Genomic DNA, 113686 nt, shown 5'->3' on the forward strand with positions numbered 1-113686 from the left:
TGTCGACGCTACGGCATCAGCCCTAAGACGGCGTACAAATGGCTGAATCGTTATCACGATCAGGGCGACACCGGGCTGCAAGATCAATCTCGCCGCCCCTTGCTAAGCCCGGGGCGAAGTACTGCTGAACTGGAGCAGGAGGTGGTGCGGTTGCATCACCAGTTTCCTTACTGGGGCGCCCGTAAGCTTCTCTGCTTGTTGCCCGATGGGGTTAAGCGACCGCACCACAGCACCATTGATGCGATTCTCCACCGCCACGATTGCCAGGTGCGCTATCACGCCGGGGAGGCGCAAGCCCCGGCGACTCGTCGCTTCGAGCACGACCGGCCAAACGAGCTGTGGCAGATCGACTTCAAGGGCAACTTCCACCTCTCGGATCGCCACTCTCCGCGCTGTCACCCGCTGACGGTGCTGGATGACCACTCACGCTTTGCGCTCTGCCTGGAGGCATGTGAGGGCGAGAGACTAGAACTGGTACGCCCAAAGCTGATCCAGGTGTTTCGCCGTTATGGCCTACCGCGCCGAGTGACAGCGGATAACGGCCCACCCTGGGGCTCGAACATCGAGGGTGGCCTATCGGCCATGGAAGTCTGGCTGATGCGCTTGGGCATCGAGGTCAGCCATAGTCGCCCCCACCACCCTCAAACGCAGGGCAAGCTTGAGCGCTTCCATCAAACCCTTAAGCGGGAGCTGCTGCATCGTACCTTTAGCGATCTGGCGCACTGCCAGTATGTGATGGATCACTGGCGTAATCAGTACAACCAGCAGCGTCCCCATGAGGCACTGGGCCAACAACCGCCGATATCGCGCTATCAATCCAGTTTACGCAGCTACCCTGAGGAGCTGCCGGCGGTTGAATATGAGCCGGGAGATCGGGTTCTCAAAGTGACGGGAACCGGTCAGGTCAAGTTTGAAGGCAAAAGTCGCTTTGTCGGGGGTGGGCTGCTGGGTGAGCGAATTGCTATCCGCCCAACCAACGTGGATGGTGTCTACGATGTGATCTTCATTCACAAGACCCTCCGCCAGATCGACTTGAGAGAACGGAAGTGACGATCATCAAACCGTTACCCATGTCTCCCGACAGGCGTTACCCATGTATCCCGGCTGAACACCGTGCGCACCAGCTATTACGCGTTACGGGGTTCTGACTCCAGCCCCTTACCGGCCAGCGCTTGATTGACCTTGAGCCAGCCCTGCACCGCCTCGTCACCCACTTCGCCGAAGGCCCGCTGCAGCAGCTTGGCCTGTTCGCGGCGCAGGGCCCGTTCCAGCTTGGCTCCTTCGGCAGTAAAACCGAGCAGGCGTTTGCGCTTGTCGTCTTCGGCGGTAAGGCTCTGCACCAGGTCCATTTCCAGCAACTGGCGCAGCGGCGTATTGAGCGCCTGCTTGCTGACGCCCAGATAAGCGAGCAGCTCTTTCATACTCAAACCGGGGTACTTGGCGATAAAAAACAGAATGCGGTGATGCACCCGCGACAGGCCACGGCGCGCCAGCATTTCATCGGCTTTGGCGGTAAAGGCCTGGTAGCCAAAAAAGAAGGCTTCCATGGCGGTTTGCTGAGTGATTGTGTTTTTGAGATCCAGCATTAAGGTCAAGCCTATTGACGTATCTGCGGTGGTCGTCGTAGTTTCAGGCAAACATAATTTCGGTCAAACAGTTTGACCTATTTTTATTTGCCTTTGCTACCGGTGATATCCATGGCCTTCTCCGAACGTGTTGCCCGCCTGAAAAGCTCCCTGATCCGTGAAATCCTCGCCGCGGCGCAGCGTCCGGAAGTCATGTCCTTTGCCGGCGGCCTGCCCGCCGAACCCATGCTGCCGAAAGTCGAGTGGGCTGATATGCCGACCAGCATGGGCCAGTACGGCATGAGCGAAGGCGAGCCGGCGCTGCGTGAGGCCATCGCCAGTGAGGCCCGCGCCCTCGGCGTGCCCTGCGATGCCAGCCAGGTGCTGATCGTCAGCGGTTCGCAGCAGACCCTCGACCTGGCCAGCAAGCTGTTTATCGACCCAGGCACCGAAGTGCTGCTCGAAGCGCCGACCTACCTGGCCGCGTTGCAGGCCTTCCAGCTGTTCGGTGCCGATTGCATCGCCGTGCCCCAGGAAGCCGATGGCCCGCAGATCGACGCCCTGCGCCAGCGCCTGGAAAACCACAAGCCGGCCTTCGCCTACCTGATCCCGACCTTCCAGAACCCCTCGGCGGTGCGTTACAGCGAAGCCAAGCGCGACGCCGTGGCGGCGCTGCTGGATGAGTTCGGCGTGACCCTGATCGAGGACGAACCCTATCGCGAGTTGGTGTTCGACGAAGGCAGCGCCACGCCTATCGTCAGCCGCTTGCATAAGGCCAGCTGGATCTACACCGGCACCGTGTCGAAAACTTTGCTGCCGGGCCTGCGCGTCGGCTATCTGATCGCCACCCCGGATCTGTACCCCTATCTGCTGCGCCTCAAGCAGTCGGCGGACCTGCACACCAACCGCATCGGCCAGTGGCAGGCGCTGCAGTGGCTGGGCAGCGAGAAATACCGTGGCCACCTGGCCGAGCTGCGCGACTTCTACCGCATCCGCCGCGATGCCATGCAGGCAGTGCTGGAGGAGCACTTCAGTGATCTGGCCGACTGGCAGATTCCCCAGGGCGGTCTGTTCTTCTGGCTGACCCTCAAGCAGCCGCTGGACACCCGCACCTTGTTGGCCCCGGCGTTGGCGCAGAATGTGGCGTTTATGCCCGGCGAGCCGTTTTTTATCGATCCGGATCAGCATCCAGGGCATTTGCGGCTTAACTTCAGCCATGTCGCCCCGGAGCGTTTGAGCGAAGGCCTTAAGCGTCTGGCCGAGGTGATACGTCAGGCCCAGGCTGGCGCAGCAGTTTGATCGAGTAGGGCGGTCTCGCCGCGAAGCGGCAGCCCGCCACAGATAACAGATAGAGGGAGGACAGGACGATGTACAAGGTCTATGGCGACTACCGGTCGGGCAACTGCTACAAGATCAAGCTGATGCTGCATCTGCTGGGGCTGCCCTATGAGTGGATAGCGATCGATATCCTCAAAGGCGAAACCCAGAGCGAAGCCTTCCTGGCCAAGAACCCCAACGGCAAGATCCCGGTGCTGGAGCTGGAAGACGGCACCTGCCTGTGGGAGTCCAACGCCATCCTCAACTTCCTCGCCGACGGCAGCGAGTTTCTGCCCAGCGAGCCGCGCCTGCGTACCCAGGTGCTGCAGTGGCAGTTCTTCGAGCAGTACAGCCACGAGCCCTATGTCGCGGTGGCGCGATTTATCCAGCTGTATCAGGGTCTGCCCGAGGCGCGCCGCGCTGAATATGAGGAATGCCATGTACGCGGCCGCAAGGCGCTCAAGGTGATGGAGCAACAGCTGCAACGCACGCCCTACCTGGTCGGCGAGCACTTCTCGATTGCCGATATCGCCCTGTACGCCTACACCCACGTGGCCGACGAGGGCGGCTTCGACCTGAGCGGTTACCCGGCCATTCGCGGCTGGCTGCAGCGCGTGGCCAGCCATCCGCGCTATGTCGGCATGCTCGATTAGCCGGCGCGGTTTGCCATCGCTTGTCAGGGCGCGGCGAAAAACACTTATCATTCAACGATCTATCTAAATGACTGGATCACCGAATGCCCACTGCTGTGCAGCGCTATAAGCGGCTTATTTCCGCTGCCCTGGCCCGTTACTTCCCGCATACCACCGCCTACCTGCGCGCCGAGCGCGAGGCGGCGGTGGTGGATAAAAAGCCCGCCGCGCGGGCGAAAAAGGGCACGGCAAGCGCCCGCAAGACCAAGACGGGTGCTGCCGCTAAATCCGCCAAGCCCCGTAGCAAAGCCAGCAAACCTTCGACCGCAGGCATCTACGGCCCTGCGCTGATGGCGGTCGACGCCGCGCAGATCCAGGCCATGCGTGCGCAAGTGGCCCGGGCGGTGGAGGCCGGGGTGGTCAGCGCGCCCTCGGACGAACAGTGGGCGATGATCCTCGGCAACCATCCCCTGACGCGGATCTTCGCCGGGGCCGGTTCGGGCAAGTCCACCACCCTGGTGCTGCGTGTGGCCTTTATGCTTTGTCACCTGGGCATCGAGCCACAGCGGCTGACGCTGATCTCCTTTACCAACGCCTCCTGCGCCGAGCTGCGCGAGCGCCTGCTCAAGGTGCTGGGCTTTTTCGCTTACCCCTTCGATGACGCCCAGGCCCGGCAATGCGTGCGTACCTTCCATTCGGCCATGGGCAGCATGGCTAAGACGCTGCTCGCCAGTCCGCGCTGGTTCGAGCAATTGGACGACAGGCAGGCCGCCGGTCGCGAGCTGGACAACCCACTGACGGCCTCGCGCCTGCGGCCGGCCCAGCAGCGCCTGCTCAAACAGGCCTATCAGCAGTGCTACGCCGAACAGCCCGGGTTTCGCGAGCGGGTGCACAGCCTGTTACAGCTGCCCATGCCGCCGGCCGACGGCAAGCGCCTGCCCAAGGCACCGCTCGATGGCTTCAAGCTGCAGGGCGAATTTAGCCTTGTACCGCTGTATGAGGCCTTCTACGCCCAGGCCGGTTTTATCGAAAGCATTGGCATCCGTATCGAGCAGATTCAGCCACAGCAACTGGTTTGCAGCGCCCAGGAACGCTGCTTTATCGAAGCCCTGATGCTGTTCTGGCCAAGCTTTAGCAGCTGCCTGCAGGCCCAGGGGCTGACGACCTTCAACGCCGCTTTCCAGCAGCTGACCGAGCGTCTGGGCGCGGGCGGGCAGGGCGTGCCTGCCGAGGCGCTGGCCCCGTTCGGCCATCTGCTGATCGACGAATTTCAGGACATTTCGCCGCACATCGTTCAATGGCTGCAGGCCGTGCAGCGGGCTCTGGCCGGGCAGGGCGCGGCGGTCAGCCTGATGGCCATCGGTGACGACTGGCAGTCGATCTATGGTTGGCGCGGCAGCTCGCCGGAGCTGTTTATCGACTTCGACCGACACTTCCCCGGTAAGGGGCGGGCCAAGCCCAGCGCCGTGCTGACCCTGGCCACCAACTACCGCTCCATCGAGCCGATTATTCGCGACGCCGAGGCAGTGCTCGGTGGGGTGGCCTACAAGCAGGGCAAGATCAGCCAGGCGAGCAAGGCCGTGCAGCCGGGCGACCACGGCGTGCGCCTGATCCAGCGCTTCGACAGCAAGACCCGCCTGCCGGAGCTGCTCAAGCAGATCCACGAGCAATGCGCCCACGCGGCCGGGCGCAACAGCCGCGAGCGCAACGCGGTGCTGCTGCTCAGTCGGCGCAACGAGCCGTTGCAGGCCATCACCGCGCAGCTGGACAAGAAACTGCCGGTCAAGGCCTACACCATCCACCGCGCCAAGGGCCTGCAGGCCGAAGTGGCGATCATCCTCGACGACTGCATGCCGCCCGAGCCACACCCGCTGCGCAATGTGCTGTACGCCTACTCGGGCTTCTTCAACAACAGCTACGACCAGGCCATGCAGGACGAAAGCCTGCGCCTGGCCTACGTGGCGATCACCCGTGGCGTCAGCCGGGTGCTCTGGTACTGCCAGAAAACTCAAGGGGCGACGCGGGTGCTGGCGGGGCGGGGGCGGTAGGCGATTTTGGGGGGGCTTATAACCCCAAATGGTTATTTATCACCGTTCGCCGGCTATGCAGATCGTATCGCAGACTACTGTGCACAAACCTCCCGCAAACAACCGCGCAACCAACGATGCGCGGGGTCGGCATCCATTCGCGGGTGCCAGAGCATGGCTACGGTGAACGGCGCTAGTGCGACGGGAAGAGGGAAGCTGTGCATGCCGGCGCGTAGGCTGGTGGTGTGCCGTTCCGGGACGCTGACGATCAGCTCGGTGGCGCGGGCCAGGGCGAGGGCGGTGGAGAAGCCGGCGACTATGGTGACGACCTGCCGCGCAAGGCCCAGCGATTGCAGGGCTTCATCGACAGGGCCTTTGTCGAGCCCGCGCCGGGAGACGTTGATGTGCTCGCCAGCGGCATAACGGGCGGGCGTGATCTCGCTCTGGCTCAGCGAATGGCCCTCGCATACGACGCCGATAAAGCGGTCGCGGAACAACGCCTGGGTGCGCAGCTCGGGGCTGGCGTCTTGGCCCACGACACCTGTTTCTAGGTCGACAGTGCCGTCGCGCAGGGGCGTGCTGTCTTTATCCGGCTTCTGTACAAAGCACAGACGTACGCCAGGCGCTTCCTGGGCGATGCGCGCAAGCAGCGCTGGGCCGAAGTTTTCCACAAAGCCTTCGCTGCTGCGCAGGGTGAAGGTTCGCACCAACTGTTTCAGGTCGACCTGCTTGGCGGGGCGCAGCACCGCTTCGGCATCCTGCACCAGTTGTGCGACGCGCTCGCGCAGTTCGAGCGCTCGGGGCGTGGGCACCAGGCCGCGCCCGGCCCTGACCAACAGCGGGTCGCCCATGGTTTCGCGTAAACGCGCCAACGACCGGCTCATCGCCGAGGGGCTCAGCCGCAAGCGCTTGGCTGCGCGTGCGACGCTGCCTTCCGCGAGCAGTACATCGAGAGTGACCAGCAAATTGAGATCGGCTGTGGACATCTGTCGGTCCTGACATGATGTGATTTTGATAAGGCGTTACACGCACGAATAACCTGCAAATGCTGCGCCTTCCGCCAGGTTACTCGCAGGGATAGATTTCTGACAGCTCCGTTTCGCGAGTTGCCAGAAGACAGGAGGGTGCGATGAAGTCAGTTATTGCGGGACAAGGTGAGGCCCTAGCGCACAGTGCGCCACAGACGCCTTCGGTGCGCTTGGCGTTGGCCAGCCTGTCGCTATCGATGTTGCTGTCCTCGCTCGGTATCAGCATCGCCAATGTCGGCTTGCCGACCTTGGCGCAGGCATTCAATGCCTCCTTCCAGGACGTGCAGTGGGTCGTTATTGCTTATCTGCTCGCCATCACCACGCTAATCGTCAGCGTCGGCTGGCTCGGCGACCTGATTGGCCGGCGACGGCTGCTCCTGGCCGGGATATTTCTATTCACTGTGGCCTCCGCGTTATGCGGCTTCGCGCCCACGCTGTGGCTGCTGATCGGCGCGCGGGCGCTGCAGGGGCTCGGCGCGGCGATCATGATGGCGCTGACCATGGCCTTTATCGGCGAGACGGTGAGCAAGGCCAAGACCGGCAGCGCCATGGGTTTGCTCGGAACCATGTCGGCGATTGGCACCGCCTTGGGCCCATCGCTCGGCGGCCTGCTGATCGCCGGGTTCGGCTGGCAGGCGATCTTCCTGATCACTGTGCCGCTGGGCCTGCTGACGCTGCTGCTCGCGCAGCGCTACTTGCCCGCCGATCGGCAAGCGCAGAAGGCCGGGCGCGCCGGCTTCGACCCCTTGGGTACGTTGTTGCTGGCGCTAACGCTCGCGGCTTATGCGCTGGCCATGACCACGGGCCGCGGCCTGGGTATGGCGCTGTTGCTGGCTGCTTTAGTCGGCGCTGGCCTGTTCATATGGGTCGAGGCGCGAGTGGCATCGCCGTTGATTCGCCTGGCGATATTCCGCGATCCACGCTTGTGTGGCGGCCTAGCCATGAGCGCACTGGTCTCGACGGTGATGATGGCGACGCTGGTGGTAGGGCCTTTCTATCTGGCGGACGGGCATGGCCTCGACGCCGCTCGGGTGGGGTTGGCCTTGGCGGTCGGGCCCTTTGTCTCGGCGTTGACGGCTACACCCGCCGGCCGCTTCGCCGATCGTTTTGGCGCGCAACGCATGACGGTGCTGGGGCTTGGCGGTATGGCAGCCGGTTGCCTGTTGCTGGCGACCTTGCCGGAGACGCTTGGCGTTGGCGGCTATATCGCCCCCCTGGTGGTCGTTACCATCGGCTATGCGCTGTTCCAAACGGCCAACAACACCGCTGTGATGAGCGATATCAGCGCGGATCAGCGCGGTGTTATCGCCGGCATGCTCAACCTGTCGCGCAATCTCGGGCTGATCACCGGCGCATCGGCGATGGGCGCGGTGTTCGCGTTCGCCTCGGCGACGACAGATATCGCCATGGCGCATCCCGAGGCCGTTGCCACGGGTATGCGCATCACCTTTGCCGCCGCCCTGGCGCTGATCGTTGTCGCGCTGGCCATCGCGTTTGCAAACCGTGCGCTGGCCCGCAGGATGGCGTGAGTGCTGGAGTTCAAGAGTATCCGCAGGGGCAGGTCTTGCCTTTGCTTAATAGGAAAAGGGTCCGTGCATTTATCTTCAGGGCCATTCGCTCGAATGATGGAGCGAATCACACAGTAAGCGGACGCTCGTAAGCGTCCGTTTATGGCCAGCAGCGCTTAGATAAATACCTGCCGAGCTACGCCGCGCGGGATGCGGTTTTTACCTGGCAGTTGCTCCAGGCGTTGCTGCCATTCGGCGCGAGGGGACAGGGTAGGGGCCGCTTTCGCCATTTCAGCTGCTGCGAGGGCAGCCTTGGCGGCTTTTGCTTCGGCTCTAAGCTCAGCCAAGGTGGGGGTCTTGCGCACAGGCTCAATAGCGCCCTTTTCAACGGTGCGAAGGCAGAGCTTGCATGACACCTGGGTAACATCCTGGGTGCTGCTCAGGTTCGAGCCAGTGCGCCCGCATGCAATATTTTCCTGGGGCGCGCAATAGTGAATGGCCAACGTGTTGTCTCCTGCATTTTCGGGCGCGGGATTTTACACGGCGTCGCTGAGGCTGCAAGCGGCTTGGCGTAAGCGAGGTCAGGATTATGCAGAATGTCTTGGCGAGAGATTGAGCAATCGGGGAACCACGATATCGATGTCGCCGAGCGTCAGCTCGGGATCGAGTTGGTCTGCGTAAGCGACCGCCGGTGGCCGCGAGGTAGGCCAGAAGGGATAAATAAACTCGCCTCTTTTCGGTCCCTGAAGAGTAGAGGGCAGGTTGGGGCGCAGGCTAACGTGTGTTTTCGCCGCGCCCCACTTGCGTTTTCAGCTGTTGGTGTTGAGCTGCGCGAAAATATCGCGCAGCTCAACACCCTTGCCAATACTTGTCTATTAGTATTTGAGGCTGGCTATAAGTGACAGTTGATTGGACGAGTACTCGCTGTCATTCCACTTGTAGTCATATTGCCCTTTGACTGTCCAGGAACTGTTATCACAATTGCAGGACAGGAAGGTGATGCCTGCGCCGACATTGTACAGATCCCGATCCTGCTCTATGCCTTCCACGTTAAATGCCGACCCGCCCCCGGTGAGGGCTGCGGTTTGCTCAGTAGAGGTATCGCTAAAATCATGCATCCATTTGGCATGAACTTCAGGGGAGTAGGTGATGGAGCCGGATCGAATAACACGCTCGACCTTAACGCCCACACCTGATTGGGTCAGGTTGTAATCCTGATCATCCACACGATGATTCAAGCCGCCAGCGCCACTTTCTTTATAGCTGTCAACTTTGATAAGTGACGTCTGTAACGAGGCGAAAGGGGTAACAGTAACTTCCTGATCGAAGTAGAAATGTTTCCCGGCCGAAACCAGAGCAGTGTACTGCTGGCCGTCGTAGTCAGATTTGGCCATGCGATTAACGCCAGGGAAGGTGATCTGGCGTTCCCCTTCATATCGATCCATGCCGGCAGTCAAAGCACCCTGCACATACCAAGGGCCTGGGGTGTAATTGAGATAGCCCGTCAGCTGGTAGGAGTCGATTGTGGTCTCAGCAGAAGAGTTGTTGCCGTCAATGGTGCTATTTGCATAACCGGCGCTGATACCCGCTCGGGTGTTTTCGCCCACCGGCCGGTCGTACGCCAGCACTAAACCGTAGGTTTTAGTGTCGTAACCGAAGTTATTATCGACATCACCCTGGCTACCTGCATTACCAAAGGTTTTGGCCCACCAATTGCTCGGTTGCTCATCACCGTTGCACTTGCGCAGATCTTGCTGGGGCTTATCGGTCCCACAGCTGGTGTCGCAGCACAGGTTCTGGATTTCATCCACCCGCGCTTGCAGCATGTCTTCCATCAGGCGCGTCGTCTGCCCAGCTACCCAGGGAGCTGCCAGGTTGGTGTTGCTGGGAGCCAATTGAACCAGTGCATTACTGGCGGCAGCTGCGCTGGGCAGAGCAAGCACGGCACCCTGAACAACTTGCACATCGGAGCCTACTGGAGCAGGCGAACCCAGCAGTGCCCCTGCAGCCACATCGGCAACGGGTGAGCCCAATGAAACGGACTCAACTGTAATCAGTACATCGCCAGTAGTGGTCGGCACGCTGGAGAAGGTGTAGAGCGGGTTGGTATTGAGTACGGTTACAGTCGCCCCGTTGGTGCCCGCCAGGCCACCGACAATCGTGAAGGTCGTGCCGGCAGTAAGTACGCCCGTAACAGTTGGGATTACCGTGATACCGGCAGCATTGATATTTGAGGCACCGGACGGCTGGATATTGCCGTAGACGGTATTGCCGGCCAGGGAGGTCGCAATCGTGCCATTGGCGTTAGTGGTCAATGCCCCAGTAATGGCCAGGGTATTCGCGCCGAGGTTGAATCCTTGGGCTTGTACGGCACCGGTAATGGATGCATTACCGCCAGAGACATTAATTTGCTTCAGCCCGCTTGCACCGCCAATGGCCCCATCGACATGACTGCCGTTATTCAGGGTCAACGTGCCGGTATTGGCAGTATTAGTCGTGATTGCGCCCGTCAGGAGTTGACCTGCGCCGAGATTAAGAAAGCCATCGCCAACGAATACAGGTGCCGATATAACGTCGCCATTGAAATTTACAATGCCTTCCCCGCTAATTTGCGACGTAGTAGCGAATACGTCGCCATTAAAGTTAACCGTATTGCCAGTAGCGCCGGCACTGATATTTAGAAACAGCACGCCTGGCTGGCCGGTTGACCCTGTTACTGTTGAGTCACCGAGAAACAGAAGATCGCCGGTGTTATTGGCATCCGTGGTAAAGGCACCGCCGAGGTCGTTATTGGTATTGATGTTTTGACCATCGGTAATGGTCAATGTGGCACCACCCGTAGTATCGACACCATTGAGCTCGCCTTCAGCCCCGACTACACCGGGAAGCGCAACGGCCTCACGAGCCAGACTGATCGGGGCCCAAGCCACGATGGCGGCTGCCACAGCTACAGAAATTAAGCTGGCTTTCATGCCGATCCTTTGAGTTAAATGTCGTAATTGACACTCCAGCGTAGGCCTAATAAATTTGATTAGCAAATAAACTAAATAAATTAATATTAATCGTGGTTGGAAATATAAATTTGCTTTTTTGATTATAAGTAATAAATCCGACTATTTATATTTATAGACCTTAGCCAGAATGTTAGAGCGAATGGTTTCTCTTAGCTGTTAGCTATCCGTTGTGCCGATCCGCTCCTGTCCGACTTCAGCTACTTTTCCCAGCCCTTCAAATACCCCGAAACAGGTCATGGGCGTTAAGCAGGTCGTAGGCGATCTCTGGGTGTTTTTCCAGGCCGCGGCGGATGGAGGTGGGCAGCGCCTGGCGGGTTTTGCGGCAGAGGCCGGGGAGTTCGTCGATCTCGATCCTGATGCCGCGCATGCTGCGTACTTCGTTGAAGCCGGGGGCGACGGCCAGGCGGATGCCGAGTTGCTCGTACATGCGCTGTTGCAGTTTTTCCAGCTCGCTCAGGCTCTGCAGGTTTTCCAGGCGATCGAGCAGGCGTTTTTCCTCCTGGCGGGTCAGGCGCAGGATACGCAGGTCGCTGTCGGCGCTTTCCAGCAGCTGCTCGCGGCCGCAGTCGCAGGCTCCGGGCGGGCAGGGTTGGCGGATGGGCGGGTTGGTTGTCATGGGCTGCGATCATAGCCAGCCTGGCCGGTGTTTGCCCATGGGGTTGCGGGTTATATCGATGGTCGGCTGCGGGCAAATCAAGCTCAGGCGCTTGCCGGCCATGGACAAGTGACCGAATCGGTGGATAATCCGGCTCACCCACCTTTATTCGAAGACAGCCCTATCGCCATGCGCACTCTGCGAATTGCCCTGATCTGGATGCTGATGCTCGCCCTTCCGGCGCAGAGCATGGCAGCCATTGGCATGCAGTTATGTGCGTTGACTCAGGGCGGCGCGGGCGACTCAAGCAGCCAGCAGATGGCGGCCCATCACCCGGCTGTAATGGCTCCCCAGGCCATGCAGGCCTCCGCCCATAGTGAGCATCATGGTGGCGACAGTGCCGCGCCTTCCAGCACCTCCATACAGCCCGCCGATAACAGCCTATGCAGCCTCTGCGCCTTTTGCGTGGGTGCGGTGGCGCTGAGTACGGTGCTTACCAGCAATAGCCTGCCACATGCCGTCGAGCCTTCCCTGGCGCGACTGGATCGCTTTATCGGCTTTATCGCCGAGACCCCGGAAAGACCCCCCCGCCTGTTTCGCGCCTAAGCCAGGAGTGCGCCTTAACGGTGCCCCTTACTGAGCCTGTTATATCGCCTGTTAGCTAGAGCTGTGCGCTGAGTTCCGCCCTTGGGGAAAGGAACGCAATCCGCGCCTGCTGCTAGATCCGCCGGTATATGGCTTTTGTCTTAGTTGCGTGGCTGCCCGGCCTGTTGCCGGCTACTGCGCTTGACGCGAGATCATCCGATGCTGCGTTTGTTTGTTGCCCGGCGGGCGTTTGCCTGCCAGGTCCTGTTGGCGCTGCCTGTCAGCGCCTGGGCCGAGTTGCCCGACCCGCTGGATGCCCAGGCCGCCACGCCGGCTGTGCACTATCAATCACCGCTCAAGACCTACCAGAGTTTTAGCGAGCAACCGCTGCAGGATTGGCGCGAGGCCAATGAGCTGGTCGGCCGTATCGGCGGCTGGCGCACCTACGCCCAGGAGCCTTACGCCGAGGAAGTCTCGGCGCAGCAGCCCACTGAGCCGGCTGTCGAGCCGCCGGCCAAGCCAATGGAGCAGCACCATGGCCATCACTAACGCGCGGCGACTGAATGGCTTTTTACGCCTGGCCGGGCTCTGTAGCCCCTTGTTGCTGGTCGGTTGCGCCGGCTTTAGCCAGGACGGTGGTTTTGCCACGGTCGAGCAGGCCAGCCAGGTGCAGTTGGACAAGCAGGTTACCTGGGTGAAAACCCCGGAGCAGCGCAGCCAGGTGGCCGAGCGGGTCGCCGAGTTACTGGCCGAGCCGCTGACGGTGGATGCCGCGGTGCAGGTGGCGCTGCTGAACAACCCCGGTCTGCAGGCGAGTTTCGACCAGCTGGGTATCAGCGAAGCCGAGCGTGTCCAGGCCGGGCGTATCCCCAATCCGGGCTTTTCCTTCGGTCGTATGGAGAAGGGCAGCGAGGTGGAGTACGAGCGCGGCCTGCATATCAACCTGGCGCGGCTGATCGCCATGCCGCTGACCTCCGGCATGGAGGCCAAGCGCTTCGAGCAGGTGCAGCGGCAGACCAGCCTGGCGGTGTTCGAACTGGCCAGCCAGACCCGCAAGGCCTGGTACCGCGCGGTGGCGGCGCAGGAGAGCCTGGGCTTTATGGGCCAGGTGATGGAGTCGGCTGAAATCTCTGCCGAGCTGGCCAGGCGGCTGGCGGCGGTGGGCAACTACAGCACCCTGCAACGGGCCCAGGAGCAGAGCTTCTATGCCGATGCCGGGCTTAATCTGATCCGCGCCGAACAGGCCCGGGTGCAGAGCCGCGAGCAGCTGACCCGCTTGCTTGGCTTGTGGGGTGAGCAGCTCGACTTCCAGCTGCCCGCACGCCTGCCCGAATTGCCGGCCACGGCTGAGCAGCTGGCGGATGTCGAACGCCTGGCTATGGCCCAGCGTCTGGATATCCAGACCGTGCGCCTGGACGCCGAGCGTCTGGCCAAGAACCTGGGGCTGAGCAAGACCACGCGCTTTATCAACGTGCTGGAGCTGGGCGTGGTGAATAACCGCTCCAATGAGGAGCCGACCCAGCGCGGTTACGAGATCAGCGTCGAGTTGCCGCTGTTCGACTGGAGCGGAGCCAAGGTGGCCAAGGCTGAGGCGCAGTACCGGCAGATGCTCAACCGCGCGGCCGAAACGGCGATCAACGCGCGCTCGCAGGTGCGCGAGGCTTACCTGGGTTACCAGGCCAGCCATGACATTGCCCGGCATTACCGCGACGAGGTGCTGCCGCTGCGCGCGCGCATCGCCGAGGAAAATGTCCTGCAGTACAACGGCATGTTTATCAGCACCTTCGAGCTGCTGGCCGATGCGCGCAAGCAGGTGCTGGCGGTGGATGGCTACCTGCAGGCGCAGCGCGATTTCTGGATCGCCAAGGCCGATCTGGATATGGCCCTGTTGGGTGCGCCCAGCCTGTCATCGAGCACACCGGCTATGGCCGTCACCGACGAGCCCGCCGGGCACTGATCAAGGACTATTTCCCATGGTTTCACGACGTGATTTCTTTCTCGGTGCCAGTGCCATTACCGCCGCTGTCGCCACTTCGGCGGTCAGCCGGGTATCCCTGGCCGGCGTGCCGGAAGCGGTGTCCCAGGGCAGTGCCGATACCCAGCCGCCGCTGCAGCCGCAGAACGGCCGGCCCTATAACCCGGTGGTCACCCTCAATGGCTGGACCCTGCCGTGGCGGTTGAACAACGGGGTCAAGGAGTTCCACCTGGTCGCAGAACCCGTGGTGCGCGAGCTGGCACCCGGCTACAAGGCCCACCTGTGGGGCTATAACGGCCAGTCGCCAGGGCCGACCATCGAGGTGGTGGAGGGCGACCGGGTGCGCATCTTCGTCACCAACAAACTGCCCGAGCACACCAGCATCCACTGGCACGGTCAGCGCCTGCCCAATGGCATGGACGGCGTCTCCGGGCTGACCCAGCCGGCGATTCCGGTGGGCAAGACCTTCGTTTACGAGTTCGTCGCCCGTCGCCCCGGCACCTTTATGTACCACCCCCATGCCGACGAAATGACCCAGATGGCCATGGGCATGATGGGCTTCTGGGTCACCCATCCCAAGGCGCATCATCCGCTGATCAGCGAAGTGGATCGGGATTTCTGCTTCCTGCTTAACGCCTACGACATCGAGCCCGGGGCGGCCACGCCGAAGATCATGACCATGCTCGACTTCAACCTGTGGACCTTCAACAGCCGCATCTTCCCGGGCATCGACCCGCTAGTGGTGCGGCATAACGACAAGGTGCGCATCCGCGTCGGCAACCTGACCATGACCAATCACCCGATCCACCTGCATGGCCATGAGTTCGAAGTGACCGGTACCGATGGCGGGCCGACCCCGGTGGGTTCGCGCTGGCCGGAGGTGACCACCGATGTGGCGGTGGGGCAGATGCGTCAGGTCGAGTTCCTCGCCGACGAGGAGGGCGACTGGGCCTTCCACTGCCACAAGAGCCACCACACCATGAACGCCATGGGCCACGCCATTCCGACCCTGGTCGGCGTCGACCACCGCGACATGACTCGCAGGATCGCCAAGCTGATCCCCGATTACATGGTCATGGGCGAACGCGGCATGGCCGATATGGCGGAAATGCAGATGCCGCTGCCGGACAACACCGCACCGATGATGACCGGCGACGGACCCTTCGGTTCGGTGGAAATGGGTGGCATGTTTACCGTGCTCAAGGTGCGCAAAGACCAGCCCGCGGGCGACTACCGCGACCCTGGCTGGTTCAAGCACCCGGCCGGCACTGTGGCCTATGAATGGAAAGGGGACCTGGCCAAACCCGCGCGTTCGAGCGAGGCCGGCGGGCAGTCGATGCCGCTCAAGCAGCCGATCGACGAGCCGGTTGAGGTGCAGGTGCGTAAACCCGGGGGGCATGCAGATCATTGACTCAGGGAGGCACGGCTGGGCGGCACTCCGCTGGGCGGAGTGCCGCCCATCCGCTCCTACACCACACGAGCAGCGTTTATTTAATTCGAGGAGTTAGTCATGAATCTATCGTCAAACCTTAGTGCCCTGTTGCTGGGCATTGTCGGCGTCTTTGTCAGCAGCCCGCTGCTGGCCCATGGCGAGAAACCTAACGCGCCTCACAGCGCGGCGGTGATCAAGGAGCAGAAGCCCTGGGGCATAGCCGGCGATCCCGAGCAGGTCAGCCGCACCATCGAGATCGGCATGAGCGATGCCATGCGTTTTACTCCCGACTTCCTTGAGGTCAAGCAGGGCGAAACCATTCGCCTGCTCCACCGCAATAACGGCCAGGTGCTGCACGAATTCGTCATCGGCACCCAGGACGATCTGGATAAGCACGCGGCGCTGATGGTCAAGTTCCCCGGTATGGAGCATGACGAGCCCTATATGGCCCACGTTGCCCCGGGTCAGACCGGCGAGATCATCTGGACCTTCAACCGCGCTGGCGACTTCGACTTTGCCTGCCTGATCGTCGGCCATTACCAGGCTGGGATGGTTGGCAAGGTGCGGGTTGTGGCGAACTGACAGAGGCGTGCAAAGCCGGATCAGCCTGTGCTGGCCGGCGTAATAGCGGCAGCGTAATTCTTGCGCGGGCCGATAAATGATCAGGGCGGCCGCTGGGTCGTCTGACTTGAGGAGCAAGACCATGAAGCAACTACTGATTGCCTGCCTGCTGGGCAGCCTGGCGTTTAGCGTACAGGCCAGCGATGAACACAGCGGCCATAAGGGCCACGAGGCCGTGCAGGCCAACGCCAGCATGAGCCAGGGTGAGGTGCGCAAGATCGATGCGGCCCGGCAGAAGATTACCCTGCGCCATGGCCCCATTGCCAATATCGGCATGCCGCCGATGACCATGGTGTTTGACGTGAAGGACGCCGCGCTGCTCGAAGGGGTCGCGGTGGGCGACAAGGTCGGCTTTGTCGTCGAGCAGCAGGGCAGCAAGTTCGTCGTGACCGAGCTGCAGGGCGCGCAGTAACGCCGCCACCGGGCCGGCCAGTTCTATCGGCATCGGCTCGGCACTTGGGCACCTGGCAGCCTAGGGTGTTCGCACACTAGGGGTTTCTGGGCTGCCCCGGTGCGCCCGGGCAATATTTGGTGAGGATTTTTTTGACCTAGTGCTCAAATTTGCGCGCTGGGTCGGCGTTCGATCAATAAATACAGAACCGAAGGGGCAGGCGCGAGTCACTGCTTATGGTCGCGTCTCCAGGGAGCCGTAGGGGGCAGTGGCAGATGCCATAGACGACCAGCCACAACAATGTCTATCCAAGGATGATTTCCCATGACGAAGAAGAACAATGTTCGTTGGGTTGTTGGTTCGCTCGCTTTAATCGCCTCCACCGCCGGTATTGCCGCCTCGCCCAGTGACAGCGAGCGCTTCAATGATTTCTGGACCCCTGGCAAACCGCCGCTATCGGCGTGCAAATCGCCGCTGCTGGTGGGCACTCCGCTGGGCTTGCCCCACTGCATGCAGGCCAGCAAGGTGCTGACCCGTCTGCAAGCCCTGCAGGATATCGCCAGCCTCAATGGCGGCAACCGCGCCGCCGCGCAGCCGGGCTATCAGGCCTCCGTCGACTACGTGCGTACGACGCTTGAACGGGCCGGTTACCAGGTCACCCTGCAGGCTTTCCCCTTCACCTCTTACGAACCGATTGGCCCAGGCACCCTGAGCATGCTGCTGCCGACGCCGACCGACTACGTCTGGGACGAGGATTTCACCTACCTGTCGCAAACCGAAGCCGGCGATGTCAGCGCCGCCGTGGTGCCGGTGGATCTGATGCTCGGTGCCGGCAATACCTCCAGCAGCGGTTGTGAAACGGAGGATTTCGCGGCCTTCCCCAGTGGCTCCATCGCCCTGATCCAGCGCGGCACCTGCAGCTTTCAGCAGAAGGCCGAAAATGCCGCGGCGGCTGGTGCGGCGGGGGCGATCATCTTCAATCAGGGCGATAGCGAGGATCGCAAGGGCCTGATGAACGCGACCCTGGGCGATACCTATGCCGGCGGTATCCCGGTGTTGTTCACCACTTACGATATCGGTGCCGACTGGGCGCAGGCCGCAGGGGTGCAAGTGCGCATGGTGGCCGACGTCGAGCGTAGTCGTACCGAAACCCATAACGTGATCGCCCAGACCCGGCGCGGCAACCCGAACAATGTGGTGATGGTCGGTGCGCACCTGGATTCGGTGGGCGAGGGCCCTGGTATCAACGACAACGGCTCGGGCAGCGCCGCGCTGCTGGAAATGGCGGTGCTGATGAGCAAGGCCCGTCCTCTCAATCAGGTGCGGTTCGCCTGGTGGGGCGCGGAAGAGTCGGGGCTGGTCGGTTCGACCTACTACGCCAGCCAGTTGCCGGACGAGCAGAAGCAGCAGATCAAGGCCTACCTGAACTTCGACATGATCGCTTCGCCGAATTTCGGCAACTTTATCTATGACGGCGACGGTTCGGATTTCGGCCTGCAGGGCCCGCCCGGCTCGGCTGCCATCGAGCGGCTGCTGCAAGCCTACTTCGGCCTGCGTGGTGCGCCGGCGGAGGGCACCGAGATCGACTTCCGTTCCGATTATGCGCAGTTCTTCGAGGAAGGCATTGCCTTTGGCGGCCTGTTCACCGGTGCCGAAGACTTGAAGAGCGAGGAGCAGGCGCAGAAGTTCGGCGGTGCGGCCAACCAGCCATTCGACCCGTGCTATCACGATGCCTGCGACAACATCGACAATATCAATATGGATGCACTGGAGCTGCATGGCGACGCCATGGCCTTCGCGACCAGTTGGCTGTCGCTGTCGACCAAGGTCATCGATGATGAAATTGCCGCCGTCGAGCAGGCCCAACAAGGCCGTGCCCTGCAGCGTCAGCAGTCGGTGCGTAATATCGAGCGTTGGGGCAAGTACTTTATCAAGTAAGCCCTGCAAGTCTGCGCCGGGGCAAACCCCGGTGCAGTATCGGACGTCAGACGCTGGCGAAGCGCTCGTCCAGATAGGCGATGATCGCCTTGGACTCATACAGCCAGGTGCTCTGGCCGTTTTCTTCGATGCGCAGGCACGGCACCTTGATCTTGCCGCCAAATTGTTCCAACTCGCTACGCGCTTTGGCGTCGTTCTTCGCGTCGCGCAGAGCTACCGGCACGTTCAGCTTGTGCAGGGTGCGGCGGGTTTTTACGCAGAACGGGCAAGCGTGGAACTGGTACAGCGCGAGGTTGCTGGCGCTTTGCTCGACCGCAGCCTGAGCTTCAGGGGTGCGTTTGAGCTTGGCCGGACGGCTGATCCAGTCGAGGAAGATGATCAACTGGCCGAGGCCGATGCGCAGTGCCTTGATAATCATGCGGGGGCAAACCTTGGGTCGATAAACAGGGGCGCGCAGCTTACCCGAGTTTTCTCGCCTTGGCGTCGGCGCTGGTCTGGCTCTGCGCCCAACGGCATAATCCGCGTTCGATTGCCGAACCCTGCCGAGCCTGCGATGAAACCTGAAGACCTGTTATTGCTGGTAACCCGCGAGATGCCCTTCGGCAAACACAAAGGCCGTTTGCTCGCCGATCTGCCCGGTAACTACCTCAACTGGTTCGCCCGCGAAGGCTTCCCCCAGGGTGAAATCGGCCGGCTGCTGGCGCTGATGCAGGAGATCGATCACAACGGCCTGTCGGGCCTGCTCGACCCGCTACGCACCAAGCCGCGTGTGCCGTTCAAGGGGCAGTAGGCTTTTCACGGGGCAATAAAAAACCGGCTTGTGGCCGGTTTTTTATTGCGTGCCATCCATGGCCGCAGCTTGTGTCGCGTGAGGCGACGGCAAAAGGTGCTTCTGGCAATTTGCATTGCCGGCAGGCGCTTACTGCGCCTGGCTGACCTCTGGGATGAGGGCCAGCGGCGGCACTTCAACGAACTCCAGTTGCAGGCGTTCGCTACTCCAGGCGCGGGTCTGGTTGGTCAGCGCCAGGTCGTCGTTGAGCTTTTGGCCGTAGGACGGGATGATTTCTTTCAGCTTGGTTTGCCACTGCGGGCTGTGCATCTTGTCCTTGAAGGTTTTCTCCAGTACCGAGAGCATGATCGGCGCGGCTGTCGAGGCACCTGGCGATGCGCCGAGCAGGGCAGCGAGGCTGCCATCGGCGGCGCTGACCACTTCGGTGCCGAACTGCAGAATGCCGCCGTGTTCGGCGTCTTTCTTGATGATCTGCACACGCTGGCCGGCTTGGATCAGCTCCCAGTCTTCCGACTGTGCTTCTGGGAAGTAGTCGCGCAGCGAGTCCATGCGGTCTTCCTGGCTGAGCATCAGCTGGCCCATCAGGTAGGTGCTGAGCGAGAAGTTATCGATGCCGGCGTGGGTCATCGGCAGGATGTTGTCGGTGGTCAGGGCGCTGAACATGTCGAGCAGCGAGCCATGTTTCAGGAACTTGGTGGAGAAGGTGGCGAACGGCCCGAACAGCAGCACCTTCTTGCCATCAATCACGCGGGTATCCAGGTGCGGCACGGACATCGGCGGTGAGCCTACCGATGCCAGGCCATACACCTTGGCCTGGTGCTGGGCGACGATTTCCGGGTTGCTGGTGGCCAGGAACGAGCCGCCCACCGGGAAGCCCGCATAGCCTTCGCCTTCACTAATACCGGACATCTGCAGCAGTTTCAGCGCCGCGCCGCCAGCGCCGATAAACACGAACTTGGCGTTGATGGTTTTCTCTGCGCCGCCGTTGGCCAGGTCGGCCACCTGCACGTTCCAGGTGTTGTCGGCGTTGCGCTCGATGCCGCGCACTTCATGCTGCAGGTTGAGGCTGACGTTGTCCTGCTGGCTTAGCGAGCCGAACAGCTGACGGGTGATTTCGCCGAAGTTGACGTCGGTACCAATCGATACGCGGGTGGCGGCGATCTTCTGCCCAGGCTCGCGGCCTTGCATCACCAGCGGTACCCACTGCTTGATCTGCTGCGGGTCTTCGGAATATTCCATGCCGCGGAACAGCGAGCTGGCCTGCAGGGCTGCGTGGCGTTTCTTGAGGAAGTCGACGTTGTCATCGCCCCAGACAAAGCTCATATGCGGCACGTTGTTGATAAACGACGGCGGGTTGTTCAGCACCTTGCGCTCAACCTGGTAGGCCCAGAACTGCTTGGAAATCTCGAACGACTCGTTGATCGCCACCGCCTTGCTGATATCGATGCTGCCGTCAGCCAGTTGCGGGGTGTAGTTCAGCTCGCAAAAGGCCGAGTGGCCGGTGCCAGCGTTGTTCCAGGCGTTGGAGCTTTCTTCGGCGACCTGATCAAGGCGCTCGTAAATGTCGATGCTCCAGCCCGGCTCCAGCTCGTTGAGGTAGGTGCCCAGGCTGGCACTCATGATGCCGCCGCCAATCAACAGAACATCCACGGTTTTTTCCGGCTCGGGGTGCTTGGCGCAGCCAATCACGCTCAGGCACAGCAGGGTCAACAGGAGCTTTTTCATTAAACCAACCATCTTCTCGGTGAAGTCAGAATGACGACCTGCGCCGACACGGGGTCAGGCGTGTGGCAATAGCGTGCTGGCCCGTCGGCGGGCGACAGGCGCGGGGCGGGGGGTGCAAGGCGTCGTGTGCATAACGGCAGCGGCTCAAGGCGCGGCGACTGGCGTTGCCTGGGGCTACTTGAAAGAATCGCAAGAAGCATGCCCGCCACTGCAAAGCCGCGGGCTGCGGTGCTCTGCCGCAGTGCTACAGGAAGATTTTCCAGGGTGGAATGGCGTGATTCCGCCATATTTTGGCGGTTTTAGCGCAGAGTCTGGCGGGTTGTCGCCAGAGTAGGTACAAAAAAACCGGCCATGGCCGGTTTCTTCTGCAGTGGGCTTGATCAGTTATTGACCAGGCTAAGGAACTCGCTTCGCGTGGCGGCGTTATCGCGGAATTCGCCGAGCATCACCGAGGTGACCATGGAGGAGTTCTGCTTCTCCACGCCGCGCATCATCATGCACATATGCTGCGCTTCGATCACCACCGCAACACCGAGGGCACCGGTGACCTGTTGGATGGCTTCGGCGATCTGCCGGCTGAGGTTTTCCTGGATCTGCAGGCGGCGCGCGTACATATCGACGATACGCGCGACCTTCGACAGACCGAGCACCTTGCCACTGGGGATATAGGCGACATGGGCCTTGCCGATAAACGGCAGCAGATGATGCTCACACAGCGAGTACAGCTCGATGTTCTTCACCAGCACCATTTCGCTGTTATCGGAGCTGAACAGCGCGCCATTGGTGACTTCTTCCAGCGTCTGCTGGTAGCCCTTGCACAGGTACTGCATGGCTTTGGCGGCGCGCTTGGGTGTGTCGAGCAGGCCCTCGCGGGACACGTCCTCGCCGAGTTGGCCAAGGATCGCGGTGTAGTTCTGTTCCAGGGACATGGACAATCTCGTAGGTCTTTCTAAAGGGCGCAGGTTAGGCCGCGGGGGCCTGGCTGGCAAGTGTGGCGGCGGTCTGCTTACTCGTCGCGGCCATCCATCATGGTGCGCTTGAGCATTACGTAAACCGCGCCGGTGCCGCCGTGCTTGGCCAGGCAGGAGGTAAAGCCGAGCACCTGCGGGTGTTGGCGCAGCCAGGTGTTGACGTGGCTTTTGATCATCGGCTTGCGGCCGTCCATGCGCACCGCCTTGCCGTGGGTGATGCGCACGCAGCGCACCTCCAGCTTGTTGGCCTCGGCAAGAAACTCCCACAGGGTGTCGCGGGCTTTTTCCACGGTCATGCCGTGCAGGTCGAGGCTGCCTTCGAAGCTGATCTGCCCCAGCTTGAGCTTGCGCATCTGGCCTTCCTGCACGCCGTTGCCGGCCCAGTACAGCGGGTCTTCGGCACCGACATCGATCACGAACTGGTCGGACAGGCCGTCGACCTTGACCGATTCCACGCGCGCCGTGGCCGCCTGGCGCAGGGTGGCCAGTTGCGCCCGGTTGGGTTTCGGTTTACCGGTGTCTGCGCGGTCATGCTTGATCGGTTTGACGCCGTGTAGCTCGGCTTTGAACAGGGATAAATCGTCGTCTTGCATTTAGGGTCTGTTACCGTTTTGTTCGCGGCCGCGCCGGAGCCTGTTTTAGCGCGAGGCAAGGCACGAGACGCGAAGTTTGGTGGTTCCAAATGAGTGTCGAGAAACGCAGTATCGCGCTAAAACAGGCCCGGCCCTTCGGGTTGCGCGTAAAATCTCGCCATGCGGTGTTGGAGGACTTGGCAAGGGAACACCATTACCTGCGTCCTCCGCTTGGCCTGGCGAGATATTACGCGGCAACGCGGCTCGCGACGAAACGGCAACAGACCCTATATCTCCGCGAAGGCCGCTAGTGTAACCAAGGTGCGGGCTCAAGTGCGGACTGGATCGGCCCGCTATCAGTCGCGCTTTTTCATCAGGTGTGGGGCGAGGCTTAGGTCGCCGTGTTGGCGCATGCGGCGGCGACAGCGCCGCCAGAACATGATGGCGAAATACAGCAGGAGCAGGCCGATTGCCACAAAGGCCACGCCTGCGGCCGGCGACTCGTTCAGCGGGCCGAGGGCTGCGGGGCGGCCGAGCAGCGTTGCTGCGCCCGCCATGGTCAGCAGTACGCCGAGCATGCACAGCAGCGCCGCCAACCCTGCACCGAGGCGCGAGCGCCAGTTGCCGGAGCTGCGGGGCCGCAAGCGGCGAGCATCAAAACCATCGGATGGTTTCATTGCGAATTCCTTAGAGGCTAACGCCGGTATGACCTGCTGCTACTGGCGTGGTTCAACGGGGAGCGCGAGTTGCACGCGGCGAGTGAGGACATTCGGTTTTACAGCAAGGCACTGGCGCGGGGGACCACCGCGGCAAAATTGTCCGCCAGGGCGATCATTTCGGCGCGGTGCATGTCGGCGGCGCTGATCACCTGGCCGTCCAGGGTTGGCAGGTCGCGGGTGGCGCAGGCGCTATCGACCAGGGTGCAGCGATAGCCGTAATCCTTGGTGGCGCGCACGGTGGTGCTGATGCTGGAGTGGGTCATGAAACCGCAAATGATCAGGTCCAGGTGCCCTAGCTTCTGCAGGTGCTCGTGCAGGTCGGTGCCGGAAAAGGCATTGGGCATGCGTTTTTCCACGATGATTTCTCCCGGCAGCGGCGCGGCTTCGGGCAGGTGATGGCCGCGGGGGCCACGTGGGTCGAGCAGACCGTCGGGAATACCCAGGTGCTTGACGTGGACGATGGCGCAGCCCCGGGCGCGGGCCGCTGCCAGCAGAGTGGCGATTTCTTCCAGCGCAGCATCCAGCCCCGGCAGTTTCAGGACGCCGCTGCGATACTCCTCTTGAGCATCGATGATCAGCAGGGTCGCATTGTTCAGGCTGGCAGGTGCATGGCCGCGGCCGGTCAACGTGAACAGGGTTTGGGGGATGGACATGGCAGGGAACTCCAGGCTGGCATGGACGACTTCCTGCATTGTCCGCCTCTGGGCTGCTGCTGTGAACCTCTACGGGTGATTGCGCCTGAATCATTGCCTTGCTGGCGGCATTGGCCGGGCCTAAGCCGTTACTGCGCGGGGCTTGTCTGCTGCGCTGCGGCTGGCCTTGCGTATGGCTGAGGTGACGAGCAGAATCGAACCACTCCCGAGGATGGGGTGTCGTAAAGCAAAAGGAGTTGCCCAATGAGCCTGGTATCGCTGTTTTCCGAACACTTCTGGTTGTTATTCGCCCTGGCGATTTCCATCGCCGTGCTGCGCGAATTAAGTCTCAAACGTGATGATCCAGCCCTGAGCGAGCGGCGCCAGAAGCGCGGCTGAACCGCGCCTGGAGCAAGCCCCGGCGCGGCCCTATGTGGCCTGGCGTCAGTAGAGGCCTAGCAGTTCGAACTGCAGGTACCAGACGCCCAGCGAGCCGAAGAAGTTGACCAGAATGGCCGGCAGGAACTTCAGGTGCACGCCGAAGCTGTAGGTCTTATCCAGGGACATGGCCATTACCCCGGCGGCCGAACCGACCACTGTCAGCGAGCCGCCAATCCCCACCATCAGCGCATTCAGTGCCCACTGATCGAGCCCCAGCTGCGGGTTGGACATCAGCGCAGCCGCTTCCACGGGCACGTTATCCATCACCCCGGACGCCACCCCGAGCACCACGTTGACCGCGGTGGGGTGCATCACTTCAAACAGCTGCGAGATATACGACAGCCAGCCGACATGATTGAGGCAGGCCACCGAAGTGATGATGCCGATAAAGAACAGCAGGGCGTTCCACTCGACCTTCTGCAGCTGATCCTGCCAGGGCAGTTCGATGCCGCGCTGCATCAGCAACCAGGCATACAGAGCGACAAAGCCCAGGCCGATGCCGATGGCGAACTCGATGCTGACTTTCAGCAGAATGTTGCACAGCACCGCGCCAAACACGGCGAAGAAACCGACGATCGCCAGGCCCGCGCCGCCCGGCTTGAGACCGGTTTCCGCCTGGTCGGCCATATGCACCAGGCTTTCGCCGTCCAGTTTGCGCAGGTAGAACAGGTGCAGGGTGGCGGCGAACAGCAGCCAGCCGATCAGCGCCGAAGGAATCAGCAGCAACAGCCCTGCGATGCTGATTTTCCCGGCCAGCACCACCATCAGGCTGGTCGAGGTGCCGAGAAACCACACCCCGCTGTTGGACGCCACGACGATATTGCACAGCGATATATGGGTGTAGCGCTGGTTGGTGGAGATGCTCTTGACGGTTTTACCGAAGATCATCGCCGTGGTGATGTTGTTGAGAAAGGGCGAGAGCAGCGCCGACAGTGCCCCAGTGGCCCAGAACATGCCCTTGGCACCCAGGCCCTTGCGCATCAAATAGCCGTTGAGGGCGGTGAATACGTTCCGCTCGTTGAGCAGTTCGACCACCATCCACATAAACGCCATAAAGGCGATCAGGCCAAAGAGTTCTTCCTTGGTCTCATTCTGCGCATGGAGGAAATACTGGAAACCATTGGGGTCGTTGATTGCATAGTGGGCACCGATAACGATCAGGCCGGACATCATAAACATCGCCGGTTTGAACTTATCCATTTCCAGTTGTGCTTCAAACACGATCAGCGTCATGCCAATCAGGAATATCGCCAGCACGAGCAAGCCCGTGATCGAGAACGGATCTATGACCATTTTGTGGAGGTCTCGGAGGAGGGGGAGGGAAGGGTTAAAAAAGTGTTTCAAATTATATGCCTGTCCCCTGGGCTTTGGCAGTGCTACTTACGTGCCGGTGCGGCGTTTTCGTGCAGGGATGCGTCCTTGGGCTAGAATGCGCGATCTTTAGCCCCCGGAGACCGCTGCCGTGACCGCCACCCCTGCTCTCAACACCCGCCTGCGCACCGTGCGCGACTACATCCGCTGGGCGGTGAGCCGCTTTCAGGGCGAAGAGCTGTTTTTCGGCCATGGCACCGACAATGCCTGGGATGAGGCGCGCCAGCTGGTGCTGGGAGCCCTGCACCTGCCCTATGAAATAGCCGACAGCTACCTCGATTGCCGCCTGGAAGACGACGAGCATGCGCACCTGCATGATTTGCTCAAGCGGCGCATCGACGAGCGCGTGCCAACCGCCTACCTGCTGGGCGAGGCTTGGTTCTGCGGTCTGCCCTTTATCGTCGACGAGCGTGTGCTGGTGCCGCGTTCACCGATTGCCGAGTTGATCGAGCAGCATCTGCAGCCCTGGCTGGGCCAGGAGCCCCAGCGCATCCTCGACCTCTGTACCGGCTCTGGCTGCATCGGCATCGCCTGCGCCTATGAGTTTCCGGAGGCCGAGGTGGTGCTGGGCGACCTGTCCTACGAGGCGTTGGAAGTGGCCAACCAGAATATCGAACGGCATGGCCTGGATGAGCGCGTGTACACCGTGCAGGGCGACGGCTTTGCCGGTTTGCCGGGCCAGCGCTTTGACCTGATCCTCTCCAATCCGCCCTATGTGGATGCCGAGGACTTCGCCGATATGCCGGCCGAATACCAGCACGAGCCGGCCCTGGGCCTGGCCTGTGGCGAGGATGGCCTGAACCTGGTGCGACGCATGCTGGCCGAAGCGGCCGATCATCTGACGGAGCGGGGCCTGTTGATCGTCGAGGTGGGCAATAGCCAGGTGCATGTCGAAGCGCTGTACCCGGAAGTCGACTTCACCTGGCTGGAATTCGAGCGCGGCGGCCACGGCGTGTTTCTGCTCGCGGCCGCGCAATGCCGCGAGCATCAGGCGTTGTTCCGCTCCCGGGTCGACGGCTGATCGTTGAGCGTAGTGAGGGCAGTTGCGTAGGGTGGGCATAGCGCAGCTTTGTCCACCGCTGGCACCGAGATGGCGGACAAGCCTTCGGCATGTCCTCCCTACGTGGTCATGGGCCTTGTAGTTCGGACACGCAGCCCCGGCAGGGTGCTAGGCGCGCAGGCCCAGGCGTTCGGCGCGGCGCAACCAGCTCTGCCGCTGCTCTTCGGAGGAGGGGCGCACTGGGGCAAATTCGGCCAGGCGGCGGGTCTTGATGCCGCTGAAGCCGAGGATGGTACGGGTCATCTGCCGATGTGCCGGCGCGCCGTAGATCCAGCGGAAGTACCAGGGCGGGGTGTCCATGGTCACCAGCAGGTCGGCGGTGCGGCCGCTGAGCAGCTTGTCCCACAGCTGTGAGCGGTTGCGGTATTTGAAGGCGAAGCCGGGCAGAAAAGTGCGGTCGAAAAAGCCCTTGAGCAGCGCCGGTATGCCGCCCCACCAGACCGGGTAGACGAACACCAGATGCTCGGCCCAGTGGATCTGCCGCTGCGCTTCCAGCAGGTCCGGCTCCAGGGTCTGGCTCTGTTCGTAACCGTCGCGCAGCACCGGGTCGTAGTTCATTTCCCCCAGTTTCAGTTGGCGCACCACATGGCCCTTGCTGCGCGCGCCCTGGGCATAGGCTTCGCCCAGGGCGTGGCACAGGCTGGTGCTTTTCGGCGTGCCGAGGATCATCAGGATGCGCTTGCCGTCGCCTTCCAGTGGCGTTGCGCCGCTCTTTGCTTCTTCACTCATGTTGACCCGCCTCTAGCATGTTTTCGGGACGCACCCAGGCGTCGAACTGTTCGTTGCTCAGGTAGCCCAGCTGCAACGCTGCCTCACGCAGGGTGCTGCCTTCCTGATAAGCCTTCTTGGCAATTTCCGCGGCCTTGTCGTAGCCGATATGCGGGTTCAGCGCGGTCACCAGCATCAGGCCGCGTTCCAGGTGCGCGGCCATCTGCGCGCTATCCGCTTGCAGGCCGGCGATGCAGTGCTGCTGGAAATTGCGGCAACCGTCGGCCAGCAGGCGTATCGATTGCAGCAGGTTATGGATGATCACCGGCTTGAATACATTGAGCTGCAGATGCCCCTGGCTGGCGGCAAAGGCGATGGTCGTGTCATTGCCCAACACCTGGCAGGCCAGCATCGACAGGGCTTCGCACTGGGTCGGGTTGACCTTGCCGGGCATGATCGAGCTGCCCGGCTCGTTGGCCGGCAGACGCACTTCGGCAAAGCCGGCGCGGGGGCCGGAGCCGAGCAGGCGCAGGTCGTTGGCCAGCTTCATCAGCGCCACGGCGAGCACCTTCAAGGCCCCGGACAGTTGCACCAGGGGCTCGTGGCCGCTGAGGGCGGCAAACTTGTTCGCGGCGCTGACCAGCGGCAGGCCGCTCAGGGCCGCCAGTTCGGCCGCCATGGCTTCGGCAAAGCCCTGGGGCGAGTTGAGCCCGGTGCCAACCGCGGTGCCGCCCTGGGCCAGTTCGCAGACGCCGGGCAGGGCCGCGCGGATCGCGCTTTCCGCATAGGCCAGCTGGGCGACAAAGGCCGAGAGCTCCTGGCCGAAGGTAATCGGCGTGGCATCCATCATATGGGTGCGCCCGGTCTTGACCAGCTTGGCATGGCGCTCGGCCTGTTCCTGCAGGCCGTCGCGCAGCTCGCGAATAGCCGGTAGCAGCCGCTGTTGCAGCGCCTGGGCGGTGGCGATATGCATGGCGGTGGGGAAGCTGTCGTTGGAACTCTGGGCGCGATTGACGTGGTCGTTGGGATGCACCGGGCTCTTGCCACCGCGCACGCCGCCGGCCAGTTCGTTGGCGCGGCCGGCGATCACCTCGTTGACGTTCATATTGCTCTGGGTGCCGCTGCCGGTTTGCCAGACCACCAGGGGGAACTGTTCATCGTGCTGGCCGGCCATCACTTCGTTGGCCGCCTGTTCGATCAGCCGGGCAATATCGGCGGGCAGTTCGCCAATGCGCTGGTTGACCCGGGCCGCGGCCTTCTTGATCAGCGCCAGGGCATGCACCACGGCCAGGGGCATGCGCTCCTCGCCAATGGCGAAATTGATCAGCGAGCGTTGGGTCTGCGCGCCCCAGTAGGCATTTTCGGGTACATCGATGGGGCCTAGGCTGTCAGTCTCTGTACGGCTCATGGGGGCTCTCCGGAAGGTGGCGCAAGCTTAGGCTATCGCGAAGGACCAGAGGTTCCAATGCGCTGAGGATTACCAGCGGGCGTGGGTCTCGCCCAGCCAGCCCAGGGCATTATTGACGGGAACTCGCTCGCCCTGCGGGCCGCGTAGTACGCCATGGTAGTGGCCAAACCATTGCTGGGTATCGGCATAGAAGGGGCCCAGTCGCCGGTAGGCCTGATGGCGCTGGCGCGGGGTGAAGATCAGGCTGGCCGCGTCGTCTGCGCTGCTGAGCTGCCAGGGTGCCAGCAGGCCGGGGGTTGTCGGGGCGATGCTGATCGGCGCATCGAGGTGCTGCAGTTCGCCGCCAAACCACAGGGTGTTTTCCGTCTGGCCGCTGTAGTCGGTCCAGCCGGCCCCGAAATTGCCGGCGATGCCGCCGGGGGCGGCGAAGGCGGCGCGGGTCCAGTGGCTATTGAGCGGCCAGACCCCACGGCCAAAGTCCAGGGCGGCGAAACTCTGGCCGCCGACACAGCTGTAGTGCTGCTGGCCCACTTGCACACTGCCATTGCAGGGCAGGCCCAGTTGCCGACTGGTTGCATGAAAGCTGCGGGGGCCCAGGGGCACCACCAGATTGACTGAGTCGAGGTGCGCCGGGCGCTGGATATCCAGGGCGACATTCAGTGCCTGTCCGCCAATATCCGAGGCGTTGACGGTTATCCGGGTGCGCCCGGTATGTTCGGCGACACGCAGTTGCAGGCGCGGATGATTGAATTCGTGGCTTTGCTGAGGATGGTCCGGCAGGTGGCTGCCGATGCCGAACAGGCGAAACTTGCTAAAGCTGAAGGCCTGGCCGCTTTGCAGGTCAAGAAAATAGGCGGCGGCATAACCCAGGTAGTCGAGGTCCGCCTGGGTCAGCGAGAGCATCCAGTCCGGCGTGGTGATGCACCAGTGATTCCAGCGCTTACGGCGGCCGTAGTGCCCGGGGATGGCGCAATCGACCAGCGGGCGTGGCGACCAGCCAATAGCCTGCGAGTTGAGCTGGCCCTGCTCACTGCAGAGCGGGATGGCCGTCAGGGGCGCTGGGAAGGCGAAACTGTTCATCTAACACGTCCATGTGTGTACGGGCGTCAGGCAGTGGTCAATCGACCCGGCGTAGCAGGAAATGGCTGATCTGCCGAGCATGATCACTCTGCAGTCGCTCCGGCAAGTGCTGGCATTTTGGACTTTAAGCGGGCAGTGCGCCAGTGCACAGTCGCTTTGTGCGCTACGCCACGCTTGAGTGCATGTGGCGCTTGGGCACAAAATGCCGGTTGCTGGAGTCCAACAGGGCTCAATCCTCGACCCAGGAGTCATCGATGTCACGTTTATCCACCCTCTGTGCCGCACTGTTGCTGGCTTGCGCCAGTGCCCAGGTTTTCGCCGATGCGCGCAGCCATGCCGCCGATGCCGAGCGTTTTCTCCTGCTGGCGCGCGCCGACAAGCTGGCCGTACCGGTTTATGGCCAGGTGCGAGAGATGTTTGCCCAGCGCTTTGCCGAAAGTAAGGAAGCGTCGAGCAATCAGGCCCTGCTGGAAACCTACCAGGCCCAGGCCAACGCCGCGCTGGAGCAGGCTATCGGTTGGGACAAGCTCAAGCCGGACATGATCAAGCTGTACACCAGCAACTTCAACGAACAGGAAATGAAAGACCTGATCACCTTCTATGAGTCGCCCCTGGGCAAGAAGGTTCTGGAGCAAATGCCGTCCCTGACTGCGCAGTCGGCGCAGCTGACCCAGAGCAAGCTGGAAAGCGCGGTGCCCAAGGTCAACAAGTTGCTGGCGGAGATGAGCGCCAAGCTGACCCCCAAGACGCCATAAAGGGAGCGCTCTGATGCCGAAAATCGATCTGTTGCAGACGGCCTTTGCCGCACTGCAGCCCCAGCACCTCGAACTGCTGGATGAAAGCCATATGCACAGCCGGGGTCTGGAAACCCACTACAAGGCGGTGATCGTCAGCCAGCAGTTTGCCGGTTTGAATGCGGTCAAACGCCACCAGAAGGCCTATGCCGCGGTCGGCGAGCTGATGAGTCAGGTCCATGCTCTGGCGCTGCATACCTACACGCCCGATGAGTGGGCAGAGCAGGGCAGCGTGCCGGCCTCGCCGACCTGCAAGGGCGGCCACTGAGAACCCGCTTAAAGCCGGCTTTGCGCCGGTCCTGAGACAATTGGCCCCTACACGCCAGGTCTGAAGAAACGTAAACTGCGCCACCGCCGGCTCAAGGTGAACAACCCTGGGCCGGCGTATTTTTTTGTATCCCGGTCCGCCCTTTACGTGGGCGACTACTGAAGGACATGCATATGACTGACAAGATCGTTGTCGCCGCGCTGTATAAATTCGTTTCCCTGCCCGATTACCAGGCCCTGCGCGAGCCTCTGCTGCAGGCCATGCTGGATAACGGCATCAAGGGCACCCTGCTGCTCGCCGAGGAAGGCATCAATGGCACCGTCTCCGGCTCGCGCGCCGGTATCGACGGCCTGCTGGCCTGGTTTGCCCAGGATGCGCGCCTGGCCGATATCGACCACAAGGAATCCTATTGCGATGAGCAGCCGTTCTATCGCACCAAGGTCAAGCTGAAGAAGGAAATCGTCACCCTCGGCGTGCCGGGCGTGGACCCCAACAGCAAGGTCGGCACCTACGTCGAGCCCAAGGACTGGAACGCGCTGATCTCAGACCCCGAAGTGCTGCTGATCGATACGCGTAACGACTACGAAGTGTCGATTGGCACCTTCGAGGGCGCGGTAGACCCGCAAACCAAGTCGTTCCGCGAGTTTCCCGACTACATCAAGGCGCATTTCGACCCGGCCAAGCACAAGAAGGTCGCAATGTTCTGCACCGGCGGCATCCGCTGCGAGAAGGCCTCCAGCTATATGCTCGGCGAAGGTTTTGCGGAGGTCTTCCACCTCAAGGGCGGCATCCTCAAGTACCTCGAAGAAGTGCCGCAGGAACAGACCAAGTGGCAAGGCGACTGCTTCGTTTTCGATAACCGGGTTACTGTGCGTCACGACCTGAGCGAAGGCGACTACGATCAGTGCCACGCCTGTCGCACGCCGGTGTCGGTGGAAGATCGCCAGTCCGAGTTCTACACCCCGGGCGTCAGTTGCCCGCATTGCTGGGACTCGCTGCCGGAGAAAACCCGCGCCGGTGCCCGCGAGCGCCAACGCCAGATCGAACTGGCCAAGGCGCGTAATCAGCCGCACCCACTGGGCTACAACCCCCGACAATCGCGCGAGGCTTAAACATGCAAGCACGCCTGCTCTATGTGATGGACCCGATGTGTTCCTGGTGTTGGGGCTTTGCCCCGGTGCTCGAGTCCCTCGCCGAGCAGGCTGCGGCGGCAGGCGTCGGCCTGCAGCTGGTGCTGGGCGGTTTGCGCCGTGATGGCGTGGCCATCGATGCGGCCGCCCGGGTGCGTTACCTGGGCTACTGGCAGGCGGTCAATGCCAGCACCGGTCAGCTGTTCAACTTCGAAGCAGGCTTGCCTGAGGGCCTGGTGTACGACACCGAACCGGCCTGCCGTGCTCTGGTCACCGCGCGCAGCCTGGCTCCGGATATGGTCTGGCCGCTGGCTCAGTTGATCCAGCGCGCGTTCTATACCGAAGGCGTGGATGTCACCCGTGCCAGCGTGCTGGTGGAGTTGGCCGAGCGCGCCGGGATTCCGCGCATCGTGTTTGCCGAAGCCTTCGACAGCGTCGAGCAACGCGCCGCCACCGCCGCCGATGTCAGCTGGGTGCAGGATCTGGGCATCGCTGGCTTCCCGACTCTGCTGGCCGAACGCAATGGCCAGCTGGCCCTGCTGACCAACGGTTATCAACCCCTTGAAGTGCTGCAGCCGTTGCTTGCGCGCTGGCTGGAGCGCGCCGCCCATGCCTGATCGCCTGAGCTGGGCGGAAATCCGCCGGCTGGCCCTGCACCACAAGAAAGCCCTGATTCTGGCCAATCTGGTCGCGCTGTTCGCCACCCTGTGCAGCGTGCCGATTCCGCTGTTGCTGCCGCTGCTGGTCGACGAAGTGCTGCTGCAGGACGGTGATGCGGCGCTCAAGGTGATGGACAACTTCCTCCCTGGGCAATGGCAAACCGCTGCCGGCTATATCGGCCTGATGCTGGTGCTGACCCTGCTGCTGCGCGGTTCGGCGCTGATCTTCAACGTGCTGCAGGCCAAGTTGTTCGCGCGTCTGTCCAAGGACATCGTCTACCGCATCCGCATTCGCCTGATCGAACGGCTCAAACGCATCTCCCTTGGTGAGTACGAAAGCCTTGGCGGCGGCACTGTCACCACTCACCTGGTCACCGATCTGGAGACCCTGGACAAGTTCGTCGGCGAGACCCTCAGCCGCTTTCTGGTGGCGGTGCTGACCCTGGCCGGTACTTCGGCGATCCTGATCTGGATGCACTGGCAATTGGCGCTGTTGATCCTGTTGTTCAACCCCCTGGTGATCTACGCCACGGTGTTGCTGGGCAAGCGGGTCAAGCACCTGAAGAAACTGGAAAACGACAGCACGGCGAGTTTTACCCAGGCGCTGACCGAAACCCTGGATGCGATTCAGGAAATCCGTGCCGGCAACCGCCAGGGCTTCTTCCTCGGTCGCCTCGGCGGCCGGGCGCGGGAGGTGCGCGATCACGCCATGGCCTCGCAGTGGAGGACCGATGCGTCGAACCGCGCCAGCGGCCTGCTGTTTCAATTCGGTATCGATGTGTTCCGCGCGGCGGCCATGCTCACCGTACTGTTCTCCGACCTGTCGATCGGCCAGATGCTCGCGGTGTTCAGCTACCTGTGGTTTATGATCGGCCCGGTCGAGCAGCTGCTCAGCCTGCAATACGCCTTCTATGCCGCTGGCGGCGCGCTGACCCGGATCAACCAGCTGTTGGCGCGCCAGGACGAACCGCACTACCCGGGGCGGGTCGACCCGTTCAAAGGCCGTGAGACCGTGGGTATCGAAGTCAGCGGGCTGACCTTCGCCTACAACGACGAACCGGTGCTGGACCACCTCAACCTGAGCATCGCGCCGGGTGAGAAGGTTGCCATAGTCGGGGCCAGCGGCGGCGGCAAGAGTACCCTGGTGCAGTTGCTGCTTGGGCTCTATACCCCGCAGGCCGGGACCATCCGCTTCGGCAGCAGCAGCCAAGAGGAAATCGGCCTGGAGTGCGTGCGCGAGAACGTCGCGGTGGTGCTGCAGCACCCGGCGCTGTTTAACGACACGGTGCGCGCCAACCTGTGCATGGGCCGCGAGCGCAGCGATGAAGGTTGCTGGCGTGCCCTGGAAATCGCTCAGCTGGCCGACACCATTCGCAACCTGCCGCAAGGCCTGGACAGCATGGTTGGCCGCAGCGGCGTGCGCCTGTCCGGCGGCCAGCGCCAACGCCTGGCCATCGCCCGTATGGTCCTGGCCGAGCCCAAGGTGGTGATCCTCGATGAAGCCACTTCGGCCCTCGACGCCGCCACCGAATACGCCCTGCATCAGGCGCTCAACCAGTTCCTCAACGGCCGCACCACCCTGATCATCGCCCACCGCCTGAGCGCGGTGAAGCAGGCGGACCGGGTGCTGGTATTCGACGGCGGCAGCATCGCCGAAGACGGTGGCCACCAAGAATTGATTGCTGAGGGCGGGTTGTACGCCAAGCTCTACGGCCATCTACAGCACTGATAGCTGCGCAAGGCCGGCCAATCCGTAGGGTGGATGGCGCTTTATCCATCCACCAATGCGTTCTCATGGTGGATGAGAAAGGCGTCATCCACCCTACGGTTGCTTTGTAAGCGCAAGATTTTTTCGCGGGCATGGCCCGCTCCTACCGGCGTAGGAGCGGGCCATGCCCGCGATTTGCTGTGGCGATTGCATAGGGTCTGGTTCCCTGCGGCCTTGCTTCTGGCAGTTAAATCAACCGCTCTGTAAATATTTCGTTACGCGTGGCAAGTGTTTGCAGTCAGCAAACGCGCTGTTTCTCAAGGTGTATTAAAAACTTGCCGAAAGCCCAGGCCTGGCCTGGGGTAGGGCGGCTCTAGCCGGCTTGTTTGGCGCTCTGCGCTCGGTTGTTATGAGGTCAATTCCGCTGACGCAGCGGCTGATCAAAACAACAACGAGGAGGCGCAATGAACGCCGTGAACAAGATCGAACAGCACAACCCTATCGGTACCGACGGCTTCGAGTTCGTTGAATACACCGCGCCGACCCCGGAAGGCATCCAGCAGCTGCGCGAGCTGTTCACCGCCATGGGCTTTACCGAAACCGCCAAGCACCGCTCGAAAGAGGTCTGGCTGTTCCAGCAGAACGATATCAACTTCGTGCTTAACGGCAGCCCTACCGGGCACGTACGTGAGTTCGGTCTGAAGCACGGCCCGAGTGCCTGCGCCATGGCCTTCCGCGTGCAGAACGCCGCCCAGGCGGCCGCCTATGTCGAGTCCCAGGGTGCCAAACTGGTCGGCAGCCACGCCAACTTCGGCGAGCTGAATATCCCCTGCGTCGAAGGCATTGGTGGTTCGCTGCTGTATCTGGTGGATCGCTATGGTGACAAGAGCATCTACGACGTCGACTTCGAGTACATCGAAGGCCGCACGCCGAACGACAATGCGGTCGGCCTGAAAGAGTTGGACCACCTGACCCACAACGTCAAACGTGGGCAGATGGACGTGTGGTCGGGCTTCTACGAGCGCATCGCCAACTTCCGTGAGATCCGCTATTTCGATATCGAAGGCAAGCTCACCGGCCTGCTGTCGCGTGCCATGACCGCGCCGTGCGGCAAGATCCGCATCCCGATCAACGAGTCGGCCGACGACAAGTCGCAGATCGAGGAATTTATCCGCGAATACCACGGCGAGGGCATCCAGCACATCGCCCTGAGCACCGAGGATATCTACGCCACCGTGCGCCAGCTACGGGCCAATGGCGTGCAGTTTATGGTCACTCCCGGCACCTACTACGACAAGGTCGATACCCGCGTGGCCGGGCATGGCGAGCCGAGCGATGTGCTGCGTGATTTGAGCATCCTGATTGATGGGGCTCCGGGGGATGACGGCATCCTGTTGCAGATTTTCACCAATACTGTGATTGGCCCGATCTTCTTCGAGATCATCCAGCGCAAGGGCAACCAGGGCTTTGGCGAAGGCAACTTCAAAGCGCTGTTCGAGTCCATCGAGGAAGACCAGATCAAGCGCGGCGTGATCAGCGCCGATTGAGTCGTAGGGTGGATGTCGCTGTTTACATCCACCAGGGAACACGAATATCAGGTGGATGGCCACCCCGTGGAAAACGCTTCGCGGTTTTCCACCCTACACATCTGGAGCTTCGAGATGAGCCGTAACTGGATCAGTTTTCCCCTGCGTGAAGGCGAGTGTTCGCGCCAGGCGCACTGCGACTTTCCCGAAGGCACCTACGAGCGCGAGATGGGCCGCGAGGGCTTTTTCGGCCCTACGGCGCACCTGCACCACAAGCATCCGCCGACCGGCTGGATCGACTGGCAGGGGCCGCTGCGCCCCCATGCGTTCAACTTCAATGATATTTCCAGCGAGCGCGACTGCCCGCTGGCCGCGCCGCTGACCCTGCATAACAGCGATGTGAAGCTGCGCGTGTGGAAAACCCACGGCACCATGCGTCATCTGGTGCGCAACGCCGATGGCGATGACCTGCTGTTTATCCATGAGGGGGCAGGGCACTTCTATTGCGACTTCGGTCATTTGACCTACCGTGACGGCGATTACCTGCTGATTCCGCGCGGCACCGCCTGGCGTATCGAGGCCAGTAAACCGACCTTTATGCTGCTGATCGAAAGCACCGACGGTGCCTATCAGCTGCCGGACAAGGGCCTGCTCGGCCCACAGGCGATCTTCGACCCGGCGGTGCTCGATCATCCGAAGCTAGATGACGCCTTCAAAGCCCAGCAGGACGAGAACACCTGGCAGATCCGCATCAAGCGCCGTAGCCAGATCAGCACCGTGACCTATCCCTACAACCCGCTGGATGTGGTCGGCTGGCATGGCGACAACACCGTGGTACGCCTCAACTGGCGCGATATCCGCCCGCTGATGAGCCACCGCTACCACCTGCCACCGTCCGCGCACACCACCTTTGTCGCCAATGGTTTTGTCATCTGCACCTTCACCCCGCGCCCGGTCGAGAGCGACCCCGGCGCGCTGAAGGTGCCGTTCTATCACAACAACGACGACTACGACGAAGTGCTGTTCTACCACCGTGGCAACTTCTTCAGCCGCGACAATATCGAGCAGGGCATGGTCACCCTGCACCCCTGCGGCTTCCCCCACGGCCCGCATCCCAAGGCGCTGAAAAAGGCTCAGGTCGATCCGGCCACCTTTATCGATGAAGTGGCGGTGATGATCGATACCCGCCGCGCCCTGGAAGTCGGCGAAGCCGCCGCCGCGGTGGATGTACCCGAATATGTGAACTCCTGGCGTGCGCCGGGGAAAGACTCCTGAGAGCGCCTGCGCTCCGCCCCTTCTCCCTCTGGGAGAGGGTTGGGGTGAGGGATGCAAGCGCCACACAATTTGAAGGTTGAACCATGAAACTCGCATCACTGAATCAAGGCCGCGACGGCATGCTCGTCGTGGTATCGCGCGACCTAAGCCGCGCCACCAAGGTCCCGACGATTTCCGACACTCTGCAGGCCGCGCTGGATAACTGGGCGGTGAGCAAGCCCAAGCTGGAGGCGGTGTATCAGCGCTTGAACGATGGCCTGGAAGAGGGCGCATTTGCCTTCGATCAGGCCGCTTGCCATAGCCCGTTGCCGCGCGCCTATCACTGGGCCGATGGCAGCGCCTACGTCAATCATGTGGAGCTGGTGCGTAAGGCGCGTGGTGCCGAAATTCCGGAAAGCTTCTGGCATGACCCGCTGATGTACCAGGGCGGTGCCGACTGCTTTATCCCGCCGCACAGCCCGATTCAAATGGCCGACGAGGCCTGGGGCATCGACCTGGAAGCCGAGATTGCGGTGATCACCGATGACGTGCCGATGGGCGCAACCGCCGCCGAGGCCGCCGGACATATCCAGCTGCTGATGCTGGTCAACGACGTGTCGCTGCGTAATTTGATTCCCGGTGAGCTGGCCAAGGGCTTTGGTTTCTATCAGAGCAAACCCTCGTCGAGCTTCTCGCCGGTGGCGATTACCCCGGATGAGCTGGGGGATATCTGGGAGGGTGGCAAGGTGCACCGGCCGCTGGTTTCGCATATCAACGGCGCACTGTTCGGTCAGCCGGATGCCGGTGTGGACATGACCTTCAACTTCCCAACCCTGGTTGCCCACGCCGCCAAGACCCGGCCGTTGTGCTGCGGCACCATCATCGGCTCCGGCACCGTGTCGAACTACGACCGCAGTGCCGGCTCTAGCTGCCTGGCTGAGAAACGCATGCTGGAAATCATCGAGAGTGGCGAGGCGAAAACCCCGTTCCTCAAGTTCGGTGACCGGGTGCGTATCGAGATGTTCGACGCCGCTGGTCATAGCCTGTTCGGCGCGATTGATCAGGTGGTGGAAAAATACGAGGTGTGAATTCGTCGGATGGGTCGGGCCGCGTAGGTTTAGCGCAGCGATACCCATCACCTTGAGCCGATGGGTATCGCAGGCTCAACCATCCTACGGTCTATAAATCGTAGGGTGGATGTCGCTTTTCACATCCACCAGGGTGCTCAAATATTCGGTGGATGGCCACCCCGTGGAAAACGCTTCGCGGTTTTCCACCCTACGGCTACAGGACGTTCGGCATGTTGAAACTCTATTCCTACTGGCGCTCCAGCGCCGCCTACCGGGTACGTATCGCCCTTAACCTCAAGGGCCTGGCCTACCAGCAAGTACCCGTGCACTTGGTCAAGGACGGCGGCCAGCAGCACAGCGCCGAGTATCAGGCGCTGAATCCGCAGGAGCTGCTGCCCTTGCTGGTGGATAAGGGCAACGGCGGGGTGCGTATCGCCCAGTCGCTGGCGATTCTCGAATACCTCGAAGAAGTTTTCCCCGTTCCGGCGTTGCTGCCCAGCGATGCGGCGCAACGCGCCCAGGTGCGTGCCTTGGCCCTGCATATCGCCTGCGACCTGCACCCGCTGAACAACCTGCGGGTGCTGCAGTACCTGAGCGGCGAGCTTGGGGTGGACGAGGCGGAGAAAGACGCCTGGTATCAGCACTGGCTGCACAAGGGCATGGCTGCGGTCGAGGCTGGGCTTGCGGTATTCGATGATCGGCTGTCGCTCGGCGAACGGCCTGGATATCTGGAAGCCTGTCTGGTGCCGCAGCTGTATAATGCCCGCCGTTTTAACTGTGACCTCGATGCGTACCCACGCATTCTCGCCATGGCGGCGCGTTGTGAATCTCTGCCGGCCTTCCAACAGGCCGCGCCGCAGGTGCAACCCGACGCTCAGTGATCCCAGCCGGCTTCGCCGCCGCTAGGGGCTGGCGAATCCGGCTCCCTCAGGTAGGCGCAAAGCGGCATAGCCGAGCGCACTAGCTTTAACCGACCTGAATGCCTTGCACTCCGCCGCGCCACAAGCGCTGCGGGTTCCATTTCGTCACAGATAAAAACAAACAGGTGACGCATGACCCGTGAAAAACCCAAAAACCTCTGGCTCTCGCGCTGGGGCTTTATTCTTGCTGCAACCGGCTCCGCTGTGGGCCTGGGCAATATCTGGAAATTCCCCTATATCACCGGCGAATACGGCGGTGGTGCGTTTGTACTGATGTACCTGGCCTGCATCCTGGCCATCGGCATTCCGGTGATGATGACCGAGATCGCCATTGGCCGACGCGGCCGTGGCAGCCCCATCGATGCAATTGGTCGGGTGGTCAAGGAAAACAGCGGCAACCCGCTGTGGAAAGCCGTCGGCGGCATGGCCATGCTGGCCGGTTTTATGATCCTGTGTTTCTACGTGGTGGTGGCCGGTTGGGCCTTTGCCTACACCGTGAAAATGCTCGACGGCTCCCTGGCTGCCACCAGCGTGGAAGCGCTCGGCGGGGTGTTCGAGGCGCATAACGCCAACCCCTGGCAGCTCGGCGGCTGGAGCGTGCTGGTGGCGCTGCTGACCCTGTGGATCGTTGCCAAAGGCGTGCAGAAGGGCATCGAGAATGCCGTGCGCTGGATGATGCCGGGCCTGGCCGTGATGCTGCTGATTCTGGTGGGCTATGCCTTTACCAGTGGCGGTTTTAGCGCTGGCTTCGATTTCCTGTTCACCTTCGACGCCTCGAAAATCACCGGTGAAGCACTGCTGGCCGCGCTGGGCCATGCGTTCTTTACCCTCAGCCTGGCCTCCGGGGCGATTCTCACCTACGGCTCCTACCTGCCGGACGGTCAGTCGGTGGCGCGCACCACCTTTGTCGTAGCCATCTGCGACACCTGTGTGGCGCTGCTGGCGGGGCTGGCGATCTTTCCGATTATCTTCGCTAACGGCATGAGCCCTGGCGCGGGGCCGGGGCTGATCTTTATGAGCTTGCCGCTGGCCTTCCAGCAGATGCCGCTCGGCACCGTTTTCGGTGTGCTGTTCTTCGCCATGGTATCGATTGCCGCGCTGACCTCGGCGATTTCCATGATCGAAGCCACAGTGGCCTATCTGAACGAGAAGCACGGTATCAGCCGCTTCAAGGCTGCAGTCCTGGCCGGTAGCGTGTTGCTGGTGATCAGTCTGCTGGCCATGCTTTCGTTCAACCTGCTGGCCGGCTGGACGCCGCTGGGCAAGAACTTCTTCGACTGGCTGGACTACCTGACCTCGCGCTGGATGATGCCCCTGGGCGGGATCTTTATCGTGTTGCTGGCCGGCTATGCCCTGCGCGATGAAATCATGCGTGATGAGCTGAACCTGCCGCCGCTGGGCTATGCCTTGTGGCTGTTTATGGTGCGCTACGTCAGCCCGGTGCTGATCATGGTGGTGTTCCTCCACGCCCTCGACTGGCTGCTGTTCGACCCGGTTAGCCAGTGGTACTGGATCGCCGGAGCCATCGGCCTGCTGGCGGTGCTGGGTGAAGTGCTGCGGCCACGGGTGATGCCGGTATTGGCCGGGCGCTAAAAGGTTTTGGGGTGGACGATGCAGGGGGCATGACCGTAAGGGTGTGCCCTCTTTTTTATGGTGATGTAGCCGTTATGTGCTGCATGCAGCAACTCCTTGTAGGCACGGGTGGGACTGCGCAGTTCCATGCCTGAGAACTACGCGAGGCCAGATACTTTCGCGGGCATGGCCCGCTCCTACCTGTTGCATGCAGCGTGAGCCTTTTTACGGTTCTGGGTTTAACTGATGGCGATAAGCCGCCATCTAGGCTTGGGATGCGGCGGAAAGTCGCCGATCACGGCTGATACCGGCAAACGGATGCCGTCGGATCCTCCGCCATCGTTTCGCGGCAGGCCAGTTGTGGCGCTGTCTGCAGCCGTGGCCCTGATTTTTTCCATGGGCTGGCGCAGGGGTTGCAGGGAGTAGCGGCTAAACTGCTTGCAGTCATTACAAAGAGCAGCCGCTGTCAGGCCGCCCGATAATAAAAACGGAGTCATTGTCATGTCGTCTGCCGCCCGCCTATTCGCCGACCTCAGCGTCGGGAAAAAACTTCTCTGTGGTTTCGGCCTGGTGCTGTTGCTAACGGTCGCGGTGACCGGCAGTGGTTTTCTGGCCGTGCAGGCGGTGCTGCAGGGCCATGAGAATGTCGGTCGGCTGTCGGCGATCGACGGCATGATTCTCCAGGCGCGGCGTTTCGAGCGGGATTTTGCCCTGCGCCAGAACGATGAGGCGGCGGCGCGGGTGCGGGAACAGCTGGACAAGGTTGACGCGCTGTTGGCCGAGCAACTGCAGGCCAGTGCGGCTCAGGACCGTGCTCGCTTGCAGGGCATGCAGCAGGCCATTGCCGATTACCGCCGCCAGTTCGATGGCTTTGTTCAGCTGCTGGGCAATGCGCGTCAGGCGCGCACGACCATGCGCGAAGCGGCGGGGGAGGCTCGCGACCAGTTTGATGTGATTGAGCTGGACATGTACGACGCCGTACGTGAGCTGCGCCTGGCTGGCGACAAGCTGCGCGGCAGTGATCCGCTGACCCTGGCGGAAACCGCCTCGGGGCTGAGCAAGCGGATGCTCGATCTGCGTGGCCATGAGAGCCAGTTCATCATCGATGGCTCGGCCGAATCTCTGGAGGAGTGGACCTATATCAACGACGACCTGCAGACCGTAGCGCGCAGCCTGATGGTCTGGCTGGACGACGATCAGAAGCGCGCCATCGAGGCGGCCCTGCAGGCCCTGACCCAGTACCAGACGGCCTTTACCAATTACCAGCAGATGCGTGAGCAGAGCCAGGTCAGTGAGCAGGCCATGGTCGAGCAGGCGCGTGCCGTACTGGCCCAGGCCGAGGAAGCCAAGAATCGCGAAGACCAGGCGATGACTGCCGACAGCCGCCAGGCCCTGCTGCTGCTCGGGGCCATGGGCTTGGCGGCTGTGGTGCTGGGTATGCTGGCGGCTCTGCTGATTTCCCGCTCCATCGTCGCCCCGTTGCAGCAGGCCGTGACCTTTGCCCGGCGCATTGCCGAGGGCGATCTCAGCCAGGACCTGCAGCACAACCGCCGCGATGAAGTGGGCCAGCTGATGGCGGCCATGCAGGCCATGAGCCTCAGCCTGCGCACCCTGGTGGGGCGCATTGGCGGTGGCGTCAGCCAGATTGCCGCCGCTGCCGAGCAGCTGTCTGCAATCACCGCGCAAACCAGCATCGGAGTGCAGAACCAGAAGATGGAAACCGAGCAGACCGCCACCGCCATGCATGAGATGGCCGCCACTGTGCAGGAAGTGGCGCAGAACGCCGAGCAGGCTTCCCAGGCGGCACGCGATGCAGATCGCGAGGCGCAGCAGGGCAACGGTGTGGTGCAGCAGGCGGTCAGCCAGATCGGCAGCCTGGCGCGGGAGGTTGAGCAGTCGGCCGAAGCCATTGCTGCACTGAATCAGGAGAGTGCGCGTATCGGCAGCGTGCTGGAGGTGATCCGCAATGTCGCCGAGCAGACCAATCTGCTGGCGCTGAACGCCGCCATCGAAGCCGCCCGCGCCGGCGAGCAGGGCCGCGGCTTTGCCGTGGTGGCCGACGAGGTGCGTGCCCTGGCCAAGCGCGCCCAGGACTCCACCGAAGAGATCGAAAGCCTGATCGGCAGCCTGCAGCGCATGGCCAAGGGCGCGGTGGAAAAGATGGAAAGCAGCCGCAGCCTGACCCAGCGCACCGTGACCCTGGCCGCCGAAGCGGGCGATGCCCTGGGGCGGATCACCCTGGCAGTCAGCACCATCGAACAGATGAACCAGCAGATCGCCGCGGCCGCCGAAGAGCAGAGCGCGGTGGCGGAAAATATCAGCGAAAGCGTGACCCGAGTGCGTGATATCGGCGAGCAGAGCGCCAGCGCCAGCGAGCAGACCGCCGCCTCCAGTGCCGAACTGGCGCGCCTGGGTGTCGAGTTGCAGGGCCTGGTCGCGCAGTTCCGTACCTAAAAAGGCTATGTATCCGTTAACTGTCGCACTATTGTCCGGTTTGCGCCGATTAGTCCCCTCGCCCCCTTGGGGAGAGGGTTAGGGATAGGGGCTGGGTCATTCAAGTCTGCACAACTGGCGATTTGATAACTCCCGCTTCTTAGTTCGGAAGGCACCCGTATATTTCGGCAAAGCTGTCTGAATCAGGCTGGTTTGTTCCTCTGCAAGCGCTCATCCGAACGCCGCCCGCCAGCCTTGCCGCAGCTATCCCACATGCGCCTAGCAGGCCGTTTTTAACCCCGCATTGCCCACGCAGGTCGTTTCGCTATGGCCGGCCAGGGGTTTGCCCAGCTCGTTGGCCCAGGCCACCAGCGGCACATTCACTTCGGGTTGCCAGATGCGTGTCAGCAGCAATTGCAGCCGGCTTATATCGCCGCGCTCGAAGGGCAGGCGCTGAATCTCATCGTGTACGCGCCATTGGCCGTCTTCCAGGGTGGCGAAGTCGAAGCGGAAGGGGTGGAAGCCGGTCATGCCCAGGCGGATATCGGTTACCACCAACTGATCGCCGAGCTGGTCGTAGCGCAGCACGCCGTCGGTGAACCAGGCCAGGCGCGCATGCGCCGGCGAGTCGGCCAGGGCTTCGGCCAGCTGGGTGCCGCGGGCAATTTTGCCGAGCTGCGGTGGGGCGCTGTCCAGCCAGCTGACCAGCACTTCGTGATAATCCTCGCCCTCCAGCACAATCACCCGCCATAACAGGCTGTTGAAGGGTGTTGGCGTGCTGAACAGCGCATCGGCCTGAATACCTTGGCGGGCCAGTTCGGCTTCCACCCGTTGTTCGGCCATATATTTGCCGCCCAGGGTCGAGGCCAGGTACAGGGTCGAGAGCAGCAGGGCGATGGCCGGTGCCCTGGGCGTCTTGTCCCGCAGCCCATAGAGCAGGCCCATAACCACGGCGATGCCCAGCGGCAGGGTGTAGAGCGGGTCGATAATAAAGATGCTCGACCACGCGGTGGGTGCCGGCATCAGCGGCCAGAACAGCTGGGTGCCGTAGCTGGTAAAGGCATCCAGCAGCGGGTGAGTAAGCAGTACCAGCCAGAGGGTGAAAAACAGCCGTTGCGCCGAATAGCCGGGGTTGTGCCGCAAGCGCCGGGTCAGCCAGGTCAGCAGCAGGGCCAGGCCAGTGAGGACGATTAGCGAGTGACTGAAGCCGCGGTGGTAGGTCATATCGGCCACGGCATCGCCGTAGTCGATAACCACATCCATATCCGGCAGGGTGGCGAGCATGGCACCGTAAAGCAGGGCCTTGCGCCCTTGCCAGCGGCCGAGCAGGGTGCCCTGGATGGTGGCACCGAGCACGGCCTGGGTAATCGAATCCATCGCGACAGCTCTCAGGTTGGGTCAGATCGCTAACTTAACCGAGCCGGGGCAAATTGGCCGCTGGTAATTTTCAAGCAAAGGTTTCAGTGGCGCAGCTGGCTGAGGGGCGCTTCGGGCCCCTGGAGACGCGCCATGGCCGGGTCGTGATAGGTGCCATACCAGGCGATCAGGGCTTCCAGGGGCATGGGTTTGCCGTAGTAGTAGCCCTGGGCGTAGTCACTGCCCAGCGCCCGCACCTGCTGGTCGTCGGCGCTGTCTTCGATGCCTTCACAAATCACGCTGAAGTTGAAGCTGTGGCACAGCTCGATGATGCTGCGCACCACCCGTTGCAACTGCAGGTCCGTGCTGACGCCCTGGATAAAGGATTTGTCGATCTTGATCCGCTGCACCTTCAGGCTGCTGAGGTAGGACAGCGAGGAGTAGCCGGTGCCGAAATCGTCGAGGGCGATATCGATGCCCAGGGCGTTGATGCTTTGCAGAATGCTCTGGCTGTCGGCGAAGTTGACCACCGAGATCGACTCGGTCATTTCCAGCAACAGCTGCTGTGGAGCGATGGGCGCGTCGGCCAGCCATTGGCTCAGGCTGCCGGGCAACCTGGGGCTGAACTGCGAAGGCGACAGGTTGACGGAAAAGTACAGCTGCTCGCGTATCTTGCCGGGCAGCCTGCGCAGATCCTGCTTAAGGCGTTGCAGGATCCAGTGCCCCAGTTGCTGGCCCAGCTGATTGTTCTCGGCCAGTTCCACTACTTCCAGTGGCGAGATGGGGCCCAGCCGTGGGTGCATCCAACGCAGCAGGGTTTCCACCCCCAGGGCGGATTGCTGCAGCCCGAGAATCGGCTGGTAGTGCAGCGACAGCCCAGGAAACTTGCCGGCGATGGCCTGCTTGAGATCGCTCAGCAGGTGGCGGCTGCGCATGTAACGGCTGTTGATCTCCTCGTCGAATATCTGGATGCCCTGGTCATGGGTCATGCGCAGTTCACGCGCCGCCAGGGTGGCGCAGTAGTAGAGCTTTTCTATGCCCAGGGCCTGGTCGCTGTTGAGCACCACGCCAATGCGCGCGCTGACCTGAAACAGCTGCTTGTCGTTCTGAAAGTCGAAGTGCAGCGCTTGCGCCAGGGCCTTGAGCGTTTCTATCACCAGCTCCGGTGGGAAGTCCTGACTAAAGGTCATGATGAATTCGTCGCCGCCAACCCGGGCAATAAAGCTGCCCTGGGGCTTGAGCTGGTTAAGGATGTTGCCGATGCGGCTGAGCAACTGGTCGCCGGCTTCGTGGCTGATATGTTCGTTGACCGCGCGGAAATTGCTCATCTCGATCACGGCGATGGCGCTGTAACGCTGCGCGCTGTCGCTCTTGTCCTGCAGGGCAAGCAGGCTCTGGCGGTTGGGCAGCCCGGTGAGGGAGTCGTGGCGCGCCAGGAAGTTGTTTCGCCGGCTCTCGAAGAACAGCATCAGCAATAGCCCACCGCCACAGAACAGCAGGCCCAGCAGCAAGACCTGGGTCAGGCCGAGATGCTTATGCAGTTCATCGACAATGCCCGCCGCCTCGGGACCGGTGAAATTGTTGACGATCAGCTGGCGGATGGGGTGCAGGTAATGGTTGTAGCGTTCCAGCAGCTCGTCCAGCGGCGGCCCGGGTTGCAGGTTTGGGGCGAACAGCAGGGCTTCATCCTGTTGCAGCTGGGTGAGCAGATCCTGGGCGATCTGCTCGGCACCGAAACGTTGGCGTATGGCCAGGTTCTCGTCACCGTTGAGAAAGACCTCGAGGCGATTCCACAGCAGGTCGTAGTCGAGTTGCAGACGTGAAGCGGGCAGGGCATCGGCCTGGAACAGGCGCATGGAAGTGTGGAAGCGGATGAATTCATGTTCGAGCTGCGCCAACGACCAGGCCGAGAGCTGGATACGGGTGGCGGTCAGCTCAGCGCTGCGCTGGTTGTTGATCAGGGAGGCGATTATGCCTACCGCGAAACCAAGGGTGACCAGCAAGAGAAACAGATAGCGCAGTCGTCTCATCCGCGCTTACCGGCTTACGGTCAGGGCTTTGAGCTGCCAGACCATGGCATGGTGGTGCTCCTCCTTGCGCAGGGCCGGGTAGTCGCTCAAGGGGTAGATAATCCAGATCGGGCCCTTGTCGCGCACGCGCATCAGTTGGCCTTCCTTGCGGGTGGCGAGTATGACCGGGTACCGCAGCAGGGCCTTGGTGTCGAAGCGGGTGCTGTAGTCATTCAGGGCCACGGCCTCCAGGTGGGTGCCCTTGGCCCCCAGGGCCGTCAGCAGTTGGTCCAGACGCACGCCCTGGAAGCTTTCCTCGGCGTCGGTCCAGGGGGTGATGGTTTTGACTGTGGTTTGCGCCAGGGCATCCAGGCGCTCCAGGTCGAAATAGGCGGTGCCATCAGGGCAGCAATCCAGTTCGCCACTCACGGTGAGAATAACGGGGTTGGCCGGCTGGCTCTGCCAGGTCGGGTCGGCCTGCAGCGTAGCGCTCAGTAGCAGGGCGGACAGAGCCAGAGGCAGGCGAAGACTGGGTAGGATCATGGTGGCTCCTGAAAATAGAGGGCACTACTTCAGTAAAGACGCGCGGATCAAATTGTCGAACAGATGTAGATATGATGTCACCTGGCCATTATGACTGTGCGCGAGTGAGAATGTTCAATCGAGCTGCTGGGTTGCACGGTCGTGGCGTACGTTCCGATGGCGCGCACACTGAGGCCGGGAGGGCGTTCGCCATCCCGGCCTCAGCTGGGTTTTGCAGCGCCTGTCAGAGCTTGAAGAAGCTGACCTTCTCGGTCAGGCGATTGGCCAGGGTGGCCAGCTCACGGCTGGAGGAGGCCACCTGTTCGGAGCCGGCGGAGGTTTCCAGGGTGGCGTTGTGGATGCGGTTGATGTTCTGGTTGACCTCTTCGGCCACCGAACTCTGCTCTTCCGACGCGCTGGCGATCTGCGCGTTCATATCGTTGATGGCAGTGACCTCGGAGCTGATCTTGTTCAGTGCACTTTCCGCCACGGCGGTCTGCTCGACGGTCTGCTGAGCCAGTTGACGGCTGCTGCGCATCACCTCGGCGGCCTTGCCGGCACCGTCCTGCAGCTTGCCGATCATGCCGCGGATTTCCCGGGTCGAGTCCTGGGTACGGGTGGCCAGGGAGCGCACCTCGTCGGCCACCACGGCGAAGCCGCGGCCATGCTCACCGGCGCGGGCCGCTTCGATGGCGGCGTTGAGCGCCAGCAGGTTGGTCTGCTCGGCTATCGAGGTAATCACTTCGATGATCTTCTCGATGCTCTCGCTGTCAGTGGACACCTGCTGCACGCTCTGGGCGGCGCTTTCCAGGGTTTTCGCCAGGTTCTGGATGGCGCTGGCGGTTTCGCTGACCACGCGGTTGCCGGTGGCCACTTCATTGTCGGCGCTACGGGTGGCGGAGGCGGCGCTGGCGGCATAACTGGCCACTTCATTAACGGTGGCGGCCATCTGCTCGGCTTCGCTGGATTGCAGGCGGATCTGGCGATTGTTGCTGGCCGAGGTGGTCAGCAGCTGGTCGGAGGACAGGGTCAACTCACCTGCCGCGCTGCGCACCTGGGTGATGGTCTCGGCCAGATGCTTGATCATGCTCTGCAGGGCACCCATAACGCTGTCCGGGTAGCGGGTCTGGATGCGCTGGTTGAGCTCGCCATCGGCCAGGCGATGAATGACCTGGGCCACTTCATGGGGCTCGGCACCCAGGGTGGATTTCAGCTGATTGATGATCAGCAGCGAGACACCCACACTGAGCAGGATTGCCGCGGCGGTAACCAGCAGAATCAGCAGGCGAAAACCACCAGCGGCTTCACGCACCGCGCCGATATCGCGGCCGATGGTTTCTTCCTGGTGGTCGATAAAGCCGTTGATGCGCTTGAGCCACTCACCGTACGCCGGCGACACCTCGTTAAGTAGCAGAGCCTGGATGGCCGAGCTATCGCCCTGGCGGCGCTGGGCGATCAGACGCTCGGTCAGGCTCAGGGTACTGCGTTCGATGGCCTTGATATCGCCCAGCAGGCGCTGCTCGGTGACGCTCGGCGCCTGTTCGCGCAGCAGGCTATCCATGGCCTGGGCCGACTCCTGGTAGAAGGCGTCGAGGCGCTGGATTTCTGCCAGCTAGCTGTTCAGGGCAGCATCGTTGTCCACCAGCACGGCATCACGAATGGCGATAGCGCGGTCATGTACGCTGCCGCGGAAATTGATCGCATAGCGCTGCTTGACCGTAGCCCCTTCGCTGACCTCGGTCAGGGTGCTGTCGATAAAGCCGACTCGCTGCACCCCGAACAGGCTGATCAGAATCATCAGCGACAGAATCAGACCGAAACCCAGGCCCAGGCGCTGGGCGATGCTCATTTGCGATGACATGGGATGAACTCCTCTGCCCCTCGGGGCGACTGCGATGTGCGGCGGGTGGGGTGGCTGCAAGGTCTCAAGTGCTGCCTTGTGCAAATCCTATACATAAAATAGATTTTGTACAGGTTTTGTTTGTACGTGGCCGGTAATGGCAGATGGCCGGTAGTGGCGCTGCATAGATGTCCGGAAAATGGCTGAAATACCCGCACTTGTGCAGTTGGCTGCTGCGTGCAGACCGCCAAACGGCGTGCCAGGCTAAGCAATGCGTGCTCGGCAGGCATATACGAAGGTTGTACAGATTGGGCGAAGCGGGGTGGGCGATGCTCTCGCCGAAACCTGGATGGAGTAGGCCGGTCTAAATTTGAGCCAGGCGCTGTCGAAGCAAATAGGCAGCAAGCCCGCGTCATCAATCTCGCCTTTGCAAGGCTGCGCCAGGTGATAGAGGCGCGTCAGCATGGCCTTTTAATCAGCGCCACCCAGCCATCAGGCAGAACACGTGAAGCTATCGGCACCTACTGCAGCGCTGCTTTGTCTACTGCTCGGCACTCTTGCCAGGGCTGAGCCGTATCAGGTCGTTACCGAGGAGTGGGCACCCTACAACTACCAGGAGAACAATCAGCTTAAGGGTATGACCACGGAGATCGTGCAGGCCATCATGGCGTTGACCGGAGATGACTTCGAGATTGTGCTGCTGCCCAGTATGCGAGCCACCCAGGTATTGCAGGGCCGGCCCAAGACCATCATGTATTCCATGTTCCGCACGGCGGAACGCGAGCCGTTGTACAAGTGGGTCGGGCCCATTGTGGAAGAATCCATTCACCCCTATCAGCTGGCCAATGCGCCACAGCCGGTGCATTCCCTGGAGCAACTGCTGAACGCCCCGCAGATCACCACACGCCATGCCGGCCTGGTGCCCAAGGTGCTGGAGTCGCTGGGCTTCAACAACCTCGACAAAAGTGCCACCGTGAACCTGCAGCTCTACCGCATGCTGCTGGCCGGGCGCACCGGCATCATCATCGGCGACACCGATGCGGGCGTGGCCTATTACAGCAGCCAGTTGAATATCGCCCCCGGCACGCTGCGCAAGATTCCCATCGAGATCTATCGCGCTTCGCTGTACATCGCCTTCAGCCGCGACTGTGACGACGAACTGGTCGCTGCCTGGGCCCACGCCCTGGAACAGCTGCGCCACTCGGGCGAGCTGGAGCGCATCCAGCGCCGCTACGTGCAACCCAGCGAGCATTAGGTGCGGACGCGGAGCAAGGCCCTGCCAACAAGTGCTGGAGCGAAGAAATGCTGTAGCCATTTTTATGGCTATGCCCCAATTACCGGGTGCAAGCAGCGTGCGTGGGTTAGCCGCATGCGGGATTGCCATACATCGCCTCACCCTGCACGCGGCGTAACCCACCCCACGAAGCAGGGCAGTCTAGACATCATCTGCGGTCCCCAGGCTTCAACCCGCAACGGGTACATAGCCTTCGTCATTGGCTTGTCCCGTTAAATGTGTGCCGAAAGCCCGTGCTAGAGCGTCAGCACAGGCCTCGTGCTGGCTTCAACAAAAACAATTCTCCAGCGAAACCCGAACTGCCTGTCTTAACAACAGTTGGAGAATTCTTATGAACACCTGGTTTGCCAACCTTAGCGTCACCCGCAAGCTGGCCCTCGGCTTTGGCCTGGTGCTGGCCCTGACTCTCGCCCTCGCCTGGGTCGCCTGGACGGGCCTAGGCAGCGTCATCCAGCGCAGCACCTGGATGAGCGATATCACCCAGCTCAACACCACCCTGACCAATCTGCGCATTGCCCGTCTGCAGTTCATGCTGGCCAAGGGTGATGCAGCCAGCAGCGAGCGCATGCTGAACAACCTCGATAGCTATTTGCAGCAGCAGAAAAAGCTGCTCGGCAGCTTTACCAACCCGGTCAACGTCAAGCTGCTGCAGGAGCAGGACCGCTACAACCAGGAGTTCCAGCGCTCGCTGGGTGGCATGCGCGCCGCCTACGCTGCGGCCAACGACGCGCGGGGCAAAGTGGCGGGCGAGACCCAACAGCTCGGCGAGCTGCTAAGCGCCATGGAACGCAGCGTGCAGTTGTTACCCGAATACGACGGCGGCCGTTTCGCCCAGTTGCAGGCGCTGACCCGCACCCAGGCTGAGCTGCTACGCCTGCGCTACCTGCTCGAACGCTACGACAGCGCCGCCGATGCGCAAACCGAGCAAGCGCTGGTTGAGCATCTCGCCGCCGCCCGCACCAGCCTTGGCCCGCTGGAGCAGGCCTTCGGTGCCGCCCAACAGGGTGCGGTAAGCCGCATCGCTACCGCCCTGGGCCACTACGAGGAGACGCTGCAAGCGTTCAAGCTCGCCACCGGCGACATTGCCCGCACCCGCCAGGAAATGACCCAGCAGCAGGGCGAGATCGTGCGCATCAGCGAGGCTCTATACCAGTTCCAGATGGACCGCCTGGCCATCGAGAGCGACCAGGCGCGCAGCCTGCAGATCGCCGCCACGCTGCTGGCCATGCTCTTCGGCGTGCTCGCCGCCTGGGTTATCACTCGGCAGATCACCCGTCCGCTGCAGGACACCCTGGGCGCGGTGCAGCGCATCGCCGACGGCGACCTGACCGCCAGCGTGCGGGTCGACCGCCGCGACGAGATGGGCCAACTGCAGCAGGGCATCCAGCATATGGCCGCGACCCTGCGCGAGTTGATTGGCGGCATCCGCGATGGCGTGGCGCAGATCGCCAGCGCTGCCGAGGAGCTGTCCGCAGTCACCGAGCAGACCAGCGCCGGTGCCAACAGCCAGAAAAGCGAGACCGACCAGGTGGCCACCGCCATGCATGAGATGTCGGCCACCGTGCAGGAAGTGGCGCGCAACGCCGAACAGGCCTCGCAGGCCGCCAACGAAGCGGACGGCCAGGCGCGCCTGGGCGACAAGGTAGTGGGCGAAGTAATCGCTCAGATCGAACGCCTGGCCGCCGAGGTCAGCCGCTCCAGCGAGGCAATGAATGGCCTGCAGCAGGAGAGCAACAAGATCGGCAGCGTGATGGACGTGATCAAGGCGGTGGCCGAGCAGACCAATTTGCTCGCGCTCAATGCCGCCATTGAGGCCGCGCGTGCAGGCGAGGCCGGTCGTGGTTTCGCCGTGGTAGCCGACGAGGTGCGCGGCCTGGCCCAGCGCACGCAGAAATCCACCGAGGAAATAGAGACGCTGATCGCCGGCTTGCAGAACGGCACCAAGCAGGTGGCCGCGGCCATGCGCAACAGCTGCAGCCTCACCGACAGCAGCGTCGAACTGACGCGCAAGGCCGGCGACTCACTGGGCAACATCACCCATGCGGTGTCCAACATCCAGTCGATGAACCAGCAGATCGCCGCAGCCGCCGAGGAGCAGAGTGCGGTGGCCGAAGAGATCAGCCGCAGCATCCTCAGCGTGCGCGACGTCTCCGAACAGACCGCCACGTCCAGCGACGAAACCGCCGCCTCCAGCGCAGAACTGGCGCGCCTGGGCAATCAGCTGCAAACCCTGGTCAGCCGTTTCCGCCTGTAGCGCGGGAGGCAGGAGGTCGTGGCTGCTCGCCATGGCCTTCGGCATTAGGGATGGTCTGAAAAAGTCCTACTCCGAAACATGCAGCCCAGTAACTATGCTGCTTTCAGACCTGCCATATCGCAAAAGCCGAGCTTTTTCAGAGTTTCCTTAGTTGGTCGCATCTCTCCGACACAAACTGTCATCCAGGCCGGCAGTTGCGGTGACTGCTCTGCCAGCCCCAGCTCGCCGGCGAATTCGGCGGGCGATACGTTGTCCTTGGGTCACGTGTAAATAAATCCGTCCCGAATGACACTTACTTAGTGCTAAGTAATTGATTGGAAAAAGAAAGGCTGCTCTTGGTCTACGGTGATAGTTGCGAACACACACCGAGTCCAAGGAGCAGCCCACATGAATCCTAGGTGCCAAGCCGTCATTCATCAACAGCAGCGTGCCCGTCGAGAAGCTTCGAGTACTGATGCCTATGCCTTCTTCAACCTGCTGACCAGTCCCGAACTGTTCGATTGCGTCGAATCATTGTTACCGGATCATCGGGAGAGTCTGTTCCCGCCTACGGAGACGCTTTCCATGTTCATGGCCCAGGCGTTAAGTGCCGATCGTTCCTGTCAGAAGGCCGTCAATGACATGGCTGTCAAACAACTGCTCGGCGGCTTGAAACCTTGCAGCACGCATACTGGTGGCTACTGTCGAGCCCGCAAGCGGTTGCCTGTAGAAATGGTTTCCACCTTGGTGCGAAGCACCGGCAGCTTGATCAGTGATTACTCAGCCAAGGGCTGGCAATGGATGGGGAGACCGGTGCGGCTCGTGGATGGCACAACGGTGTCGATGCCGGATACGGCAGCCAATCAGGCGGCTTATCCGCAATCACGGGGGCAAAAACCTGGACTAGGTTTTCCGATTTGTCGGCTGGTTGGAATTGTTTGTCTGTCCAGTGGTGCGGTGCTTAACGCCGCACTGGGGCGCTTTCGGGGTAAAGGTGGCGATGAGCAAACACTACTGCGGTCAATGCTCGACACGTTGAATGCCGGCGATGTTCTGGTGGGAGATGCCTACTACGCGACCTACTTTCTGCTGTGCGAATTGCAGCGTAGAGGCATTGATGGCGTGTTCGAGCAATATGGCGCGCGCCGACGCAGTACCGATTTTCGGCGCGGTAAACGCTTGGGCGCGCGCGATCACCTGATTGGCCTGGGCAAACCCCAAAAGCGCCCGGCATGGATGAGCCTGGCGCACTATGAGCAAGTCCCCGAAAGACTGGAGATTCGGGAATTGAAAGTCGGGGGCAAGATACTGGTAACGACACTGTGCTGCGCCAATCGCACGCCCAAGGCCGAGCTGAAAAGCCTGTTCAAAAGCCGTTGGCATGTCGAGTTGGATTTGCGCAATCTCAAGACCACGATGGGGCTTGAGATGCTGAGTTGCAAAACACCTTCGATGGCCATCAAGGAACTCTGGGTTTACCTGCTGGCGCATAACCTGATTCGGTTGATCATGGCGCAATCGGCATCATTGGCTGATTGCTTGCCACGTGAGCTGAGCTTCAAGCACAGCCTCCAGTTATGGCTGGCCTGGAGGCAATTTGCTGATGACCTGGGACGGAGTGAACACTTGGATGGCCTGTTGCTCCTGATCGCTCAACAGCGTGTTGGAAACCGTGCTGGGCGGGCAGAACCACGAGCCCTCAAGCGAAGGCCGAAACCCTATCCATTGCTAACTCGAACACGTCAGTCCGCCCGCGCAGCAATCAAGAGAAGTGGTCATCCAAAGAGGGTTAAGTAAGTGCCATTCAAATCTGTCCCCTTTTTATACTGACGCTTAGTGGTTGCCACTGGAGCAGTAATCGCCGGAGTGAAACGGGACTCGCAGGGCTCGTGGGAACAAACGCTCGAACTCATCTTTGACCACCTCGTAACACTCGCAGGAACGCCCTTCCAACCCCGGCCGATTGAGCAGGGTAATGCAGCCGCGGCGATAGCTGATGACCCCGGCACGCTGCAGACTGCCGGCCATTTCGGACACGCCGCCGCGCCTTACCCCAAGCAGACTGGCGATCAACTCTTGGGTCATTTGCAGGGTATTAGCCGGCAAGTGATCAAAGTACTGCAGCAGCCAGCGGCAGAATTGCTGATCCAGCGAATGCGCACGGGTACAGACCAGGCGCTGGGCCATCTGCGTTAGCTGCGCCTGGGTGTAGCGCAGGAGCAATTGCTGCAACGCGCCTGCGTGATCGAAGGGTGACTTGAGCACCTGCCCCTTCACGCGGTAGGCCGAGCCGCTGCTCTGCACGACGGCTCGGCTTAGGGTGGTCTCGCCGCCCATATACATGGCCAGGCCAACCACCCCATCATTGCCGACGATGGCGATCTCGACCGACGAGCCATCTTCGACGCTGTACAGCAGCGAAACGATGGCGTTGGTTGGGAAGTAGAGATAGCGCATCGGCTCACCGGGCTCGTACAGCACCGTGCCCGCGAGCAAGGGAACAAGCTCGAGAAAAGGCAGCAGGCACGCTAGATCGTTGCCAGGCAAGGCAGCCAGCAAGTGATTTTCGCGCGGATGAGTGGAGATCGACATAGCATCCTTTGAGCAACGGCATGGCAATCCCTTCCAGGCCTTTGCCAGAACCACTGCATGATGGCGAGAATCGCCAAGGAGTTCTGTCCGTTCGCGTACACAGCACGCGGAATTTGCCGAAATTGCCGGCAATTAGTGCTGTGATCCGTGCTGGCAGCGCAGCTGCAAGTCGCCTCCCCGAGCGCTTATTTCGTCGTCAACGCTGACGACGCGACCTGATGGTCATCGATCTACTGGTATTGACGGGGCCAGCAGCCCGTAGGATGGACTTCTCACAAGGCGTGCCTGGCCGAAGCCGCCCCACTGCAGTCGACTAAAGAAGATAAATCCGTAAATTGTCTTCAAATGGCAGGCATAACGCGCAAGCTGGTATCGATTTTTAGCAATTCGGCTAAGGTCAATACACCGTTCAAGACGAACCTGTCACTGCTGGCTGAAATGGAGGTTCAACAGCAGCAAGGTGTTCCTCGTCCTGCTTCGCTGAATCAGGCTTTGGGGACAACAATCGGGGGCAGACCACGGTATTGATGCTGAGGGCCGCCCCTGGCCGATTGCTGAGCTCTGGATCGGAATCCTCCAATATGGCAGCCATCCGCGCCCCGTGGAGGCCGGTCATCCAGCCCCTTGCGGTTCTTCCCCGCGCAGTTGAGCGCTTAGTTGGTCGCAGCTTGCTGACCAGTCGGTCAGCCAGGCTGGCAGTTGTGGCGATTGCTCTGCCAGGCCCAGTTCGCTGGCGAACTCGGCGGGCGATACGTTGCCCTTGGGGCTACGGAACAGGCCGCGCATGATGACCACGCCGAGTACGCGACCATCCTTGACGAAGCGGTGTTCGACAAAGCTCCACTTGTTATCCCAACCCAGCATGCGGGTGTGGATTTCGAAGGCTTCAAACAGCCTCAGTTCACGGCGGAACTTGCCCCATACATCGCCAACGATAGGCAGCGCCCGGTGGTGCAGGGCAACCCGGTAGGCCCCGCTGCGCAGCACGTAATCCATGCGCCCGACATCTGCCAGGGTGAAATAACGGCCATTGGTGACATGCCGGTTGAAGTCGAGATCCAGCGGCCACACCCGTAATTTGATAATCGTGGTAGCCAGGCCTGGCACCGGGCGTCGCCAGGGGCGGTGCAGCAGCATCCATATAAGACGAAACCAGAGATTCATAAGCAGGCACCCGCGAGAGAGAGGGCGCACTCTAGTGAGCATCTTTGCGCTAAGGTAGATGCAGGAATGACTTATTTCATGCGAGAAGTGCAATGGGGCCCCGTATGCATGTAACGCTTCTGCTTGCCGATAAGTGCTCGCTTGCCAGCGCCAGCCTGGTGCTGGAGTTGCTGGACGCGGCTAATCGCTTTGCCGAAGGCAGCAAGCAACCCTTCCAAGTGGTTGTCGCCTCTATCGATGGCCAGCCCGTTGCAAGCCAGGTTGGCCAGCTGTTGCAGGTGGACAGGTCGCTGGCCGAGATCAAGCAGACGGATCTGGTGGTTATCCCGGGCTTTCTGTTCAGCCTGCGGGAGGTCTTGCCGGCGTTGGCTGAGTACGCCCCCTGGTTGCGCCAGCAGCATGCGCAGGGCGCTTTTATCGCCGCGATGTGTACGGCCAGTTTTATGGTTGCTGAAGCAGGCTTGCTCGATGGTGTGCAGGCCACCACTCACTGGGCTTTTGCCGATTTCTTCCGCCGCCGTTATCCGCAGGTGTTGCTTGATGAGCGGCGTATCCTGTGCGAGAGCGAGCGCCTGATCAGCGGCGGTGGAGCCAGTGCGGCGATAGACCTGCTGTTGCACCTGATCCGTCGTTTCGCTTCCCTTGAACTGGCTCAGCACTGCAGTCGCTATATGCTTATCGACAATGTGCGCACTGAGCAGTCGGTCTATGTACTCTGGTCGATGCCCAAGCAACATGGCGACGAGGCAATCCTGCGAGTGCAAAACTGGATGGAGGAGCGCTTCGATCAGCCCATCCAGATTGCCGAGCTGGCGGAGCTTTTTGGTTTTGGTGAGCGCAACTTCAAGCGGCGTTTCGGTGCGGCAACGGGCTACACCCCGCTGGCCTATCTGCAGGCACTGCGCCTGGAAAGGGCCAAGCATCTGCTGGAAACCACCCAGCTGAGCCTGGAAAGCATCACCACCAGGGTGGGTTATGAGGACAGCAACTCGTTTCGCCGCCTGTTCCAGCAGCGCGTTGGCTCCTCGCCAACGGCGTTCCGCAAGATGTTCGCGCAGCAGTTGAGCGGCTTTTGAAGCCCGGAAAAGCACCAGGCAATGGAGGGATTGCCATTCGGGCTGCAGGGCTTGCCTCTTTGATAAATCAGTCAGCAGTAAGGTGCGGTCGGCTGCAGCCCGAGTCTGTTCCTCTTTCCAGATGCCAAGGCAAATCCGCTATTTGATAAGGCGAGCGAGTTATCCTGTGCCCCATCGTTACTCTTGGTTCCTCATAGCATGCTGATCATTTCCAACAGCGTTCACCTGCCGGACGCTGAAATCGAGTTGACCGCCATCCGCGCCCAGGGCGCGGGTGGGCAGAACGTCAACAAGGTGTCCAGTGCGATACATCTGCGCTTCGACATCCAGGCTTCCAGCTTGCCGCCGTTCTATAAGGAGCGGCTGCTGACGTTGCGCGACAGCCGTATCACCGCCGAAGGCGTGGTGGTTATCAAGGCCCAGCAGTACCGCACCCAGGAGCAGAACCGCGCCGATGCCCTGGAGCGCCTGGCCGAGTTGATTCGCAGCGCCGTTAAAACCGAAAAAGCCCGCCGCCCGACCAAGCCGACCCTGGGCTCGAAGAAGCGCCGCCTGGAAGGCAAGAGCATCCGTGGCACGATCAAGGCGGGGCGCGGCAAGGTGGATTTCTGAGTGCCGTACAGGGGCCGCCCGAGGTAGCGTGTTTCCGGCAGATTAGTGCGGATAAATACGATTTACCGGGTGGGATATTTGACTAATATGCACGAATGAACACGACCCTAGATGAACTACAGGCCTTTGTGCGCGTGGTGGACAGCGGCTCGATCAGTGCCGCCGCCGAGCAGCTGACGCAGACCGCCTCAGGTGTCAGTCGCGCCCTCAGCCGGCTGGAAGACAAACTCGATGTCACCTTGCTGCGCCGGACCACGCGCCGCCTGGAGCTGACCGAGGAGGGCCAGGCCTTTCTGGCCCAGGCGCGCAAGATTCTCGATGCGGTGGAGGATGCCGAGGAGCAGATGAAGCTGCGGCGGCAGAAGCCGGCGGGGCGCTTGCGGGTGAATGCCGCCGCGCCTTTTATGCTGCATGCCGTGGTGCCATTGATCGCGGGCTTTCGCGCGCAGTACCCGGATATCCAGCTTGAGCTGCACAGCAGCGACCAGATCATCGACCTGCTGGAGCAGCGCACCGATATCGCCATCCGTATCGGCCCGCTGCGCGACTCGACCCTGCATGCGCGGCCGCTGGGCAGCAACTGCCTGCGCGTGCTTGCCAGTCCGGCCTACCTCAAGGCGCATGGCACGCCGAAAAGCGTTGAGGAACTGAGCCGACATAGCCTGCTGGGCTTTACCCAGCCCGACAGCCTTAACCAGTGGCCACTGCGCCATGCCCTTGGCGACGCCTACAGCATCACCCCGAGCCTTAGCGCCTCCAGCGGCGAAACCCTGCGCCAGTTGGCCCTGGCCGATGCCGGTATCGTTTGCCTGGCGGATTTTATGACCCGCGCCGACCGTGCCCGCGGCGAGCTGGTGCAGATTCTGCTGGCGCATACGGTCGAGGTGCGTCAGCCGATCCATGCGGTGTACTACCGCAATACCGCGCTGGCCTCGCGCATCGCCTGCTTTCTCGACTACCTCGCCGGCCAGTTGCTTGAGGCCTAGCCCTGGCGTGATCGTTCAGGTCGCGGCTTCCTCGGCCAGTTCCTGGCGCGCATGGCGCATCACCTGATAGGACGAGGTGACCGCCAGACCGGCCATGATGCTAGCCACCAGCAGATCCGGCCAGGCGCTGCCGGTGCCGAATACGCCGAGGGCGGCGAACAGCACAGCGATATTGCCCAGGGCGTCGTTGCGCGAACACAGCCAGACGCTACGCATATTGCTGTCGCCCTCGCGGTAGGCGTAGAGCAGGGCGGCCACGCCGACATTGGCCAGCAGCGCCAGGGTGCCAACCACGCCCATGGTGGGCGCGTCGGGCACCTGGCCGCTGAGCAGGTGCCAGATTGCCGCGATCAGCACGCCGATGCCGAATATCAGCATGGACAGGGCTTTGAACAGCGAGGCCTTGGCGCGCAGGGTCAGGCTCATGCCCAGCACCCACAGGCTGATGCCGTAGTTGGCGGCGTCGCCGAGAAAGTCCAGCGAGTCCGCTAATAGCGATACCGAGTCGGCGCGCATGCCGGCGACGATTTCCACGCCGAACATGCCCAGGTTGACCACCAGGGCGACCCAGAGAATCTTGCGGTAGCGCTTGCTGGTACGGGTGGTTTCGCAGCTCGATGCGCTGTTGCAGCAATTGACGCCCATTAGGCTTCTCCTGAGACGGTATGGGCAGTACGCTAAACCCTGTAGTCACTACGGAGTCAAGCCATGGGCAAGCCGCTGACCATCAGTGGGTTGAGCCGCGAGAGCGGGGTCAATCTGGAGACCATTCGTTTCTACGAGCGCAGTGAACTGCTGCCGAAGCCCAAGCGCAGCGCCTCGGGATATCGCCATTACGAAGACGCCGATATCCGCCGGGTGCGCTTTATCCGCCGCGGTCGCGAGCTGGGCTTTAGCCTGGATGAGATTCGCACCTTGCTCGGCTTGGCCGCGCAACCCCACAGCCCCTGTGCGGAAGCTGACCAATTGGTGCAGGAGCATTTGCAGACCATCGATGCGCGGATTCGTGATCTGCAGAAGATGAAAGCCGAGCTAAGCAAACTCGCCGGCTGCACCAGCGCCGAGGCCGAACATTGCCGCTTGCTGGAGGCGCTGGACAGCCGTGACTGTTGCCTCGACAGCGAGGCACGAGAGAGCGGCTAACGCTTATCAGGCCGTTGAAAAACTTAGGCGAGACAAGGCAAAGGGTGTCAAACCGCCAGTTGTGCAGACTTGAATGGCGCAGCCCCTCACCCTAACCCTCTCCCCGGCGGGGCGAGGGGACTAATCGGCGTAAGTCGGGTAATCGTGCAACAGTTGCTTGTAGGCGCGATTCGCTCCTCTCACCCTCATAAAGGGCGATTGGGGCGAGGGGGTAATCTGAGCAGCTGAACAGCCGCACAACACATATCTGGGAATAGCCATTTCTAAGGCAGTACCGGCCACGCAGGTAGTTTTTCAACAGCCTGTTATTGGCGGTTATCCAGATAGGTCTGGTAATCCGGCACTCGGTAGTCGTGGGCCTGGTCCAGCAGGGCGCTGCTGAGCATATAGTCGGCGCTGCTCTCGTTGCAGGCCACGGGGATATTCCACACCGCGGCAACGCGCAGCAGGGCCTTGATATCCGGGTCGTGGGGCTGCTGCTCGAAGGGGTCCCAGAAGAACACCAGCATATCCACCCGCTGTTCGGCGATACGCGCGCCCAGTTGCTGGTCGCCGCCGAGGGGGCCGCTGATCATGCATTCGATCGGCAAACCGAGGCGACGGCCCAGCAGCAGGCCGGTGGTGCCGGTGGCCAGCAGATGATGACGCGCCAGCTTGTCGCGCTGACGTTCGCTCCAGTCGAGCAGGAATTCCTTGCAGTGGTCGTGGGCCACCAGGGCAATGCGCTTGCGCTCGGGCAGGGTGGCGGTGGTAAAGCTGATACGGCTCATATTCGGGTCCTGGATTTGGCTGGGTAGCCCGGATGCAATCCGGGGATGGCAATTTCCCGGATTGCATCCGGGTTACGCTCCACGACCTAGGGTCTGTAGCCTGGACAAGCTCAAGCGCAGTCCGGGAGTGCGATGGATAGCGGATCAGCTATGTGAGGCCCCCCGCACAGCTTCGGCCGCTGCATATTTCCCGGATTGCGCCAAGGCTTATCCGGGCTACAAGAGCCATCCCTTCTGCGAAGTCGCAGGTCTTCCGGGTCTACGCTATCAGTGCGCTCCTACGGGCGTGCAGCGCCGGACCCTCACGCCGCCTTGCATAGCGCCAGGCAGGTATCGAGCATGCGGTTGGAAAAGCCCCATTCGTTGTCGTACCAGGCCATGACTTTTACCAGCCGGCCGCTGACCTTGGTGTGGTTGGCGTCGAAGATCGACGACAGCGGGTTGTGGTTGAAGTCGCAGGACACCAGCGGCAGGTTGTTGTAGCCCAGCACCGGCGAGGTGCGGCTGGCGTTCAGCAGCAGCTGGTTGATTTCCTCCGCGCTGGTGTCGCGCTTGACCTGCAGGGTCAGGTCGACCAGCGAGACATTGATCACCGGCACGCGCACGGCCATACCGGTCAGTTTGCCGGCCAGTTCCGGCAGTACCAGGCCCACCGCTTCGGCGGCACCGGTCTGGGTCGGAATCATCGATTGGGTCGCCGAGCGCGCCCGGTAGGGGTCGCTGTGGTAGACGTCGGAGAGGTTCTGATCGTTGGTGTAGGCGTGGATGGTGGTCATCAGACCGTGTTCGATGCCCAGCTCGCGCTGCAGCACCTGGGCCACCGGGGCCAGGCAGTTGGTGGTGCAGGAGGCGTTGGAGATGATCTGCATGGAGGAACGCAGGATGTCGTGATTGACGCCATAGACGATGGTGGCGTCGGCCCCCTTGGCCGGTGCCGAGATGATTACCTTGCGTGCGCCGGCGGCGAGGTGGGCGGCGGCTTTGCTGCGTTCGGTAAACAGCCCGGTGCACTCGAAGACCACATCCACCCCGAGCGCCTGCCAGGGCAGCTCGGCCGGGTTGCGAATGGCGCTGACGGCGATGCGGTCGCCGTTGACCGTGAGGCTTTCGCCATCGCTTTCCACGTTGCCGTCAAAAATCCCGTGAACGCTGTCGTACTTGAGTAGATGGGCATTAATCGCGCTGTCGCCCAGGTCATTGATGGCGACCACCTGCAGCTGTTGGCGGTAGTCTTGGCAGTAGAGGGCGCGGAGCACATTGCGGCCGATACGGCCGAAGCCGTTGATGGCGATGCGGATAGTCATGGCTGAGGTCCGTTCTTTGTTTTGTTGTTGGAATTACAAGATTATGCCCGTAAGCCTAGAAATCAAGTGTTTTAAGTGGCAGTATTTTTGTATTAAGTACAAAATATTGCCATCCACCAGCCTGGAGTCAACCACATGCATCCCCGCGTACTTGAGGTAACCGACCGCCTGATCGCCCGCAGCCGCGCCACGCGCGAGCCCTATCTGGCGATGATTCGCGCGGCGGCCAGCGAAGGTCCGCAGCGCGGCAAGCTGCAATGCGCCAATTTCGCCCACGGTGTGGCCGGTTGCGGCAGCGAGGACAAACAGACCCTGCGCCTGATGAATGCGGCCAACGTGGCGATTGTTTCTTCTTATAACGACATGCTTTCGGCCCACCAGCCCTACCAGGATTACCCGGAGCAGCTCAAACAGGCCCTGCGCGAAATCGGCTCGGTGGGCCAGTTCGCCGGCGGCGTGCCGGCTATGTGCGATGGCGTGACCCAGGGCGAGCCGGGCATGGAGCTGGGCATCGCCAGCCGCGAAGTGATCGCCATGGCCACCGCGGTGGCGCTGTCGCACAACATGTTCGACGCCGCGCTGTACCTGGGGATTTGCGACAAGATCGTCCCCGGCCTGATGATGGGGGCCCTGCGCTTCGGCCATCTGCCGAGCTTGTTCGTACCGGCCGGGCCCATGCCGTCCGGGCTGTCGAACAAGGAAAAGGCCGATGTGCGCCAGCGCTATGCCGAGGGCAAGGCCACCCGCGACGAGCTGCTGGCCGCCGAGATGGCCGCCTACCACAGCCCCGGCACCTGCACCTTCTACGGCACCGCCAACACCAACCAGCTGTTGATGGAAGTGATGGGCCTGCATCTGCCGGGCGCGTCCTTTATCAACCCGGGCACCCCATTGCGCGATGCCCTGACCCACGAGGCGGCGCAGCAGGTCACCCGTCTGACCAAGCAGAGCGGGCAATTTATGCCGCTGGGCGAGATCGTCGACGAGCGCTGCCTGGTCAATTCCATCATCGCCCTGAGCGCCACCGGCGGCTCGACCAACCACACCCTGCATATGCCAGCCATCGCCCGCGCCGCCGGCATTCAGCTGACCTGGCAGGACATGGCTGACCTGTCCGCCGTGACCCCGACCCTGGCCCACGTCTATCCCAACGGCAAGGCCGATATCAACCACTTCCAGGCGGCCGGCGGCATGGCCTTCCTGATTCGCCAGCTGCTCGATGCCGGGCTGCTGCACGAAAACGTCAACACCGTGGCCGGTCATGGTCTCTCGCGCTATACCCGCGAACCCTTCCTCGAGGACGGCAAGCTGGTTTGGCGCGATGGCCCGAGCAAAAGCCACGATGAAAGCGTGCTGCGCCCGGTGGCCAATCCCTTCTCCGTCGAGGGCGGCTTGCGCCTGATGCAGGGCAACCTCGGTCGCGGGGTGATGAAGGTCTCCGCCGTGGCTCTGGAGCACCAGCTGGTCGAGGCCCCGGCGCTGGTCTTCGAGGATCAGCAGCAACTGGCCGATGCCTTCAAGGCCGGCGAGCTGGAGCGCGACTTTGTTGCGGTGATGCGCTTCCAGGGCCCGCGCAGCAACGGCATGCCGGAGCTGCACAAGATGACCCCCTTCCTCGGCGTGCTGCAGGACCGCGGCTTCAAGGTGGCGCTGGTCACCGACGGGCGTATGTCTGGGGCCTCGGGCAAGATTCCCGCGGCCATCCATGTCTGCCCCGAAGCTTATGGCGGCGGGCCGCTGGCGCGGGTGCGTAACGGCGACATGATTCGTCTCGACGGTCATACCGGCGAATTGTGCGTACTGCTCAGTGACGCCGAGCTGGCCGCGCGCACGCCTGCGAGCGGCACCCTGGACAATGCCGTGGGTTGCGGCCGCGAGCTGTTCGCCTTTATGCGTCAGTCCTTCAGCTCGGCAGAGCAGGGCGCAAGCGCCTTCACCACCAGCCTGGAATCGCTGCAGTGAAGCTGGCCTTGGTCGGTGATATCGGCGGCACCAATGCGCGCTTCGCCCTGTGGCGCGACGACCAGCTGGAATCCGTGCGGGTGCTGGCCACCGCCGATTTCCCAGGGCCGGAGGCGGCGATTCAGGCCTATCTGAGTGAGTTGGACCTGGCACCGGGTTCGCTGGATTCGGTCTGCCTGGCCTGCGCCGGGCCGGTCAGCGGCGACCTGTTTCGCTTTACCAACAACCACTGGCGCATCAGCCGCGCGGCCTTCTGCCGCGAGTTGCAGGTGCGCGAGTTGCTGCTGGTCAACGATTTTTCCGCCATGGCCCTGGGTATGACCCGGCTGCGTGATGACGAATGCCTGCAGGTCTGCCCCGGCATGCCTGAGGGCGAGCGGCCCTGCGTGGTGATCGGCCCCGGCACTGGCCTTGGGGTCGGCACGCTGCTGGCCCTGGCCGATGGCAGCTGGCTGGCCTTGCCGGGCGAGGGCGGTCATGTCGACCTGCCGATCGGCAGCCCGCGCGAGGCCGAACTCTGGCAGCAGCTGTATCGCCAGCTCGGCCATGTGCGCGCCGAGGACGTGCTCAGCGGCAGCGGCCTGCTGTTGCTCTACCGCGCGATCTGTGCACTGGATGGGCATGAGGCGCGCTTGAGTTCGCCGGCAGAAGTCACGGCCGCGGCGCTGGCCGGTGACGCGCTGGCGATGGCGGTGCTGGAACAGTTCTGCGTCTGGCTTGGCCGCGCCGCGGGCAACAACGTGCTGAGCCTGGGCGCGCGCGGCGGGGTGTATATCGTCGGCGGCGTGGTGCCGCGCTTTGCCGAATTCTTTCTGGCCAGCGGTTTTGCCAAAAGCTTCAGTGACAAAGGCTGCATGAGTGATTACTTTGCCGGCATCCCGGTATGGCTGGTGACCGCCGAATACCCGGGGCTGATGGGCGCGGGTGTGGCTTTGCAGCAGGCGGTTGGGCGGTCTTAGGTATTCCTTGTAGGAGCGGCCCATGCCCGCGATTCGCGGCCATGGGCCGCTCCTACAAAACGCTATCTACATGCCATTTTTGGCGAGTGCATGACAATAAGGACGGCGGACCATGAGCCAGCCCGGTAAATCCATTCTGCTGGTCGACGATGATCAGGAGATTCGCGAATTGCTACATACCTACCTGAGCCGCGCCGGGTTTCAGGTGCGTACCGTCGGCGATGGTGCGGGCTTTCGCCAGGGCCTGTGCGCTGAGACGGCGGATCTGGTGATTCTCGATGTGATGCTGCCCGACGAGGATGGCTTCAGCCTCTGCCGTTGGGTGCGCGAGCATCAGCGTTTTGCCCAGGTGCCGATCATCATGCTCACCGCCAGCTCGGATGAAACCGACCGGGTGATCGGCCTGGAGCTGGGGGCCGACGATTACCTGGGCAAGCCCTTCAGCCCGCGCGAGTTGCTGGCGCGGATCAAGGCGCTGCTGCGCCGTGCGCACTTCACCCAGGAGCGCGGTAACGAGGTGCTGGCTTTCGACGAGTGGCGGCTGGATATGGTCAGCCACCGCTTGTTTCATGCTGATGGCGAGGAGGTGATCCTCTCCGGTGCCGACTTTGCCCTGCTCAAGCTGTTTCTCGACCACCCGCAGCAGATCCTCGACCGCGACACCATCGGCAACGCCACCCGCGGTCGCGAGGTGATGCCGCTGGAACGCATCGTCGATATGGCGGTCAGCCGCCTGCGCCAGCGTCTGCGTGATACCGAAAAGCCGGCGCGTTTGATCCGCACCGTGCGCGGCAGCGGCTACCAGTTGGCGGCGGCGGTTACGCCCTATAACCATGTCTAGGGCCATGTTTAACCTGCGCAAGTGGTTGCCGATACCGCGCTCGCTGCTCGGGCGTATGCTGCTGCTGACTCTGCTGGTGGTGTTGCTGGCCCAGGCCCTGTCCAGTCTGATCTGGGTTTCGCAGCTGCGCGCCAGCCAGGTGGAAGGCCTGCTGACCAGCTCGCGCAGCCTGGCCCAGTCGATGGCCGCCAGCGTCAGCTATTTCCGCTCGCTGCCCCTGGGCTACCGGCCGCTGGTGCTCGATCAGTTGCGCAATATGGGCGGTACGCGCTTCTTCGTTTCGCTTAACGACAATCCGTTGGAAATGCGCGTGCTGCCACAGACGCCGCGCAAGCGCGCGGTGCTGGATGCGGTGGATGCAACCCTGCGCGAGCGTCTGGGCAATGACCTGGACCTGCTGGTGCAATTTGTCAGCCCGGAAGACCTGCGCATCTTCAACAACGCCTTGAAACTCGACGAGCTGCCGCGCTCCTGGGCCCATTACGCCCTGAGCCTGGAACCGCTCAATCCGCCGGTGCTGGTGACGCAGATCCAGATCGCACCGGGCGAATGGCTGTACCTCGCGTCCTTGATGCCCGAGCCCTATGTCAGCCTGGAGCAGCAGGGTCTGCCGGCCCAGCAGCTGTGGTTTATCATCCTCACCAGCAGTTTTCTGCTGCTGTTTATCGGCATCCTGGTGCACTGGCAGAGCCGGCCGCTCAAGCGTCTGGCGGTGGCGGCGCGGGAAATGTCTCTGGGCAGCGACGTCGAGCCGCTGGCCGAGGCGGGCGGCAGCGAGGTGGTGGAGGTCAGTCGGGCGTTCAATGCCATGCGCGAACGTATCGGCCGCTACCTGCGCGAGCGCAGCCAGCTGTTCAGCGCCATTTCCCATGACTTGCGCACCCCCATCACTCGCCTGCGTCTGCGCGTCGAACTGCTCGACGATGAAGCCGTGCAGGCCAAGTTCGGTCGCGACCTCGACGAGCTGGAAATGCTGGTCAAGGGCGCACTGCAATGCGTCAAGGACACCGATATCCACGAGAATATCGAGCCGGTGGAACTCAACCAGTTGCTTAACTGTGTGATCGAGCCCTACCTGGCACCCCAGGGCAACGGCCGGGTGACCCTGGCCGGTCAGGCGCTGGCTGCTTACCCGGGCAAGCCCCTGGCACTCAAGCGCTGCATCGGCAACCTGGTGGACAACGCGCTGAAATACGGCGAACGCGCCCATCTGTATATCGAGGACGACGACCAGGCCTTTGTCCTGCATGTCGACGACGAAGGCCCGGGGGTGCCCGAGCAGCGCCTGGAACAGGTGTTCGAGCCGCATTTCCGCCTGGCCGGGCAGCAGCAGGGCTACGGCCTGGGCCTGGGCATCGCACGCAATATCGCCCATACCCACGGCGGCGAGGTAAGCCTGCGCAACCTGCGCGAGGGCGGCCTGCGGGTGACCCTGGTATTACCGCGTTTTGCGTAGGGATCCATGTGGCGCGATGGCGGTCTGCTTATGTAACCATCCCGTGACCTTTGCGCATCCCTTCGTTACCCGCCGGGCAATGACCCTTGGTTAGACTCGATTCCAGCGCAAGCACCAGACTTGTCCGTGAATAACAACAATAAAGGTACTACTGCTCATGAATGCGATCTCCCGCCTGGCTACTGCTATCTCCCTCGTCTCCCTGCTGCCGCTGGCTGCCCATGCCGGCGAAGTCGAAGTGCTGCACTGGTGGACCTCCGGTGGTGAAAAGCGCGCCGCCGATACCCTGCAAAAACTGGTCGAAGACAAGGGCCACACCTGGAAGGACTTCGCCGTCGCCGGTGGCGGTGGTGAAGCGGCCATGACCGTACTGAAAACCCGCGCCGTATCCGGCAACCCGCCTGCCGCCGCGCAGATCAAGGGCCCGGACATTCAGGAGTGGGGCGAGCTGGGTCTGCTCGCCGACCTCAATCAGGTCGCCGAACAGAATGGCTGGGACGAGCTGCTGCCACCTCAGGTGATCGAGGTGATGCAGTTCGGCGGCGACTACGTGGCCGTGCCGGTCAATGTGCATCGGGTCAACTGGCTGTGGATCAACCCCGAGGTGTTCGCCAAGGCCGGTGCCACGCCGCCGACCACCCTCGACGAATTCTTCGCCGCCGCGGAAAAACTCCAGGCCGCCGGCTTTATGCCCCTGGCCCACGGTGGCCAGCCTTGGCAGGACAGCACCGTGTTCGAAGACCTGGCCCTGGCCGTGCTTGGCCCGGATGACTTCCGCAAGGCCTTCGTCGAGCTGGACGAGTCCGTGCTGACCAGCGCCAAGATGGTCGAAGTGTTCGCCGCCCTGCAGAAGCTGCGCGGCTATGTCGATGCCAACGCCGCCGGGCGTGACTGGAACAGCGCCACCGCCATGGTTATCAACGGCAAGGCCGGCATGCAGATCATGGGCGATTGGGCCAAGAGCGAGTGGACCGCTGCCGGCAAGATCGCCGGTGAGGACTACCAGTGCCTGCCGTTCCCCGGTACCAAGGGCAGCTTCGCCTACAACATCGATTCCCTGGCCATGTTCAAGCTGAGCAATGCGGAAAACCGCAAGGCCCAGGAAGACCTGGCGCGCACCGTGATGGAGCCGGAGTTCCAGCAGTTCTTCAACCAGAACAAGGGCTCTATCCCGGTTCGTCTGGACCAGGACATGAGCAGCTTCGACGCTTGTGCCCAGCAATCCATGGCCGACTTCAAGGAAGCCGCCGGCAATGGTGGCCTGCAGCCGAGCCTGGCCCACGGTATGGCCGCCTCCAGCTATGTGCAGGGCGCGGTGTTTGACGTGGTGACCAACTTCTTCAACGACTCCAAGGCCGACCCGCAAAAGGCTGCCCAGCAGCTGGCCGCGGCCATCCAGGCCGTGCAGTAAGGCCCGCTCGGTCGCCGGTTCGCCGGCGGCTATCAGTACCCCTTTATGACCATGGTGCATCGCCAAACGGATGCACCAGTGGGATCGGCTGCGCCGCGTTTTGCTCCCCTCTCCCTCCGGGAGAGGGGCTGGGGGTGAGGGAAGGGGGCGACTCGGATTTTCCGGTGTATCGCTACCCCTCACCCCAACCCTCTCCCGAGGGAGAGGGGGCTTGTTTCCATCGTTGTCGCAATGGAGTTACCCATGAGTTCAACCGCAGTTTTCACCAAGGCATCAAAGCTGGATGCGCTGCAACGCTGGCTGCCCAAGCTGGTGCTGGCACCGAGCATGCTGATCATCATGGTCGGCTTCTACGGCTACATCCTCTGGACCTTTGTCCTGTCGTTTACCAGCTCGCGTTTTATGCCCAGTTACAGCTGGGTTGGCTTGCAGCAGTACGCGCGTCTGCTGGACAACGACCGCTGGTGGGTGGCGAGCAAGAACCTGATGGTCTTCGGCGGGCTGTTTATCGGTATCAGCCTGGTGATCGGCGTGCTGCTGGCGGTGCTGCTGGATCAGCGCATCCGCCGCGAAGGCTTTATCCGCACCATCTTTCTGTATCCCATGGCGCTGTCGATGATCGTCACCGGTACCGCCTGGAAGTGGCTGCTCAACCCTGGCCTGGGCATCGACAAGATGCTGCGCGACTGGGGCTGGGAAGGTTTCCGTTTCGACTGGCTGGTGGACCCCGATCGGGTGGTCTACTGCCTGGTGATCGCCGCGGTCTGGCAGGCCTCGGGCTTTGTTATGGCGCTGTTTCTGGCGGGGTTGCGTGGGGTCGATCAGTCGATTATCCGCGCCGCCCAGGTCGACGGGGCCAGCCTGCCGAATATCTACCTGCGTATCGTCCTACCGAGCCTGGGTCCGGTGTTCTTCAGCTCGCTGATGATCCTCGCCCATATCGCGATCAAGAGTTTCGACCTGGTGGCCTCGATGACCGCTGGCGGCCCCGGCTATGCCTCCGATCTGCCGGCGATGTTTATGTACGCCCACACCTTTACCCGCGGCCAGATGGGCCTCGGCGCAGCCAGTGCGATCCTGATGCTCGGCGCGGTGCTGGCGATCCTGGTGCCCTATCTGTATTCCGAACTGCGAGGCAAACGCCATGACTAGTCGTGCCATTAACGCGAACGTCGCGCAGCGCCGGATGAGGGCTATTAGCCTGAGTCGCGTGGCCATCTACGCCACCCTGCTGGCGGCCTGCGCGGTCTATCTGATTCCACTGATCATCATGCTGCTGACCAGCTTCAAGAGCCCGGAAGACATCCGCACCGGCAACCTGCTCTCCTGGCCGGAGATGTTTACCGCCATCGGCTGGCTCAAGGCCTGGGACGGCGTCGGCGGTTACTTCTGGAACTCGGTGAAGATCACCATCCCGGCGGTGCTGATTTCCACCGTGATCGGTGCGCTGAACGGTTATGTGCTGGCCATGTGGCGCTTTCGCGGCTCGCAGCTGTTCTTCGGCTTGCTGCTGTTCGGCTGCTTTCTGCCGTTCCAGGTGGTGCTGCTGCCGGCGTCCTTCACCCTGGGGCATCTTGGCCTGGCCAATACCACCAGCGGCCTGGTGCTGATCCATGTGGTCTACGGCATGGCCTTTACCACGCTGTTCTTCCGCAACTACTACGTGAGCATCCCGGATGCTCTGGTGCGGGCGGCGCGGCTGGATGGGGCGGGCTTCTTCACCATCTTCGGGCGCATTCTGCTGCCGATGTCGACGCCGATCATCATGGTCTGCCTGATCTGGCAGTTCACCCAGATCTGGAACGACTTCCTCTTTGGCGTGGTGTTCGCCAGCGGCGATACCCAGCCGATCACCGTGGCCCTGAACAACCTGGTCAACACCAGCACCGGGGCCAAGGAATACAACGTCGATATGGCCGCGGCGATGATCGCCGGCCTGCCAACCCTGGTGGTGTACATCCTGGCTGGCAAATATTTCCTGCGCGGGCTAACAGCCGGCGCGGTCAAAGGTTAGGAGAACGATTATGGCAACCCTCGAACTGCGCAACGTCAACAAGTCCTACGGCAGCGGCCTGGCGGACACCCTGAAGAACATCGAGATTTCCATCGAGTCCGGCGAGTTTCTGATTCTGGTCGGGCCCTCGGGTTGCGGTAAGTCCACCTTGATGAACTGCATCGCCGGGCTGGAAGAAATCAGCGGCGGGGCGATCCTGGTCGACGATCAGGACATCAGCGGCATGAGCCCCAAGGACCGTGATATCGCCATGGTCTTTCAGTCCTATGCGCTGTACCCGACCATGACCGTGAAGGACAACATCTCCTTCGGCCTGAAGATGCGCAAGATGGCCCCCGCGGCCATCGAGGAAGAAGTGGCGCGGGTGGCCAAGCTGCTGCAGATCGAGCATCTGCTGGCGCGCAAGCCCGGTCAGCTGTCCGGCGGCCAGCAGCAGCGCGTGGCCATGGGCCGAGCGTTGGCGCGGCGGCCGAAGATCTACCTGTTCGACGAGCCGCTGTCCAACCTCGACGCCAAGCTGCGGGTGGAGATGCGCACCGAAATCAAACTGATGCACCAGCGCCTGAAGACCACCACGGTGTATGTCACCCACGACCAGATCGAGGCCATGACCCTGGGCGATAAGGTGGCGGTGATGAAGGACGGCATCATCCAGCAGTTCGGCACCCCCAAGCAGATCTACAACGACCCGGCCAATCTGTTTGTGGCGAGCTTTATTGGCTCGCCGCCGATGAACTTTATTCCCCTGCGCCTGCAGCGTCGCGACGGTCAGTTGCTGGCTCTACTCGATAGTGGTCAGGCCCGTTGCGAGCTGCCCCTGGGCGCGATGGAGGCGGGCTTCGAGAACCGCGAAGTGATCCTCGGCATTCGTCCCGAGCAGATCCTTCTGGCCACGGCCGAGAGCCGCAATCAATCGTCGATTCGTGCCGAGGTCGAGGTCATCGAGCCCACCGGGCCGGACACCCTGGTGTTTGTCGAACTGAACCAGACCAAGGTCTGCTGCCGTCTGGCTCCGGACGATGCGCCGCAGGTGGGGCAGACCCTGGAGCTGCAGTTCGATCCGAGCAAGGTGTTGTTGTTCGATGCCCAGAGCGGCGAGCGCCTGTTGCCGGGAAAGCCGCAAACGGCTGAGCACAAGGTCGCCCAGTTAAAGCGTGGCTAGCCGGTAGGTTGGGTTGAGGCACGAAGCCCAACAGAGCGTTGCGCGGTCCCTTGTTGGGCTTCGCAAGCTCAGCGCCAACCTACCCACGAACTCGTCCATGCACACCGCAACTACCTGAGTAAAACCCGCCACTGCGGCGGTTAACCGCAGTACTTCACACAATAAAAACAATTAGGAGCAGCCATGAAGATCAGTCTCAACATGCCCTCGTCGCGTATCGCCGGTGGCGCACCTTTCCTGCTTGCCCTGGCCCTGGCCGCACCTCAGGTACAGGCCCTGGAGTTTTCCGGGTATGTGCGTAGCGGTGCCGGTGGTTCGTCCAACGGCGGCACCCAGTCGTGCTTCCAGTTGCCTGGCGCGCAGAGCAAATACCGCCTGGGTAACGAGTGCGAGCAGTATATGGAGCTGGATCTGCGCCAGGATCTGCTGAGCCTGGACGACGGCTCGGTGGTCAGCGTCGAGGGCATGGCGCAGCTGTACAACGCCTATGGCCATACGCCGAAATTTACCGGCGATTACGGTTTCGCGCGGATGAACCAGATGTACGCCGAGTGGAGCAAGGTGCCAGCGCTTAACGGCGGCTCGCTGTGGGCCGGGCGGCGGTTCTACAAGCGTAACGATATTCATATCAGCGATTTCTTCTACTGGAACCAGAGCGGCACCGGTGCCGGTATCGAGGACTACGAGCTGGGCGGGCTGAAATACAGCTACGCCTTCTCGCGCAAGGACAGCTACTTCCAGGAACCCTATATCAACCGCCACGACTTCAACGTCGCCGGCTTCAAGCCCAATCCGGGCGGCGAGCTGGAGTTCGGCCTGAGCTTTATCGACAAGCCCGACAGCACCGATGCCAACAGCGGCTGGGCGCTGACCGCGCAGCATAAGCAGGCCGATTTTCTCGGCGGCAGCAATACCCTGGCCCTGCAGTACGGCCAGGGCCCCGGCACCGGCCTGGGCTACACCGGCGATGTGACCCTGGATGACGACAACAAGAGCTATCGCCTGGTGGAAATCTACAACTGGCAGGCCACGCCACGCTGGGGCGGCCAGGCGCAGTTCGTCTACCAGAAGGATGTGCGTCCCGATGGCGACGACCAGAACTGGCTGTCGGTGGGTGGGCGTACCAGTTATGCCTTTACTGAGCAGTTCAAGCTGGTCGGCGAGTTGGGTCACGATCAGGTCGATGCCACTGACGGCACGCGCAAGCTGACCAAGTTCACCGTGGCCCCGACCTGGTCGCCCGCCGGCCAGGACTTCTGGGCGCGCCCGGAAATCCGCCTGTATTACACCTATGCCAGCTGGAACAAGGCAGCGCAGCGTGCGGCAAGTCTGCAGGCGGCGGGTTCGGCGCTATCCGACAGCGGTGCCTTCGAGAATGCCCGGCATGGCTCCAACTTCGGCGTACAGGTCGAATACTGGTGGAAATAACAGGGCGCGCGGCGCTGTGAAGCCGAGGCGGGTTGATGCTACCGGCTAAACCACGGCGCGTATCCGCGCCGGCTACCACTCGGCCAGGGGCTGCTGCAGAGCACCCCCTGGCCGGGTTGTTTGTGCCGGGTGGCGGGCAAACCCTGCGCTGGGTAACCCATCAGGAGCGCGAGCTGTTGTTGATCGAACACCCGCGTTTTCAGGCGGCATTCAGCCGTCAGGGCGGCCAGCTTCTGCATTTTCAGCCGCGAGGCCAGCGCCCCTGGCTCTGGTGCGCCAGTCACTGGCAGCGCGGCGGGGCGATTCGCGGTGGGGTGCCGGTGTGCTGGCCCTGGTTTGGCCGGCATCCCAGCGAAAGCGGCTGGCCATCCCATGGCTGGGCGCGGCTCAGTGATTGGGAGCTGCTCGATTGCACGGTGGACGAGCAGGGCGTGCGCCTGCGCTGGCAACTGCAGCTGTGCGACTGGCAGGTGACCCTGGAGGCCGAACTGGGCGAGGGCATGCACCTGCGTCTGCGCAGCAGCCATCAGGACAGCGAACCCTGCCAGTTGAGCCATGCCCTGCATGCCTATTGGCGTGTCAGCGATGTGGTGCGGGTGACCGTGCTCGGCCTGGATGGCGCGCATGGCCATGACCTGCTCCGCCGCGCCGCCTGCCAACAGCGCGGCGCATTGCGAGTCGAGGATGGTTGCCACCGCATCTTTCGGCGTGGTGGGCTTTTGCAACTGCAGGACCTAGCCTGGCAACGCAGCCTGTCGATCAATACCCATGGCGCTGCCAACAGCGTGATCTGGCATCCCGGCAGCCGCCCCCTGACCGATGTCGGCTGGAGCGAGGCGCTGGGCTTTCTCAGTGTTCAGGCCGCCTGTTGCGCCGCCGACAGCCTGACTCTGCAGCCTGGGCAGGAAGCGTTGTTGCAGCTGAGTGCGCAGCTGGGCTGAAAGGTTTCCAGCCCCGACGTTTCGACTCTTTACCCCCTTCGACAAGTCTCTGCCCAGCATGGGTACTGGGGTTTTGCGCATCGGCTTATCACATCAAGACTAAATGTTGTTTTATTACAACATTTAGTCTTGATGTATCTGTTTTGTCCGAGTAAAAATAGCGCAATTGGTTAAAGCAACAAGCTTTCCGCTCTCCTGGCGCTGTTTCTCGGGGTGTCGGCCGGGTTTGCCGCTTGCCCTGTGGTTACCCCCCTTTCCCCCAAAAAACGCTGTCGAGGAACCTGAGCTATGCGTCGTAGAACGAAAATCGTGGCCACCCTGGGGCCGGCTACCGAAAGCCCTGAGGCGATCGAGGCTTTGGTCGAGGCGGGGGTGGACGTGGTGCGCCTGAATTTCTCCCACGGCAGCGCCGCCGAGCATATCGAGCGGGCGCGTCTGGTGCGGGAAGCGGCGCGTCGGCAGGGGCGTTTCGTTGCGGTGCTGGCAGACCTGCAGGGGCCGAAGATTCGTATCGCCCGCTTCGCTCGGGGCAAGGTGCAGTTGCTCAAGGGGCAGTCCTTCTGCCTCGATGCGCGCCTCGACAAGAATGCCGGCGACGAGCAGGCGGTGGGCATCGATTACCTGGCCCTGGTCGACGACAGCCGCCCCGGCGATATCCTGCTGCTGGACGATGGCCGCATCGAGCTGGAAGTGCGGTCGGTGGAAGGCAGTCGCCTGCTCTGCGAGGTGCTGGTGGGCGGGCCGCTGTCCAACAACAAGGGCATCAACCGCAAGGGTGGCGGCCTGTCGGCGGCGGCCCTGACCGAGAAAGACTGCGAAGATATCAAGACCGCCGCGGCCATGCAGGTCGACTACCTGGCGGTGTCCTTCCCGCGCGATGCCGAGGATATCCACCAGGCCCGTCGCTTGCTGCGCGAGGCGGGTGGCGAGGCCGGCCTGATCGCCAAGATCGAGCGGGCGGAAACGGTCAATGACCTGCAGATCCTGGATGCCATCATCCTGGCGTCCGAAGGGGTAATGGTGGCCCGCGGCGACCTCGGCGTGGAGATCGGCGATGCCGAGCTGGTGGCGGTGCAGAAGCTGATCATCGAGCGCGCCCGCAGTTGCAATCGGCTGGTGATCACCGCCACGCAGATGATGGAGTCGATGATCAGCCAGTCGATGCCGACCCGCGCCGAAGTGTTCGATGTGGCCAACGCCGTGCTCGATGGCACCGATGCGGTGATGCTCTCGGCCGAGACCGCCGCCGGGGCCTACCCGGTGGAAACCGTGCAGGCCATGCGCCGGGTCATCATCGGCGCGGAGAAGCATCCCCTGGCTCATCGCTCCAAGCACCGCATGGACGAGCAGTTTCACCGCATCGACGAGTCGATTGCCATGGCCGCCATGTACACCGCCAATCACCTGCATGGGGTCAAGGCGATCATCTGCATGACCGAAAGCGGCGACACGCCGCGGCTGATGTCGCGGATCCGCTCGCACCTGCCTATCTATGCCTTCTCGCGCAACCCGCGCACGCAGAACCGCGTGGCGCTGTTTCGCGGGGTGCAGACCATTCCATTCGACAGCGACAGTTTTCCTCTGGCCGAGGTCAACGGCCGCGCGGTCGACGAGCTGCTGTGCCGTGGCGTGGTGGCCGAGGGTGATCACGTGCTGATTTCCCGCGGCGATCACAGCCATGCCCAGGGTGGCACCAACTGCCTGCGGGTGATCCGCGTGGGCGACAGCATTTGTTAAGCGAGGAAGCAACCATGAACGATTCCAGCAACCCTGGCGAGCCGAAGTGGCCGCGGGATTTCGATTTTCGCGAGGCCTATGCCGAACAGCGTGAGCTGCTCGCGGGTGCGCCCGGCGCTGTGCAGTCTGGCGGCTTTCCTGGGGCAGCCCAGGCCATCGGCAATAGCCTGATCCGCCAGGTCAGTGCGCGGGAAATTCTCGATTCGCGGGGCAATCCGACCGTCGAAGCGGTGGTGACGCTGGCCGGTGGCGCGGTGGGCGTTGCCAGCGTGCCCTCGGGGGCTTCCACCGGTAGCCGCGAGGCGCTCGAACTGCGCGATAACGCCGCGCGTTACCACGGCAAGGGCGTGCTGCGTGCAGTGGCCAATGTCAACGGCGCGATCCGCGACGCCGTGCTGGGTCTCGATGCAATGCAGCAAGGCGCAGTCGATGCGGCGATGATCGAGTTGGACGGCACTGAGAGCAAAAGCGCGCTGGGGGCCAATGCGATTCTCGCGGTCTCCCTGGCCTGCGCCAAGGCGGCTGCCGCCGCGCAGAACCTGCCGCTGTACGAGCACCTGGCGGCGCTTTATGGCCAGCCCGGGCGCTTCAGCCTGCCGCTGCCGATGATGAATATCCTCAATGGCGGCGAGCACGCCGACAATAACGTGGATATCCAGGAATTTATGATCCAGCCGGTGGGGGCGGCCTCGTTCGGCGAGGCGCTGCGCATGGGCGCGGAGGTGTTCCATAGCCTCAAGCAGGTGCTGCGCGAGCGTGGCCTGAGCACGGCGGTGGGCGATGAGGGCGGTTTTGCCCCTTCGCTGGCCAGTAACGAAGAGGCGCTGGTGGTGATCGAGGAAGCGGTGCTGCGCGCCGGCTACCGCCTCGGTCGGGACTTTGTTTTGGCCCTGGATTGCGCGGCCTCGGAGTTCTATCACGACGGCCGCTATGTACTGGCCGGGGAGGATCGCTCCTTCGATTCCCGGGGCTTCGCCGATTACCTGGCGGGGTTGTGCCAGCGTTACCCGATCAGCTCCATCGAAGACGGCATGGACGAAAGCGACTGGGAGGGCTGGGCCTACCTGACCGAGCGCCTGGGGCAGCAAGTGCAGTTGGTGGGGGATGATCTATTTGTTACCAACAGCAAGATTCTCAAGGAAGGTATCGAGCGCGGCATCGGTAATGCGATTCTGATCAAGTTCAACCAGATCGGCAGCCTCAGCGAAACCTTCGCTGCCATTCGCATGGCTCAGGATGCTGGCTACCGGGCGGTGATTTCCCACCGCTCCGGTGAAACCGAAGACACCACCATTGCCGACCTGGCGGTGGCCACGTGCGCCGGGCAGATCAAGACCGGCTCCTTGTGTCGCTCCGACCGGGTGGGCAAGTACAACCAGCTGTTGCGCATCGAAGAGGCTCTGCAGGGGCGCGCCGCCTACTGCGCCGATGCCGTATCCCTTGAAAGGAGTGAACGCCATGACCGCGCCTAAACGTCTCGACACGCTGTTTCCCACCCTGGCCGAGATTCCCGAAGCCTACCGCCCCGACGCGCCCATCGAGCAGCGCGAGTACCTGGTCGATGGTCAGTTGCGCACCTGGGAGGGCCCCTTGGCTGCGGTGCGCAGCCCGGTATTTCTGGCCAGCGAGGAGGGTGATAAGCAGGTGATTCTCGGCAGCACGCCGCGCCTGGATGCCGAAGCGGCGCTGGCGGCCCTGGATGCCGCGGTGCGTGCCTATGCCAATGGCCAGGGGCAGTGGCCGAATATGCGGGTGGCCGAGCGCATCCAGCATGTGGAGGCCTTTCTCGGGCGCATGCGTGAGCAGCGCAGTGCGGTGGTCAAGCTGCTGATGTGGGAGATCGGCAAGAACCTCAAGGACTCGGAAAAGGAGTTCGACCGTACCTGCGATTACATCGTCGACACCATCGAGGCGCTGAAGGAGCTGGATCGTCGCTCCAGCCGCTTCGAGCTGGAGCAGGATACCCTCGGCCAGATCCGCCGCGTGCCACTGGGCGTGACCCTGTGCATGGGCCCCTACAACTACCCGTTGAACGAGACCTTCACCACCCTGATCCCGGCGCTGATCATGGGCAATACCGTGGTGTTCAAACCGGCCAAGTTCGGCGTGCTGCTGATTCGCCCGCTGCTGGAGGCGTTTCGCGACAGCTTCCCGGCCGGGGTGATCAACGTGATCTACGGCAGCGGCCGGGAAACCGTCAGCGCCCTGATGGCCAGCGGCAAGGTTGATGTGTTCGCCTTTATCGGCACCCACAAGGGGGCCAGCGACCTGAAAAAGCTCCACCCGCGCCCGCACCGCCTGCGCGCGGCTCTGGGCCTGGATGCGAAGAATCCGGGCATCGTGCTGCCCCAGGTCGACCTGGATAACGCCGTCAGCGAGGCGCTGACCGGGGCGCTATCGTTCAACGGGCAGCGCTGCACGGCGCTGAAGATCCTCTTCGTCCATGAGGATGTGGTCGACAGCTTTCTCGACAAATTCAGCGCCGGGCTGGCCGCGCTCAAGCCGGGCATGCCCTGGGAGCCGGGTGTGGCCCTGACGCCGCTGCCGGAGCCGGGCAAGAGCGAGTACCTGCAGGCCCTGCTGACTGATGCCGTGGCCAAGGGTGCGCAGGTGGTCAATGCCGGCGGTGGCGAGTCGCGCGAGTCGTTCTTCTACCCTGCGTTGCTCTATCCGGTGAATGCGCAGATGCGTGTCTATCAGGAGGAGCAGTTCGGCCCGCTGGTGCCGGTGGTGCCGTATCGCGACCTGCAGACGGTGATCGACTATGTGCTCGATTCCGACTTCGGCCAGCAGCTGAGCATCTTCGGCAACGACTCGGCCCAGGTCGGCCGGCTGGTGGATGCCTTCGCCAATCAGGTGGGGCGGATCAATATCAACAGCCAGTGCCAGCGCGGCCCGGACAGCTTCCCCTTCAACGGGCGCAAGAACTCGGCAGAGGGCACCCTGTCGGTGCATGACGCGCTGCGGGTGTTTTCCATCCGCACCCTGGTGGCGACCAAGTTCCAGGAAAGCAACAAGGCGCTGGTCAGTGAGATCATCCGCAACCGCGAATCGAGCTTTCTGACCACCGATTACATTTTCTAGGGTGCATGGGGGTAGGGTGCGCTGCACGCATCAGGCGGCCTGGTGTCGGTGGTACGCACGGCGCACCCTACGGATGAGGCGCGAGTCGGCCCGTAGGGTGTGCTGTGCGCACCAGGCAGGCCGGTTGGCGCTGGCGTACGTGGGCGCTTAGATCGGCTCTTCGTCGGCCGGGTAGCGGCTGGCGTTAAGGCTTTCCTTGATCTTGCGCAGGTGCGGCTGGAAGTCCACACCGCGGCGTAGGGTCATGCCGGTGGCCAGTACGTCGAGCACGGTGAGCTGGATGATCCGCGAGGTCATCGGCATATAGATGTCGGTGTCCTCCGGCAGCGGGATGTCCAGGCTCAGGGTGCTGGCCTGGGCCAGGGGCGAGCCGGCGGCCGTGAGGCCGAGTACCGATGCGCCGTTTTCCCGGGCCAGGCGCGCTACTTCCACCAGCTCGCGGGTGCGTCCGGTGTAGGAGATGATCACAAACAGATCGCCGGTGTGGGCCACCGAGGCCAGCATGCGCTGCATCAGCACGTCGGAATGGGCGGTGACCGCGAGGTTGAAACGGAAAAACTTGTGCTGCGCATCCAGGGCCACCGAGGCCGAGGCACCGAGGCCGAAGAAGTGGATCTGCCGGGCCTGGATCAGCAGGTCGACGGCGCGGCTGATCAGCTGCGGGTCGATGGTCTGGCAGGCGCTGTCCAGAGAAGCGATGGCGCTGCCGAAGATCTTGCGGGTATAGGCTTCCGGGGCGTCGTCGGCTTCCACTGCGCGGCTGACATAGGCCGCGCCGCTGGCCAGGCTCTGCGCCAGTTGCATCTTCAGTTCCGGATAGCCGCTGACGCCGAAGGAGCGGCAGAAGCGGTTGACCGTGGGTTCGCTGACCAGGGCGGCCTGGGCTAGCGCGGCAATGCTCAGGCGGGTGGCCTGTTGCGGGTTGAGCAGGATCACCTCGGCGACCTTGCGTTCGGCCTTGTTCAGGCTGTCGAGTCGGCCCTGGATCTGCTCCAGTAGATTGCGCACGCGATCCATGTTGATTCCTTAAACCTGCACTGAATTTGCTGGCCTATCGTACTGATGGGGCCAGGTGACGACCACTGCAAAGTGGAATTTGTGAAAATGTTGTTTTTATTACTACATTCAACCTTGATTAATCCGTTGCAACCGGGTATTTCTAGCTTAACTTGATAAAAGAACAAACATCATGCCTTCGATAACCGTTGAATCCTGTACTTTTGCCTTATTCGGTGCGCTCGGCGACCTGGCCCTGCGCAAGTTGTTTCCGGCGCTCTATCAGCTGGATCGGGCCGGGCTGCTGCACGCCGATACGCAGATTCTCGCCCTGGCCCGCGACGCTGGCGATGCGCAGCAGTACCTGCAGCAAATCGAGCAGCACCTGCGCCGCCATGTGCCGGCCGCCGAGGTGGACGCCGCCGTGCTGCAACGCTTCCAGGCGCGCCTGAGCTACCTGAGCATGGATTTCCTTGAGGCCGATGACTACCTGCTGCTGGCCGAACAGGTCGGTAACCGCGAGCGCTTGATCGCCTATTTCGCCACCCCAGCCTCGGTTTACGGCGGCATCTGCGCCAACCTGGCGGCGGTCGGCCTGGCCGAGCGCACCCGCGCCGTGCTGGAAAAGCCCATCGGTCATGACCTGGAGTCCTCGCGGGCGGTCAACGATGCGGTCGCGCAGTATTTCCCGGAAACCCGCACCTATCGCATCGACCATTACCTGGGCAAGGATACGGTGCAGAATCTGATAGCCCTGCGTTTTGCCAACAGCCTGTTCGAAACCCAGTGGAACCAGAACCATATCTCCCACGTGGAAATCACCGTGGCAGAGAAGGTCGGTATCGAGGGCCGCTGGGGGTATTTCGACCAGGCCGGGCAGCTGCGCGACATGATCCAGAATCACCTGCTGCAACTGCTCTGCCTGATCGCCATGGACCCGCCCAGCGACCTGTCCGCTGACAGCATCCGTGATGAGAAGGTCAAGGTGCTCAAGGCCCTGGCCCCGATCACAGGCGAGCAACTCAGCCAACAGGTGGTGCGCGGCCAGTACGTGGCCGGCAGCAGCGATGGCAAGGCAGTACCGGGCTATCTGGAAGAAGAAAATTCCAACACCCGCAGCGACACCGAAACCTTTGTCGCCCTGCGTGCCGATATCCGCAACTGGCGCTGGGCCGGCGTGCCGTTCTACCTGCGCACCGGTAAGCGCATGGCGGAAAAGATGTCGCAGATCGTTATCCATTTCAAAGCGCCGCCGCACTACATCTTCGACCCGGAGCAGCGCCAGCTGATCGGCAACAAGCTGATCATCCGCCTGCAACCGGACGAAGGCATCGCCCTGCAGGTGATGACCAAGGACCAGGGCCTGGACAAGGGCATGCAGCTGCGCAGCGGCCCGCTGCAGCTGAATTTTTCCGATACTTACCGCAGCGCCCGGGTGCCCGATGCCTACGAGCGGTTGTTGCTGGAAGTGATGCGCGGCAACCAGAACCTGTTTGTGCGCAAGGATGAAATCGAACACGCCTGGCTGTGGTGCGATCAGCTGATCGCCGGCTGGAAGCGCCTGGGCGATGCGCCCAAACCTTACGCCGCCGGTACCTGGGGGCCCATGGGCTCGATTGCCCTGATCACCCGCGACGGTAGGAGCTGGTATGGCGATCTCTGATCTCGAACTGCCACCGGGCGTGGTTGCCCACAGCCACGCCGCCCCCCAGGCCCTGGCCGAGGCGCAGGCCGTGGCCGTGGCCGAGGCGCTGCGGATAGCCATTGAAAGCCGTGGTCAGGCGACCCTGGTGGTGTCCGGCGGGCGCAGCCCGATTGCCTTTTTCGAGGCCCTGGCGCAGCAACCGCTGCACTGGCAGCGCGTGCTGATCAGCCTGGCGGACGAACGCTGGGTGCCGACCAATCATGCCAGCAGCAATGAGGCGCTGGTGCGCCGTCATCTGCTCCGTGGCGCTGCGGCTGAGGCACGTTTTCTCAGCCTGTACCGGGTGGCGAGCAGTCTGCAGCAGGCCGCCGAACTGGCCGATGCAGCTCTGGCCGATTTGCCGCCGATCGATGTGCTGGTACTCGGCATGGGCGACGACGGCCATACCGCCTCGCTGTTCCCGGCCAGCCCCAATCTGGACCTGGCCCTGCAGGCCGATTGCCCGCACCGGGTGTTGCCGATGCAGGCCCCCAGTGCGCCGGCCCAGCGCCTGAGCCTGACCCTACCGCTGCTGGCGGCGGCGCGTTTGCCGCTGCTGGCGATTCAGGGCCCGGACAAGCTGGCCACGCTGCGTGCGGCCCTGGCCGGCGACGACGTGGCGCATATGCCGATCCGCGCCTTGCTGCATTCTCCCCTTGAGATTTACTGGTGCCCCTAGGGCCGAAGGACCAGCCGATATGACCCACAACGAAAATACCCCGCAGGCCCGCATGGCCGAGAAGATCGCCCAGATCGACAGCATCTGCGCCCGTGCGCGGATCATGCCGGTGATCACCATCGCCCGCGAGGCGGATATCCTGCCGCTGGCCGATGCCCTGGCTGCCGGTGGCTTGACGGTGCTGGAAGTGACCCTGCGCTCCGCCCACGGCCTCAATGCCATCCGCCTGCTGCGTGAGCAGCGCCCCGAGCTGTGCGTCGGTGCCGGCACCGTGCTGGATCTGTCGATGCTGGATGCGGCGCTCGAAGCCGGTGCGCAGTTTATCGTCACCCCGGGTTCGACCCGGGAATTGCTCCAGGCCAGCCTGGAAAGCCCGGTGCCGCTGTTGCCCGGTGTCAGCAGTGCCTCCGACATCATGCTCGGCTATGCCCTCGGCTACCGCCGCTTCAAGCTGTTCCCGGCAGAAGTCTGCGGCGGCACCGCGGCGCTCAAGGCCCTGGGCGGTCCCTTTGCCGGGGTGAAATTCTGCCCCACTGGCGGCATCAACCCGGACAACGTGCAGCGCTATATGGCCCTGGCCAACGTGATGTGCGTCGGGGGCACCTGGATGTTCGACAGCGAGTGGGTCAAGAACGGCGACTGGGCGCGTATTCAGCAATGCAGCAGCGAAGCTCTGCAGTTGCTCGAAAACCTGTGACCCAGGCAATGCGGCAACCCCTGCTGCTGGGCATGATGCGCCTGCTCGACTACCCCGAGCTGGCCGCGCCCCAGGCCTTGCTGGGGTTTATCGAGCGCTGCGTGGAGCGTGGCCTGAACGGCTTCGACCACGCCAATATCTACGGCCTGGGCGAGTGCGAAACGCGTTTCGGCGCGGCCCTGAGGCTGCGTCCGCAGGTGCGTCAAGGGCTTGAACTGATCAGCAAGGCCGATATCGTACCGGCCAGCCAGGACCTGTCGCGCTGGCGGGTCAAGCACTACAACAGCGCCGCGAGCTACCTCAACCAGGCCCTGGAGGCCTCATTGACGCGCCTGGGCGTCGAGCACCTGGACGGCTTTCTGCTGCATCGCCCCGACCCGCTGTTGCAGGTCGAGGAGGTGACCCGCGCGCTGCAGGCCATGCTGGCCAGCGGCAAGGTAGGCTGGATCGGCCTGTCCAATGCCGAGCCGCTGCATTGGCAAGTGCTGGCCAGGGAACTGCCGCTGCGCTGTAACCAGATTGAGCTGTCGCTGCTGGCCCAGCAACCGGCCTGGGATGGCCAGTTGCAGGCCATGCAGGCCGCCGGACTGCAGGTGCTGGCCTGGTCGCCGCTGGCCGGCGGGCAGTTTCCACCGACCTTGCAGCAGGCCCTGGGCGAAGTCGCCACGGCCCTGCAGGCGACCCCGACCCAGGTCGCCCTGGCCTGGTTGCGCCGCTTGCCCGGCAGCCCGCTACCTATTCTCGGCAGCCTGCGCCAGGCGCGTATCGACGAAGCGCTGGCCGGCACCGAGCTGCAGCTGGATGCGCCGACCTGGTTCTACCTGGCCGAAGCCGCACGGGGCATCAAGGCTCCCTGAGTCCGCAAGCGATAGCGTCTGCATCGTTATCCGTGGTGCGCACCAGTGAGGGGCAGGCGTTCTTGGTGTGCGCGGCGCGCCTAGCGGCAGTATTGTTCTAGTCTTTCTTTTTCAGCAGGGCGGCCAGGTCGGCAAAGGCCTTGTGGGTTACTTTCGGCCCTTGCTGGCTGGCGGTGGAGCCTTCGCCGAAATATTGCTGGTCGGTATAGCGGGCGTGTTCGTTGTCGTGACAGAACAGGCACAGCAGCTCCCAGTTGGAGCCATCCTGAGGGTTGTTGTCGTGGTTGTGGTCGCGGTGGTGCACGGTCAGTTCGCTTAGACGCTTGCCGGAAAACTCCCGGGCGCAGCGGCCGCAGACATGCGGGTACATCTTCAGGGCCTTGTCGCGATAGCCTTCTTCGCGGCCGCGCTGGGCCTCGGCGAGGATGCGGTCAAGCTTGGCGGTGGGTGAGGGGGATTTATCGCTGCTCATCTGGAGTCTCATAAATAAGGCCTATGTCAGCAGTCTAGCGCTGCCGGCGGTCACTGAGAACCGTGTTGTCGGCACTTTGCCGCCAAGCCGTGGCCCAAACTGCATCACTGCAAACGAGGAGCACGAGAATGCATCGCTTATCGCCCTGGATATTCGCCCTGGGTCTGCTCTGTGCAGCGGCCGTGCAGGCCCAGCAGGCGGCTGGGTCGCGTGTCGATGGCCGACCTGCGGGCGCGCCCGGTACGGCCACGCCGCAACCCTATACGACGCCGGTGCAGCCAAGCCAGGTGCCCCAGCGCACGCCGCATAACCCGCCGCTGCTAAGACCGCTACCCAATACCCCGAACCCGGCCGTACCGCTACCGGACCGGGATTTGCCGCTGCTGGAGCAACAACGTCAGCACAATCGAGAAAAACCTGGCAAGCGGGCGGACTGAGCTACGTTCTAGAGTTGCTGCTCGACCAACTGACCATCGGTCATGCGCAGGCGTTTCGACATGGCCACGGCAATTGAGCGAATCACCTTGGCGGCGGTTTTGGGGGCGTCCTGAAGCATCTTGTCCAGGGAGTCCTTGGACAGAATCAGCAAGTTGCATTCGCTGATGGCCACGCAACTGGCCGAACGCCTTTCGCCGTCCAACACTGCCATCTCGCCGAAGGCACGGCCTCTGCGCAGTTTGGCGATCTCGATAGCGTCGCCGTTGGAGTTGGTTTTAAGCACCGATACCGCGCCGAAATGGATGATGCACATAAAGCTGCCGGCATCACCCTCATTGCAAATCACCTCGTTCTGCTCACAGCGGCTGATGCTGAAATAACCTGCCGCGCAGAGCAGATCGCTCGCTTGCAGGCTATTGAACAGGCCACAGTCGAGTAGCATGTCGCGGATTTCGTTGATCAAAGTAGAACTGTCGGACATGGTTTTTTCAGTCGTCAGGGTAAATGGGTGCGCGCGGCTTAGGTAGCGACGTTAGCTGGCCTGCCGATGTTTGCTGGAACAAGTGTAACGATAGCCGGTCAGTCTGGGCGCGTTTGGGTTAACTGCTCCAGTGCCGACGCCAAGTCGCCGTAATGAAACACATACCCCTGTGTCAGCAACTTGGTCGGTATTACCCGTTGGCCCTTCAGCAGCACTTCGTCGGCCATTTCACCGACGAGCAGGCGTACCAGCGCGGCCGGCACCTTCACGCTGAATAGTGCGTGACGGATATGCTGCTTCAGCTGCTGGCTGAATGTGGCCTGGGTGACGGGCTCTGGCGCGCAAAGGTTAACCGCGCCCTGGATGTCTGGCCTGCTCATTAGAAATGCGCAGCTATCGAGCACGTCGTCCAGATGTATCCAGGGCATCCACTGGTGCCCGTCGCCGAGCGGGTGGCCATCCGCCCGACCAAGGTGGATGACGTCTACGATGTAATTTTCATCCACAAGACCATCCGCCAGCTCGACTTGAGAAAGCGCAAGTGAGGATCATCAACCCGTTACCCATGTATCCCGACATGCGTTACCCATGTATCCCGGCTGAACAGGTACAGCACTATAAGCAGGCTGAAGATCACGCCCCAACTGGCCACGGTGGGGCCGAACAACTGCACCATGCTTTTCAGCAGGGTCTGGAACTGCGGCGATGGCAGCTCGTTCGAGACGCTGGCATGCAGGTAGTCGAAATAGGGCTGCAGAAACCCGGCATGGGCGGTGAATGCCAGGAGTAATCCGAGGGCGACATGGCCGATACCGATCAGCAATAGCCAGCGGTAGAGAAGCGTTTGCATGGGTTTATTCCGCAGACCTTTGGGGGTTCAGTTCCAGTACTTTGAGGATAAAGGCATATTCCAAAGCCACATCCTTGAACGCCTGGTAGCGGCCGCTCATGCCGCCGTGGCCGGCATCCAGCTCGGTTTTCAGCAACAGCAGGTTGTTGTCGGTCTTGCGCGCGCGTAGCCGGGCCACCCATTTGGCGGCTTCCCAGTACTGCACCCGGCTGTCGTTGTAACCGGCCACGGCGAGGATCGCCGGGTAGGCCTGTGCACTGACGTTCTCGTAAGGCGCATAGGCCTTGATCCGCTCGAACACCTCGGGCTCGTGGGGATCGCCCCATTCGTCGTATTCGGTCACGGTCAGCGGCAGGTCGGGGTTCTGCATGGTGTTGAGCACATCGACGAAGGGCACCTCGGCAACGGCGGCGGCGAACAGCTCGGGGCGCTGATTGAGCACCGCGCCTATCAGCAGGCCACCGGCGCTGCCGCCGCTGATGCACAGTCGGTCGCTGCTGGTGTAGCCGCTGTCGATCAGCTGTTCGGCGCAGGCGATAAAGTCGCTGAACGAGTTCTGCTTGTGTTCCAGCTTGCCGGCACGGTACCAGGCCTCGCCCAGTTCGCCGCCGCCGCGTACATGGGCGATGGCGAAGACGAAGCCGCGCTCCAGCAGGGACAGGCGTGCGTGGGAGAACCAGGGGTCGAGGCTTTCGCCGTAGGCCCCGTAGCCGTATAGATAGAGCGGGGCGGGCATTGCGTCGCTGAGTACCTCGCGCTTGGCCACCAGGCTGATCGGCACCTGGCTGCCATCCTTGGCCGTGGCCCACAGGCGCTGGCTGACATAGCTGTCGGCATCGAACGGGCCCAGCACCGGGGTTTCCTTGAGCACCTGCTGTTCGCCAGTGCCCAGTTGCAGCTGACGGATCTGCGCCGGGCGATTGAGCGCCTCGTAACGCAGGCGGATCACCGGGCTGGCGAACTCCAGGGTGTCCTGTACATAAAGGCTGTAAGCCGCATCCGGTAACTGCACGCGGTAGGCTGGCTGGCCCTGGGGCTGCACTTCGAGGATCGGCAGGCCGCCTTCGCGCAGGCTGAGCACCAGGGCTTCCTGGTTCAGGCTGATGCCTTCGAGCATGACCAGGGGATCATGGCCGCGCAGCTGCTGCCAGTGTTCACGCTGGGGCGACTGCTCGGGAGCCTGGTACAGGGCGAAGTTGATCCCGTTCTGGTTGCTGCGGATCAGCCAGACCCAGTCGTCGCCCAGCTTGCCGTGGTCGAGGTCGTACTCGTGGCCTTCCTCGCGCGGAGCCACGCAGCTGAAGCGGCCTTGTGGTGTTGCGGCATCCAGCACCCAGGCTTCGCTGGTGGTCTTGCTGCCGAGCAGCAGCACCAGCTGGCGTTCGGAGCTGCTGCGGTAGCAACTGAGGAAGAAGCGTCCGTCGGCTTCATGGAACACCAGTTCGGCCGTCGCGCTGCCCAGGCGATGGCGGTAGAGCTTGTGCGGCCGGTGGGTTTCGTCCAGTTCGCCGAAGAATAGTGTCTGGCTGTCGTTGGCCCAGGTCATGCTGCCGTCGCAGTCGGCGAAGGGTAGCTCGCTGAGGCTGTCGTCGTTCAGGTCCTTGACGAACAGCTGGTAGGTTTCTTCGCCGCTGGTATCCAGGCTGTAGGCCAGGCGCTGGTGGTCGGGGCTGATGCTGAACGCGCCGAGGGCAATAAAGCCGCCGTCGGCCAGGGCATTGGGGTCGAGCAATAGGTGTTCGCTGGCGTCATCGACCTGGAGTGAGCCATCGGCCGGGCGCAGGCAGCGGTAATGGCGCGGGTACTCGTCGCCGGCGGTGGTGCGCTGGTAATACAGATAGGGCCCCCAGGGCGAGGGCAGGCTCAGGTCGGTCTCGCGGATACGGCCTTTGATTTCCTCAAACAGCGTCTCGCGTAATTCGCGTTGCCCGCGCAGCTGGCTTTCCAGGTAGGTATTTTCCGCCTGGAGGTATTCGAGCACCTCGGCGCTGTCGCGATTTTCCAGCCAGCGATAAGGGTCGTCAGTATTCTCGGCGCGGGCGATGGGGGCATGCGACATAGGGCAACTCCAGAGGCGGACGGCTGACGGCGGGGACGCCGCAGCAGGCAAAAGCCGTTATCATAAGCGCCAGTTTGTCAGCCGGCCGCGGAAAAGTGCAGCCCGGCCGCTTTTCCAGGCCTGTTTGGCCCGTTATGTCTAGAGAACCACCGCGTTATGAGTGAAAACGACTATTTACTTGCCTGGGGCGCTTACCTGATCGCCGCATTCGGCTGCCTGGTGGTGTGGTTTCGCCTGACCGGCTGGATGTGGCGCTACCTGCGCGAACCGCTGCGGGTGCTGATGGCCGTGCTGTTATTCAGCCCGACCATTGTTGATCCGGCCAAGGAGCAGTTTGCCCCGGCCGTGGCGATCAGCGCCATGGACCTGCTACTGGATGTCGGCAACAACGTCTGGCGAGCGGTGGCCGATCTGGCCATGTACAGCCTGATTGCCTTGGCGCTTTATCTGCTGTTCGTGGCGATCCGCTGGCCTGTGGTGCGCTGGTGGAAAGACCGGAGAGGTGAGACCGCAAGCAGTGAAAATGAGCCGACCATGCGCGAAATGCTGGAACAGGACGATTACCCCGCCGAATCCTACGACACCCAACGCGACCACGGCGGCCGGCTGGAACCGCGTCTCTGAGTGAGGCGCGCATCACGCTGTAAACCTTGCGCCCGGCTACGCGGCCGTTCAGCATGGCCCTTCGCCTACAAGGAGGGCTTATGGACTGTGTGTTTTGTGCAATTGCCGGCAACCAGCTACCTGCACAGCGTATTTATGAGGACGAACATTTCTTCGTCCTGCTGGATATCTTCCCTCTGCGCCCGGCCCATGTGCTGATTGTCAGCCGCGAACACGTGCCCTTTCTCAAAGACCTTTCCACTGCTGCCTGTGAGCAGCTGCTGCCGCTGGCGCAACGCATGGCCGCCGCCTTGCGCGCGGCCGGTTATGGTGAGCAGGGCATCAATTTCCTGGTTAATGATGGGCCGACCTCCAATCAGCATGTACCACACCTGCATCTGCACCTGATTCCACGACGCGGCGGTGATGTCATGCAACTGCTGTGGCGCGCCCTGACGCGTTTCCTGCCGTTGGCGCGCAAGCGCATCGAGGCGCGTCTGGCGATTGAGGCGCAACAACTGCGCGAGGCGTTGCGCCATGTGTGAATTGCTGGGAATGAGCGCCAATGTGCCGACCGATATCGTCTTCAGCTTTACCGGCTTGATGCAGCGCGGCGGGCGTACTGGCCCGCACCGCGATGGCTGGGGCATCGGTTTTTATGAAGGGCGCGGCCTGCGTCTGTTTCAGGACCCACGCGCTAGCAGCGAATCGGAGGTGGCACAGCTGGTGCAGCGCTACCCGATCAAGAGCGAAGTGGTGATCGGGCATATCCGCCAGGCCAATGTCGGCCGCGTCTGCCTGGCCAATACCCATCCGTTCGTACGCGAGATGTGGGGGCGTAACTGGTGCTTTGCGCACAACGGCCAATTGGCTGATTTTGCCCCGCGTCAGGATAACTACCGGCCGATTGGCGACACCGACAGCGAAGCGGCCTTCTGTGATCTGCTCAATCGCCTGCGCCAGGCGTTTCCCGAGCCGGTGGCGGTAGAGGAATTGCTGCCCACCTTGGTCAGTGCCTGCGCCGGGTATCGCCAGCAAGGCGTATTCAACTGCCTGCTCAGCGATGGCGACTGGCTGTTCAGTTTTTGCAGCAGCAAGCTGGCGCATATCACCCGGCGCGCTCCGTTTGGCCCGGCACATCTGAAAGATGCCGATATGCAGGTGGATTTCCAGGCGGAAACCACGCCCAATGACGTGGTCAGCGTTTTGGCGACCGAGCCGTTGACCGATAACGAGAGCTGGACGCTTTACCAGCCAGGCGAGTGGCGTTTGTGGCGTGGCGGTGAATGTGTGGCGCAAGGCATAACGGACTGAATTGGGGGAGGGAACATGTTTAGAAGCTATCTGCGGTTGGCCTTGTTTGCCCTGGGGTTGCTGGTTGGGGTGCAGGTACCGGGGTTTATCGACGACTACAGCAAGCGCGTCGAAGCCCATCGCATCGAATCGGAGTTGGGGCTCAAGGGCTTTCGCGAAACGGCTCGGCGCTTTTTCAAAGGCGATCTGGTCGCGCTGGTCGGCCATTACCAGGCCAGCGCCGACCCGGTGATGCGCAGCGATGCGCAGAGCCTGGGCACGCTGGTCGAACGTTCGACATTCCTTGAGCGCGAATCCAAGGCCATGCAAGGGCCCTGGTACGGCCAGGTCTGGCATCTGGCTACCGCAGCAGACCATGAGTTGATGGAAGAAACCTTCGCCGCCTACCGCTACCAGGTGCTGCTGGCCCCCGAGGCCATCGCCTGGGGCATAGCCTGCGCGATGCTGCTGGCTTGGTTGCTGGAGAGTCTGGCGCTGCTGGTTGGCATGCTGCTGGGCGTCGGCCGCAGCCAGACGGTGCAGCAGCGGCACTGGCGCTAAGTTGAATCACATAAGGGCTCGCAAGAGCCCTTGTGTTTCTGCTGATCCGCTTCTAAGCCTACTGGCCGGGTGAAGCCGGCGTGGCAAGCGCCTGCTTGCTGGTTTGAACGCCCTCGGCAACAGGCTCAGGCTGTACGGGCACCGTTTTACGCCGTGACACCAACAACACCCCCGCCAGAACCAGTCCAGCCCCCGCCAGTTGGGCGAGCGACACCGGCTCCGATAACAGCATCCAGGCGAAAACAATCGTCAGGATCGGCCCTAGCGTGCCAATCAGCACGGTACGCGCCGAGCCAATCAGGCGCAGCGCCGCCGATTGCCAGAATATCGGCAGCACCGTGGAGAAAATCGCCATCGCCGCGCTGTACGCATACACCTCTACGGGCTGCTGCAGTGCAGAAAACGGTTGCGTGGCGAGAAAGTGAATCTGCGTGGCGAAGGTGGACACGATAATCGCCAGGGAGGCGAAGCGGATGGTGCCTAGCCGGTGAATCGCCACCTCGGCCCCGGAGCTGTACAGCGCGTAGGACAATGCGGAGCCGAAGATAAAGGCGGCACCGATCAGTACCGTATGCAGATCCTCCGCCACGTGCAGGTCGTGGGCGAACGCCAGGCCGATGCCCGCGTAGGAAAGCAGCAGCGCCGCCACCTGGCGCTTCTCCAGACGCTTGCCCATAAACAGCACGCCGATCAGCACGGTCATGGTCGGGTAGATAAACAGAATCAGGCGCTCCAGCGCCGCTGAGATGTACTGCAGGCCAATAAAATCAAGAATGCTGGCACCGTAGTAGCCCAGCAGCCCCAGGGCGATCAGCATGCTCCAGTCTTTGCGCGTAAGCGGCGGCGCTGCGCGGCAAAGCCACAGCGTGGCCCACAACGCGATAGGCAGGGCAAAGCTCATGCGCAGCGTCAGCAGGGTAATCGCGTCCACTGGCGCAGCGGCATAGGCCAGCTTGACGAAAATCGCCTTGAACGAGAAACCGAAGGCGGCGAGTACCGCGAGTGCGATGCCTAAGCGTTCGGCTGACCAGGTTTTCCATGGCATGGTAAGAAACGTCCTATAGAGTTGTGCTGAGCCGAATGGTGCTGGGTATAGAATCCTTATGGAATTGGCTTTTTCGCAACCTATCGTTCGGATTTAACTAACGCTATGCATTACGACCTGATTGATCTGCGCCTGTTTGTCGCCATTGCCGAAGCGAAGAATCTGACCCGAGGTGCCGAGCGCGTGCATCTGGCGGCGTCTTCGGCCAGCCATCGTATGCGTCTGCTGGAGGCGTCGATCGGCACGTCGCTGTTGCTGCGTGAGCCTCGCGGCGTCAGCCTGACCCGCGCCGGCGAGGCGTTGCTGCGCCATGCGCGCCAGGTGTTTGCCCAGCTCGAACAGATGCATGCCGACCTTACGCCCTACGCCAAAGGCGTGCGTGGCCATGTCAGCCTGTGGGCCAACACCCACGCTACCCATACCTTTCTGCCCGACAGCCTCTCGACCTTTTTGCAGTGCCACCCGCAAGTCAGTATTTCCCTGGAGGAACACACCAGTCCGCACGTGTTGATGGCGGTGGCGCGCGGTGAGGTGGAAGTTGGCGTAGTGGCGGGGACGATTGCGGACGCTGAGGTTGAACTGATTCCATATCGGGCCGACCGACTCGTGCTGATTGCACCGGTCGATCATCCGCTAGCAGCGCGGACCAGCAGCCTGTTTGCCCAGGTACTGGATTACCCCTTTGTGATGCTGCATTCAGGCTCGGCGATTCATACCTTTACGATGAATGCCGCCGCCGCGCTGGGGCGACACCTTGAGGTGCGGATTCAGGTGCGCAGCTTTGAGGCGGTGTGTCGCATGGTCAGCGCCGGCGTTGGCATCGGCCTGGTGCCGCGCAGTGCGGTAACCGCTGGCGCGCAGTTGGCGGTGATTGAGCTGGAAGAACCCTGGGCTCAGCGCGATTTGAAAGTATGTGTGCGCAAGCGCGAGCTGTTGTCGGGGTTTGCTGCGGCACTGGTCGACTGCCTGACTGGCAGCGATACCAGTCCAGCTTAAAGCGTCTAAAAGAACAACGGGCCCTGCTGGGCCCGCTTGTCTTACTTGGAGAGAAACTTCATCCCGTCTTCCAACCCCTGCAGGGTTAGCGGGTACATCTGCTCTTCCAACAGCTCACGCATGATATTGGTCGAAGCGGTGTAGCCCCAGGTGTCTTTGGGGTAGGGGTTGATCCAGATAAGTTTCTTGTACTTCTCCATAAAGCGCTTGATCCAGACGTAACCCGGCTCCTCGTTCCAGTGCTCGACGCTGCCGCCGGCCTGGGTGATTTCGTAGGGCGCCATGGCCGCGTCGCCGACGAACACCACTTTGTAGTCCGCGCCGTATTTGTGCAGCAGGCCCTGGGTGGAGAAGCGTTCGGAGGTGCGGCGCAGGTTGTTCTTCCACACCGACTCGTACACGCAGTTATGGAAGTAGAAGTACTCCATATGCTTGAACTCGGTCTTGCAGGCGCTGAACAGCTCTTCGCAGACCTTGACGTGGGCGTCCATCGAGCCGCCGATGTCGAAGAGGATCAGCAGCTTGACCGCGTTACGCCGCTCCGGACGCATCTGGATATTCAGCAGGCCGCCGTCTTTCGCGGTGTGATCGATGGTGCCGTTGAGGTCGAGTTCGTCCTGAGCGCCCTGACGGGCGAACTTGCGCAGGCGGCGCAGGGCCACCTTGATATTGCGCGTACCCAGCTCGACCTGATCGTCGAGGTTCTTGTACTCGCGCTGGTCCCAGACCTTGACCGCCTTGCCCTGGCGCTTGCCGGCGTCACCCACGCGGATGCCTTCCGGGTTGAAGCCGCCGGAGCCGAACGGGCTGGTGCCGCCGGTGCCGATCCACTTGTTGCCACCTTCGTGGCGTTCCTTCTGCTCTTCGAGGCGCTTCTTGAACTCCTCGATCAGCTTGTCGAGGCCGCCGAGGGATTCGATCTTGGCGCGCTCTTCATCGGTCAGTGAGCGTTCGAATTCCTTGCGCAGCCACTCATCGGGGATCAAGGCCTCGATATGCTGGTTGAGGTTTTCCAGGCCCTTGAAATAGGCCCCGAACGCGCGGTCGAACTTGTCGAAATGGCGTTCGTCCTTGACCAGAATCGCCCGCGCAAGGAAGTAGAACTCGTCCATATCGGCGAACACCACGTTGTGTTTCAACGCGTTGATCAGGTCGAGCAGCTCGCGCACCGAGACCGGTACTTTGGCGGCGCGCATTTCATTGAATAGGTTGAGCAGCATGGCTGCATCCTCACAGGATATTGCGAACAGTCCCCTCTCCCCTGGGAGAGGGTTAGGGTGAGGGCAAGCGGGCGACACCGAGTGGCCTGCCGGAACCCTCACCCCCGGCCCCTCTCCCAGGGGGAGAGGGGAGACAAGCCTTAACGCGAGGCGCGGCGGCTCATAAAGGCCAGGCGCTCAAGCAGCTGCACATCCTGCTCGTTCTTCACCAAAGCACCGGCCAGAGGCGGGATGGCCTTGGTCGGATCGCGTTCGCGCAGCACCGCTTCGCCGATATTGTCGGCCATCAGCAGCTTGAGCCAGTCGACCAGTTCGCTGGTGGAGGGCTTCTTCTTCAGGCCCGGCACTTTGCGCACGTCGAAGAATACGTCCAGCGCCTCGGCGACCAGATCCTTCTTGATATTGGGGTAGTGCACATCGACGATCTTCTGCAGGGTGTTGCGATCCGGGAAGGCGATGTAGTGGAAGAAGCAACGGCGCAGGAAGGCGTCCGGCAGCTCTTTTTCGTTGTTCGAGGTGATGATGATGATCGGGCGCTTTTTCGCTTTGATCGTCTCGTCGGTCTCGTAAACGTAGAACTCCATCTTGTCGAGTTCTTGCAGCAGGTCGTTGGGGAATTCGATATCGGCCTTGTCGATCTCGTCGATCAGCAGGATGACCCGCTCGTCCGATTCGAAGGCTTCCCACAGCTTGCCCTTCTTGATGTAGTTGCGCACGTCGTGGACTTTGTCCGAGTCCAGCTGCGAATCGCGCAGGCGGCTGACCGCGTCGTACTCGTACAGGCCCTGGTGGGCTTTGGTGGTGGACTTGATGTGCCAGGTGATCAGGCGAGCGCCAAAGGACTCAGCCAGCTGCTCAGCCAGCATGGTCTTACCCGTGCCCGGCTCGCCCTTGACCAGCAACGGACGCTCCAGGGTGATGGCGGCATTGACCGCGAGCTTGAGGTCGTCGGTGGCGACGTAGGACTGGGTGCCTTCGAACTTCATCGGTAAATCCTCGAACGGTAACGCGCAGGGCCATACCCGCGGGTTCAGTATTTGAAAAGTTCGACTATAACGCGCGAGCCGGGCCACTGTGAACGTAGACGGCGTATTCAGTCACTGAATGGTCCGTCACTCCTTGACCGGTTCGCGCGGGCTGGCCGGGTTTTCGAACTGGGTAGTGAAGGCTTCGACAAAACCATTGCGCAGGATGGCGAGGAACGCCTGAAGCGCACTGATATTCTGCTGGCGCACGTTGCCGCTGAGTTCCACGCGGGTGGCGAACTGATTCTTGCGCTGATTCTTCAGCAGGGTTTCGCCGCCGCCAACCAGGGCCTCCCAGAGGCCGCGCAACAGGCCCTTGTCCTGATTGGCCACATCCTGCTGCCAGTCGAACACTTCCACATTGCGCAACAGGGGCTTGATATAGCCGCGGAGCTGGCCGTCATCGGCACTCGCTTCTATAACCAGATCGCCGCTGCCGGCCTTGAAATCGAACTTGCCGTAGGCCGCAGAAAAGTCGTTGAGCTGCGGTAGGTCGATATCGGTGGCACGCAACTTCAGCTGGAAATCTTCGAACCCGCGCAAGGGATCGAAGGTTGCGCTGCTTTCCAGCGGTGCGTGGCCGAGTAACTGGGCGGTGCCTTCGAAGCGCGCGACGCGCTCGCCCTGTTTGTCGCTGACATTGGTCAGGTTGTAAATGTTGGCATTGACCTGGGTCGCCTGCAGATCCACCGGGGGCGTGGAGGTCAGGTTGTGAAAATGCACCACGCCCTCGACCACCTGCACCTCATTGAGGGTGATGGGCAGCAGTTTGGTCAGCTGCTCGCTCCAGTCGGTGCCCTGACCGGTCTGTGAACTCTGCTTGTTTTTACCGTCAACAAAGTTGACCACCGGCTTCTCGAACACCACCTCGGCCACCACGGCGCGCTCATTCCAGAGCGCTTTCCAGCTAACCGCAAGGTCGATAAGCGGGGCTTCGACAAAGGGCAGCGGCACCTTGCCGTCGACCTTGACGATACGCAGGTCGTTGATCTTGTAGGCACCGCGCCACCAGGCCAGGTCGACATCGGCGATATGCCCGCGGTAGTCGCCCATCTTGGCGAGCTTGTCATTCAGGTAGTCGCGCACCAGCAGGGGCAGGGCGAAATGCAGCGCCACCAGGGCGACGACTATGCCCAGGAGTATCCATTGAGGAATGCTGTAGCGTTTCTTCATAAAGGACAGACTCGTGGTGGAGGGTAGGGGTTGCGACTCTGTAAACAAGCGGGCTGGACGGCCAGGCACAGGCGTCATAGGCTTGAGAGCTTATTCGGCAACTTCGCACAAGGATACTGCCATGAGCCGCATCTACGCAGACAACGCGCAATCTATTGGCAACACGCCGCTGGTGATGATCAATCGCCTGGGGCCTAAAGGCGTCACCATCCTGGCCAAGATCGAAGGGCGCAACCCAGCCTATTCGGTAAAGTGCCGCATCGGCGCGAGCATGGTCTGGGATGCGGAAGATCGCGGCGTGCTCAAGCCGGGCATGACCATAGTTGAACCCACCTCGGGTAACACCGGTATCGGCCTGGCTTTCGTCGCCGCGGCCCGTGGCTACAAGTTGCTGCTGACCATGCCGGCGTCCATGAGCCTGGAGCGGCGCAAGGTGCTCAAGGCTCTGGGTGCCGAACTGGTGCTGACCGAGCCGGCCAAGGGTATGAAGGGCGCTATCGAGAAAGCTGCGCAGATCGCCGCCTCGGATAGCAGCACCTACTTTATGCCGCAGCAGTTCGATAACCCGGCCAACCCGGCGATTCATGAAAGGACCACTGGCCCGGAAATCTGGAACGATACTGATGGCGCAATTGATGTGCTGGTGTCAGGCGTCGGTACGGGCGGCACTATCACCGGTATTTCGCGCTATATCAAAAAGACCCAGGGCAAGCCGATTCTTTCGATAGCGGTGGAGCCGCTGGGCTCGCCGGTGATCAGCCAGACCCTGGCCGGCGACGAGGTCAAGCCCAGCCCGCACAAGATCCAGGGCATTGGCGCAGGTTTTGTACCGAGCAACCTGGATCTGGCCATGGTCGACCGGGTCGAGCTGGTAACTGACGACGACGCCAAGGCTGTGGCCCAGCGTCTGATGCGCGAGGAGGGGATTCTCTGCGGTATCTCCTGCGGCGCAGCCATGGCAGCCGCATTGCGCGTGGCAAACGAGCCCGGCATGCAGGGCAAGACCATTGTGGTGATCCTGCCGGATTCCGGCGAGCGCTACCTGTCGAGCATGCTGTTCAGCGATATGTTTACCGAGCAGGAACTGCAGCAGTAAGCGTCACGCTGCGCCTGTGAACGAGCCGCCTTCGGGCGGCTTTTTCGTAGGGTGCGCGTAGCCGTAGGATGGGTGACAACCCATCAGCCGATTGATGGGTTGTCACCCATCCTACGCTTTAGCCGCGCTCGGCCTTACCACCAGCCACAACGCCACGGCGATCAGCACCCCACCATACAGATAGGCCCAGGACAGCGGCTCGTCGAGCAGTAACCAGCCCCAGAGCACGCCAAAGGGCGGGATCAGAAAGGTGGTGGTCGAGGCCTTGATCGGGCCGATATCGCTGAGCAAACGGAAATACAGGACGTAGGCGAAGGCGGTGCAGATAAGCCCCAGACTCGCCAGGGACAACCACACATTCAGACCGCCCCAGCTGGCCGGCGGCTGCAGGGCCAGCGCGCCGGCAAATAAAGGCAGCAGGAACAGGCTGGCACCGCACAGGCTGGCGAAGGCAGTCAGGCGGTTGTCCAGGCCGCCCTGCTGGCCGATCCAGCGTCGGGTGAGGAAACCGGCAAAGCCATAGCAGATGGTCGCCACCAAGCAGGCTGCCGCGCCCAGCAGCAGATCCAGGTCAAACTCGACCGGCCCGGTGCGGGTCAGCACCGCCACGCCAAACAGGCCGATGGCCACGCCGGCGGCCTTGCTCAAGGTCAGCGCTTCGGCGAAGAACAGCATGCCGATCAATACCCCCATCATCGGGGTCGTGGCGTTCAGAATCGACGAGTAACCCGCCGGCAGTACCAGGGCCGCCATGCAGTACATGGCCGAGGGCAGGCCGGCGTTGATCACGCCCAGCACCAGGCAGTGCTTGAGTTTGCCGCGAAAATCCCAGCTGACCCGCATCAACAGCAGAATCGCGAGCAGGCCGAGCATGCCGAAGCTGGCGCGGAAGAAGGCCGTCGGCATGCTGCCAAGCACCGGCGCGACAATGCGCATAAACAGAAAGCTCGCGCCCCAGATGGCAGCCAGCAAGAGCAGACGCAGCAGGTCGGCAAGGCGCACGACAGACTCCACAGCAGTTGAAAAGGCCGCGCAGTGTTGCCCGGCCAGGGCATCAAGGCAATTCGAAAAACGCTTTCAAATAGCTGTTCGCCAATATTTCGCCGCAGTTAAGACCCTTTACGGTCTTTGCCGGCTTTTACTTGCCGCCGCCACTGGCTAAGCTCGCCGGGTGCTCCGTCTTTCTTCGCGCAGAGGTTCGTTCATGCCGCAGCAATGGCCCGCTGGTGCTATCGCCCAGCTTATCCTCGATGGTTTTGACGATTATCGTGAGCAGTTCCGCCAGATCACCAATGGCGCGCGCGTGCGTTTCGAACAGGCGCAGTGGCAGGAGATCCAGCAGGCCTCGGCCGCCCGTATTGCCCTCTATGAAGAGTGCGTCGGCGCGGTCAGTGCAGGCCTGCACCAGGCCTATGCCGACGAGGTGCTGCTGGACGTGGTGCAGTGGCCCTTGGTCAAGTCGGCCTATATCGCCCTGATCGACCCACGCTACGACGACGAACTGGCGGAAACCTGGTTCAACTCGATCTTCTGCAGCCTGTTCAGTCACGACCAGATCAATGACGGCTGCATGTTTATCCATACCACGCGGCCGTCCTTGCGCGGCAACGTGCGGGCACCGCAGACCCGGGTCTACGAGCCCGCAGGCAATATGGAGCAGGCCCTGCGCCAGGTGTTCGAGGACTTCAGCTTCGAGGTGGGCTATGAAAACCTGGAGCGCGACCTGTTGCGCCTGCTCAAGCAGCTGCGCGAAAACCTACCGGATTGGGTATGCAAGGACCCGGAGCTGCGGATCGAGCTGTTCGCCTCGCGGCTGTATCGCAACAAGGGCGCATATCTGGTGGGGCGCATCTACACCCGTGACGAGCAATGGCCGCTGGTGATTCCGCTGCTGCACCGTGAAGGTCAGGGTATCCAGATTGACGCCTTGATCACCGACGAGGCCGAGGTGTCGATCATCTTCTCCTTCACCCGCTCCTATTTCATGGTGCGGGTCGGCTACCCGGCGGAGTTCGTCAGCTTTCTCAAACGCATTCTGCCGGGCAAGCATATCGCCGAGCTGTACACCTCAATCGGCTTCTACAAGCATGGCAAGTCGGAGTTCTACCGCGCCCTGATCAATCACCTGGCCACCACCGACGACAAGTTCATCATGGCTCCCGGGGTGCGCGGCATGGTCATGAGCGTGTTTACCCTTACGGGCTTCAATACCGTGTTCAAGATCATCAAGGATCGCTTCTCGCCGTCGAAGAACGTCGACCGCGGTACGGTGATCGAGAAGTACCGCCTGGTGAAAACCGTCGACCGGGTCGGGCGCATGGCCGATACCCAGGAGTTCGCCGATTTCCGCTTTCCACTGTCCAAGTTCGAGCCCGAGTGTCTGGCCGAGTTGCTGGAAGTAGCACCCTCGACTGTGGTGGTGGAGGGCGATACGGTGCTGGTGCGCCACTGCTGGACCGAGCGGCGCATGACCCCGCTGAACATGTATGTCGAAAGTGCCAGCGAGGCCCAGGTGCGCGACGCGCTGGATGATTACGGCCTGGCAATCAAGCAGCTGGCGGCGGCGAATATCTTCCCAGGCGATATGCTACTGAAGAACTTCGGCGTGACCCGTCACGGCCGGGTGGTGTTTTACGATTACGACGAGATCTGCTTTCTCACCGAGGCCAACTTCCGGCGTATTCCGCCGGCGCGTTACCCCGAGGACGAAATGGCCTCCGAACCCTGGTATTCAGTGGCCCCGCTGGATGTGTTCCCCGAAGAGTTTCCGCCGTTCCTGTTTGCGGATATGAAGCAGCGCAAGCTGTTTAGTCAGTTACATGGCGAACTGTATGACGCCGACTACTGGAAAAGCCTGCAGGATGCGATTCGTGCTGGCAAGGTGATCGACGTTTTCCCCTACAGGCGCAAGGCTGAACAGTTGGAGTAGGGCTGTAACGGACGATTGCGTCAGTCCGCAGGGCGTAGGGCCGTGAATAGATGGCAAGGTGTGTCGGTGCCCTTGAATCTTTGGGGCGGCGGGCGCATCTATGACCTATCAATTATGGGCACGCGGCGTGGCTGAACTGCAGGCATCGCCGGCGCTGCCGATAAGTGTATTAGTCGCGGATGAACAACCGTTCGTCTCAGCGCTGTTTGATCTGAGCCGCGCCCCGGCATTTTTGCCGCGGTTAATCTACGCTGACAGAGGGTGCAACTCGCACCCTGTCGCAGTCCTTGGCAGGAGGAATTTCCATGAGCGCCAAGTTGTATAACGTCTTAGAGGACATGCTGGTTGCCCTTGGCTTGCTTGATCGGCCGAAGCTGCAACCCATCCCCGTACGCCATGACGACCCGCGCGCCCCGAAAGCGCCGCGTCAGCGTCCGCGTCGCTAGTTTCAATTCCACCCCGCCGACAGCGCGCAGAGCAGGTTAGTCGGCCAGGCTCTCGATAGTTTGGTCGGCAGCGCGCCAACCGGCGAAACCGTCGATTAGATAGCGTGCATCCAGGCCCATGGCGGCCAGGGTCTCGGCGCAGCCCTGGCTGATCTCGTGACCATGGGCGCAGTAGAAAATCGCCGGTCTGTCTCTGGGGATTTCGTCTTTCCAAGTGAATAGCGCATCAGGGTCGCGCCACTGCGCTCCCGAAATCTGCGCCGCGTCGGCCAGACGCACGCTGGCCCGGCGCACATCGACCAAGCTGAAAATGTGTCCTGCCGCTTGCCACTGCGCCAGTTCGCTTATGGTGATTCGGTTCATCGCTCGGCTCCCATTCAGTTCAGTCCCAGATGCACCAGTAAACCGACCAAGGCGCATGCCGCGATGGTCTCGATTACCCCGCGCTTGAACTTCAATAGCGCCACGGCCGCGGCCAGGGCGATCAGCGCCGAAGGCCAATCAAAGCTGCCGCTAAAACCTTCCGGCCAGAGCACGTGGTAGCCGAAGAACAACGCCAAATTTAGGATTACCCCAACCACCGCGGCGGTGATGCCGGTCAGCGGTGCGGTGAATTTCAGCTCGCCGTGGGTCGACTCCACCAGCGGCCCGCCAGCGAGGATAAACAGGAACGACGGCAGGAAGGTGAACCAGGTGACCAGGGTCGCCGCCACGGCACCGCCGAGAAATACCTGCTCGGGCCCGAACACCTGTTGCACATAGGCACCGACGAAGGCGACGAAAGCCACCACCATGATCAGCGGCCCCGGCGTGGTTTCGCCCAGGGCCAGGCCGTCGATCATCTGCGTCGGGGTCAGCCAGCCGTAATGGTCGATGGCCCCCTGGTAGACATAGGGCAGCACCGCATAGGCACCGCCGAACGTCAGCAGCGCAGCCTTGGTGAAGAACCAGGCCATCTGCGTCAGGGTGCCGTCCCAGCCGTACAGCCAGAGCAGCAGGCCCATCGGCAATAGCCAGAGCGTGGCACCGATGGCGGCGATTTTCGCCAGGTGCAGGGTGCTGAAACGCGCATGGGCGGGGGGTGGGGTGTCATCGTCGATCAGCGCCGGACCGAAGAATTTATCGCTGGCCGCATGGCCGCCGCCGACGCTGAACTGCGCTGGCAGCAAGCGCCCGCCGATATAACCCAGCAGCGCCGCGCCGAGCACGATCAGCGGGAAGGGCACATCGAGGGCGAAAATGGCGACGAAGGAGGCGGCGGCGATGGCCCACAGCCAATTGTTTTTCAGCGCCCGCGAGCCGATGCGATAGGCCGCCTGCAGCACTATGGCGGTCACCGCCGGCTTGATCCCGTAGAAGATTCCGGCCACCAGCGGCACGTCGCCGAAGGCGATATACAGCCACGACAGGGCGATCAGGATAAACAGCGACGGCAACACGAACAGCCCGCCGGCGATCACCCCGCCCCAGGTACGGTGCATCAGCCAACCGATATAGGTGGCCAACTGCTGCGCTTCCGGGCCGGGCAGCAACATGCAGTAGTTCAGCGCATGCAGGAAACGTCGCTCGGAGATCCAGCGGCGTCGCTCCACCAGCTCCTGATGCATGATGGAAATCTGCCCGGCCGGGCCGCCGAAACTGATCAACCCGAGCTTGAGCCAGAACCAGAACGCCTGTAACAAGCTGACGGGTTCGACGCTCTGTTCGGCAGTCGCTATGGGCTCAGTCATCTGTCGTTTCTTCCTTTACGAAGGCGGCCAGCAAGCCATCGAACAGGCTGCTGGCGGCGTTAAGCAATTGGTCGTCGTCCATCAGGGTTTCACGCAGCCCGGCCAGTACCCGCTCGACCCCGGCGGCTTCCGCTGGCTGCGCGCCGCCAATATCCAGGTAGTGCACCAAGGTGGCGACGCGTTGCAGGCCGGGTTCGCCGAGGGCGAAGCTGGCGATCAGGGTTTCGCAGGTCACGCGCTGGCCGACATGGCTGAAGGTCGCGCCGTCATAGTCGAAACCCAGGGCTTCGGCGGGGCATTCCTCGGGCGAACGCAGCCAAACGAAGCGCGCGTCGGGGTCGATAAAACGGCGGATCAACCAGGCGCTGGCGAGGCGGTCGACCCAGGGCCGCTGGCGCGTGGCCCAGAGTCGGCCGTGGTAGTCATGTCGGTTCAGTACCGCTATCGGCAGATCCTGGCTGCTCGGCTCGTCCGCGCAGAGCGCGCGGCTGGCCACGCTTTCCAAGGTTTGCAGAGCGTCGTCGAGTTGCTGTTTGGCCTGGCCGGGGAAGAAGTCGATGCTCGCCAGTTGCGCGAAGGCTTTGCGCAGTTTGCGAATCTGCTTGGTGCAGGCCAGCGCATTCTCTGAGTTGAGCCCGGCATGGCAGGCGTCGACTTCGCCGAGCAGCTTGGCGTAATCGGCGCTGCGCTCGAACAGCGGAATAAAGCGCTCGCCTTCGGGGTCGTCGATCGGCAGCAGATAGGCTGTGCCGTTGATCGCCAGAATGTCACGTTCGATGGCCACCATGGCCTCGCGGCAGGCCGGGTTGTCCGGCAGCAGATAGACGCCATCGCGTAGCACGGCGGCACCGCTGGCCTTCAAAGCGCGCCAGGCACGCATGCGCGCGGTGGCATTGGCGGTGGGTAGACCGAGGATCAGGGTTAGCCATTTTTTCATCGCTGATACTACATAATTGGTAGCTATCGCTACATTACTCCTGATAATGCCGCAGTCAATGCCTGTTAAAGCCATGCGTGGCCTTATGGCAAACTGCGCGACATCAGGAGAGACCGATGTCACGCCCTCAATGCCCACGTTGTAGCCGCCCGCTCGAGCACTGTTTGTGTGCCCTTATCCCGCAACTGCACAGCCGTACCCGGCTGCTGATTCTGCAGCACCCCAGCGAGGTCAAACATGCGCTAAATACCGCGCGCTTGGCCGCTTTGGGTTTGTGCAACGCCGAACTGCGGGTGGGTGAGGTGTTCGAGAATTTGCCCGAGTTGCTGGCGCAGCCGGGTTACCAGGCTTGCCTGCTGTTTCCGGGGGAGGGCGCGCTGCCGTTGCTGCAGTTCGCCGAACAAGCGGCTGGGCAGCCAACCCTGTTGGTGGTGCCCGATGGCACCTGGCGTAAGGCGCGCAAGTTGTTGCACTGCAATCCGCTGCTGGCTGCTTTGCCGCGGGTCAGCCTGGAGCCTGGCTTGCAGTCGCGTTACCGGTTGCGCAAGGCACCGCAAGCGGGGGTGCTCTCGACTATCGAAGCCATTGTCAGCGCGCTGGCAACCCTGGAGGCCCCGGCGCAATTTGATGCCTTGCTCAGGCCGTTCGAGGCCCTGATCGAGGGGCAGATTGCGGCCATGGGCGAGCAGACCTTTCAGCGTAACCACCTGGACCCAGCGGACCGTTGAATAACTGTCTGCATGGCGATATGGCGTGGTTAGCCTAAATCGCGATAAGTCATTGCCTATTATGGATAAAACGGTCTTAACGATTAGTTAAACCAAATACTCGATCCGCTTGCCCAAGCCTTGTGCATTGACTTGGCACTACAGATCGGATCGGGTGCGCCTCTTGCGTTGCTCTGCCGCTTATCAAGGAGAGAATGCATGAGCAATTCCATTGGGGTGGTTACTCAGGTTGTTGGCAAGGTCTCGGCTGTCGCTAGCGATGGTTCAACCCGTCTATTGGTCGAAGGCGACCGAGTGTTTCTCGGCGAGCGCTTGGTTTGCGCCAACGACGGTGCCGTGGCAATTCGCCTCGACCAAGGCGGCGATCTGACCATGGGGCGCGCGAGTAGCCTGTTGCTCAGCCCGGCATGGCTCGCCGGCGAGGCAGTGGAGCAGTTACCACCTGAGCCCAGCGCCGAGCAACTGCGCGAGGTGGAGGCGCTGCAGCGTGCCATCGCCGCTAATGAAGACCCGACCCTGATCGCAGAGGCCCCGGCGGCCGGGCCGCAGACGGGTGGTAATGGCGGTGGCGGCGGTCATTCGTTCGTGCTGCTGAGCGAGACGGGCGGCCAGCTGGAACCGGAGATCGGTTTCGAGACCGGGCCTCTGCCTTTTGCCAGCCTGGATATAACGCTGCGGCCGGCCGCTGATACGCAGGATGGTGTCGACCCCGCGGTTCCGAGCACGCCAACGCCGCCAATCGATCCGATCACGCCGGTGGATCCTCCGGTAACGCCGCCAATTGATCCCGTCACGCCAGTGGATCCTCCGGTAACGCCGCCAATCGATCCCGTCACGCCAGTGGATCCTCCGCAGTCGCCGCCCTTACTGGTGGTCGGTAGCAATGCCGACGACGAAGCGGGGGGCAGCGCGCCGCATCTGGTGGCCAGCCCGCTGGACGACGATGGTGCCGGCAGTCTGACCGGCAGCTCCGGTAACGATGTATTGGTCGGCGACGCCGGCGGGGTGCAGAGCCTGATCACCCCCGGCACCAACTACAACATCGCCCTGATTGTGGACATCTCCGGCAGCATGGAGCGCGATTCCGGCTCGGGGGTGTCGCGTATCCAGTTGACCAAGGATGCCCTGACTCACCTGGCCAACCAGATCAAGGACCATGACGGCGTGATCAACGTGCAGTTGATGCCGTTCAGCAGCACGGTGGGGACTGTGACCACCATCTATGGACTCAATGCCGCCAACGTCGGCCTATTGCTGGCCGCCATCGACGCCATGAGCCTGACCGGCCATACCAACTACGAGGCGGCTTTTGTCCAGGCCACGCAATGGTTCAACGAGCAGATTGTCACTGCCGGTGCGGACAATGCGAACAACTTCGAGCAACTGGCGTTCTTCCTCTCCGACGGCCAGCCCACCATGTACCTGGACGAGTCGGGCAACCCGGTGCTCGATACCGCCAATATCTCCAATTTCCGCGATGTCGACGAAGCCCTGCAGGCCGCCAACAGCATGCTGCACACCGGCATTGGCGGTAATCCGATCCAGGTGCATGCGATCAGCATAGGTTCGGCCAGCACCTCGGCGGTGTTGGATATGTTCGACAACACCGGCCCAAGCGGCACTGGCACAGTAAACCTGCCCGACGGCAGCACGGTCACAGCCCCGACCGGTGATTCACAAATCGTGCACAGCGCCGAAGAGCTGCAGGCGCTGCTGATCGGCGACTCCACCGATACTATCCCGTTGCCGCTCGGCGACGACCAGCTTTACGGCGGTGCAGGCGACGACATCCTCTTCGGCGACAGCCTGAACACCGATCATCTGGCCTGGGACGGAAATCCTGCCGGTAGCCACGACGGCCAGGGCTATCAGGCCCTGCTCGACTTCCTGCAAGCCAGTAATGGCGGGGGCGTGCCCAGCGTGGAGCAGGTGCGTAGCTACATCGTTGAGCATGCCATGACGCTCAACCTCAGCAGCGACCCGCGCGGCGGTGCTGACCTGCTCGTAGGCGGGGCCGGTAACGATGTGCTGTTCGGCCAGGGCGGCAACGACACCTTGATCGGCGGGATGGGCGATGACCTGCTAATTGGCGGTAGTGGCCAGGATGCATTCGTCTGGAATGCGGGCGATCAGGGGCACGATCGGATTCTTGACTTCACCCTGGGCGGCAGCGAGGGCGATGCGTTGGATCTGAGCGACTTACTCAGCGGCGAGACCTCCGGCAGCTTGAGCGATTACCTCAACTTCGCCGTGGTCGATAGCGGCGGGTCGCTTAGCACGCTGATCTCGGTCAGCCCCAGTGGTACAGGCCCAGCGGCCCAGACCATCGAGCTGGCCGGTATCGACCTGGCCACTCATTACGGCGTCACCCCCGGCGCGGGTGGCATCGTCAGCGGCGGCGTGGATACCACGCGGATGATCGATGGCTTGTTTGGCGACCAGGCACTGCGGGTGGATTCGGTGTGAGCTGAACGCTCGAGGGCTTCGCCATATTGCATCGCCCAGACGCGCACCTTGTAGCCTGAACAAGCCTTGGCGCAATCCGGGATTAGGTTTCCCGGATTGCGCTGGCGCTTACCCGTGCTACGAACCGTGGGAGGCGCTTCAGCGGCGAGCTTTACGCGGTGGCTATTGAGCCCCTCCCACCTTGAGTCACTCGTTCAGGCTAGAAAGGTTGAAAGGCCGGCGGCACTGGGTAGCCCGGATGAAATCCGGGAGCGGCTTTGTAGGCGCAAGATTTCCCCGGATTGCATCCGGGCTACAAAAGCGCTTTTACCGCGACCCACTTCTAACGTTCGCGCAGGGCTTCGGCGCGGGCCTTCAGCACCGGTTTGAGCAGGTAGTCGAGCACGCTTTTCTTGCCGGTGATGATGTCCACGGTGGCCACCATGCCGGGGATGATCAGTAGCGGGTGCTCGTCGCTGCCCAGGTGGCTTTTATCGGTGCGGACCTGGATCAGGTAGAAGCTATTACCTTCTTCATCGGTGATGGTGTCGGCGCTGATCAGCTCCAGGTTGGCTTTCATGCCGCCATAGATGGTGAAGTCGTAAGCACTGAACTTGACCATGGCTTTCTGTCCTGGATGAAGAAACGCCACATCCTGGGGACGTACCTTGGCTTCGACCAGCAGGCTGTCGTCCAGGGGGACGATTTCCAGCATATCGCTGCCAGGCTGGACGACGCCGCCGATGGTGTTGACCTTGAGCTGCTTGATTACCCCACGCACAGGCGAGGCCACGGTGGTGCGGCTGACCCGGTCCTGAATCGCGACGCTGGTGGAGGTGAGCTTGGTCAGCTCAGTGCGGATTTCATTGAGCTCCTTGAAGGCATCGGAGCGAAAGCCCAGTTCGGACTCTTCGATCTTGCTTTTGATTTCTGCCATCGCCGATTCCGCCCTGGGTATGGCCAGGTTGGTGGCATCCAGCGAGCCGCGTATTTCCACCAGGCTGCGGCGTAAACGGAGAATTTCAACCTGGGAAATGGCACCGCTTGCGACCAGCGGTTGTGACATGTTCAGCTCCTGCTGAAGCAGCCCCATACTGGCGCGGTACTGCTGGGCTTTGGCGCGAAATTCGGCCAGTTCCTGGCTTTTTTGCCGCAGTTGTTCGCCCAGTGTGCGCTGTTCGCTTTGCAGGCGACCCTGGCGCGATTGGTACAGGGCCATTTCGTCTTCGGCCAGTTGCGGGGCCTGGCGCAGAATCTCTTGCGGCATAGCGATGGGACGGCCTTCCGCCTCTGCGGTCAAACGCTCGACACGGGCCACCAGGGCCAGCCGGTCGGCCTCGGTCTCGCCCTGATTGGAGATAAAGCGGGTGTCGTCCAGGCGCAACAGAACATCGCCTTTTTCCACCACCTGGCCTTCACGGACGAAAATCTCAGTGACGATGCCCCCCTCAAGGTTCTGGATGACCTGGATCTTGCTTGAGGGGATGGCCTTGCCTTCACCGGTGGTGACTTCCTCCAGTACGGCAAAGTGGGCCCAGATCAGCGCGACCAGCAGGCAACTGCTGACCGCCCAGACGGTGATCCGGGTAAACCAGGGGGAGTCTTCGAGTATCGCGCCGTCCACCTCGGGCATGAACTCGGTGTCCTGCTTGTGCTGGCGCATACTGGCGAAATAGCTGCGGAGCGACTGGTTCATGTTTGGCTTCCTAGACCGCTGCCGGGCCGACCCGGCCTTTGCGCAACGCTTCGATAACCGCCTCTTTCGGGCCGTCGGCAACGATATGGCCGTTATCCAGCACGATCAGTCGGTCGACCAGGCTGAGCATGGAGGCACGGTGGGTAATCAACAGCAGGGTCTTGCCCTGGGCGCAGGCTTGCAGGCGGGTGCGCAGCAGGTCCTCACTGGTGTTGTCCATGGAGCTGGTGGGTTCGTCCAGCACCAAGATGGGTGGGTCCAGCAATAAGGAGCGGGCCAGGAGTACGGCCTGGCGCTGGCCGCTGGAAAGCAGCTGGCCGCGTTCGCCTACGGGGCGGTCGAAACCCTGCGGGTGCTGCCGGGCGAGGTCGACTACGCCGGTCATTTCCGCGACTTCGAGCATGCGTGCATCATTGATATAGCGGGCACCCAGGGTCAGGTTGTCGCGCAGGCTGCCGGCTAACAATGGCAGGTCATGGGCGACATAGCCGATCTGGTGACGTAGATCTGCAACATCGAGCTGACGCAGGTCGATATTATCGAGCAGGATCTGCCCTTCATCTGCGGTGTAAAACGCCATCAGCAGGCGGGCCAGGGTGCTCTTGCCCGAGCCATTGCGGCCGATGATGCCGACCCTTTCACCGGCATTCATGCGCAGGCTGATACCTGCCAGGGCGGGTGTGCTCTGTCCCGGATAACTGAAGGTGACTTGACGCAGCTCCAGGGCACCCTGCAGCTGGGTGCGATCCAGCGGGCGCTGTTTGGCCTGGCGTTCCTGGGGCAGGGCCATCAGCGCGTCTGTGCTGACCATGGTCAGGCGTGCTTGCTGGTAACGGGTAATCAGCCCGGCGATCTGGCCGAGGGGGGCCAGGATCCGGCTGCCAAGCATGTAACAGGCCACCAGGGCCCCGACGCTGAGGTTGCCGGCAATGATGCTGTAGACCCCGGCAACGATGGTGGCCATACCGGCGAACTGTTGCAGGAACATGGTGCCGTTAGTGGCGATGGCGGCCAGGGAGCGGGCATGCACGTCCAGGCGGGTCAGGGCTCCGTGGGTCTTTTCCCACTGGTGCTGGCGCTCGCTTTCGGCACCGCAGGCTTTCAGGGTTTCCAGGCCGCCCAGGGTTTCGATCAGCAGGGCCTGGCGTTGCGAGGCCAGCTGCAGGCTCTTGGCAACGGTGTCGCGCAGGCGGGCCTGCACGGCAAAGGCGAATAGCGCGGTAATCGGGAACGCCAGCAGGGGGATCACCACCAGCCAGTCGCCAATCAGCCAGATCACCGCAATCATCAGAAACGAGAAGGGCAGGTCGATCAGGCTGGTCAGGGTCACGGCGGTGAGAAAGTCCCGCAGCCCCTGGAAGTCATGAATGCTTTGCGCGAAGCCACCCACTGTGGCCGGTCGTGCTTTCATCGACATGCCGGTGATACGTTCGAACAGCGTGGCGGAAAGCACCACATCGGTTTTCTTGCCGGCGGTATCCAGCAGATGGGCACGAAGTATCTTCAGCAGCAACTCGAAGCCCATGGCGATAAACAGGCCCAGCGCCAGTACCCAGAGCGTCGCGGTGGCCTGGTTCGGTACCACGCGGTCATAGGTCTGCATGACGAACAGCGGGATCATCAGACCCAGCAGGTTGATCAGCAGGCTGGCCAGCATGGCATCGGTATACAGCCAGCGAGACAATTTGAGGGTGTCGCGGAACCAGGCTTCGATACGCGGTATCAGCGGCGTACGAGCTTCTTCCAGTTCATGCCGCGGCCGCGCGAAGAAGGCCTGGCCGCTGTACTCGGCGGCCAGTTTTTCCCGGTCAACCCATTGCGCGCCGCCGTCTGTTTCACAGGGCAGGATCTGCGCCTGGTTCTTCGGCCCCCATTGGCGCAATACCGCACTGCGGCCATCGTTCAGCAGCAGCAGAATCGGCAGGTTAAGTGGTGAGATGCTGGCCAGGTCGCGACGTAACAGACGCCCCTGCAAGCCCGCCCGCGCCGCTGCGCGAGGCAGTAGAGCGGGGGTCAGGCGTTGCTCAGGCATCGGCAGGCCGGCACTGAGGCTGCCACGGCTGACCGAGCAGCCGTGGAGTTTGCAAAGTATCAACAGGCCATCGAGCAGCGGATCATCGTGATTGAGACGTGGATCGCTGGATGCCCCAGGCCGTTCCATGGTGGTCAAATTGAACTACTCCCGAGCCGCTACTACTTCATTGCCGGCAAACGCGCCTCACTCTTCACTTCGCTCAGAGCTACAGCTTCAGCCGGTACTACAACTTGTTGCTGGCGCAGCAGGTCACCCATGGCAGCAATCACGCGGTACATGGAGAACTCTTCGAGGAAACGCACCTCGCTGTAACGACGGTTGGCGGTAAACAGCTCGTTTTCACTGTCGAGCAGATCGAGCAGGGTGCGCTGGCCCAGGCTGAACTGCTGCTGATAAGCCTCGCGAACTCGCGCGGTGTAGTCGGCATAGTCACGGGCGGTTGGGGTTTGCTGGCGAGCGTTGTCCATGGCGTTCCAGGCCAGGGAAAGGTTTTCGTTGAGCACCCGCAAGGCGTTGTTACGAATATCCATCGATTCGTTGATCTGGTGTGCGGCCGATTGCAGCCGGGCCTTGTCGCGCATGCCATTGAACAGGTTGTAGTTCATCACCACGGCCGCGCGCCAGCTGTTGTCATGGCCGCCGATGCCCTGGGTGTTGTCATTGGCTGCGGTGGCCAGCTCCACATCAAGGCGTGGGTAGAATGGCGACTTGGCTACCTCATATTGCTTCTCGGCAGCACTGACATCGGCCTGAGCCGATTTCAGGAAGGGGTTGTTGTCCATCACGGTCTGGCGTGCCGAAGCAAGGTCTTCCGGCATTGTGCCCTTGACCGAACTCGGGGATTCCAGCTCATCGGGCATGCGCCCAACGGCACTGAAGAAATTGGCCTCCGCGTCCGCGAGGTTGACCTGCTCGGTGTAGAAGTTGTTCTGGGCTAATGCATGGCGGGCTTCGGATTGGTCGAGGTCGGCTGTACTGCCAACACCCTGCTGGCTGCGCAAGCCGATCTGGTCATTGATGCGCTGATGGGCCTGCAGGTTGTTGCGGGCCAGTTCGAGCATTTCGCGGCGCATCAGCACATCCAGGTAAACCTCTACGGTCCTCAACGCCAGGCTCTCCGAGGTACCCAGCAGACGATAGGCGCGGGAGTTGACCACCGCCTGGGTGCGGGCTACTTCATTGGGCGTATTGAAGCCGTCGAACAGCATCTGCCGCAAACGCAGCTCCGAGGTGCCGTAAGTCAGGGTTTCCGTGTTGTGGTTGCCTGCACTTCGGGTCGTGGGGTTGTCCGTGTATTCCCGTCCATAACCCATCAGCAGATCAACAGTGGGCAGATAGCCCCCCTTGGCAATTTTCACCTCTTCATCCGAGGACAGGCGGTTGTTGGCACCTGCATGCACTTCGGGGTGGTTGTCCAGCGTGCTTTGGATAGCTTCCGAAAGACTAATGGCCTGGGCCTGCGTGCTGATCGACGCCAGCAATACAGCGGCCCATAGCGGGTTGAGTACGCGCATCGTGACTCTCCTTTTTAGATGTTCTGAATCCGGACGCCAAAAAAATGGCTTATTTAACTGTCGGACTGATCTGAGCTTCTAACATCACAGCTAAGAACATCTTTAGTTGTAGCTTAGAAAAATTGATTACACCTCTTATGAGGAAAAAATCTTATGCACTCCGAGAAAAGCAGCACATTGTTCTGGAAGACTAGCCTGAACTTTTGGGCTTCTCGCAGGTATGCGCAGATTAAAGCAGGTGGTCAGACACGATTCGGGCGGGAGTTGTTTGATGGAGTAGTACAACGCAGGCTTTGGTGACAATTTTTTGTCGTTAGCGTTTTTATTAATAGCTTCCTGCGTCGCTTGCTCACTCACAGTTCTTGTTTTCATCCCGACTTCGGAAGGTGATCTGACCGTATTGAAAATACGTGTCGGCGGTGGTCGACAGCTGTAGTGAGGATGGAATCATGGCTACTCTAATTGGTGTCGTCAGTCAGGTCGTCGGCGAAGTCTATGCGGTAGCCAGCGATGGAACGCGGCGACCACTGGCTGAAGGCGACCGCGTTTTCGCCGGCGAGCAGATCGTCACAGGGGCGGCGGGAGCCATCGCGGTCGCAATGACCAATGGCCAGCAGTTGACCCTCGGGCGTGACAGTAGCCTGACCCTTACGGAACAGATGCTGGCCTACCGTCCCGACTCGCAAGCGCCGGCTGCCGATACTTCGCCGGCCGCGCCGAGTGACAGCGAGCTAGCCGATGTCGAACAACTGCAGGCGGCCATCGAAGCCGGTGTCGACCCAACCCTGGCTGGCGAGGCAACTGCTGCCGGGCCAGGCGCAGGTGCAGGTGGAGCGGCGGGCGGTGCAGGAGGCGGCCACTCCTTTGTCTTGTTGGGCGAGGTTGGCGGCCAGCTTGATCCGGTGATCGGCTTCCCTACAGAGGGACTGCAGAGTGGCCCCGAATTTCCCAATCCTGACCCCGATGTATTGCTCGATACCCCCGAGCCCCCTCCGCCTGAAGTACCTGACTTCTCTCCTGTAATCGAAGTGATCTATCTGGATGGTCCGCCCGGTGGTGATGGCGGCGGTAATCAGCCCGGAGTAGTGGCTGGTCCCGGTGTAGTCGACGAGGCCGCCCTTGGGAGTGGCAGTAACCCAGGCAGCACTGCCGAGTTCACCTATGGCAGCCTGGTTATCAACTCGCCGGATGGCGTTTCCCGGATTGAAATACAGGGTGCTGATGGTGTCTGGGTCAACGTACTGGGCGGCGGCACCGTTGTAGGTGCATACGGCACCTTGCAGTTCGATGCAGCGGGTAACTGGGTTTACACCCTCAATGCCAACACCCTGGATCACAGTAATGCCGGCGCAACAGGCGCAGCCGACCAGGTCGGCGAGAGCTTCCCGGTGCGGGTATTTGATGGCGATGGTGATGTATCGCCGACGGTATCGTTGGATGCTGTGGTGTATGACGATGGTCCGACTGCCCTGGCCGATGTAGTAGAGGGGAGCGAGGGCAGCAGTGTCGGCGGCAATGTTCTGGTCAATGATGAGTCGGGTGCAGATGACTTTGCGGCGAGCACTGTGGTGGGTGTTGCTGCGGGCACTGACACCAGTAATCCGGTGTCTGGCAACGTGGCTGTGTCCATTGATGGCGACTTTGGCACGCTGACGCTGAACGCCGA

The 113686-nt window shown here is 62.1% G+C and carries 104 protein-coding genes and 3 pseudogenes; 64 read left to right on the plus strand and 43 right to left on the minus strand.

What is annotated here, in order from left to right:
* Positions 1-1050, plus strand: a 1050-nt coding sequence (locus tag VMP31_RS16175) for an IS481 family transposase (RefSeq protein WP_325508727.1), incomplete at its 5' end; no start/stop codon positions are given.
* 77 nt (positions 1051-1127) lie between these two features.
* On the opposite strand, the gene VMP31_RS16180 is transcribed toward VMP31_RS16175, so the two are convergent.
* Positions 1128-1586 (minus strand): MarR family winged helix-turn-helix transcriptional regulator, encoded by a 459-nt coding sequence (locus VMP31_RS16180; RefSeq protein WP_325508728.1) that lies wholly within the window; start codon positions 1584-1586, stop codon positions 1128-1130.
* A gap of 111 nt (positions 1587-1697) precedes the next feature.
* Here VMP31_RS16180 and VMP31_RS16185 point away from each other — a divergent pair, with 111 nt between their 5' ends.
* The 3 genes from VMP31_RS16185 to VMP31_RS16195 all read left to right on the plus strand — a co-directional run bounded on the left by VMP31_RS16185 (position 1698) and on the right by VMP31_RS16195 (position 5562).
* Positions 1698-2864, plus strand: coding sequence for a PLP-dependent aminotransferase family protein (locus VMP31_RS16185; RefSeq protein ID WP_325508729.1), 1167 nt, complete (start codon positions 1698-1700; stop codon positions 2862-2864).
* A gap of 68 nt (positions 2865-2932) precedes the next feature.
* Positions 2933-3535, plus strand: a complete 603-nt coding sequence (locus VMP31_RS16190) for a glutathione S-transferase family protein (RefSeq protein ID WP_325508730.1) — start codon at positions 2933-2935, stop codon at positions 3533-3535.
* 83 nt (positions 3536-3618) lie between these two features.
* A complete protein-coding gene (locus tag VMP31_RS16195) occupies positions 3619-5562 on the plus strand; it encodes a UvrD-helicase domain-containing protein (RefSeq protein WP_325508731.1) in 1944 nt (647 codons plus the stop codon).
* Between the two features lie 74 nt (positions 5563-5636).
* On the opposite strand, the gene VMP31_RS16200 is transcribed toward VMP31_RS16195, so the two are convergent.
* Complete coding sequence (locus tag VMP31_RS16200; protein ID WP_325508732.1) at positions 5637-6527, minus strand: LysR family transcriptional regulator; 891 nt, start codon at positions 6525-6527, stop codon at positions 5637-5639.
* 143 nt (positions 6528-6670) lie between these two features.
* Between VMP31_RS16200 and VMP31_RS16205 the strand changes: the two genes are divergently transcribed.
* The gene (locus VMP31_RS16205; RefSeq protein ID WP_325508733.1) at positions 6671-8098 is read left to right on the plus strand and encodes an MFS transporter; all 1428 of its coding nucleotides are present in this window, start codon (positions 6671-6673) and stop codon (positions 8096-8098) included.
* Positions 8099-8253: 155 nt separating this feature from the next.
* On the opposite strand, the gene VMP31_RS16210 is transcribed toward VMP31_RS16205, so the two are convergent.
* From VMP31_RS16210 to VMP31_RS16220, 3 genes are all read right to left on the minus strand, one after another.
* Positions 8254-8580 (minus strand): hypothetical protein, encoded by a 327-nt coding sequence (locus VMP31_RS16210; RefSeq protein WP_325508734.1) that lies wholly within the window; start codon positions 8578-8580, stop codon positions 8254-8256.
* Between the two features lie 372 nt (positions 8581-8952).
* On the minus strand, positions 8953-11049 hold the full coding sequence (locus tag VMP31_RS16215) for an autotransporter domain-containing protein (protein WP_325508735.1): 2097 nt from the start codon (positions 11047-11049) through the stop codon (positions 8953-8955).
* Between the two features lie 256 nt (positions 11050-11305).
* Complete coding sequence (locus VMP31_RS16220; RefSeq protein ID WP_325508736.1) at positions 11306-11707, minus strand: hypothetical protein; 402 nt, start codon at positions 11705-11707, stop codon at positions 11306-11308.
* A 168-nt stretch (positions 11708-11875) separates the two neighbouring features.
* Here VMP31_RS16220 and VMP31_RS16225 point away from each other — a divergent pair, with 168 nt between their 5' ends.
* From VMP31_RS16225 to VMP31_RS16255, 7 genes are all read left to right on the plus strand, one after another.
* Positions 11876-12292, plus strand: coding sequence for a hypothetical protein (locus VMP31_RS16225; RefSeq protein ID WP_325508737.1), 417 nt, complete (start codon positions 11876-11878; stop codon positions 12290-12292).
* A 198-nt stretch (positions 12293-12490) separates the two neighbouring features.
* Complete coding sequence (locus VMP31_RS16230) at positions 12491-12820, plus strand: hypothetical protein (RefSeq protein ID WP_325508738.1); 330 nt, start codon at positions 12491-12493, stop codon at positions 12818-12820.
* On the plus strand, positions 12807-14228 hold the full coding sequence (locus VMP31_RS16235) for a TolC family protein (protein WP_325508739.1): 1422 nt from the start codon (positions 12807-12809) through the stop codon (positions 14226-14228). Before VMP31_RS16230 ends, VMP31_RS16235 begins: the two co-directional genes overlap by 14 nt.
* 16 nt (positions 14229-14244) lie before the next feature.
* Complete coding sequence (locus VMP31_RS16240) at positions 14245-15657, plus strand: copper oxidase (RefSeq protein WP_325508740.1); 1413 nt, start codon at positions 14245-14247, stop codon at positions 15655-15657.
* Positions 15658-15756: 99 nt separating this feature from the next.
* Positions 15757-16260 (plus strand): cupredoxin family protein, encoded by a 504-nt coding sequence (locus VMP31_RS16245; protein ID WP_325508741.1) that lies wholly within the window; start codon positions 15757-15759, stop codon positions 16258-16260.
* A 121-nt stretch (positions 16261-16381) separates the two neighbouring features.
* Positions 16382-16711, plus strand: a complete 330-nt coding sequence (locus tag VMP31_RS16250; RefSeq protein WP_325508742.1) for a copper-binding protein — start codon at positions 16382-16384, stop codon at positions 16709-16711.
* A gap of 303 nt (positions 16712-17014) precedes the next feature.
* Positions 17015-18628 carry a M28 family metallopeptidase gene (locus VMP31_RS16255; protein WP_325508743.1) on the plus strand — a complete coding sequence of 538 codons (1614 nt, stop codon included), beginning with the start codon at positions 17015-17017 and terminating at the stop codon, positions 18626-18628.
* 46 nt (positions 18629-18674) lie between these two features.
* On the opposite strand, the gene VMP31_RS16260 is transcribed toward VMP31_RS16255, so the two are convergent.
* On the minus strand, positions 18675-19046 hold the full coding sequence (locus VMP31_RS16260; RefSeq protein ID WP_325508744.1) for a glutaredoxin domain-containing protein: 372 nt from the start codon (positions 19044-19046) through the stop codon (positions 18675-18677).
* Positions 19047-19181: 135 nt separating this feature from the next.
* Between VMP31_RS16260 and VMP31_RS16265 the strand changes: the two genes are divergently transcribed.
* On the plus strand, positions 19182-19418 hold the full coding sequence (locus VMP31_RS16265) for a DUF3820 family protein (RefSeq protein ID WP_269383119.1): 237 nt from the start codon (positions 19182-19184) through the stop codon (positions 19416-19418).
* A 129-nt stretch (positions 19419-19547) separates the two neighbouring features.
* Here the strand turns inward: VMP31_RS16265 and VMP31_RS16270 are convergent, their stop codons facing one another.
* The 5 genes from VMP31_RS16270 to VMP31_RS16290 all read right to left on the minus strand — a co-directional run bounded on the left by VMP31_RS16270 (position 19548) and on the right by VMP31_RS16290 (position 24058).
* Positions 19548-21143 (minus strand): malate:quinone oxidoreductase, encoded by a 1596-nt coding sequence (locus VMP31_RS16270; protein ID WP_325508745.1) that lies wholly within the window; start codon positions 21141-21143, stop codon positions 19548-19550.
* Between the two features lie 380 nt (positions 21144-21523).
* Positions 21524-22072, minus strand: coding sequence for a GTP cyclohydrolase I FolE (gene folE, locus VMP31_RS16275; protein ID WP_325508746.1), 549 nt, complete (start codon positions 22070-22072; stop codon positions 21524-21526).
* A 77-nt stretch (positions 22073-22149) separates the two neighbouring features.
* Positions 22150-22707: a Smr/MutS family protein gene (locus tag VMP31_RS16280; protein ID WP_325508747.1), complete on the minus strand. Its 558-nt coding sequence runs from the start codon at positions 22705-22707 to the stop codon at positions 22150-22152.
* 335 nt (positions 22708-23042) lie between these two features.
* Positions 23043-23363: a hypothetical protein gene (locus VMP31_RS16285; RefSeq protein WP_325508748.1), complete on the minus strand. Its 321-nt coding sequence runs from the start codon at positions 23361-23363 to the stop codon at positions 23043-23045.
* Between the two features lie 98 nt (positions 23364-23461).
* Positions 23462-24058, minus strand: a complete 597-nt coding sequence (locus VMP31_RS16290; RefSeq protein WP_325508749.1) for a cysteine hydrolase family protein — start codon at positions 24056-24058, stop codon at positions 23462-23464.
* 243 nt (positions 24059-24301) lie between these two features.
* Here VMP31_RS16290 and VMP31_RS16295 point away from each other — a divergent pair, with 243 nt between their 5' ends.
* Positions 24302-24436, plus strand: a complete 135-nt coding sequence (locus VMP31_RS16295; RefSeq protein ID WP_325508750.1) for a hypothetical protein — start codon at positions 24302-24304, stop codon at positions 24434-24436.
* Positions 24437-24481: 45 nt separating this feature from the next.
* Here VMP31_RS16295 and nhaD read toward each other — a convergent pair whose 3' ends face one another.
* Positions 24482-25735: a sodium:proton antiporter NhaD gene (gene nhaD, locus VMP31_RS16300; RefSeq protein WP_325508751.1), complete on the minus strand. Its 1254-nt coding sequence runs from the start codon at positions 25733-25735 to the stop codon at positions 24482-24484.
* A gap of 205 nt (positions 25736-25940) precedes the next feature.
* Between nhaD and prmB the strand changes: the two genes are divergently transcribed.
* Entirely contained in the window at positions 25941-26870 is a 930-nt protein-coding gene (prmB, locus tag VMP31_RS16305; RefSeq protein WP_325508752.1) for a 50S ribosomal protein L3 N(5)-glutamine methyltransferase, read from the plus strand.
* 147 nt (positions 26871-27017) lie between these two features.
* Here prmB and VMP31_RS16310 read toward each other — a convergent pair whose 3' ends face one another.
* The 3 genes from VMP31_RS16310 to VMP31_RS16320 form a co-directional block, all read right to left on the minus strand.
* Complete coding sequence (locus VMP31_RS16310; protein ID WP_325508753.1) at positions 27018-27638, minus strand: NAD(P)H-dependent oxidoreductase; 621 nt, start codon at positions 27636-27638, stop codon at positions 27018-27020.
* Positions 27631-29025, minus strand: a complete 1395-nt coding sequence (locus tag VMP31_RS16315; RefSeq protein ID WP_325508754.1) for a class II fumarate hydratase — start codon at positions 29023-29025, stop codon at positions 27631-27633. Before VMP31_RS16315 ends, VMP31_RS16310 begins: the two co-directional genes overlap by 8 nt.
* A 69-nt stretch (positions 29026-29094) precedes the next feature.
* Positions 29095-30105, minus strand: coding sequence for a DUF2804 domain-containing protein (locus tag VMP31_RS16320; RefSeq protein WP_325508755.1), 1011 nt, complete (start codon positions 30103-30105; stop codon positions 29095-29097).
* A 254-nt stretch (positions 30106-30359) separates the two neighbouring features.
* Between VMP31_RS16320 and VMP31_RS16325 the strand changes: the two genes are divergently transcribed.
* From VMP31_RS16325 to VMP31_RS16370, 10 genes are all read left to right on the plus strand, one after another.
* A complete protein-coding gene (locus tag VMP31_RS16325; protein ID WP_325508756.1) occupies positions 30360-30860 on the plus strand; it encodes a DUF2059 domain-containing protein in 501 nt (166 codons plus the stop codon).
* 13 nt (positions 30861-30873) lie between these two features.
* On the plus strand, positions 30874-31167 hold the full coding sequence (locus VMP31_RS16330; RefSeq protein ID WP_325508757.1) for a BolA family protein: 294 nt from the start codon (positions 30874-30876) through the stop codon (positions 31165-31167).
* 173 nt (positions 31168-31340) lie between these two features.
* On the plus strand, positions 31341-32279 hold the full coding sequence (locus VMP31_RS16335; RefSeq protein ID WP_325508758.1) for a rhodanese-related sulfurtransferase: 939 nt from the start codon (positions 31341-31343) through the stop codon (positions 32277-32279).
* A gap of 2 nt (positions 32280-32281) precedes the next feature.
* On the plus strand, positions 32282-32914 hold the full coding sequence (locus tag VMP31_RS16340; RefSeq protein WP_325508759.1) for a DsbA family protein: 633 nt from the start codon (positions 32282-32284) through the stop codon (positions 32912-32914).
* Positions 32907-34685 carry an ABC transporter ATP-binding protein gene (locus VMP31_RS16345; protein WP_325508760.1) on the plus strand — a complete coding sequence of 593 codons (1779 nt, stop codon included), beginning with the start codon at positions 32907-32909 and terminating at the stop codon, positions 34683-34685. The genes VMP31_RS16340 and VMP31_RS16345 overlap by 8 nt, the downstream gene beginning before the upstream one ends.
* Before the next feature lie 443 nt (positions 34686-35128).
* On the plus strand, positions 35129-36211 hold the full coding sequence (gene hppD / locus VMP31_RS16350) for a 4-hydroxyphenylpyruvate dioxygenase (protein WP_325508761.1): 1083 nt from the start codon (positions 35129-35131) through the stop codon (positions 36209-36211).
* Between the two features lie 114 nt (positions 36212-36325).
* Complete coding sequence (locus VMP31_RS16355; protein WP_325508762.1) at positions 36326-37465, plus strand: homogentisate 1,2-dioxygenase; 1140 nt, start codon at positions 36326-36328, stop codon at positions 37463-37465.
* 83 nt (positions 37466-37548) lie between these two features.
* Entirely contained in the window at positions 37549-38532 is a 984-nt protein-coding gene (locus VMP31_RS16360) for a fumarylacetoacetate hydrolase family protein (RefSeq protein ID WP_325508763.1), read from the plus strand.
* A 212-nt stretch (positions 38533-38744) separates the two neighbouring features.
* A complete protein-coding gene (gene maiA / locus VMP31_RS16365; RefSeq protein WP_325508764.1) occupies positions 38745-39395 on the plus strand; it encodes a maleylacetoacetate isomerase in 651 nt (216 codons plus the stop codon).
* Positions 39396-39566: 171 nt separating this feature from the next.
* Entirely contained in the window at positions 39567-41027 is a 1461-nt protein-coding gene (locus VMP31_RS16370; protein ID WP_325508765.1) for a sodium-dependent transporter, read from the plus strand.
* A gap of 218 nt (positions 41028-41245) precedes the next feature.
* Here the strand turns inward: VMP31_RS16370 and VMP31_RS16375 are convergent, their stop codons facing one another.
* Positions 41246-41509: a hypothetical protein gene (locus tag VMP31_RS16375; protein ID WP_325508766.1), complete on the minus strand. Its 264-nt coding sequence runs from the start codon at positions 41507-41509 to the stop codon at positions 41246-41248.
* 169 nt (positions 41510-41678) lie between these two features.
* Between VMP31_RS16375 and VMP31_RS23435 the strand changes: the two are divergent.
* Both VMP31_RS23435 and VMP31_RS23440 read left to right on the plus strand, forming a co-directional pair.
* Positions 41679-42602, plus strand: a pseudogene (locus VMP31_RS23435) (HAMP domain-containing protein); the annotation flags it as partial.
* Positions 42603-42719: 117 nt separating this feature from the next.
* On the plus strand, positions 42720-43460 hold the full coding sequence (locus VMP31_RS23440; RefSeq protein WP_414705467.1) for a methyl-accepting chemotaxis protein: 741 nt from the start codon (positions 42720-42722) through the stop codon (positions 43458-43460).
* A 258-nt stretch (positions 43461-43718) separates the two neighbouring features.
* On the opposite strand, the gene VMP31_RS16385 is transcribed toward VMP31_RS23440, so the two are convergent.
* From VMP31_RS16385 to VMP31_RS23450, 5 genes and pseudogenes are all read right to left on the minus strand, one after another.
* The gene (locus VMP31_RS16385) at positions 43719-44816 is read right to left on the minus strand and encodes a metal-dependent hydrolase (protein WP_325508768.1); all 1098 of its coding nucleotides are present in this window, start codon (positions 44814-44816) and stop codon (positions 43719-43721) included.
* 83 nt (positions 44817-44899) lie between these two features.
* A complete protein-coding gene (locus VMP31_RS16390) occupies positions 44900-46825 on the minus strand; it encodes a bifunctional diguanylate cyclase/phosphodiesterase (RefSeq protein WP_325508769.1) in 1926 nt (641 codons plus the stop codon).
* A gap of 6 nt (positions 46826-46831) precedes the next feature.
* A complete protein-coding gene (locus VMP31_RS16395; protein WP_325508770.1) occupies positions 46832-47347 on the minus strand; it encodes a hypothetical protein in 516 nt (171 codons plus the stop codon).
* A gap of 223 nt (positions 47348-47570) precedes the next feature.
* A pseudogene (locus tag VMP31_RS23445) lies at positions 47571-48086 on the minus strand (methyl-accepting chemotaxis protein); the annotation flags it as partial.
* Between the two features lie 852 nt (positions 48087-48938).
* A complete protein-coding gene (locus tag VMP31_RS23450; protein ID WP_414705466.1) occupies positions 48939-49187 on the minus strand; it encodes a hypothetical protein in 249 nt (82 codons plus the stop codon).
* Between the two features lie 484 nt (positions 49188-49671).
* Here VMP31_RS23450 and VMP31_RS16405 point away from each other — a divergent pair, with 484 nt between their 5' ends.
* The 4 genes and pseudogenes from VMP31_RS16405 to VMP31_RS16415 all read left to right on the plus strand — a co-directional run bounded on the left by VMP31_RS16405 (position 49672) and on the right by VMP31_RS16415 (position 54490).
* Positions 49672-50421, plus strand: a complete 750-nt coding sequence (locus VMP31_RS16405; RefSeq protein ID WP_325508771.1) for a substrate-binding periplasmic protein — start codon at positions 49672-49674, stop codon at positions 50419-50421.
* A 505-nt stretch (positions 50422-50926) separates the two neighbouring features.
* Positions 50927-51811, plus strand: a pseudogene (locus tag VMP31_RS23455) (methyl-accepting chemotaxis protein); the annotation flags it as partial.
* Positions 51812-52009: 198 nt separating this feature from the next.
* Positions 52010-52714 (plus strand): methyl-accepting chemotaxis protein, encoded by a 705-nt coding sequence (locus VMP31_RS23460; RefSeq protein ID WP_414705468.1) that lies wholly within the window; start codon positions 52010-52012, stop codon positions 52712-52714.
* A 387-nt stretch (positions 52715-53101) separates the two neighbouring features.
* Positions 53102-54490, plus strand: a complete 1389-nt coding sequence (locus tag VMP31_RS16415; RefSeq protein ID WP_325508773.1) for an IS4 family transposase — start codon at positions 53102-53104, stop codon at positions 54488-54490.
* A 36-nt stretch (positions 54491-54526) separates the two neighbouring features.
* Here the strand turns inward: VMP31_RS16415 and VMP31_RS16420 are convergent, their stop codons facing one another.
* Positions 54527-55285, minus strand: coding sequence for a Crp/Fnr family transcriptional regulator (locus VMP31_RS16420; RefSeq protein WP_325508774.1), 759 nt, complete (start codon positions 55283-55285; stop codon positions 54527-54529).
* Between the two features lie 612 nt (positions 55286-55897).
* Positions 55898-56449, minus strand: coding sequence for a thioesterase family protein (locus VMP31_RS16425; RefSeq protein ID WP_325508775.1), 552 nt, complete (start codon positions 56447-56449; stop codon positions 55898-55900).
* Between the two features lie 104 nt (positions 56450-56553).
* Here VMP31_RS16425 and VMP31_RS16430 point away from each other — a divergent pair, with 104 nt between their 5' ends.
* The 3 genes from VMP31_RS16430 to VMP31_RS16440 all read left to right on the plus strand — a co-directional run bounded on the left by VMP31_RS16430 (position 56554) and on the right by VMP31_RS16440 (position 59123).
* A complete protein-coding gene (locus VMP31_RS16430) occupies positions 56554-57525 on the plus strand; it encodes a GlxA family transcriptional regulator (protein ID WP_325508776.1) in 972 nt (323 codons plus the stop codon).
* Positions 57526-57723: 198 nt separating this feature from the next.
* Positions 57724-58137, plus strand: a complete 414-nt coding sequence (gene arfB, locus VMP31_RS16435) for an alternative ribosome rescue aminoacyl-tRNA hydrolase ArfB (protein ID WP_325508777.1) — start codon at positions 57724-57726, stop codon at positions 58135-58137.
* 95 nt (positions 58138-58232) lie between these two features.
* Positions 58233-59123: a LysR substrate-binding domain-containing protein gene (locus tag VMP31_RS16440; RefSeq protein ID WP_325508778.1), complete on the plus strand. Its 891-nt coding sequence runs from the start codon at positions 58233-58235 to the stop codon at positions 59121-59123.
* Positions 59124-59138: 15 nt separating this feature from the next.
* Here the strand turns inward: VMP31_RS16440 and VMP31_RS16445 are convergent, their stop codons facing one another.
* On the minus strand, positions 59139-59768 hold the full coding sequence (locus VMP31_RS16445) for a cation diffusion facilitator family transporter (protein ID WP_325508779.1): 630 nt from the start codon (positions 59766-59768) through the stop codon (positions 59139-59141).
* 63 nt (positions 59769-59831) lie between these two features.
* On the opposite strand from VMP31_RS16445, the gene VMP31_RS16450 reads away from it, so the two are divergent.
* The gene (locus tag VMP31_RS16450; protein ID WP_325508780.1) at positions 59832-60266 is read left to right on the plus strand and encodes a MerR family DNA-binding protein; all 435 of its coding nucleotides are present in this window, start codon (positions 59832-59834) and stop codon (positions 60264-60266) included.
* 305 nt (positions 60267-60571) lie between these two features.
* Here VMP31_RS16450 and VMP31_RS16455 read toward each other — a convergent pair whose 3' ends face one another.
* Entirely contained in the window at positions 60572-61036 is a 465-nt protein-coding gene (locus VMP31_RS16455; protein ID WP_325508781.1) for a methylglyoxal synthase, read from the minus strand.
* 302 nt (positions 61037-61338) lie between these two features.
* Positions 61339-62340, minus strand: coding sequence for a type I glyceraldehyde-3-phosphate dehydrogenase (gene gap, locus VMP31_RS16460; RefSeq protein WP_325508782.1), 1002 nt, complete (start codon positions 62338-62340; stop codon positions 61339-61341).
* 135 nt (positions 62341-62475) lie between these two features.
* Between gap and edd the strand changes: the two genes are divergently transcribed.
* The 13 genes from edd to VMP31_RS16525 all read left to right on the plus strand — a co-directional run bounded on the left by edd (position 62476) and on the right by VMP31_RS16525 (position 79335).
* Entirely contained in the window at positions 62476-64302 is a 1827-nt protein-coding gene (gene edd / locus VMP31_RS16465; RefSeq protein WP_325508783.1) for a phosphogluconate dehydratase, read from the plus strand.
* Positions 64299-65261, plus strand: coding sequence for a glucokinase (locus VMP31_RS16470; protein WP_325508784.1), 963 nt, complete (start codon positions 64299-64301; stop codon positions 65259-65261). Before edd ends, VMP31_RS16470 begins: the two co-directional genes overlap by 4 nt.
* A gap of 112 nt (positions 65262-65373) precedes the next feature.
* Positions 65374-66102: a response regulator transcription factor gene (locus VMP31_RS16475; RefSeq protein WP_325508785.1), complete on the plus strand. Its 729-nt coding sequence runs from the start codon at positions 65374-65376 to the stop codon at positions 66100-66102.
* Between the two features lie 31 nt (positions 66103-66133).
* The gene (locus tag VMP31_RS16480; protein WP_325508825.1) at positions 66134-67558 is read left to right on the plus strand and encodes an ATP-binding protein; all 1425 of its coding nucleotides are present in this window, start codon (positions 66134-66136) and stop codon (positions 67556-67558) included.
* A gap of 157 nt (positions 67559-67715) precedes the next feature.
* Positions 67716-68969 (plus strand): ABC transporter substrate-binding protein, encoded by a 1254-nt coding sequence (locus VMP31_RS16485; protein WP_325508786.1) that lies wholly within the window; start codon positions 67716-67718, stop codon positions 68967-68969.
* Between the two features lie 243 nt (positions 68970-69212).
* Entirely contained in the window at positions 69213-70121 is a 909-nt protein-coding gene (locus VMP31_RS16490) for a sugar ABC transporter permease (RefSeq protein ID WP_325508787.1), read from the plus strand.
* A gap of 34 nt (positions 70122-70155) precedes the next feature.
* Positions 70156-70983: a carbohydrate ABC transporter permease gene (locus VMP31_RS16495; RefSeq protein WP_325508826.1), complete on the plus strand. Its 828-nt coding sequence runs from the start codon at positions 70156-70158 to the stop codon at positions 70981-70983.
* A gap of 10 nt (positions 70984-70993) precedes the next feature.
* On the plus strand, positions 70994-72145 hold the full coding sequence (locus VMP31_RS16500) for an ABC transporter ATP-binding protein (RefSeq protein ID WP_325508788.1): 1152 nt from the start codon (positions 70994-70996) through the stop codon (positions 72143-72145).
* A 183-nt stretch (positions 72146-72328) separates the two neighbouring features.
* Positions 72329-73573, plus strand: a complete 1245-nt coding sequence (locus tag VMP31_RS16505) for a carbohydrate porin (RefSeq protein ID WP_325508789.1) — start codon at positions 72329-72331, stop codon at positions 73571-73573.
* A 35-nt stretch (positions 73574-73608) separates the two neighbouring features.
* Entirely contained in the window at positions 73609-74514 is a 906-nt protein-coding gene (locus tag VMP31_RS16510; RefSeq protein ID WP_325508790.1) for a D-hexose-6-phosphate mutarotase, read from the plus strand.
* 288 nt (positions 74515-74802) lie between these two features.
* Positions 74803-76251 carry a pyruvate kinase gene (gene pyk, locus VMP31_RS16515; RefSeq protein WP_325508791.1) on the plus strand — a complete coding sequence of 483 codons (1449 nt, stop codon included), beginning with the start codon at positions 74803-74805 and terminating at the stop codon, positions 76249-76251.
* Positions 76252-76265: 14 nt separating this feature from the next.
* Positions 76266-77723 carry a phosphopyruvate hydratase gene (gene eno, locus VMP31_RS16520; RefSeq protein WP_325508792.1) on the plus strand — a complete coding sequence of 486 codons (1458 nt, stop codon included), beginning with the start codon at positions 76266-76268 and terminating at the stop codon, positions 77721-77723.
* The gene (locus tag VMP31_RS16525) at positions 77710-79335 is read left to right on the plus strand and encodes an NADP-dependent glyceraldehyde-3-phosphate dehydrogenase (protein WP_325508793.1); all 1626 of its coding nucleotides are present in this window, start codon (positions 77710-77712) and stop codon (positions 79333-79335) included. The genes eno and VMP31_RS16525 overlap by 14 nt, the downstream gene beginning before the upstream one ends.
* A 147-nt stretch (positions 79336-79482) precedes the next feature.
* Here the strand turns inward: VMP31_RS16525 and VMP31_RS16530 are convergent, their stop codons facing one another.
* Positions 79483-80343: a MurR/RpiR family transcriptional regulator gene (locus tag VMP31_RS16530; protein WP_274087690.1), complete on the minus strand. Its 861-nt coding sequence runs from the start codon at positions 80341-80343 to the stop codon at positions 79483-79485.
* A gap of 181 nt (positions 80344-80524) precedes the next feature.
* On the opposite strand from VMP31_RS16530, the gene zwf reads away from it, so the two are divergent.
* The 4 genes from zwf to VMP31_RS16550 are packed head-to-tail and all read left to right on the plus strand — an operon-like array spanning position 80525 to position 84248.
* Positions 80525-81994, plus strand: coding sequence for a glucose-6-phosphate dehydrogenase (gene zwf / locus VMP31_RS16535; RefSeq protein ID WP_325508794.1), 1470 nt, complete (start codon positions 80525-80527; stop codon positions 81992-81994).
* Positions 81981-82694 carry a 6-phosphogluconolactonase gene (gene pgl / locus VMP31_RS16540; protein ID WP_325508795.1) on the plus strand — a complete coding sequence of 238 codons (714 nt, stop codon included), beginning with the start codon at positions 81981-81983 and terminating at the stop codon, positions 82692-82694. The genes zwf and pgl overlap by 14 nt, the downstream gene beginning before the upstream one ends.
* Before the next feature lie 19 nt (positions 82695-82713).
* Entirely contained in the window at positions 82714-83391 is a 678-nt protein-coding gene (locus VMP31_RS16545; RefSeq protein ID WP_325508796.1) for a bifunctional 4-hydroxy-2-oxoglutarate aldolase/2-dehydro-3-deoxy-phosphogluconate aldolase, read from the plus strand.
* Positions 83392-83399: 8 nt separating this feature from the next.
* Positions 83400-84248, plus strand: coding sequence for an aldo/keto reductase (locus tag VMP31_RS16550; RefSeq protein ID WP_325508797.1), 849 nt, complete (start codon positions 83400-83402; stop codon positions 84246-84248).
* Between the two features lie 97 nt (positions 84249-84345).
* Here VMP31_RS16550 and VMP31_RS16555 read toward each other — a convergent pair whose 3' ends face one another.
* Positions 84346-84720 (minus strand): YajD family HNH nuclease, encoded by a 375-nt coding sequence (locus VMP31_RS16555; RefSeq protein ID WP_325508798.1) that lies wholly within the window; start codon positions 84718-84720, stop codon positions 84346-84348.
* A 128-nt stretch (positions 84721-84848) separates the two neighbouring features.
* Here VMP31_RS16555 and VMP31_RS16560 point away from each other — a divergent pair, with 128 nt between their 5' ends.
* Positions 84849-85157 (plus strand): hypothetical protein, encoded by a 309-nt coding sequence (locus tag VMP31_RS16560; protein ID WP_325508799.1) that lies wholly within the window; start codon positions 84849-84851, stop codon positions 85155-85157.
* A gap of 8 nt (positions 85158-85165) precedes the next feature.
* Here the strand turns inward: VMP31_RS16560 and VMP31_RS16565 are convergent, their stop codons facing one another.
* From VMP31_RS16565 to VMP31_RS16580, 4 genes are all read right to left on the minus strand, one after another.
* Positions 85166-85639: a cyclic nucleotide-binding domain-containing protein gene (locus VMP31_RS16565; RefSeq protein ID WP_325508800.1), complete on the minus strand. Its 474-nt coding sequence runs from the start codon at positions 85637-85639 to the stop codon at positions 85166-85168.
* A 98-nt stretch (positions 85640-85737) separates the two neighbouring features.
* The gene (locus tag VMP31_RS16570; RefSeq protein WP_325508801.1) at positions 85738-86145 is read right to left on the minus strand and encodes a DUF1731 domain-containing protein; all 408 of its coding nucleotides are present in this window, start codon (positions 86143-86145) and stop codon (positions 85738-85740) included.
* A 53-nt stretch (positions 86146-86198) separates the two neighbouring features.
* Positions 86199-86489: a hypothetical protein gene (locus VMP31_RS16575; RefSeq protein ID WP_325508802.1), complete on the minus strand. Its 291-nt coding sequence runs from the start codon at positions 86487-86489 to the stop codon at positions 86199-86201.
* Positions 86490-86493: 4 nt separating this feature from the next.
* On the minus strand, positions 86494-88548 hold the full coding sequence (locus VMP31_RS16580) for a S9 family peptidase (protein WP_325508803.1): 2055 nt from the start codon (positions 88546-88548) through the stop codon (positions 86494-86496).
* A gap of 156 nt (positions 88549-88704) precedes the next feature.
* Between VMP31_RS16580 and VMP31_RS16585 the strand changes: the two genes are divergently transcribed.
* From VMP31_RS16585 to VMP31_RS16600, 4 genes are all read left to right on the plus strand, one after another.
* On the plus strand, positions 88705-89172 hold the full coding sequence (locus tag VMP31_RS16585; RefSeq protein ID WP_325508804.1) for an MFS transporter: 468 nt from the start codon (positions 88705-88707) through the stop codon (positions 89170-89172).
* A gap of 80 nt (positions 89173-89252) precedes the next feature.
* Positions 89253-89696, plus strand: a complete 444-nt coding sequence (locus VMP31_RS16590; protein WP_325508805.1) for an HIT family protein — start codon at positions 89253-89255, stop codon at positions 89694-89696.
* Complete coding sequence (locus VMP31_RS16595; RefSeq protein WP_325508806.1) at positions 89689-90465, plus strand: class II glutamine amidotransferase; 777 nt, start codon at positions 89689-89691, stop codon at positions 90463-90465. The genes VMP31_RS16590 and VMP31_RS16595 overlap by 8 nt, the downstream gene beginning before the upstream one ends.
* A gap of 15 nt (positions 90466-90480) precedes the next feature.
* Complete coding sequence (locus tag VMP31_RS16600) at positions 90481-91005, plus strand: DUF2937 family protein (RefSeq protein ID WP_325508807.1); 525 nt, start codon at positions 90481-90483, stop codon at positions 91003-91005.
* A 58-nt stretch (positions 91006-91063) separates the two neighbouring features.
* Here VMP31_RS16600 and VMP31_RS16605 read toward each other — a convergent pair whose 3' ends face one another.
* A complete protein-coding gene (locus VMP31_RS16605; RefSeq protein ID WP_325508808.1) occupies positions 91064-92050 on the minus strand; it encodes a DMT family transporter in 987 nt (328 codons plus the stop codon).
* Positions 92051-92155: 105 nt separating this feature from the next.
* Here VMP31_RS16605 and VMP31_RS16610 point away from each other — a divergent pair, with 105 nt between their 5' ends.
* Positions 92156-93046, plus strand: a complete 891-nt coding sequence (locus VMP31_RS16610) for a LysR substrate-binding domain-containing protein (protein WP_325508809.1) — start codon at positions 92156-92158, stop codon at positions 93044-93046.
* A gap of 41 nt (positions 93047-93087) precedes the next feature.
* On the opposite strand, the gene VMP31_RS16615 is transcribed toward VMP31_RS16610, so the two are convergent.
* The 3 genes from VMP31_RS16615 to VMP31_RS16625 form a co-directional block, all read right to left on the minus strand.
* A complete protein-coding gene (locus VMP31_RS16615; protein WP_325508810.1) occupies positions 93088-94266 on the minus strand; it encodes a VWA domain-containing protein in 1179 nt (392 codons plus the stop codon).
* 140 nt (positions 94267-94406) lie between these two features.
* Positions 94407-95252 carry a MoxR family ATPase gene (locus VMP31_RS16620; protein ID WP_325508811.1) on the minus strand — a complete coding sequence of 282 codons (846 nt, stop codon included), beginning with the start codon at positions 95250-95252 and terminating at the stop codon, positions 94407-94409.
* A gap of 126 nt (positions 95253-95378) precedes the next feature.
* Positions 95379-96464, minus strand: a complete 1086-nt coding sequence (locus tag VMP31_RS16625) for a DUF748 domain-containing protein (protein WP_325508812.1) — start codon at positions 96462-96464, stop codon at positions 95379-95381.
* Between the two features lie 121 nt (positions 96465-96585).
* On the opposite strand from VMP31_RS16625, the gene cysK reads away from it, so the two are divergent.
* Complete coding sequence (cysK, locus tag VMP31_RS16630; protein ID WP_325508813.1) at positions 96586-97560, plus strand: cysteine synthase A; 975 nt, start codon at positions 96586-96588, stop codon at positions 97558-97560.
* A gap of 111 nt (positions 97561-97671) precedes the next feature.
* On the opposite strand, the gene VMP31_RS16635 is transcribed toward cysK, so the two are convergent.
* Positions 97672-98562 carry a DMT family transporter gene (locus tag VMP31_RS16635; RefSeq protein WP_325508814.1) on the minus strand — a complete coding sequence of 297 codons (891 nt, stop codon included), beginning with the start codon at positions 98560-98562 and terminating at the stop codon, positions 97672-97674.
* Positions 98563-98764: 202 nt separating this feature from the next.
* Between VMP31_RS16635 and aceK the strand changes: the two genes are divergently transcribed.
* Both aceK and VMP31_RS16645 read left to right on the plus strand, forming a co-directional pair.
* Positions 98765-100489: a bifunctional isocitrate dehydrogenase kinase/phosphatase gene (gene aceK / locus VMP31_RS16640; protein WP_325508815.1), complete on the plus strand. Its 1725-nt coding sequence runs from the start codon at positions 98765-98767 to the stop codon at positions 100487-100489.
* A gap of 305 nt (positions 100490-100794) precedes the next feature.
* Positions 100795-100935, plus strand: a complete 141-nt coding sequence (locus tag VMP31_RS16645) for a PA1414 family protein (RefSeq protein WP_325508816.1) — start codon at positions 100795-100797, stop codon at positions 100933-100935.
* Between the two features lie 36 nt (positions 100936-100971).
* Here the strand turns inward: VMP31_RS16645 and VMP31_RS16650 are convergent, their stop codons facing one another.
* From VMP31_RS16650 to VMP31_RS16660, 3 genes are read right to left on the minus strand one after another with little or no spacing between them, the layout of a single operon-like run.
* A complete protein-coding gene (locus VMP31_RS16650; protein ID WP_325508817.1) occupies positions 100972-101298 on the minus strand; it encodes a rhodanese-like domain-containing protein in 327 nt (108 codons plus the stop codon).
* A 14-nt stretch (positions 101299-101312) separates the two neighbouring features.
* Positions 101313-102665 (minus strand): chromate efflux transporter, encoded by a 1353-nt coding sequence (chrA, locus tag VMP31_RS16655; protein ID WP_325508818.1) that lies wholly within the window; start codon positions 102663-102665, stop codon positions 101313-101315.
* Positions 102658-103602: a chromate resistance protein ChrB domain-containing protein gene (locus VMP31_RS16660; RefSeq protein ID WP_325508819.1), complete on the minus strand. Its 945-nt coding sequence runs from the start codon at positions 103600-103602 to the stop codon at positions 102658-102660. Before VMP31_RS16660 ends, chrA begins: the two co-directional genes overlap by 8 nt.
* Positions 103603-103718: 116 nt before the next feature.
* Between VMP31_RS16660 and VMP31_RS16665 the strand changes: the two genes are divergently transcribed.
* Together VMP31_RS16665 and VMP31_RS16670 are read left to right on the plus strand one after the other, a co-directional pair.
* Positions 103719-104330, plus strand: coding sequence for a tRNA-uridine aminocarboxypropyltransferase (locus VMP31_RS16665; RefSeq protein ID WP_325508820.1), 612 nt, complete (start codon positions 103719-103721; stop codon positions 104328-104330).
* A gap of 198 nt (positions 104331-104528) precedes the next feature.
* Positions 104529-106796: a retention module-containing protein gene (locus VMP31_RS16670; RefSeq protein WP_325508821.1), complete on the plus strand. Its 2268-nt coding sequence runs from the start codon at positions 104529-104531 to the stop codon at positions 106794-106796.
* A 322-nt stretch (positions 106797-107118) separates the two neighbouring features.
* On the opposite strand, the gene VMP31_RS16675 is transcribed toward VMP31_RS16670, so the two are convergent.
* From VMP31_RS16675 to VMP31_RS16685, 3 genes are read right to left on the minus strand one after another with little or no spacing between them, the layout of a single operon-like run.
* Complete coding sequence (locus tag VMP31_RS16675; protein ID WP_325508822.1) at positions 107119-108471, minus strand: HlyD family type I secretion periplasmic adaptor subunit; 1353 nt, start codon at positions 108469-108471, stop codon at positions 107119-107121.
* Positions 108472-108481: 10 nt separating this feature from the next.
* On the minus strand, positions 108482-110632 hold the full coding sequence (locus VMP31_RS16680) for a type I secretion system permease/ATPase (protein WP_325508827.1): 2151 nt from the start codon (positions 110630-110632) through the stop codon (positions 108482-108484).
* A gap of 32 nt (positions 110633-110664) precedes the next feature.
* Positions 110665-112020 (minus strand): TolC family outer membrane protein, encoded by a 1356-nt coding sequence (locus VMP31_RS16685; RefSeq protein ID WP_325508823.1) that lies wholly within the window; start codon positions 112018-112020, stop codon positions 110665-110667.
* Positions 112021-112469: 449 nt separating this feature from the next.
* Between VMP31_RS16685 and VMP31_RS16690 the strand changes: the two genes are divergently transcribed.
* Positions 112470-113686 (plus strand): retention module-containing protein (locus VMP31_RS16690; protein WP_325508824.1); only part of this gene is annotated, 1217 nt, incomplete at its 3' end.

The sequence above is a fragment of the Pseudomonas sp. genome (assembly GCF_035512415.1).
Taxonomy (GTDB): Bacteria; Pseudomonadota; Gammaproteobacteria; order Pseudomonadales; family Pseudomonadaceae; genus Aquipseudomonas.

Coding starts and splice junctions, on each gene's coding strand:
- VMP31_RS16180 (WP_325508728.1), bottom strand. CDS start 1,586: ATGCTGGATCTCAAAAACACAATCACTCAGCAAACCGCCATGGAAGCC.
- VMP31_RS16185 (WP_325508729.1), top strand. CDS start 1,698: ATGGCCTTCTCCGAACGTGTTGCCCGCCTGAAAAGCTCCCTGATCCGT.
- VMP31_RS16190 (WP_325508730.1), top strand. CDS start 2,933: ATGTACAAGGTCTATGGCGACTACCGGTCGGGCAACTGCTACAAGATC.
- VMP31_RS16195 (WP_325508731.1), top strand. CDS start 3,619: ATGCCCACTGCTGTGCAGCGCTATAAGCGGCTTATTTCCGCTGCCCTG.
- VMP31_RS16200 (WP_325508732.1), bottom strand. CDS start 6,527: ATGTCCACAGCCGATCTCAATTTGCTGGTCACTCTCGATGTACTGCTC.
- VMP31_RS16205 (WP_325508733.1), top strand. CDS start 6,671: ATGAAGTCAGTTATTGCGGGACAAGGTGAGGCCCTAGCGCACAGTGCG.
- VMP31_RS16215 (WP_325508735.1), bottom strand. CDS start 11,049: ATGAAAGCCAGCTTAATTTCTGTAGCTGTGGCAGCCGCCATCGTGGCT.
- VMP31_RS16220 (WP_325508736.1), bottom strand. CDS start 11,707: ATGACAACCAACCCGCCCATCCGCCAACCCTGCCCGCCCGGAGCCTGC.
- VMP31_RS16225 (WP_325508737.1), top strand. CDS start 11,876: ATGCGCACTCTGCGAATTGCCCTGATCTGGATGCTGATGCTCGCCCTT.
- VMP31_RS16230 (WP_325508738.1), top strand. CDS start 12,491: ATGCTGCGTTTGTTTGTTGCCCGGCGGGCGTTTGCCTGCCAGGTCCTG.
- VMP31_RS16235 (WP_325508739.1), top strand. CDS start 12,807: ATGGCCATCACTAACGCGCGGCGACTGAATGGCTTTTTACGCCTGGCC.
- VMP31_RS16240 (WP_325508740.1), top strand. CDS start 14,245: ATGGTTTCACGACGTGATTTCTTTCTCGGTGCCAGTGCCATTACCGCC.
- VMP31_RS16245 (WP_325508741.1), top strand. CDS start 15,757: ATGAATCTATCGTCAAACCTTAGTGCCCTGTTGCTGGGCATTGTCGGC.
- VMP31_RS16250 (WP_325508742.1), top strand. CDS start 16,382: ATGAAGCAACTACTGATTGCCTGCCTGCTGGGCAGCCTGGCGTTTAGC.
- VMP31_RS16255 (WP_325508743.1), top strand. CDS start 17,015: ATGACGAAGAAGAACAATGTTCGTTGGGTTGTTGGTTCGCTCGCTTTA.
- VMP31_RS16260 (WP_325508744.1), bottom strand. CDS start 19,046: ATGATTATCAAGGCACTGCGCATCGGCCTCGGCCAGTTGATCATCTTC.
- VMP31_RS16265 (WP_269383119.1), top strand. CDS start 19,182: ATGAAACCTGAAGACCTGTTATTGCTGGTAACCCGCGAGATGCCCTTC.
- VMP31_RS16270 (WP_325508745.1), bottom strand. CDS start 21,143: ATGAAAAAGCTCCTGTTGACCCTGCTGTGCCTGAGCGTGATTGGCTGC.
- folE (WP_325508746.1), bottom strand. CDS start 22,072: ATGTCCCTGGAACAGAACTACACCGCGATCCTTGGCCAACTCGGCGAG.
- VMP31_RS16280 (WP_325508747.1), bottom strand. CDS start 22,707: ATGCAAGACGACGATTTATCCCTGTTCAAAGCCGAGCTACACGGCGTC.
- VMP31_RS16285 (WP_325508748.1), bottom strand. CDS start 23,363: ATGAAACCATCCGATGGTTTTGATGCTCGCCGCTTGCGGCCCCGCAGC.
- VMP31_RS16290 (WP_325508749.1), bottom strand. CDS start 24,058: ATGTCCATCCCCCAAACCCTGTTCACGTTGACCGGCCGCGGCCATGCA.
- VMP31_RS16295 (WP_325508750.1), top strand. CDS start 24,302: ATGAGCCTGGTATCGCTGTTTTCCGAACACTTCTGGTTGTTATTCGCC.
- VMP31_RS16310 (WP_325508753.1), bottom strand. CDS start 27,638: ATGAGTGAAGAAGCAAAGAGCGGCGCAACGCCACTGGAAGGCGACGGC.
- VMP31_RS16315 (WP_325508754.1), bottom strand. CDS start 29,025: ATGAGCCGTACAGAGACTGACAGCCTAGGCCCCATCGATGTACCCGAA.
- VMP31_RS16320 (WP_325508755.1), bottom strand. CDS start 30,105: ATGAACAGTTTCGCCTTCCCAGCGCCCCTGACGGCCATCCCGCTCTGC.
- VMP31_RS16325 (WP_325508756.1), top strand. CDS start 30,360: ATGTCACGTTTATCCACCCTCTGTGCCGCACTGTTGCTGGCTTGCGCC.
- VMP31_RS16330 (WP_325508757.1), top strand. CDS start 30,874: ATGCCGAAAATCGATCTGTTGCAGACGGCCTTTGCCGCACTGCAGCCC.
- VMP31_RS16335 (WP_325508758.1), top strand. CDS start 31,341: ATGACTGACAAGATCGTTGTCGCCGCGCTGTATAAATTCGTTTCCCTG.
- VMP31_RS16340 (WP_325508759.1), top strand. CDS start 32,282: ATGCAAGCACGCCTGCTCTATGTGATGGACCCGATGTGTTCCTGGTGT.
- VMP31_RS16345 (WP_325508760.1), top strand. CDS start 32,907: ATGCCTGATCGCCTGAGCTGGGCGGAAATCCGCCGGCTGGCCCTGCAC.
- hppD (WP_325508761.1), top strand. CDS start 35,129: ATGAACGCCGTGAACAAGATCGAACAGCACAACCCTATCGGTACCGAC.
- VMP31_RS16355 (WP_325508762.1), top strand. CDS start 36,326: ATGAGCCGTAACTGGATCAGTTTTCCCCTGCGTGAAGGCGAGTGTTCG.
- VMP31_RS16360 (WP_325508763.1), top strand. CDS start 37,549: ATGAAACTCGCATCACTGAATCAAGGCCGCGACGGCATGCTCGTCGTG.
- maiA (WP_325508764.1), top strand. CDS start 38,745: ATGTTGAAACTCTATTCCTACTGGCGCTCCAGCGCCGCCTACCGGGTA.
- VMP31_RS16370 (WP_325508765.1), top strand. CDS start 39,567: ATGACCCGTGAAAAACCCAAAAACCTCTGGCTCTCGCGCTGGGGCTTT.
- VMP31_RS16375 (WP_325508766.1), bottom strand. CDS start 41,509: ATGACAATGACTCCGTTTTTATTATCGGGCGGCCTGACAGCGGCTGCT.
- VMP31_RS23440 (WP_414705467.1), top strand. CDS start 42,720: ATGGAAACCGAGCAGACCGCCACCGCCATGCATGAGATGGCCGCCACT.
- VMP31_RS16385 (WP_325508768.1), bottom strand. CDS start 44,816: ATGGATTCGATTACCCAGGCCGTGCTCGGTGCCACCATCCAGGGCACC.
- VMP31_RS16390 (WP_325508769.1), bottom strand. CDS start 46,825: ATGAGACGACTGCGCTATCTGTTTCTCTTGCTGGTCACCCTTGGTTTC.
- VMP31_RS16395 (WP_325508770.1), bottom strand. CDS start 47,347: ATGATCCTACCCAGTCTTCGCCTGCCTCTGGCTCTGTCCGCCCTGCTA.
- VMP31_RS23450 (WP_414705466.1), bottom strand. CDS start 49,187: ATGTCATCGCAAATGAGCATCGCCCAGCGCCTGGGCCTGGGTTTCGGT.
- VMP31_RS23460 (WP_414705468.1), top strand. CDS start 52,010: ATGTCGGCCACCGTGCAGGAAGTGGCGCGCAACGCCGAACAGGCCTCG.
- VMP31_RS16415 (WP_325508773.1), top strand. CDS start 53,102: ATGAATCCTAGGTGCCAAGCCGTCATTCATCAACAGCAGCGTGCCCGT.
- VMP31_RS16420 (WP_325508774.1), bottom strand. CDS start 55,285: ATGTCGATCTCCACTCATCCGCGCGAAAATCACTTGCTGGCTGCCTTG.
- VMP31_RS16425 (WP_325508775.1), bottom strand. CDS start 56,449: ATGAATCTCTGGTTTCGTCTTATATGGATGCTGCTGCACCGCCCCTGG.
- VMP31_RS16430 (WP_325508776.1), top strand. CDS start 56,554: ATGCATGTAACGCTTCTGCTTGCCGATAAGTGCTCGCTTGCCAGCGCC.
- arfB (WP_325508777.1), top strand. CDS start 57,724: ATGCTGATCATTTCCAACAGCGTTCACCTGCCGGACGCTGAAATCGAG.
- VMP31_RS16440 (WP_325508778.1), top strand. CDS start 58,233: ATGAACACGACCCTAGATGAACTACAGGCCTTTGTGCGCGTGGTGGAC.
- VMP31_RS16445 (WP_325508779.1), bottom strand. CDS start 59,768: ATGGGCGTCAATTGCTGCAACAGCGCATCGAGCTGCGAAACCACCCGT.
- VMP31_RS16450 (WP_325508780.1), top strand. CDS start 59,832: ATGGGCAAGCCGCTGACCATCAGTGGGTTGAGCCGCGAGAGCGGGGTC.
- VMP31_RS16455 (WP_325508781.1), bottom strand. CDS start 61,036: ATGAGCCGTATCAGCTTTACCACCGCCACCCTGCCCGAGCGCAAGCGC.
- gap (WP_325508782.1), bottom strand. CDS start 62,340: ATGACTATCCGCATCGCCATCAACGGCTTCGGCCGTATCGGCCGCAAT.
- edd (WP_325508783.1), top strand. CDS start 62,476: ATGCATCCCCGCGTACTTGAGGTAACCGACCGCCTGATCGCCCGCAGC.
- VMP31_RS16475 (WP_325508785.1), top strand. CDS start 65,374: ATGAGCCAGCCCGGTAAATCCATTCTGCTGGTCGACGATGATCAGGAG.
- VMP31_RS16485 (WP_325508786.1), top strand. CDS start 67,716: ATGAATGCGATCTCCCGCCTGGCTACTGCTATCTCCCTCGTCTCCCTG.
- VMP31_RS16490 (WP_325508787.1), top strand. CDS start 69,213: ATGAGTTCAACCGCAGTTTTCACCAAGGCATCAAAGCTGGATGCGCTG.
- VMP31_RS16495 (WP_325508826.1), top strand. CDS start 70,156: ATGAGGGCTATTAGCCTGAGTCGCGTGGCCATCTACGCCACCCTGCTG.
- VMP31_RS16500 (WP_325508788.1), top strand. CDS start 70,994: ATGGCAACCCTCGAACTGCGCAACGTCAACAAGTCCTACGGCAGCGGC.
- VMP31_RS16505 (WP_325508789.1), top strand. CDS start 72,329: ATGAAGATCAGTCTCAACATGCCCTCGTCGCGTATCGCCGGTGGCGCA.
- VMP31_RS16510 (WP_325508790.1), top strand. CDS start 73,609: ATGCTACCGGCTAAACCACGGCGCGTATCCGCGCCGGCTACCACTCGG.
- pyk (WP_325508791.1), top strand. CDS start 74,803: ATGCGTCGTAGAACGAAAATCGTGGCCACCCTGGGGCCGGCTACCGAA.
- eno (WP_325508792.1), top strand. CDS start 76,266: ATGAACGATTCCAGCAACCCTGGCGAGCCGAAGTGGCCGCGGGATTTC.
- VMP31_RS16525 (WP_325508793.1), top strand. CDS start 77,710: ATGACCGCGCCTAAACGTCTCGACACGCTGTTTCCCACCCTGGCCGAG.
- zwf (WP_325508794.1), top strand. CDS start 80,525: ATGCCTTCGATAACCGTTGAATCCTGTACTTTTGCCTTATTCGGTGCG.
- pgl (WP_325508795.1), top strand. CDS start 81,981: ATGGCGATCTCTGATCTCGAACTGCCACCGGGCGTGGTTGCCCACAGC.
- VMP31_RS16545 (WP_325508796.1), top strand. CDS start 82,714: ATGACCCACAACGAAAATACCCCGCAGGCCCGCATGGCCGAGAAGATC.
- VMP31_RS16550 (WP_325508797.1), top strand. CDS start 83,400: ATGCGGCAACCCCTGCTGCTGGGCATGATGCGCCTGCTCGACTACCCC.
- VMP31_RS16555 (WP_325508798.1), bottom strand. CDS start 84,720: ATGAGCAGCGATAAATCCCCCTCACCCACCGCCAAGCTTGACCGCATC.
- VMP31_RS16560 (WP_325508799.1), top strand. CDS start 84,849: ATGCATCGCTTATCGCCCTGGATATTCGCCCTGGGTCTGCTCTGTGCA.
- VMP31_RS16565 (WP_325508800.1), bottom strand. CDS start 85,639: ATGTCCGACAGTTCTACTTTGATCAACGAAATCCGCGACATGCTACTC.
- VMP31_RS16575 (WP_325508802.1), bottom strand. CDS start 86,489: ATGCAAACGCTTCTCTACCGCTGGCTATTGCTGATCGGTATCGGCCAT.
- VMP31_RS16580 (WP_325508803.1), bottom strand. CDS start 88,548: ATGTCGCATGCCCCCATCGCCCGCGCCGAGAATACTGACGACCCTTAT.
- VMP31_RS16585 (WP_325508804.1), top strand. CDS start 88,705: ATGAGTGAAAACGACTATTTACTTGCCTGGGGCGCTTACCTGATCGCC.
- VMP31_RS16590 (WP_325508805.1), top strand. CDS start 89,253: ATGGACTGTGTGTTTTGTGCAATTGCCGGCAACCAGCTACCTGCACAG.
- VMP31_RS16595 (WP_325508806.1), top strand. CDS start 89,689: ATGTGTGAATTGCTGGGAATGAGCGCCAATGTGCCGACCGATATCGTC.
- VMP31_RS16600 (WP_325508807.1), top strand. CDS start 90,481: ATGTTTAGAAGCTATCTGCGGTTGGCCTTGTTTGCCCTGGGGTTGCTG.
- VMP31_RS16605 (WP_325508808.1), bottom strand. CDS start 92,050: ATGCCATGGAAAACCTGGTCAGCCGAACGCTTAGGCATCGCACTCGCG.
- VMP31_RS16610 (WP_325508809.1), top strand. CDS start 92,156: ATGCATTACGACCTGATTGATCTGCGCCTGTTTGTCGCCATTGCCGAA.
- VMP31_RS16615 (WP_325508810.1), bottom strand. CDS start 94,266: ATGCTGCTCAACCTATTCAATGAAATGCGCGCCGCCAAAGTACCGGTC.
- VMP31_RS16620 (WP_325508811.1), bottom strand. CDS start 95,252: ATGAAGTTCGAAGGCACCCAGTCCTACGTCGCCACCGACGACCTCAAG.
- VMP31_RS16625 (WP_325508812.1), bottom strand. CDS start 96,464: ATGAAGAAACGCTACAGCATTCCTCAATGGATACTCCTGGGCATAGTC.
- cysK (WP_325508813.1), top strand. CDS start 96,586: ATGAGCCGCATCTACGCAGACAACGCGCAATCTATTGGCAACACGCCG.
- aceK (WP_325508815.1), top strand. CDS start 98,765: ATGCCGCAGCAATGGCCCGCTGGTGCTATCGCCCAGCTTATCCTCGAT.
- VMP31_RS16645 (WP_325508816.1), top strand. CDS start 100,795: ATGAGCGCCAAGTTGTATAACGTCTTAGAGGACATGCTGGTTGCCCTT.
- VMP31_RS16650 (WP_325508817.1), bottom strand. CDS start 101,298: ATGAACCGAATCACCATAAGCGAACTGGCGCAGTGGCAAGCGGCAGGA.
- chrA (WP_325508818.1), bottom strand. CDS start 102,665: ATGACTGAGCCCATAGCGACTGCCGAACAGAGCGTCGAACCCGTCAGC.
- VMP31_RS16660 (WP_325508819.1), bottom strand. CDS start 103,602: ATGAAAAAATGGCTAACCCTGATCCTCGGTCTACCCACCGCCAATGCC.
- VMP31_RS16665 (WP_325508820.1), top strand. CDS start 103,719: ATGTCACGCCCTCAATGCCCACGTTGTAGCCGCCCGCTCGAGCACTGT.
- VMP31_RS16670 (WP_325508821.1), top strand. CDS start 104,529: ATGAGCAATTCCATTGGGGTGGTTACTCAGGTTGTTGGCAAGGTCTCG.
- VMP31_RS16675 (WP_325508822.1), bottom strand. CDS start 108,471: ATGAACCAGTCGCTCCGCAGCTATTTCGCCAGTATGCGCCAGCACAAG.
- VMP31_RS16680 (WP_325508827.1), bottom strand. CDS start 110,632: ATGGAACGGCCTGGGGCATCCAGCGATCCACGTCTCAATCACGATGAT.
- VMP31_RS16685 (WP_325508823.1), bottom strand. CDS start 112,020: ATGCGCGTACTCAACCCGCTATGGGCCGCTGTATTGCTGGCGTCGATC.